Source organism: Pontiella desulfatans (assembly GCF_900890425.1).
GTDB lineage: Bacteria > Verrucomicrobiota > Kiritimatiellia > Kiritimatiellales > Pontiellaceae > Pontiella > Pontiella desulfatans.
The window spans coordinates 863,851-979,193 of sequence record NZ_CAAHFG010000004.1; the positions used below are offsets into that span (position 1 = coordinate 863,851).

The 115,343-nt window shown below is 59.0% G+C and carries 95 protein-coding genes and 1 pseudogene (2 of these 96 only partly in view); 53 read left to right on the top strand and 43 right to left on the bottom strand.

Features of this window, described 5'->3' with window-relative positions; translation table 11 throughout:
* Window positions 1-109, bottom strand: the 5' portion of a protein-coding gene (locus E9954_RS29180; protein WP_136082824.1) for an NADPH-dependent FMN reductase. Its footprint begins 440 nt before the window's first position; the window shows 109 of its 549 coding nt (coding positions 1-109); it begins with the start codon at window positions 107-109; the stop codon falls past the left edge of the window.
* Between the two features lie 21 nt (window positions 110-130).
* Window positions 131-841, bottom strand: a complete 711-nt coding sequence (locus tag E9954_RS29185; protein ID WP_136083059.1) for a pirin family protein — start codon at window positions 839-841, stop codon at window positions 131-133.
* 163 nt (window positions 842-1,004) lie between these two features.
* Between E9954_RS29185 and E9954_RS29190 the strand changes: the two genes are divergently transcribed.
* Window positions 1,005-1,922, top strand: coding sequence for a LysR family transcriptional regulator (locus E9954_RS29190; protein WP_136082825.1), 918 nt, complete (start codon window positions 1,005-1,007; stop codon window positions 1,920-1,922).
* Window positions 1,923-1,927: 5 nt separating this feature from the next.
* A complete protein-coding gene (locus E9954_RS29195; protein ID WP_136082826.1) occupies window positions 1,928-2,581 on the top strand; it encodes a hypothetical protein in 654 nt (217 codons plus the stop codon).
* A gap of 87 nt (window positions 2,582-2,668) precedes the next feature.
* On the opposite strand, the gene E9954_RS29200 is transcribed toward E9954_RS29195, so the two are convergent.
* The 4 genes from E9954_RS29200 to E9954_RS29215 all read right to left on the bottom strand — a co-directional run bounded on the left by E9954_RS29200 (window position 2,669) and on the right by E9954_RS29215 (window position 6,962).
* Complete coding sequence (locus E9954_RS29200) at window positions 2,669-3,409, bottom strand: SHD1 domain-containing protein (RefSeq protein ID WP_136082827.1); 741 nt, start codon at window positions 3,407-3,409, stop codon at window positions 2,669-2,671.
* Between the two features lie 151 nt (window positions 3,410-3,560).
* Complete coding sequence (locus tag E9954_RS29205; RefSeq protein WP_136082828.1) at window positions 3,561-5,270, bottom strand: ABC transporter ATP-binding protein; 1,710 nt, start codon at window positions 5,268-5,270, stop codon at window positions 3,561-3,563.
* Window positions 5,267-6,679, bottom strand: coding sequence for a pyruvate kinase (gene pyk / locus E9954_RS29210; RefSeq protein ID WP_136082829.1), 1,413 nt, complete (start codon window positions 6,677-6,679; stop codon window positions 5,267-5,269). The genes E9954_RS29205 and pyk overlap by 4 nt, the downstream gene beginning before the upstream one ends.
* A 73-nt stretch (window positions 6,680-6,752) precedes the next feature.
* The gene (locus E9954_RS29215) at window positions 6,753-6,962 is read right to left on the bottom strand and encodes a SlyX family protein (protein WP_136082830.1); all 210 of its coding nucleotides are present in this window, start codon (window positions 6,960-6,962) and stop codon (window positions 6,753-6,755) included.
* A 95-nt stretch (window positions 6,963-7,057) separates the two neighbouring features.
* On the opposite strand from E9954_RS29215, the gene E9954_RS29220 reads away from it, so the two are divergent.
* The 6 genes from E9954_RS29220 to E9954_RS29245 all read left to right on the top strand — a co-directional run bounded on the left by E9954_RS29220 (window position 7,058) and on the right by E9954_RS29245 (window position 12,741).
* Window positions 7,058-8,272: a SpoIIE family protein phosphatase gene (locus E9954_RS29220; RefSeq protein ID WP_136082831.1), complete on the top strand. Its 1,215-nt coding sequence runs from the start codon at window positions 7,058-7,060 to the stop codon at window positions 8,270-8,272.
* Between the two features lie 8 nt (window positions 8,273-8,280).
* On the top strand, window positions 8,281-9,501 hold the full coding sequence (locus E9954_RS29225) for a PP2C family protein-serine/threonine phosphatase (protein WP_136082832.1): 1,221 nt from the start codon (window positions 8,281-8,283) through the stop codon (window positions 9,499-9,501).
* A gap of 3 nt (window positions 9,502-9,504) precedes the next feature.
* On the top strand, window positions 9,505-10,725 hold the full coding sequence (locus tag E9954_RS29230) for a SpoIIE family protein phosphatase (protein WP_136082833.1): 1,221 nt from the start codon (window positions 9,505-9,507) through the stop codon (window positions 10,723-10,725).
* An 86-nt stretch (window positions 10,726-10,811) separates the two neighbouring features.
* A complete protein-coding gene (locus E9954_RS29235; protein WP_136082834.1) occupies window positions 10,812-11,453 on the top strand; it encodes a DUF1573 domain-containing protein in 642 nt (213 codons plus the stop codon).
* Entirely contained in the window at window positions 11,453-11,968 is a 516-nt protein-coding gene (locus tag E9954_RS29240) for a phospholipase D-like domain-containing protein (protein WP_136082835.1), read from the top strand. Before E9954_RS29235 ends, E9954_RS29240 begins: the two co-directional genes overlap by 1 nt.
* 23 nt (window positions 11,969-11,991) lie before the next feature.
* Window positions 11,992-12,741 carry an SDR family oxidoreductase gene (locus E9954_RS29245; protein ID WP_222847362.1) on the top strand — a complete coding sequence of 250 codons (750 nt, stop codon included), beginning with the start codon at window positions 11,992-11,994 and terminating at the stop codon, window positions 12,739-12,741.
* Window positions 12,742-12,878: 137 nt separating this feature from the next.
* On the opposite strand, the gene E9954_RS29250 is transcribed toward E9954_RS29245, so the two are convergent.
* From E9954_RS29250 to E9954_RS29260, 3 genes are all read right to left on the bottom strand, one after another.
* Window positions 12,879-13,583 (bottom strand): anaerobic ribonucleoside-triphosphate reductase activating protein, encoded by a 705-nt coding sequence (locus E9954_RS29250; protein WP_136082837.1) that lies wholly within the window; start codon window positions 13,581-13,583, stop codon window positions 12,879-12,881.
* 190 nt (window positions 13,584-13,773) lie between these two features.
* Window positions 13,774-14,169 carry a hypothetical protein gene (locus tag E9954_RS29255; protein ID WP_136082838.1) on the bottom strand — a complete coding sequence of 132 codons (396 nt, stop codon included), beginning with the start codon at window positions 14,167-14,169 and terminating at the stop codon, window positions 13,774-13,776.
* 128 nt (window positions 14,170-14,297) lie between these two features.
* On the bottom strand, window positions 14,298-17,003 hold the full coding sequence (locus tag E9954_RS29260) for an anaerobic ribonucleoside-triphosphate reductase (RefSeq protein WP_136082839.1): 2,706 nt from the start codon (window positions 17,001-17,003) through the stop codon (window positions 14,298-14,300).
* Window positions 17,004-17,262: 259 nt separating this feature from the next.
* On the opposite strand from E9954_RS29260, the gene E9954_RS29265 reads away from it, so the two are divergent.
* Both E9954_RS29265 and rsmB read left to right on the top strand, forming a co-directional pair.
* Window positions 17,263-17,850 (top strand): CvpA family protein, encoded by a 588-nt coding sequence (locus E9954_RS29265; RefSeq protein ID WP_136082840.1) that lies wholly within the window; start codon window positions 17,263-17,265, stop codon window positions 17,848-17,850.
* Window positions 17,840-19,111, top strand: coding sequence for a 16S rRNA (cytosine(967)-C(5))-methyltransferase RsmB (gene rsmB / locus E9954_RS29270; RefSeq protein ID WP_136082841.1), 1,272 nt, complete (start codon window positions 17,840-17,842; stop codon window positions 19,109-19,111). Before E9954_RS29265 ends, rsmB begins: the two co-directional genes overlap by 11 nt.
* A gap of 150 nt (window positions 19,112-19,261) precedes the next feature.
* On the opposite strand, the gene E9954_RS29275 is transcribed toward rsmB, so the two are convergent.
* Window positions 19,262-19,471, bottom strand: a complete 210-nt coding sequence (locus E9954_RS29275; RefSeq protein WP_136082842.1) for a hypothetical protein — start codon at window positions 19,469-19,471, stop codon at window positions 19,262-19,264.
* Between the two features lie 483 nt (window positions 19,472-19,954).
* Here E9954_RS29275 and E9954_RS29280 point away from each other — a divergent pair.
* From E9954_RS29280 to E9954_RS29310, 7 genes and pseudogenes are all read left to right on the top strand, one after another.
* Window positions 19,955-20,146: pseudogene (locus E9954_RS29280) on the top strand (NTP transferase domain-containing protein); the annotation flags it as partial.
* Between the two features lie 154 nt (window positions 20,147-20,300).
* Window positions 20,301-21,107 carry an XdhC family protein gene (locus tag E9954_RS29285; protein WP_136082844.1) on the top strand — a complete coding sequence of 269 codons (807 nt, stop codon included), beginning with the start codon at window positions 20,301-20,303 and terminating at the stop codon, window positions 21,105-21,107.
* On the top strand, window positions 21,104-21,721 hold the full coding sequence (locus tag E9954_RS29290) for a nucleotidyltransferase family protein (RefSeq protein WP_136082845.1): 618 nt from the start codon (window positions 21,104-21,106) through the stop codon (window positions 21,719-21,721). The genes E9954_RS29285 and E9954_RS29290 overlap by 4 nt, the downstream gene beginning before the upstream one ends.
* A 12-nt stretch (window positions 21,722-21,733) precedes the next feature.
* Window positions 21,734-22,366, top strand: a complete 633-nt coding sequence (locus E9954_RS29295; protein ID WP_222847363.1) for a (2Fe-2S)-binding protein — start codon at window positions 21,734-21,736, stop codon at window positions 22,364-22,366.
* Complete coding sequence (locus E9954_RS29300) at window positions 22,363-24,525, top strand: xanthine dehydrogenase family protein molybdopterin-binding subunit (RefSeq protein WP_136082847.1); 2,163 nt, start codon at window positions 22,363-22,365, stop codon at window positions 24,523-24,525. Before E9954_RS29295 ends, E9954_RS29300 begins: the two co-directional genes overlap by 4 nt.
* Complete coding sequence (locus E9954_RS29305; protein ID WP_136082848.1) at window positions 24,522-25,484, top strand: FAD binding domain-containing protein; 963 nt, start codon at window positions 24,522-24,524, stop codon at window positions 25,482-25,484. Before E9954_RS29300 ends, E9954_RS29305 begins: the two co-directional genes overlap by 4 nt.
* Entirely contained in the window at window positions 25,481-25,681 is a 201-nt protein-coding gene (locus tag E9954_RS29310) for a hypothetical protein (protein WP_136082849.1), read from the top strand. The genes E9954_RS29305 and E9954_RS29310 overlap by 4 nt, the downstream gene beginning before the upstream one ends.
* A gap of 965 nt (window positions 25,682-26,646) precedes the next feature.
* Here the strand turns inward: E9954_RS29310 and E9954_RS29315 are convergent.
* Window positions 26,647-27,411: a competence/damage-inducible protein A gene (locus tag E9954_RS29315; protein ID WP_136082850.1), complete on the bottom strand. Its 765-nt coding sequence runs from the start codon at window positions 27,409-27,411 to the stop codon at window positions 26,647-26,649.
* Window positions 27,412-27,538: 127 nt separating this feature from the next.
* Between E9954_RS29315 and E9954_RS29320 the strand changes: the two genes are divergently transcribed.
* The 5 genes from E9954_RS29320 (at window position 27,539) to E9954_RS29340 (ending at window position 31,603) form a co-directional block, all read left to right on the top strand.
* On the top strand, window positions 27,539-28,672 hold the full coding sequence (locus tag E9954_RS29320; protein WP_136082851.1) for an ATP-binding protein: 1,134 nt from the start codon (window positions 27,539-27,541) through the stop codon (window positions 28,670-28,672).
* A gap of 4 nt (window positions 28,673-28,676) precedes the next feature.
* Window positions 28,677-29,597: an RluA family pseudouridine synthase gene (locus tag E9954_RS29325; RefSeq protein WP_136082852.1), complete on the top strand. Its 921-nt coding sequence runs from the start codon at window positions 28,677-28,679 to the stop codon at window positions 29,595-29,597.
* A complete protein-coding gene (locus E9954_RS29330; protein ID WP_187357972.1) occupies window positions 29,597-30,346 on the top strand; it encodes a uracil-DNA glycosylase in 750 nt (249 codons plus the stop codon). Before E9954_RS29325 ends, E9954_RS29330 begins: the two co-directional genes overlap by 1 nt.
* Window positions 30,347-30,482: 136 nt before the next feature.
* Window positions 30,483-31,142 (top strand): RNA polymerase sigma factor, encoded by a 660-nt coding sequence (locus E9954_RS29335; RefSeq protein ID WP_136082853.1) that lies wholly within the window; start codon window positions 30,483-30,485, stop codon window positions 31,140-31,142.
* 11 nt (window positions 31,143-31,153) lie between these two features.
* Window positions 31,154-31,603, top strand: coding sequence for a hypothetical protein (locus tag E9954_RS29340; RefSeq protein WP_136082854.1), 450 nt, complete (start codon window positions 31,154-31,156; stop codon window positions 31,601-31,603).
* A gap of 74 nt (window positions 31,604-31,677) precedes the next feature.
* Here the strand turns inward: E9954_RS29340 and E9954_RS29345 are convergent, their stop codons facing one another.
* From E9954_RS29345 to E9954_RS29385, 9 genes are all read right to left on the bottom strand, one after another.
* Window positions 31,678-33,465 carry a serpin family protein gene (locus E9954_RS29345; protein WP_136082855.1) on the bottom strand — a complete coding sequence of 596 codons (1,788 nt, stop codon included), beginning with the start codon at window positions 33,463-33,465 and terminating at the stop codon, window positions 31,678-31,680.
* A gap of 61 nt (window positions 33,466-33,526) precedes the next feature.
* Window positions 33,527-35,905 (bottom strand): endopeptidase La, encoded by a 2,379-nt coding sequence (gene lon / locus E9954_RS29350; protein ID WP_136082856.1) that lies wholly within the window; start codon window positions 35,903-35,905, stop codon window positions 33,527-33,529.
* A 95-nt stretch (window positions 35,906-36,000) separates the two neighbouring features.
* On the bottom strand, window positions 36,001-36,657 hold the full coding sequence (locus E9954_RS29355; RefSeq protein ID WP_136082857.1) for a tetratricopeptide repeat protein: 657 nt from the start codon (window positions 36,655-36,657) through the stop codon (window positions 36,001-36,003).
* A gap of 12 nt (window positions 36,658-36,669) precedes the next feature.
* The gene (locus E9954_RS29360; RefSeq protein ID WP_136082858.1) at window positions 36,670-37,620 is read right to left on the bottom strand and encodes a CdaR family protein; all 951 of its coding nucleotides are present in this window, start codon (window positions 37,618-37,620) and stop codon (window positions 36,670-36,672) included.
* The gene (gene cdaA, locus E9954_RS29365) at window positions 37,610-38,473 is read right to left on the bottom strand and encodes a diadenylate cyclase CdaA (protein ID WP_136082859.1); all 864 of its coding nucleotides are present in this window, start codon (window positions 38,471-38,473) and stop codon (window positions 37,610-37,612) included. Before cdaA ends, E9954_RS29360 begins: the two co-directional genes overlap by 11 nt.
* A 2-nt stretch (window positions 38,474-38,475) precedes the next feature.
* Window positions 38,476-39,333 carry a dihydropteroate synthase gene (folP, locus tag E9954_RS29370; protein WP_136082860.1) on the bottom strand — a complete coding sequence of 286 codons (858 nt, stop codon included), beginning with the start codon at window positions 39,331-39,333 and terminating at the stop codon, window positions 38,476-38,478.
* 8 nt (window positions 39,334-39,341) lie between these two features.
* Window positions 39,342-40,064, bottom strand: coding sequence for an MBL fold metallo-hydrolase (locus E9954_RS29375; RefSeq protein ID WP_168442680.1), 723 nt, complete (start codon window positions 40,062-40,064; stop codon window positions 39,342-39,344).
* A 116-nt stretch (window positions 40,065-40,180) separates the two neighbouring features.
* Window positions 40,181-40,945, bottom strand: a complete 765-nt coding sequence (locus E9954_RS29380) for a hypothetical protein (protein ID WP_136082862.1) — start codon at window positions 40,943-40,945, stop codon at window positions 40,181-40,183.
* Window positions 40,946-41,044: 99 nt separating this feature from the next.
* Window positions 41,045-41,263 carry an acetyltransferase gene (locus tag E9954_RS29385; RefSeq protein WP_136082863.1) on the bottom strand — a complete coding sequence of 73 codons (219 nt, stop codon included), beginning with the start codon at window positions 41,261-41,263 and terminating at the stop codon, window positions 41,045-41,047.
* Window positions 41,264-41,819: 556 nt separating this feature from the next.
* Here E9954_RS29385 and E9954_RS29390 point away from each other — a divergent pair.
* The 10 genes from E9954_RS29390 to arsA all read left to right on the top strand — a co-directional run bounded on the left by E9954_RS29390 (window position 41,820) and on the right by arsA (window position 49,248).
* Window positions 41,820-42,140 carry an ArsR/SmtB family transcription factor gene (locus E9954_RS29390; protein ID WP_136082864.1) on the top strand — a complete coding sequence of 107 codons (321 nt, stop codon included), beginning with the start codon at window positions 41,820-41,822 and terminating at the stop codon, window positions 42,138-42,140.
* A gap of 91 nt (window positions 42,141-42,231) precedes the next feature.
* Entirely contained in the window at window positions 42,232-43,188 is a 957-nt protein-coding gene (locus E9954_RS29395) for a permease (RefSeq protein ID WP_136082865.1), read from the top strand.
* Between the two features lie 40 nt (window positions 43,189-43,228).
* A complete protein-coding gene (locus E9954_RS29400; protein ID WP_136082866.1) occupies window positions 43,229-43,600 on the top strand; it encodes a putative zinc-binding protein in 372 nt (123 codons plus the stop codon).
* 66 nt (window positions 43,601-43,666) lie between these two features.
* The gene (locus E9954_RS29405) at window positions 43,667-44,179 is read left to right on the top strand and encodes a thioredoxin family protein (protein WP_222847364.1); all 513 of its coding nucleotides are present in this window, start codon (window positions 43,667-43,669) and stop codon (window positions 44,177-44,179) included.
* The gene (locus E9954_RS29410; protein WP_222847365.1) at window positions 44,179-44,877 is read left to right on the top strand and encodes a cytochrome c biogenesis CcdA family protein; all 699 of its coding nucleotides are present in this window, start codon (window positions 44,179-44,181) and stop codon (window positions 44,875-44,877) included. Before E9954_RS29405 ends, E9954_RS29410 begins: the two co-directional genes overlap by 1 nt.
* A gap of 104 nt (window positions 44,878-44,981) precedes the next feature.
* Window positions 44,982-45,356 (top strand): ArsR/SmtB family transcription factor, encoded by a 375-nt coding sequence (locus E9954_RS29415; RefSeq protein ID WP_136082868.1) that lies wholly within the window; start codon window positions 44,982-44,984, stop codon window positions 45,354-45,356.
* 70 nt (window positions 45,357-45,426) lie between these two features.
* Window positions 45,427-46,473 carry an ACR3 family arsenite efflux transporter gene (gene arsB / locus E9954_RS29420; protein WP_136082869.1) on the top strand — a complete coding sequence of 349 codons (1,047 nt, stop codon included), beginning with the start codon at window positions 45,427-45,429 and terminating at the stop codon, window positions 46,471-46,473.
* A gap of 100 nt (window positions 46,474-46,573) precedes the next feature.
* Window positions 46,574-47,008, top strand: coding sequence for an arsenate reductase ArsC (locus E9954_RS29425; protein ID WP_136083062.1), 435 nt, complete (start codon window positions 46,574-46,576; stop codon window positions 47,006-47,008).
* Between the two features lie 39 nt (window positions 47,009-47,047).
* Window positions 47,048-47,398, top strand: coding sequence for an arsenite efflux transporter metallochaperone ArsD (arsD, locus tag E9954_RS29430; protein ID WP_136082870.1), 351 nt, complete (start codon window positions 47,048-47,050; stop codon window positions 47,396-47,398).
* A 77-nt stretch (window positions 47,399-47,475) separates the two neighbouring features.
* Window positions 47,476-49,248, top strand: coding sequence for an arsenical pump-driving ATPase (arsA, locus tag E9954_RS29435; RefSeq protein WP_136082871.1), 1,773 nt, complete (start codon window positions 47,476-47,478; stop codon window positions 49,246-49,248).
* Window positions 49,249-49,327: 79 nt separating this feature from the next.
* On the opposite strand, the gene rpiB is transcribed toward arsA, so the two are convergent.
* Genes rpiB through E9954_RS29445 form a run of 3 tightly spaced genes read right to left on the bottom strand, consistent with a single transcriptional unit; the run spans window position 49,328 to window position 52,086 of the window.
* A complete protein-coding gene (gene rpiB / locus E9954_RS29440) occupies window positions 49,328-51,007 on the bottom strand; it encodes a ribose 5-phosphate isomerase B (protein ID WP_222847367.1) in 1,680 nt (559 codons plus the stop codon).
* A 15-nt stretch (window positions 51,008-51,022) separates the two neighbouring features.
* Window positions 51,023-51,478 carry a low molecular weight protein arginine phosphatase gene (locus tag E9954_RS33200; protein WP_222847368.1) on the bottom strand — a complete coding sequence of 152 codons (456 nt, stop codon included), beginning with the start codon at window positions 51,476-51,478 and terminating at the stop codon, window positions 51,023-51,025.
* The gene (locus tag E9954_RS29445; protein WP_136082872.1) at window positions 51,475-52,086 is read right to left on the bottom strand and encodes an L-threonylcarbamoyladenylate synthase; all 612 of its coding nucleotides are present in this window, start codon (window positions 52,084-52,086) and stop codon (window positions 51,475-51,477) included. Before E9954_RS29445 ends, E9954_RS33200 begins: the two co-directional genes overlap by 4 nt.
* A gap of 93 nt (window positions 52,087-52,179) precedes the next feature.
* Here E9954_RS29445 and priA point away from each other — a divergent pair, with 93 nt between their 5' ends.
* Window positions 52,180-54,474 (top strand): primosomal protein N', encoded by a 2,295-nt coding sequence (priA, locus tag E9954_RS29450; RefSeq protein ID WP_136082873.1) that lies wholly within the window; start codon window positions 52,180-52,182, stop codon window positions 54,472-54,474.
* 1 nt (window position 54,475) lies between these two features.
* Here priA and E9954_RS29455 read toward each other — a convergent pair whose 3' ends face one another.
* The 6 genes from E9954_RS29455 to E9954_RS29480 all read right to left on the bottom strand — a co-directional run bounded on the left by E9954_RS29455 (window position 54,476) and on the right by E9954_RS29480 (window position 60,048).
* Window positions 54,476-55,156, bottom strand: coding sequence for a DUF2293 domain-containing protein (locus tag E9954_RS29455; RefSeq protein WP_136082874.1), 681 nt, complete (start codon window positions 55,154-55,156; stop codon window positions 54,476-54,478).
* 2 nt (window positions 55,157-55,158) lie between these two features.
* Window positions 55,159-55,533 (bottom strand): hypothetical protein, encoded by a 375-nt coding sequence (locus E9954_RS29460; protein ID WP_136082875.1) that lies wholly within the window; start codon window positions 55,531-55,533, stop codon window positions 55,159-55,161.
* 6 nt (window positions 55,534-55,539) lie between these two features.
* Window positions 55,540-56,454, bottom strand: a complete 915-nt coding sequence (locus tag E9954_RS29465; RefSeq protein ID WP_136082876.1) for a PfkB family carbohydrate kinase — start codon at window positions 56,452-56,454, stop codon at window positions 55,540-55,542.
* A 17-nt stretch (window positions 56,455-56,471) separates the two neighbouring features.
* Window positions 56,472-57,893 carry a UbiA family prenyltransferase gene (locus E9954_RS29470; protein ID WP_136082877.1) on the bottom strand — a complete coding sequence of 474 codons (1,422 nt, stop codon included), beginning with the start codon at window positions 57,891-57,893 and terminating at the stop codon, window positions 56,472-56,474.
* Window positions 57,894-57,954: 61 nt separating this feature from the next.
* Window positions 57,955-58,356, bottom strand: a complete 402-nt coding sequence (locus E9954_RS29475; RefSeq protein WP_136082878.1) for an FxsA family protein — start codon at window positions 58,354-58,356, stop codon at window positions 57,955-57,957.
* Between the two features lie 6 nt (window positions 58,357-58,362).
* Window positions 58,363-60,048 carry a peptidylprolyl isomerase gene (locus E9954_RS29480; protein WP_136082879.1) on the bottom strand — a complete coding sequence of 562 codons (1,686 nt, stop codon included), beginning with the start codon at window positions 60,046-60,048 and terminating at the stop codon, window positions 58,363-58,365.
* Window positions 60,049-60,504: 456 nt separating this feature from the next.
* On the opposite strand from E9954_RS29480, the gene E9954_RS29485 reads away from it, so the two are divergent.
* The 8 genes from E9954_RS29485 to E9954_RS29520 are packed head-to-tail and all read left to right on the top strand — an operon-like array spanning window position 60,505 to window position 70,366.
* Window positions 60,505-61,773, top strand: a complete 1,269-nt coding sequence (locus E9954_RS29485; protein WP_168442681.1) for a capsular polysaccharide export protein, LipB/KpsS family — start codon at window positions 60,505-60,507, stop codon at window positions 61,771-61,773.
* 14 nt (window positions 61,774-61,787) lie between these two features.
* Window positions 61,788-62,936: a polysaccharide biosynthesis/export family protein gene (locus E9954_RS29490; protein WP_168442682.1), complete on the top strand. Its 1,149-nt coding sequence runs from the start codon at window positions 61,788-61,790 to the stop codon at window positions 62,934-62,936.
* Between the two features lie 16 nt (window positions 62,937-62,952).
* Entirely contained in the window at window positions 62,953-65,175 is a 2,223-nt protein-coding gene (locus E9954_RS29495) for a glycosyltransferase (RefSeq protein WP_136082882.1), read from the top strand.
* A gap of 17 nt (window positions 65,176-65,192) precedes the next feature.
* Window positions 65,193-65,876 carry a class I SAM-dependent methyltransferase gene (locus E9954_RS29500; RefSeq protein ID WP_136082883.1) on the top strand — a complete coding sequence of 228 codons (684 nt, stop codon included), beginning with the start codon at window positions 65,193-65,195 and terminating at the stop codon, window positions 65,874-65,876.
* Window positions 65,873-67,789 (top strand): capsular polysaccharide biosynthesis protein, encoded by a 1,917-nt coding sequence (locus E9954_RS29505; RefSeq protein WP_136082884.1) that lies wholly within the window; start codon window positions 65,873-65,875, stop codon window positions 67,787-67,789. Before E9954_RS29500 ends, E9954_RS29505 begins: the two co-directional genes overlap by 4 nt.
* 1 nt (window position 67,790) lies before the next feature.
* Window positions 67,791-68,936, top strand: coding sequence for a lipopolysaccharide biosynthesis protein (locus tag E9954_RS29510; protein ID WP_136082885.1), 1,146 nt, complete (start codon window positions 67,791-67,793; stop codon window positions 68,934-68,936).
* Between the two features lie 9 nt (window positions 68,937-68,945).
* Complete coding sequence (locus tag E9954_RS29515) at window positions 68,946-69,713, top strand: ABC transporter permease (protein ID WP_136082886.1); 768 nt, start codon at window positions 68,946-68,948, stop codon at window positions 69,711-69,713.
* 2 nt (window positions 69,714-69,715) lie between these two features.
* Entirely contained in the window at window positions 69,716-70,366 is a 651-nt protein-coding gene (locus E9954_RS29520) for an ABC transporter ATP-binding protein (protein ID WP_136082887.1), read from the top strand.
* A gap of 52 nt (window positions 70,367-70,418) precedes the next feature.
* Here the strand turns inward: E9954_RS29520 and E9954_RS29525 are convergent, their stop codons facing one another.
* From E9954_RS29525 to E9954_RS29535, 3 genes are read right to left on the bottom strand one after another with little or no spacing between them, the layout of a single operon-like run.
* On the bottom strand, window positions 70,419-70,982 hold the full coding sequence (locus E9954_RS29525) for a DUF4928 family protein (RefSeq protein WP_136082888.1): 564 nt from the start codon (window positions 70,980-70,982) through the stop codon (window positions 70,419-70,421).
* Between the two features lie 8 nt (window positions 70,983-70,990).
* Window positions 70,991-71,728 (bottom strand): DUF3883 domain-containing protein, encoded by a 738-nt coding sequence (locus E9954_RS29530; RefSeq protein ID WP_136082889.1) that lies wholly within the window; start codon window positions 71,726-71,728, stop codon window positions 70,991-70,993.
* Between the two features lie 9 nt (window positions 71,729-71,737).
* A complete protein-coding gene (locus tag E9954_RS29535) occupies window positions 71,738-72,712 on the bottom strand; it encodes a KpsF/GutQ family sugar-phosphate isomerase (protein ID WP_168442683.1) in 975 nt (324 codons plus the stop codon).
* Between the two features lie 215 nt (window positions 72,713-72,927).
* Here E9954_RS29535 and sppA point away from each other — a divergent pair, with 215 nt between their 5' ends.
* On the top strand, window positions 72,928-73,914 hold the full coding sequence (gene sppA / locus E9954_RS29540; protein ID WP_136082891.1) for a signal peptide peptidase SppA: 987 nt from the start codon (window positions 72,928-72,930) through the stop codon (window positions 73,912-73,914).
* Between the two features lie 14 nt (window positions 73,915-73,928).
* Window positions 73,929-74,444, top strand: a complete 516-nt coding sequence (locus E9954_RS29545; RefSeq protein WP_136082892.1) for a LysM peptidoglycan-binding domain-containing protein — start codon at window positions 73,929-73,931, stop codon at window positions 74,442-74,444.
* A gap of 9 nt (window positions 74,445-74,453) precedes the next feature.
* Here the strand turns inward: E9954_RS29545 and E9954_RS29550 are convergent, their stop codons facing one another.
* Entirely contained in the window at window positions 74,454-75,410 is a 957-nt protein-coding gene (locus E9954_RS29550) for an AEC family transporter (protein WP_136082893.1), read from the bottom strand.
* 359 nt (window positions 75,411-75,769) lie between these two features.
* Here E9954_RS29550 and rpsA point away from each other — a divergent pair, with 359 nt between their 5' ends.
* On the top strand, window positions 75,770-77,455 hold the full coding sequence (rpsA, locus tag E9954_RS29555; RefSeq protein WP_222847369.1) for a 30S ribosomal protein S1: 1,686 nt from the start codon (window positions 75,770-75,772) through the stop codon (window positions 77,453-77,455).
* Between the two features lie 463 nt (window positions 77,456-77,918).
* Here rpsA and E9954_RS29560 read toward each other — a convergent pair whose 3' ends face one another.
* Entirely contained in the window at window positions 77,919-79,514 is a 1,596-nt protein-coding gene (locus tag E9954_RS29560; protein WP_168442684.1) for an alpha-L-fucosidase, read from the bottom strand.
* Between the two features lie 323 nt (window positions 79,515-79,837).
* Between E9954_RS29560 and E9954_RS29565 the strand changes: the two genes are divergently transcribed.
* Entirely contained in the window at window positions 79,838-80,071 is a 234-nt protein-coding gene (locus E9954_RS29565; protein ID WP_136082895.1) for a hypothetical protein, read from the top strand.
* The gene (locus E9954_RS29570) at window positions 80,068-81,642 is read left to right on the top strand and encodes a putative Ig domain-containing protein (protein ID WP_136082896.1); all 1,575 of its coding nucleotides are present in this window, start codon (window positions 80,068-80,070) and stop codon (window positions 81,640-81,642) included. The genes E9954_RS29565 and E9954_RS29570 overlap by 4 nt, the downstream gene beginning before the upstream one ends.
* Window positions 81,643-81,671: 29 nt before the next feature.
* On the opposite strand, the gene E9954_RS29575 is transcribed toward E9954_RS29570, so the two are convergent.
* The 8 genes from E9954_RS29575 to E9954_RS29610 all read right to left on the bottom strand — a co-directional run bounded on the left by E9954_RS29575 (window position 81,672) and on the right by E9954_RS29610 (window position 99,440).
* On the bottom strand, window positions 81,672-83,549 hold the full coding sequence (locus tag E9954_RS29575) for a sulfatase family protein (RefSeq protein WP_136082897.1): 1,878 nt from the start codon (window positions 83,547-83,549) through the stop codon (window positions 81,672-81,674).
* A gap of 675 nt (window positions 83,550-84,224) precedes the next feature.
* Window positions 84,225-85,691 carry a sulfatase family protein gene (locus E9954_RS29580; RefSeq protein WP_136082898.1) on the bottom strand — a complete coding sequence of 489 codons (1,467 nt, stop codon included), beginning with the start codon at window positions 85,689-85,691 and terminating at the stop codon, window positions 84,225-84,227.
* Between the two features lie 6 nt (window positions 85,692-85,697).
* Window positions 85,698-87,359, bottom strand: a complete 1,662-nt coding sequence (locus E9954_RS29585; protein WP_136082899.1) for a glycoside hydrolase family protein — start codon at window positions 87,357-87,359, stop codon at window positions 85,698-85,700.
* A gap of 2 nt (window positions 87,360-87,361) precedes the next feature.
* A complete protein-coding gene (locus tag E9954_RS29590) occupies window positions 87,362-88,855 on the bottom strand; it encodes a sulfatase family protein (RefSeq protein WP_136082900.1) in 1,494 nt (497 codons plus the stop codon).
* Window positions 88,856-89,211: 356 nt separating this feature from the next.
* Window positions 89,212-92,004 (bottom strand): PQQ-binding-like beta-propeller repeat protein, encoded by a 2,793-nt coding sequence (locus E9954_RS29595; RefSeq protein ID WP_222847370.1) that lies wholly within the window; start codon window positions 92,002-92,004, stop codon window positions 89,212-89,214.
* A 124-nt stretch (window positions 92,005-92,128) separates the two neighbouring features.
* Complete coding sequence (locus tag E9954_RS29600) at window positions 92,129-95,926, bottom strand: hypothetical protein (protein ID WP_136082902.1); 3,798 nt, start codon at window positions 95,924-95,926, stop codon at window positions 92,129-92,131.
* 60 nt (window positions 95,927-95,986) lie between these two features.
* Window positions 95,987-97,819 carry an alpha-1,3-galactosidase-related protein gene (locus E9954_RS29605; protein ID WP_136082903.1) on the bottom strand — a complete coding sequence of 611 codons (1,833 nt, stop codon included), beginning with the start codon at window positions 97,817-97,819 and terminating at the stop codon, window positions 95,987-95,989.
* Between the two features lie 217 nt (window positions 97,820-98,036).
* Complete coding sequence (locus E9954_RS29610) at window positions 98,037-99,440, bottom strand: sulfatase (RefSeq protein WP_136082904.1); 1,404 nt, start codon at window positions 99,438-99,440, stop codon at window positions 98,037-98,039.
* 308 nt (window positions 99,441-99,748) lie between these two features.
* On the opposite strand from E9954_RS29610, the gene E9954_RS29615 reads away from it, so the two are divergent.
* The 7 genes from E9954_RS29615 to E9954_RS29645 all read left to right on the top strand — a co-directional run bounded on the left by E9954_RS29615 (window position 99,749) and on the right by E9954_RS29645 (window position 113,986).
* A complete protein-coding gene (locus E9954_RS29615; protein ID WP_136082905.1) occupies window positions 99,749-102,196 on the top strand; it encodes a hypothetical protein in 2,448 nt (815 codons plus the stop codon).
* Between the two features lie 167 nt (window positions 102,197-102,363).
* Window positions 102,364-103,944, top strand: a complete 1,581-nt coding sequence (locus E9954_RS29620; protein WP_168442685.1) for a putative Ig domain-containing protein — start codon at window positions 102,364-102,366, stop codon at window positions 103,942-103,944.
* A 60-nt stretch (window positions 103,945-104,004) separates the two neighbouring features.
* Complete coding sequence (locus E9954_RS29625) at window positions 104,005-105,546, top strand: sulfatase family protein (RefSeq protein WP_136082907.1); 1,542 nt, start codon at window positions 104,005-104,007, stop codon at window positions 105,544-105,546.
* Between the two features lie 502 nt (window positions 105,547-106,048).
* The gene (locus E9954_RS29630) at window positions 106,049-106,378 is read left to right on the top strand and encodes a hypothetical protein (protein ID WP_136082908.1); all 330 of its coding nucleotides are present in this window, start codon (window positions 106,049-106,051) and stop codon (window positions 106,376-106,378) included.
* Between the two features lie 612 nt (window positions 106,379-106,990).
* Entirely contained in the window at window positions 106,991-110,371 is a 3,381-nt protein-coding gene (locus tag E9954_RS29635) for an alpha-amylase family protein (RefSeq protein ID WP_168442686.1), read from the top strand.
* Window positions 110,372-110,543: 172 nt separating this feature from the next.
* Entirely contained in the window at window positions 110,544-112,340 is a 1,797-nt protein-coding gene (locus tag E9954_RS29640) for an alpha-1,3-galactosidase-related protein (RefSeq protein ID WP_136082910.1), read from the top strand.
* Between the two features lie 77 nt (window positions 112,341-112,417).
* Window positions 112,418-113,986, top strand: a complete 1,569-nt coding sequence (locus E9954_RS29645; RefSeq protein ID WP_136082911.1) for a sulfatase family protein — start codon at window positions 112,418-112,420, stop codon at window positions 113,984-113,986.
* 222 nt (window positions 113,987-114,208) lie between these two features.
* Here the strand turns inward: E9954_RS29645 and E9954_RS29650 are convergent, their stop codons facing one another.
* Window positions 114,209-115,343, bottom strand: partial view of an MFS transporter gene (locus tag E9954_RS29650; protein ID WP_136082912.1) — the 3' portion only. 530 nt of this gene lie beyond the right edge of the window; the window shows 1,135 of its 1,665 coding nt (coding positions 531-1,665); the start codon falls outside the window, past its right edge; its stop codon occupies window positions 114,209-114,211.

Sequence of the window (115,343 nt, forward strand, 5' to 3'; positions counted from 1 at the left end):
TGATCAGGGTTATCTTTTGATCCTTGAATCGCTGTTCCGCATGCTCCAATAGTTGTTTGTTAACCGAACGGCTGGAATTACTGCCGGCGAAAGCCAATATGTTTTTCATGGAATTGTCCTTTATCTTTTCCTAAGCGAGGTCGAACACGAGTATTTCGGAGGGCTCGACCCCCGTGAAGGCCAACGGGCCTGCTTTTTCGATGGCGGCTCCATCCCCGGCCACGAGCAACTCACCATTAAGGGTCAGCTTGCCGCTCACCACCTGGACCCAAACGTTTCGGCTTGATTCGGTTTGTTTTACGACCGTTGCGCCTGGTTCGATTATCGATGCATACAACCGGGCGTCCTGATGCATGGATACGGACCCTTCCGCTCCGTCCGGCGAGGCGACCAGCTTGAGCGTATTGGTCTTTTCTTCTGGCGGATAGTGTTTCTGCTCATAGCTCGGTTCCACATTGAGCTCATTGGGTTTGATCCAGATTTGCAGCAAGCGCATCGGTTGGTCGTCCAGCGGGTTGAATTCGCTGTGCGTAATGCCTGAACCGGCGCTCATTCGCTGCACATCGTTCGGTCGGACGACCGACCCGTTGCCCATGCTGTCGCGGTGTTCGAGCGCGCCTTCGACCACGTAGGAAATGATTTCCATGTTTTCGTGCGGATGCGTACCGAATCCTTCGCCGGGTTCGATGATGTCGTCGTTGATGACGCGTAGGGATTGGAATCCCATGTGGCGTGGATCGTAGTATTCAGCGAACGAGAACGAAAAACGGCTATGCAGCCAGCCATGTTCCGCCACGCCACGCTCATCTGCTTTCCGGATTACGATTTGATTCGTCTTCATGTCATGCTCCTTGGCCGCAACGCCGACGGCGGTCGCCACGGTCGCTGGTAGGAAGGCCCTTCGGGTTTCATTCGTTTTCATGTAAAGAATCCTAGGACAGATTATCGATATGTAAAATATAAGAAACGTTGACAACTAATATTAAAAAAATATTAATCGACGCATGGAGCTGAGGCATCTGAAATATTTCATTGCGGTGGCCGAGGAGTTGCATTTCGGTCGGGCCGCCGAGCGTCTGCACATGGCGCAGCCCCCGTTGAGCCAGCAGATTAAAAACCTGGAAGACGAACTTGGCGTGTTGCTCCTTGCGCGCACCAAGCGCAAGGTTGAACTCACTCCGGCGGGCCGGCTTTTTCTGGATGAGGCCCGCCTGACATTGATTCAGGCAGAGCGGGCACAACGGATTGCGGTCGAGGCCGACCACGGCGTGCGCGGCCATTTGCGTATCGGATTTGTTACCTCCGCCTGCTACAGCATTCTTCCGGGACTCATCCGCCGCTTCCGAAAGGAAAACCCGCTGATTGATCTGGAGTTGATGGAAATGACTCCTTCCAGGCAGATTGCGGCCATGGAGGAGGGGAGCATTGATGCCGGGATCCTCCGCCCGCCTGTAGGGCCTAGCTGCCTCAGGGTAAAAACGATGTTGGAGGAACCGATGGTTGCCGCACTGCCGGTCGATCACCGAAAAGCCGACCAAAAATCCATCAACCTGAAGACCTTGGCCGGCGACGCCTTCATCCTTTTTCCCCGCCACCACGGCCCCGGCATTTTCGACGTCGTCATGAAAGCCTGCCATGAAGCCGGTTTCACACCGAGCGTATCCTATTCGCCCAACGAGATGCAGACCATTCTAGCCTATGTCGCCGCCGGAATGGGAGTGTCGCTGGTTCCGCAGTCCCTGTCCGGTTTTCACCAACACTCCATCGTGTACCAGTCGCTTCGTGGTAGCCGTGTGCGGGTCGAGTTGGCATTGATTAGCCGACGGAGCGAAGAGAATCCGATTCTTGATCTTTTCAGTGCACTGGGTTCCGAGGTGGGTATGGAATATGCCAGCCAGTTCCAGAAAACGTTAACCCAGTAACAACGATGAACAAACTATACATAGGCATCGATGTCCAGGTGCGGCGCCCATGCGCGTTTGCGGCCTTGGATGAATCGGGCACGCTGATGCAGTCCGGATGGTTTCCGACGGCCCGGGAAGGGCGGCGGAGCCTGGAGCCGCTGGCAAAGGGGCATCGCTTGCACATCGGCATCGATGAATCGCGCGTTCCGCTCGCCAAGCCTCGGGAATGGTATTGGAACGGATCGAAGCAGGAGTGGCGCACGCGCAAGGCCTCCGAAAAAGGATTGGGGCGCCACTGCGAGGTGGCCATCAAGGCGCACAATCTCGCCAATCCGCAATGGACTCCGATGAAGAAGGATGCGCCCGGATGGATGCAACTGGGCTTCGGTTTGTTCAAGGAACTCGATCCGCTCGGAACAACCTACGAAGCCTTCCCCTCGGCCTCCTACAAGATGCTAGAAAGCGACCCATCGCTCCAGCTAACCATCAACTTTTCCAACATGCGTCTCGGCAAGACCGACATGCTCGATGCCTGGATGGCCGCCGCCACCGTCCGCGAATACGTCGAAGGCCGCGGCATGGAGGTCGGGGGTGGCGATGGTCTCGGAACCATCATCCTGCCCCGGAAACTCAAGAAGCCGATCCCCAACGTCCTCCATTGGCCATCCCTGGGGTGACATCCAAATGCGCGATCGTGCATTTGGATGTCACCCCAGGGATGCGAAGAGGCGCCTTGTTGCGGCAGGGGGCGCTGCGCCAACTCGTTAGTTCAGGCGGTTGTCGGCGGATTCCAGATCGGCTTTTTTCACGGAGTCGCCCTCCTTGCGCTTGCGGATGCGCGCGGTGTGCTCCTCGATTTTGGAGCGGCTTCCCTTGATGTTGAAGACGCGGTTTTGGTCGTCCACCAGCACCACGAGGTTTCCATAGAGCTCGGTCCCTTTTTCCCGTCCGCCTTGGAGGTTCCGAACAGTTACATTGTCCGAGTTGAACACAAATGTTCCCTTGGAAGCCTCCTGGTTGAAGTCGACACGGGTTACGGTCTTGTCGAGAAGCACGAACGCCTGTTCCTCCTTGTCGAAGCCAATGAGATAGAATTCGGCGTGGATCGGTTTGTGGTATGGAATGGTACCGCTTCTCTTCAGCGTAATCTTGTATTCCGTGGAGGAGGTCTGAACCTGCACGTCGCGGTCGTTGGCGGAGTTGTTGGCATCCGCGAAGGAGAACCCTTGGTTTTTCCGGTCGGTGGCCTGCGCCACCTGGATGTCGATTTTCGGCGGGCTGTTCACGAGCACAAATTTTTGGTCGTCCGCAGAGAGGCTGCTGATCGAAACCTGCACCTCTTTTCCGCCATCCATCAGCAGGGTGATGTTGCCATTCATGTTTTCGATCATCTCGGCCTGGATCTTTCGGCCGAAGGAATCTGTCCAGGTTCGCATCTCGGCAAGCGCGGAGGACGGGACGAGTGCAGTTAGGGTCAGTGCGGTTATGGCGGCGATTGCTTTCATGGTGTTGCTCCTTTCGCGGGTTTGATGAACAGATTAACGGGGAAAGGCTAAGGGTGGAGGCAAAAATGCGCAAGGGGTTTCCGGAACAATGCGATGGAAAAGGTATATCATCCAACCACCACGATCGTGGTGGTTGGATGATATACTTTCGTTAGAAAAGGCTTTTGGTGTAGAGGGTGTGGTAGTAGCCCCCGAGAGCCGTCAATGCCTGGTGCGTACCGTTCTCAACGACTTGGCCGTCGCGCAGGACAAAGATGGTGTCGGCGTGTTTCACGGTGGAGAGGCGGTGGGCGATGATGATCGTTGTGCGGTCTTTGCACAGGCGCTCCATGGCATCCTGGATCAGCTGTTCGGACTCGGTGTCGAGCGCGGAGGTGGCCTCGTCGAAAATGAGGATGGGCGGATTCTTCAGGAAGACCCGGGCGATGGAGACGCGCTGTTTTTGCCCGCCGGAAAGTTTGACGCCGTGCTCGCCGACGGGCGAGTCGAAGCCTTCGGGCAGCGATTCGATGAAGTCGAGAATGTTGGCCTGCCGGGCGGCGGCGACCAGCTCTTCTTCGTTCGCTTCGCGGTTGCCAAAAAGAATGTTGTCGCGGATGGTGGTGTCGAACAGGAAGGGCGACTGCTGAACAATGCCGATTTGTTCGCGCAGGAAGTGCTGGCGCAGGTCGAGGACGTTGACGCCGTCGATGGCGATGCGGCCTTCCCGGGCTTCGTAGAAGCGGGGAATCAGCGCGGCGAGGGTGGACTTGCCCGCGCCGGATTCACCGACGAGCGCCACGGTCTGGCCGGCCTTGATGGAGACGGATACCTGGTTCAACACCTTGGCGTCGTTGCCTTCGTAGGCGAAGGAGAGGTTGGCCACTTCGATCGCGCCGGTCACGTGTTCGGGTTCGACCGGGTTGGGGCGGTCCTGGATGTCGGGCTCGATATCCATGATTTCGGTGAAGCGCTCGAACGAGGCGGCGCCCTGGCCAAACTGTTCGACAAAATTGACCATGCGGTCGATCGGCTTGGTCATGAAGCGCGCGAACATGAGGAAAACGAGAATGTCGGCAATGTCGGCCTTTCCGTTGAACACCATGATCGCGCCGGCGACGGTGATGAGGATTTCGTGGCTGTGGATGAGCCCCATCATGGTGGAGTGGAAGGCGGCCATGGTGTGGTACATCGTTTCCTTCGACTCGCGGAAGTCGTGGTTAACCTCGTCGAACTGGGCCACGGCGTGGTGTTCGCTGGCGAAGGATTTAACCTCGCGGATGCCCTGGATCGAGTTTTCGATGTTGGCGTTGATGTCGGCCACGCGGCGGCGCATGACGCGCACGTTCTTGCGGAAGCGCTTTTGGAAGAGGATGCCGCAGAGCACCATGACCGGCAGGGGGATCAGGGCGATCCACGCGAGGGTGGGGTTCATCCAGAACATGCAGGCGAAGGCGCCGCTGATGGTGAAGGTGGCCAGGAAGAGATCTTCCGGGACATGGTGCGCCACTTCGGAGATGGTGAAGAGGTCGTTGCTCAGGCGCGACATGATGTGTCCGGTCTTCGTTTTGTCGAAATAGCTGAACGAGAGCTTTTGCAAATGGCGGAAGAGCACGCCGCGCATGTCGGTCTCGATACGCGTTCCGAGCACGTGCCCCCACTTGATGTTGCTGAAGGCGGAGAAGGAGAGCACCACCACGAGCATGGCAAGCAGGGCGACGGTTCCGGCGACCTCCGCCGCCGGGGCTTCGCCCAGTTTGAAGAGGTGGCGCGTGACGAGCGGAATCAGGATGGCGCACAGCGAACGGACAAACGCCATGGAGAGGTCGAGTGCAAACAGGGGCCGGTGCGGCCGGTAGAATGCAACAAAGCGCTTGATCATTTCAACAGGGTGGCGGGGGTATCGACCTGGAGGAAGTTGGTGTGGGCGGAATAGATGTGTCCTCCGCCGATGAAGACGATCAGGTCGTCCATCTCAATCAGCCCCTCGTCGACCAGTTGTTTGAGGGCTGCCTTCACCAATGCGTCGGTGGTTGGCGGAATATCGATCTTTTCGGCATAGACGCCATAGTTGAGCGAAAGTTCGCGCACGGTGCGCGCGCTGGCGGAAAGCGCGAAGATCGGGGTCTTGCCCCGGTAGGAGGCGCAGATCTGGGCGGTGTCGCCGGACTTGGTGCTGGTGATGATGGCCTTGGCCGGAATGGCGGCCGCCATGGCCACGGCCGATTTGGCCAGGTGGTTGCGCGGCATCAGCTCGGCCGATTGCTGGACGACCGGGAGATCGTGGGTCATCGTCGTCTCCTGGGCTTCGACGTTGCGGGCGATATCGGCCATGGTGGTGACGGCCTCGACCGGGTATTTGCCATAGGCGGTTTCGCCGGAGAGCATGACGGCGTCGGTGCCGTCGTAGATGGCGTTGGCAACATCCGAAACCTCGGCGCGGGTGGCGCGCGGGTTGTCGATCATCGTATGCAGCATCTGGGTGGCGGTGATGACGGGCTTCACGCGGCGGATGCAGGTTTTGATCATCCGTTTCTGGATGATCGGAACCTCTTCGGCGGGAATCTCGATGCCCAGGTCGCCGCGGGCAACCATTACGCCATGGGCGACGTCGAGGATCTCCTCGAGGTTGTCGACCCCTTCGCGGTTTTCGATTTTGGCGATGATCTTGACGGGACTCTTGCGCATGTTGAGGATGCTTTGGATTGCCATTACGTCGTCGCGGTTGCGCACGAAGGAGTGGGCGATGAACTCGACATCGGAGCGGGTGGCCCAGTCGATGAAGTTGGCGTCCTTTTCGGTGAGTGCGGGCAGGTCGAGCTCGACGTTGGGCACGTTGACGCTCTTCCTGTTTTTGATTGCGCCATTGTTTTCGGCCCGGCAGACGAGCAGGCCCGCCTGTTTTTCAACCACGGTCAGGTGCGTCTCGCCGTCGTCGATGAGGATGTCGCTGCCAACGGGGACTTCCTCGCAGAAATCTTCGTAGTTGACCTTGAACCCAGCCTCCGGAACCGACTTGTCGCCGATGCGCACAAGATCGCCGGTGACCAGCTCGATGGCGTCTTGCATTTCGCAGGTGCGCACTTCGGGGCCCTTGGTATCGATCAGCACGCCGATGCTTGCGGATACCGCGCGGATGTTTTCGAGCATCATGTCGGCCTCTTCCAGGGAGATGTGGGCCGTGTTGAGGCGGGCGACGTTCATGCCGGCATCGTAGAGTTTCTGGATAAAGTCGCGCTCGCAGCGGTTGTGGGCGATGGTACAGATGATTTTGGTCTGTTTCTTGTACATAAGTCCTCTTCGGGGTTGCCGGCGCAGGTTTTTAGCAGATTGCCGGGTGCGTACTAGCCCATAATTGAAAAAATCAATAGTGCGGCGGACGTTCGTTTCTTGCAATTTCCTGGGGATGCTGAAGTTCTTCGAGTTTGTTTTCGAGTTTTTCCAGCCGTTTGTTGAGCCGCGCGAGATCCTGCTGTTGCCGGAAAACCTCGTTGTTGAGCTGCGCAATGGTTTCGTCCTGCAGGGCCGAAAGGGTTTCAAGTTGGATGATCCGCTCTTCCATGCCGTGGAACATAGCAGATTCCGTTTCGAAGGGGAGGCGTTTAATCGCCTTTTGCGTTGATGAAGGGGGGCGCTTTGATAAGAATAGGGCAAACCTAGGGAGACGCGATGCCTGACAATTTGCATGATACCGGTTTCTTGCTTCAGAACCTGATGGAGCATATGACCGACAACATCTACTTCAAGGACCGCCAGTCGCGCTTCATCATGGTCAACCGGGCCTTCTGCGAATGGACGGGGTTGGACTGCGGGGCGGTGGTCGGGAAAACCGATTTCGACCTCTTTGCCTCGGAGCATGCGCAACAGGCCTACGCGGACGAACAGCGCATCATCGAAACCGGCCAACCACTGATCGGCATCGAGGAAAAGGAGACCTGGGAAGACGGGCACATCACTTGGGTCTCCACCACCAAGATGCCGCTGAAGAATTCCGATGGGGAGACGATCGGCACGTTCGGGGTTTCGCGCAATATCACCGACCATAAGGAGGCCGAGCTCAAGGCCAACTATTATTCCGAGCAAATCCGCCGCATTAAGGAGGAGATGGAGGAGGATGTGCGCATGGCGGGCGAGCTGCAGAAAACCTTCTTCCCCCGCCACTACCCCTGTTTCCCCGAAGGCGTTGCGCCCGGCCAAAGCGGCGTCGGCTTCTTCCACCACTACCACGCCAGCGGGTTGGTCAGTGGCGACTTCTGCACCGTTCGCCGTCTTTCCGAAAGCGAATCGGGCATCTTCCTGTGCGATGTGATGGGGCACGGGGTGCGCGCGGCCCTCGGCACGGCGCTGATCTGCGCGATGGTCGAAGAGATTTCCGGGGAGGCCCAAAACCCCGGCGATTTCCTCGCCCGCATGAACGAGCTCCTGCTGCCCATCATGCGGCAGGAGGATATGTTCCTCTACGCCACCGCCTGCTACGCGGTGTTCGATGCCCGCAGCGGCTTGTTGCGGATCGCCAACGCCGGCCATCCCATCCCGCTGCATTCCCGGGGCGGCGAAGGCGGCGTGGGCTGGCTCTTCGGCGATGAATCCGTGCGGGGCCCCGCCCTGGCCATCGCCGAGGGGGCGGAATACGAAACCTTCGATATTCAATTGGGGGTTGGCGATTCGGTGGTCATGTATACCGACGGGCTCTACGAAGTGGAGGATGCCTCCGGCGAGGAGTTTGGCGAACAGCGTCTGCTGGCGGCGGCGCAACGGCTGGCCGGCCAATCCCTGGAGGCCCTCTTCCCGGCGCTCGTGGCCGAGGCCAGCGCCTATGCGGGCGGAAAGCTCGACGACGACGTCTGCCTGGTTGGCCTGCATTACCGGAAGCCGATGCAATAGGGAACCCGATGGACCTGAGGGACAAAGACTACCTATTGCTCAAGAACCTCATGGACAACATGACGGACAGCATCTACTTCAAGGATCTTGAATCCCGTTTCGTCATGGTCAACCGCGCCTCGGCCCGGTGGCAAGGCTTCGAGCAACCCGACGACGCCATCGGCACCTCCGATTTCGACACCTACCAGGAAGAGGATGCCCGCCGGATGTTCGCGGACGAGCAGCGCATCATCGAGACCGGCATCCCCTTGGTGGGGCTCGAGGAGGAGGAAACCTCCAAGAACGGGCAGGTGGCCTGGGTTTCCACCACCAAGATGCCGCTGCGCGACGACGACGGGCGGATCGTGGGCACCTTCGGCATCTCGCGCGACATCACCGAACACAAGCAGGCCGAGCTGAGCGCCGCCCGCTATGCCGAGCAGGTCCGCCTCATCAAGGAGGAGATGGAGGACGATGTCCGCATGGCCGCCGAACTCCAGAAAACCTTTTTCCCGAACACCTACCCATCCTTCCCCGCAGGATGCGCCCCCGCCGATAGCCGCGTGGGCTTTCTCCACCGCTACCACCCCAGCGGCATGGTCAGCGGCGATTTCTGCTCCATCCGCCGCCTGTCCGAAACCAAATGCGGCGTCCTGCAATGCGATGTGATGGGCCATGGCGTCCGCGCCGCCCTGGTTACGGCCCTGATCTGCGCGATCGTCGAGGAATTGTCGCAGCAGGAGCACGACCCCGGCGCCTATCTCGCCCGAATGAACGAGCTGCTGCTGCCCACCCTGCGGCGGGACGACTCGTTCCTCTACGCCACCGCCTGCTATCTGGTCTTCGATACCGCCACCGGCCTGCTGCGCCATGCCAACGCCGGGCATCCCGTTCCGCTTCTTTTCCAGGGGGCGGCCGCCGAATGGCTGATGGAGGATGCGGCGCTGCGCGGACCGGCCCTGGCCGTCTGCGAAGGGACGGAGTTCCTGACCCTGGAAAAACAGCTTGCCCCCGGCGATTCGGTGGTCATGTATACCGATGGACTCTACGAAGTCGAAGGGGCCAACGGCGAGGAATTCGGGGAACAACGGCTGGCCGACTCCGCGCGGCGGCATGCCCGGCTCCCCCTTCGGGAATTGTTCCCGGCCTTGATCGGCGATGCCCGGCGGTTTGCCGGCGCCAACGCCTTCGACGACGATATTTGCCTGGTCGGCCTCGAGTGCCGGGCGCTACAGGAAGAAAAGGATTAGCGAATGGAGCATCAAGCCAACCATGGTTTCCTGCTGGAAAACCTCATGAACAACTCGTCGGATTCGATCTATTTCAAGGATCTCCAATCCCGCTTCATCAAGGTGAACCAAGCCTGCGCCGACAAGCACGGGTGGGAGTCCCCGGAATCGGTCAAGGGAAAGAGCGATTTCGATACCTTCACGCAGGAACATGCCGAACAGGCCTTCGCCGATGAACAGCGCATCATCAAAACCGGGGAGCCGCTCGACGCGGTCGAGGAAAAGGAAACCTGGCCGGATGGTTCGGTCACCTGGGTGTCCACCACCAAGCTGCCGCTACGCAACGAGGCCGGCGAGATCATCGGAACCTTCGGGATGTCGCGCGATATCACCGAGCATAAGGAGGCCGAACTGCGAGCCCGGCGCTATGCCGATGAAATCAACAACATCAAAGACGAGATGGAAAACGATGTCCGCATGGCCGGCCAGCTGCAGAAAAACTTTTTCCCGCGCACCTATCCAGACTATCCGGAAGGGGCCGGCCAGGAGGCGAGCTGTGTGGAATTCCTGCACCGCTTCAACCTCAACCGGCAGGTAACCGGCGACTATTGCGCCATCATGCGCGTGTCCGACCACGAGGCCGGCATCTTCCTGTGCGATATCTGCGGGGTGGGTGTGCGAGCCGCGCTGGGCACGGCGCTGATCCGCGGCATCATGCAGGAGATCTCTTCGCTGGGGAACGATCCGGGTGCCTATCTTGCGCGGATGAACGGCCTGCTGCTGCCGCTGCTCCACCAGGAAGGCCTGGCGCTCGATGCCACCGCCTGCTACCTGGTGTTCGATGTCCGGACCGGCATGACCCGGTTTGCGAATGCCGGCCATTCCATGCCGATCCATTTCCAGGACGGAACGGCCGCCCAATGGCTCACCGAAGGGTGCTCCCAATGCGTAGGCGACCCGCTGGCCCTGAAACCCGAAGCCGCCTACGCCACCGTCGAGCGCCAGCTCGCTCCCGGCGATTCCGTGGTGCTCTTCACCGACGGCTTATACTCGGTGTGCAACAACGTGGACGATCCCCTGGGTAAAAAGCGCCTGCTCGATGCCGCCCATAGTTTGGTGGGCGAACCCTTGGCGGACATCTTCGATGGCCTGGAGGGCGATGCCCTCGCCTTCTCCAGGAACGGCTGCTTTTCCGACGACGTCTGCCTGGTGGGCTTCCACTACCGGAAACCCATGGGCGGCTAGCACACGGGCAAGCATAACCATTCCGCCGCCGTTTCAGCCCCTGGTTAAGGCGTGAATTTTAAAACAGGATGCAGTAGGGTGCCTTCATGAAACTGATAACCACACTTTGCCTATTGGCTTGCTGCGCCTCCCGCGCCGGTCTCGAATGGAAGGAAAAAGAGGTTGCGATGGAGGTGCTGCCCACGCAGGTCTTCACCGAAGCCGTGTTCCGTTTCACGAATGCCGGGCCGCAACCGATCACCATTGGCGATGTGCGCGTCGGGTGCGGCTGCCTTGCCCCCAGGTTGGCTAAGCGCACCTACGCCGTCGGCGAAGACGGCGAGCTCGTCATCCGGTTCGACCTCCGCAACCGTACCGGCCAGCAAAAAAAACAGGTTGTCGTGAAAACCAGCGATGGGGCCGAAACCAAGCTGACGACCCTGGCCGATATCCCCAAGGCCTACGACATCGCGCCCATCATGATGAAGTGGGTCGATGGCAATACCGCGGAGAGCAAGACGGCCAAGCTCGTCAATCCCAACAAAATCCCGATCAAACTCGTTTCCGCAAACTCGTCGCACAAGGATCTCCCCGTCGTGCTGAAAACCATCCGCGAAGGCTTCGAATACGAGGTGGTGGTCACCCGCGCCCCCACGGCCAGGAATGCCCGCGCCGTCGTCCGCATCGAGACCGAAAAGCTGGACGGCCAGGAATCCAAAACCCTCAAGTTCTACGTCCACGCGCAATAATGGTCGAGTTTGTCAAAAACCGCGGGATCTACGAACAGGTCATCATGGAGATGGTGCCCTCGGCCACGGAGTTTGTCTGGATCGCCACGGCCGACATCAAGGACATGCACGTCGGGAGCCGCGCCAGCTTCCGCCCGTTCCTGGCGGTCTTGTCGGAATTGGTGGAGGAGGGGGTTTCCATCCGCCTGTTGCACGCCAAGGAACCCGGCGAAAACTTCCGGCGGGATTTCGACCGCTATCCCGCCCTGCTCGCCGGCCTCGAACGCAATATTTGCCCGCGCGTCCACTTGAAGTCCATCGTCGTCGATGGCCGGATCGCCTATCTCGGCAGCGCCAACCTCACCGGCGCCGGCATGGGTGCCAAGGGCAAGGACCGCCGCAACTTCGAGTCCGGCATTGTTTCCGACGAACCCTCCATCGTCTCCGGCACCATGGAGCAGTTCGACGAAATCTGGATGGGCGCCCAATGCGACACCTGCCAGCGCCGCGACTACTGCGCCGACCCTATTGCATGATAAGAATAAGGATGGATGGAAAAATGGAACGTATTGCGATAGTAACCGGAGCCACATCCGGTATTGGGGAAGCCACGGCGCGCAAGTTCGTGGCCGACGGCATGCAGGTCGTCGGGTGCGGGCGTACCGCAGAAAAGCTGGTTGCGCTGGAGCAGGAACTCGGAGATGGGTTCTACGGCGTGGCCGGAGATGCCTCGGACGGCGAGGTGCTGGATCGGCTGTTCGAAACCGCCGTGGAACGGTTCGGCCACGAGGCCGATATCGTGGTGGCCAATGCCGGCCGTGGATTGGGCGGTTCGGTCAAGGACGCCGACCTTGAACAATTCCGCGAGTTGATCGACATTAATGTGACCGGAACGGCGTTGCTGATTCAGATGGCGGCAAAGCGGATGGTGGAAATGCAGAAAACAGGATTTCCTGACACCGCCGCCGACATTGTGATTATCGGCTCGGTCGTCGGTCGGCACATCTCACCGTTCAGTGCGGTATACGGCGCATCGAAGTTTGCCGTCCATGCGCTGGCGGAAGGCCTTCGCCGCGATATCGGACCGCAGGGCGTGCGCGTCTCGCTGGTGCAGCCGGGCATTGTCATCAGCGGCTTCCAGGCGGGCGCCAACTACAGCGACGTTCTGGTCGATAGCTTCCACGAAAAATTTGGCCCGTTGCCCAGCTGCGACGACATGGCCGATGCGATTTATCATGTGGTCGCGCTGCCGCCGCACGTCAACATCAGCGACCTCGTCATCCGCCCCACCCGCCAGGATTATCCGTAGGCGCTGAATTGGAGGGTGAGGCGCTGTCCGAACCCCCGTGCGCAGGGCACGTTGGCTTTGCGGCGGGCGGCTCGGATGGAACCTCGCCCTCCAGAGGGCGGGGCGGTTCGCACGCAGGCTCGCCCTCCAGAATTGGGTTAGGCCCCTCTCAACAAAATCTCTTCGGCGCGGCCGGCCATGCGGTTCTTCAATTCGTGGAGGCGGGCGGCGGTGGTGCGGGGGAGGGCGCGGAATTGCTTGCCGGGCAGCTCGTCGCGCGGGATGAAGGCCTGGAGGGCGAAGCGCTTGGCTCCGTCGATGATGCTGGCTACTTCGTCCATCAGTTCGTCGGTGTGGTGGGAGTCGATGACGGTGGTGCGGAACTCGTAGTCGTTGGCTTGGGCTTTGATGAGGTCAATGGACTGTTGGATGACGGAGGTGTTGGAATGGCCGACGAGGTCGGGGTAGCCTGAAAAGCCGGTCTTGACGTCCATGGCGACATAATCGACGAGCGGCAGGCATTCGGCGAGGCGTTCCGGGTTGGAGCCGTTGGTGTCGAGCTTGACGGCGAATCCAAATTTGTTTTTGAAGAAACGGATGAGTTCGGCGAGGTCGGGGGCCATGGTGGGTTCGCCTCCGGTGATGACGACTCCGTTAACCCAGTCCTTCTTGAACTTGGCGCAGGCGGACTCCAGGCGTTCCCACGATAACCCGGCCTGTTTCTTGCCCATCAGGGCGGCGTTGTGGCAGAAGCCGCACGTGAAGTTGCAGCCGCTGGTGAAGAACACGGCCGCAAAATGCTTCGGGTAGTCCACCATCGAGGGTTTTTCGAGGTGAGCGTATATGGATGAGCTGGCGCTCATGATCAATTCGAAATCCTAATTTTTAAATACGAAACAAATCCCGATCCCCAATTTGAAATTTCGAAACTTCCCCTATTTGAATCTGTTTCGGGTTTCGTGTTCGGGATTTAGGAATTGCTCTTCAAAAAGTGGCCCGCCGGGCGCGGAGGGAGGAGGTACGCGCGCCCGGCGGGCCGGGTGATGAAAAGCACTAGCCCTGGGCTTCGGCCAGGATGGTCTGGATCATCTTAGGCGAGATGATCCCCTTGCCGACGTCGGAATAGTCGGTCTGCAATCCAACATACTGGTACAGTTTTGCTTTCTTGCAGACGGAATCCTTTGCGCCGGGTTGCTGGGTGGCGAGCGGGACAAACTCGCCGGCCTCCGCGTCCCACTCGGTAACGAGCATTGCGGGGATGCGCGACGGATTGATGCACTCGGCTTCTGAGAAGGCCAAGAGGCCGTCGAGGGTTTCCACATCGCAGTAGAGCTTCTCGAAGGCGGCGTAGTCTTCCTTGGCCAGCAGTTTGTCGAGGCGCTGGTTGAGGGTGTGGCATTTGTCGCAACCCTCTTTGCCGAATACTCGGATTTGATATTTGGCTCCCATGATTAATCTCCTAATGAAGAATTAAGATTTCAGAATGGAAAATTGCGGAACTCAAGCGGCGTTGGCCTTTTTCTATATCGAGCTGTCGCAGACCATTCATTCTTAATTCTTAAATCTACATTCTTAATTTATTTGGCGGTTACGAGTTGCTGATCTGTTTCGTTGGCCTCAACAATGTTGTAGCGGCCGGCGTGGCGGGCGAGCAGCTCGCCGTAGCGTTTGGACTTGTTCCAGTTCTGCACCTTGCTGAAATAGCCGACCACGCGGGTTTCGCCGACGACGTCGGTTGATCCGCATTCGGGGCAGGCTTCCAGCAGGCCGCGCGTCTGGTGCTGGCAGTTGTCGCAGAAGGTGAACTCCGGCGAGACGCAAACCTGCGCGGACTGGGTGCGGTAGAACACCTCGGTCATGAGGTGCGCGATGGAATCGGCATCCGGACGCTCTTCGCCAATGAAGCAGTGGGTGATGGCGCCGGATTCAATCATCGAATGGTACTTGGATTGCTCGATGATGCGGTCGACCAGCGAAACATCGGCTTCGGCGGCGAGGTGGATCGAGTTGGTGTAGTATTCGGCGTCGGCCGGGCCCTTGACGACTTCGCGGGATTCGTCCGGGAAGTAGATCATGTCGGACTTGGCGAGGCGGCGGGCGGCGGATTCGGCGGGGGATTCCTCGAGGGTGATCTTGAGGTTGTACTTGGCGGCCATCTTCTTGGCTTTCCGGTACATGTGCGCCACGATCCGGAGGCCGAAGCGCTGGGCTTCCTTGCTGTCGTGCAGCTCCTGGCCGATGAGGAACTTGACGGCATCGTTCACGCCGATCAGGCCGAGGATGTAGGTGCAGTTTTCAAGGTCGACATACGGCTTGCCGTCGTTGGCCACCTTGCCGATCTGCCAGAGCGGGTGCCCGGGGCCGCTGAGCATCTCGGCGGCCTTGGCTTTCTTCTGCAGGTGGGCATCGACCGCGAGCTCCATGGTGCGGTCGATCTCTTCGTAGAAGTTCTTCACGATGTCGCCTCCCTTGCGCGCGGCGCGGTAGGAGGCCTGCGGAATGTTGATCGTCACGTTCTGGAATCCGCAGAAGCGCATGCTTTCGGGGTGTTTCAGCATGCGGTTGTCGTCGATGGTGGTGCGCAGGCGGCAGCAGGCGGAGAGGGTGACTTCGTCGCGGTCGAAGATGAAGTAGGTGGAACCGTTCTTCGATGCGAGCTCGCAGGCTTCCTGGAAGATCTTGAACTGGGCGGGATCTTCGTAGGTTTCGTCGGAGACGTGGAAATCGCACTTCGGGAATTCGAAGATGCGGCCGTGGGCATCGCCCTCGCCGAAGACCTTGAGCAGGGCGCTGCAGAAGTTTTGGGCTTCCTCGGTGTAGTCGCCGTAGGTCACGATGGCTTCCCCGTTTTCCGAGAGCATGGCGCTAACGTCGGGATCGTAGATGATGCCTTCCTTGTCGTCGGCGAGTTCGCGCAGGACGAGGCGTTGGCCGAGCTCCGGATCGGTGTAGCACAGATCCATCAGCTTGTTGCCGTTGGCATCGGTTTCGTTGCGCAATTCCTCGACCAGTTCCACGATGGAGCCGTCTTTCAGGCGCATTTGGTAGTGGCCGCCGGGGCCGATGGCCGGAACGGTTTTGAGGTAGGACGGAACCCCCGAGTGGATGTTGAAGTCGAGGAACAGGGTTTGGCCGCCGCGCGAGAAGGCGTTTTGCGAGCCGTTGAAGATGAGCTCCTGCGCAACCTGCTTGAGTTCCTTGGCATCCATTCCAACAAGGAACGGGGCGTAGAGGATGTTGATGTAGGCAATGCCGAGCGCGCCGGCATAGTTGGCCTGCATCGAGGCCAGGAAGGTGTTGAGGTGGCCGGTCAGCACGGAGGCGGAACGGGCCGGACTCGACGAGGTGTTGAGGTTGATCAGCCCGTTGAGACCGTATTTCTTGACATATTCGATCGAGTGCGACGAGCAGTAGACGCGGGTGGGGTAGCCGAGGTCGTGCACGTGCACGGCGCCGGTGTCGTGCGCACGTTTGACTTCGGGGCTGAAGATGGTGTCGAGCGCCCATTGCTTGAGCACGAGCTCGGCGATGCCGAGGTTCACGGCCTCGGGGTTGTTGTTCACGATGTTCGAGTTTTCGGTCGATTTGGTGAACATCAGGTTTTCAAGGTAATCCTTGGAAACGCGGTAGAGGGAGAGGTCGCGCAGCTGCTGCGAGTGGCCGCGTTCGATCAGCTCGTTGTTGACCAGTTCGCGGATGAGGGTGGTTCCGATGATGGTCATGTCGCCGCCGATAATTCGGTTTTCAACGGACTTGGCCACATTGATGGCCAGCTCGACGGAAAGGTCGGTCTTGTCGAGGATCTGCTTGACGATGCGCTTGCGGTCCCACGGGAGGTTGACGTTGCTGGAGGAGGATTCGACGAGGAGCAGGGAGGCGTCGGTGACGTCCACGTCGGAATCGGCGTCGCCGCGGACGCGGATGTTGCGGCGGGCGATTTCGCGTTGCTTGCGGTAGCGCTTGTAGGTGGCCACCACGAGGGTTTCGCCCTGTTCGGCGAGGGCGATTTCGACCAGGTCCTGGACGTCTTCGATTTTGGGGATGCGTTTGCCGTTGTCCTCGGTGTGGACATAGAACTCGCTCATCGGGTTGTTGAGCTGCTGCAGCACTTGGTCGGTGATTTTCGAGGCCAGGCCTTCGTTCTTCGCAAGTTGGTGTTTGCGTGCGACATCTTCGACCGCGCGGTCGATAGCCAGCTCAATTTTCTGCCAGCTGAATGGTACAACGAGTCCAGAACGCTTCTGGAAGCCATCGAATGCAGCGTTGGGTCTTTCTCCCGACATTTCTACCCCCTGATAATTAATGGTTTATGGTCTTAAAACGGCATCCTCCCCGTTTTGCGGATTATTAAGCTATCCAATGTAATGTGCTAGTGTCAAGGGTTGGGCACAACATCTTGTGGTTTTTGTTAGAAAGGCGTATTTTTATTAGGAAATTAGCGGATGATGGACCGGCTCTTGAAAATCGGGGAGGATGTGGCTTTGAAAATGCTCACTTAGAAAGCATAGTTCCCGCGTTTGGAAATACCGAGGAGGATGGACAATGCCTGAATGGTTGAGTTTGATTGATGTGGCCTTTGTGGCGGTCGCCGTGTTTTTTGCATGGAGCGGTTTCCAGAAGGGTTTTGCGGCACAGGTGGCCCATATCCTGAGCTTCCTGATCATGGGCGGATTCCTGTTTTTTGCGTATCCGACGATTTTCAGCTACTACCGGCGGCTGTTCCGGAGCGTTGAGGAAACCTATCTCATGTGGCTGATCCTCGCCGGCATGGCGGTCCTGGCCATTTTTGCGTTCGTCGTGTTCAGCAGGGTGTTGGCCAAGATGCTCAAGGCGCAGAGTTCCGAAATCGCCGACGGCGTCTATGGTTTTTTCCTCGGCCTCGTGCGCGGCCTGCTCACGGCACTGGTCGTCCTGATCCTGCTGGTGATGGTCGATACCACCGGAAGGGTTTCCGGACGGATTGGTGTAAAGTCGTTCATTGGCCAGTTTGTTTGCCAAACCCTGGTGCCCCGGATCCAGCCCCGCCTGGCACCCGTCCTTGAAGAAAACATCCAACTGATCAAAAAGAAGCTCCTGGAACAGGAAGAGGCCGGGCAACTGGAAGAGGAACAACAACATAATGTCCGCTAAAAGAAACAGCCGGCTCGTCGCCGCCGAAATCATCTGCCAATGGATGGAGGACCAAAGCTTCCCCGACCGGAAGCTGGCCACCCTTCAACACGACCACGCCTTCGTTCTCGAGGTCGTCAATGGCGTCGTCCGGAACCAAAACATCCTGCGCTGGATCGAGCGGAAGTGGGTCGACCGCCCGCCCCGCCTATTCTTCAAGGCCGTCCTGCAGGTCGGGCTATACCAGCTCCTCTTCATGGACAATGTCGAGCAATACGCCGCCATCTCGGAAACCGTCAACGCCGCCAAGGACCATCCCGGCGGAACCGGCGCCTCGAAAATGATCAACGCCGTCCTGCGCCGCGCCCAGCGCGAAAAGGAACAGGTGCTGGCCGAACTCGAAAAGCAGCCTGCCCACATCCGCCTCTCCCACCCCGAATTCCTGATGGAGCGGTGGACGCAGCAATACGGCGAGGCCGATACCCTCGAGCTGGCCAAATGGAACAACGAGCCCCCGGCCACCATCCTGCGCATCGAGCAGGCCGCCGTCGATGCCGCCGAATTCATCGACAAGTTGCGCGAGGCCGACATTGAGCCGCTGATGCATCCCTATTCCGATAAGGAGATCTTCCTCATCCTGCCGCGCGGCGTCGCCGTCCGCAAGGTGCCCGGTTACGATGAAGGCTGGTTCACCGTCCAGGATCCCGCCACCTCCGTCTCCGTCGATCTGCTCGCGCCGCGCCCCGGCGAAGCCGTGCTCGACGCCTGCGCCGCCCCCGGCGGCAAGACCGCCATGATGGCCGGCCGCATGAAAGGGAAGGGCGAGCTGGTTGCCATGGATATGCACGACGACCGAATCGACGTGCTCAAGGAAAACCAAAAGCGCCTCAACCTCGACTGGATCGAAATCGTCAAGGGCGATGCGCGGCATCCGGAAACCACGCTGGGTGAAAGACAGTTCGACGCCATCCTGCTCGATGTGCCCTGCACCAACACCGGAGTCCTCAAGCGCCGCGCCGACGCCCGCTGGCGCATCGACGAAGAGCGCATCGGCACCATCACCAAACTCCAACACGAAATCCTCGACGCCTGCGCGCGAATGTTGAAAGAAAAGGGGCGAATCGTCTACAGCACCTGCAGCCTCGAAGCCGAGGAAAACGAAAACCTCGTGGCCCGCTGGGTGCGCGACCACCCCGACTTCCGCCTCGTCAAAACCGGCAAGGCCTTCCCGCCCGACTCCGGCACCGACGGCGCCTTCGCGGCGCTGCTGCGGAAAAAGTAGCAACCACGAAATGCCAATTATAGATGCGGCGGCTAAATGTCGGGATTTATTTGCCACAAGAGAGCGCAAAGATAACAAGGAATTCTCAATGGTTCTGAGTTCTATGCGCTCTCTCGTGGCCAAACCTTTCCTGCTGAGAATTCACAATATTTAATCGACGGAGCAATAGCTAGCGGCGGAGCCGCCCTGGAGTACGGAGACGGCGTCTCCGTTTTCCCGCCTATGGTTGCGGCGTACAGGCAGAGCGGCATCGCCGATGCCGCAGTCCAAGGCGCTTGCTATGCTGCGCGCAGGTTTGTTTACCCATTCGAGAAACAGCGGCCAGGTGTTGTGTCGGGGGCGGTTTCGTATCGCCGGCATCTTGCCGACCTTGCTGGCACGCGGGGCTGCCGGGACGGCTGCTCGAACTTTTCCTGCAACGATCGAGAAGTAGAGGAATAAAATTCAGCCTTCTGCAGGAGCTGAAAAACACAATAATGATTTAGGCAGACCGACCCTTTTAACGACCCTTTTAATTTTTGACCGGATAACCAGATGGACAGGATCGATGGGCGGTTCCAACGGAGCGGGGACAGGAATCTTCCCGCTCCCGCACCAACCATTCTCCGCAAGGAAATGGCAACGCCCGCTGACGCACCACTTGCTGTACCGAAGGCGTCCCGCCTGCCCCGCCGAACGGGCAACCACCGCGCGCCCCCAAAACCGTTCGTGATCTTTTGCATCAAACCCTGGGATTCTCTCCCTTTTTCCAACGCCATTCGGAGCCTCTTGGGTGACCCTTAGTTCATCAAACACAAAGATCAAAGGACCCCTTAGCCCGACCCCTTAGCCGAACTCAACTTTGCCACCACCTGCGATGTACCCGATGTCCACCTCCCGTTTGTGCGCCTCATGCTGGGCGAAGCCCGCAACCACGATGCCGTCGTGCTGATGCAGGACGGGAAAAAGCAACCGCTGTTCGCGGTCTACCGCAAGTCGCTCGTGCCCCAGATCGAGGAGCTCAGCGGCAAGGCAAGCGCGCGGTCTTTGCCCTAGCCGACCGCATCGACGTCCTCTACCTCGAAAGCAAAGGCAACTGGTACCATAACCTCAACACCCACGACGACGTTGAGCGCTACCGGAAAAATCAAACATAGGTATTGATGATCCGATTTTGGCTGTTTAGTATACTGGCTGGTTAAACGTTTTTATGAGTGACATCTATCCAGCATTGCTGCAAGAGCTTCGCAACGGGACTCCGTTTGTGGTGGCGACCGTCATTGGAACGAAGGGCTCCACCCCCCGCGAAAAAGGGGCGAAGATGCTGGTTCGGTCCGACGGCTCGATCAGCGGCACCATCGGCGGCGGAAAATTTGAATCGTTGGTGGTGGAAGCCGCAGCTCAAACGCTCGCCACCGGGGAGTTGGAAACCAGAACCTTTCCTTTGCACGAACACGACAACGAGTCCTTTGGAGCAATCTGCGGAGGAGAGGTCACCGTCTTACTGGAGCCCCATGCCATGAAACAGCGACTCTTGATTTCCGGGGCAGGCCACTGCGGCCAGGCGCTGGCGGAACTGGCCTTGAACTGCGGCTGGCCCGTCACCGTTTTTGACGACCGGGAGGAACTCTTCGATACGTCCTTCTATCGGGACGAACGTCTCCACCTTTGCACGGAAGCCAACGCCCTGGACCGGTTCGCGTTTCAACGTGGGGATTGCATGGTGCTGGTCAGCAAAGGGCATCCCGAAGACCGGGCCGCACTGCGTTCCATTCTCAACCGCAATCCGGCTCCGAGGCTCGCGTATCTCGGCATGATTGGCAGCGAACGCAAGGTTTCGATGGTGCTTAGCAGCCTGGAAGAGGAGGGCTTTTCCAAAAGCGAGCTGGAAAAGGTCTACGCCCCCATCGGGCTCGATATTGGCTCGGAATCGCCGGCGGAAATCGCGGTGTCGATCATGGCGGAAATCCTGCAGGTCACCCGGGGCGCGCGCGGAGGGCACATGCGGTTGAAATGAATGCAACGATCTCCAGCCCGATGGCCCTGCTCTTCCTCGCCGCCGGCGCCTCCCGCCGCATGGGGCGCGACAAAGCCTTGTTGCCGTGGCAGGGAAAAACGGTTGTTGCCCACCATTACTCGTTGCTGGAACAGGTCGAGGGCATCGATCCCTGGATCGTCACCCGCCCCATCGATGTGGCACTAACCACCGAGCTGGAATCCATCGGATGGCCCGGCCACCAACGGATCATCAATCCAAGCGCCCCCGACTGTGAAATGCTCCTCTCGATCCAGTGCGGCGTTGCCGGCATCCTGAAGCATCCCTATTCCACCGTCGGCATCGCACTCATCGACCAAGTGCTTATCCAGCCACCAACGTTTGAGGCATTGGCCAACGAGGCGGAACGCAATCCCCAATCCATTCTGCAGCCCTCATTCAATGGTCGGCGCGGCCATCCCGTCCTGCTTCCCCGCAGCGTTGCCGAACAGCTCGCCGGATTCCAGGGCCCGACGCTCAAACATTTTCTGGAAGAACACAACAATCAACGCTCACTGCTCAAAGTCGACGACCGTGGCGTGGTCACGGATATGGACACCCCGGCCGCCTATCGGGAGCAGCTTTCACGCCTCTAACTGGAGATGCCCATGAAGGAACCGAACAAAGACGATGGACCGTTCCGCTTTTCGCGGCGCGGGCTGATCAAAACCGCCGTGCCAACCGCCACGGCCGCCCTGGCCGGCGGCATGAACGAAGCCGCGGCCCAAATGGAGCAAGACCGGAAGGAAAAACCACTCGGGCCCCATCCCGTTGCCATCGAGCTGAACGTGAATGGCAAGGTGCATAGGGTGACGGTGGAGCCGCGCGTTACCCTGCTGGATGTATTGCGCAACGAACTCGACCTCACCGGCGCAAAGGAAGTGTGCGACCGCGCCCAATGCGGCGCCTGCACGGTGCTGCTCGATGGCGACCCCATCAACGCCTGCATGATGCTGGCCGTCGCCGTCCAAGGCCGCAAGATCCGGACAATCGAGGGCATCTCGCCCAACGGCAAGATGAACAAGCTCCAGGAAGAATTCGTGCAACACGATGCCATGCAGTGCGGCTTCTGCACACCGGGATTCGTGACGTCCCTCACCCGGTTGCTTGAGGTGGCGCCGAAAGCCACCGACGAGCAAATCGGCAAAGCCTGCTCCGGCCACCTTTGCCGCTGCGGCACCTATCCGCACGTCCTCAAGGCCGCCCGCGCCGCCGCCGGACGCAAGGAGGTGGAGTCATGAGTGGTTGGCCCAAAGAGACAAAGCACCTGAGCAAACGTACCGTCCGCGTCGATGCCAAAGAGAAGGTCACCGGCCGCGCAAAATATACCTACGACCAACATCCGAAAGGCATGCTGTACGGCATGATGCTGCGCTCCAAATGGCCGGCGGCACGGCTGGAGGAAATCGATCTTCAACCGGCGTTGGACATGCCCGGGGTCGAGGCCGCCGTGCTGGTGCAGGATGTCCCGCGCGACATCCGTTTTTATGGGCAGGAAATTGCCGCGGTTGCGGCCGCCACCCCGGAGATTGCGGAAGAAGCCATCCGCGCCATCAAGCTCAAAGCCACCGTCCGCCCGCATGTGGTCGATCCCATGAAGTCGATCGAGGAGGGTGCGCCCGAGGTTTTCAAAGGGCGAACCAATCTCTCCACCCCGAAAACCCGCGAACGGGCCAACCCCGATGAAGCCTTTGCAAAGGCGGACGTGGTGGCCGAAGTCACCGTCATGACCCAGGCCGAAATCCACCACCCCCTTGAAACCCATGGCCATGTGATTGACTGGGGTGCGGACGGCAACGTTACGGTCTGGGCATCGACCCAGGCCATCAGCAGCGTAAAGAACGCCATTGCCAAGGCGCTTGATGTTCCTTCCAGCCAGGTGCGCGTAATCTCCGAATTCATGGGCGGGGGTTTCGGCGCCAAGTTTGGCTCCGGGGTCGAGGGGCTGGCCTGCGCGCGGCTTTCCAAGGCAACGAAGAAACCGGTCAAGCTCATGCTCTCGCGGTTCGACAACCACCACTCGGTAGGCAACCGGCCGGGTTCCTACCAAAAGATAAAAATCGCGGCCGACAAAAGCGGCAAGCTGGTCGCCTATGAAAACATTGGCTTTGGCTCGGCGGGATATGCCAGCGGCGGAGCCACCGCCGGGGGCGGCGGAGGAGCCGGGTTCAAGACGCCGTATGTCTACGACGTTCGCCCGGTGAAAACCTCGCAGTTCGGCGTGGCCATCCATGCCGGCTCGGCACGCGCCTTCCGCGCGCCGCAGCACCCCCAGGGTTGTTTCGGCATGGAGACCGCGATGCAGGAGCTTTGCGATAAGCTCGGCATGGATCCGGTGGAGTTCCGCAAAATGAATACTGCGCATGAGGTGCGGCTGAGCCAGTTCGACCTTGCGGCGGAACGGTTTGAATGGAAAAAGAAATTCAAAAAACCGGGCAGCTCGAAAGGCGCGGTTAAATCCGGCGTCGGTGTGGCCACCGGCGAATGGGGCGGCGGGGGCAAGAACTCCACCGCCGAAGTGATCGTCGGCGAAGACGGCAGTGTTGAAGTCCGTTGCGGCACGCAGGATCTGGGCACCGCCACCAAAACCTCCATGGCCGTCGTGGCGGCCGAGACGCTCGGGCTTGATCCAACCGATATCGTTTCCCGTTGCGGCGACACCAACTTTCCACCGTCCGGCGGCAGCGGGGGCAGCACCACTTCGCCGTCGGTCATGCCGGCCGTCAAGGTGGCGTGCGACAACACCATCGAAGAACTCCGGCTGGCTTCCGGCATGTCCGACGTCACCGGAAAGAACTGGAAGAAAGCCTGTTCAAAAATCGGCCCCGATCCATTGGTGGTGCAGGGAAAATGGCGCGAGGGCCTTTCCGGCAACGGAACCGCCGGCGTGCAAATGGCCGAGGTCGAGGTGGATACCGAGACCGGATTCATCAAGGTCAAGAAAATCACCTGTGTCCAGGACTGCGGCCTGCTGGTGAACCTCCAAACGGCGGAAAGCCAGGCCAACGGCGGCATCATCATGGGCATCAGCTATGCGCTCTATGAAGAGCGCGTGATGGATGATGCCACCGGTGTTCCGCTCAATCCGAATTTCGAGACCTACAAACTCCCCACGCTGGCCGATATGCCCGAGATTGACGTCACGTTCCAGAACATGCCCGAGCGTGGTGTGATCGGCATCGGCGAACCGGTAACGGTGCCCACGGCGGCGGCGATCGCCAATGCGGTCAGCAATGCCATCGGCATACGCATGACCAGCCTGCCCATCACGCCGGCCAAGGTGCTCGATGCGCTGAATGGAACGCCCGGGGCGGAACAAAACATTGCGTGGGATCGCGTCGCCTCCATCTCCAAAACCGGCGACTTCATCAACCTCGACCAACAGGAGCTTCCGGCATGAATAACTTTGAATACATAAAGGCCCAGACCGCCGAGAGCGCCTGCGCCGCCGCCGATCGGGACACGCGCTTCCATGGGGGCGGCATCGACCTGCTCGGCGAAATGAAGGACTACATCGACTCGCCGAAACGCGTCATCGATGTCTCCGGCCTCGACCGCTCCATCAGCGATGAAGGTGCCCATTGGAAACTGGGTGGCGCGGTGCGGTTGGTCGATATTGAAAACCATGCGGGGCTGAAGCAATCGATTCCCGGACTCGTGCAGGCGGCGGAACATGTCGGCTCGCCGCAGATCCGCAACCTGGCAACGATCGGTGGAAACCTGGCCCAGCACAGCCGCTGCTGGTATTACCGCCACCCCGATGTCAAATGCCTGAAGAACGGCGGATCGCAATGCTACGCCCGCAGCGGCATCAACAAGTTCCATTCCATCTTTGCCGAGGGTGCCTGCATCAGCCCGGTGGTTTCCAATTTGGGCGTTGCGCTCTCCGCCCTCGATGCCACGGTGCAGGTGATGCGCAAGGGGCAGGTTCGCGAATTGACGATGGAAGCATTCTACGAAGATGCCGACCTCAACCCGCGGGCGCACAACTCGCTCAAGCCCGATGAACTGGTGGTATCCGTTACGGTGCCCAAGCAACGCACATGCAGTTCCTATGTCCAGATCTCGGAAAAGGAAACCTTCGACTGGGCGCTGGTCAGCTGCGCCGTGGCGGCGAACCTGGAAAACAACGTGTTGAGCCATGTGCGGCTCTATTTCGGCGTCGTCTCGCCGGTGCCCTACACCCATGCACGGGCGGTTAAGCAACTCGAAGGGATGCGCCTGACCCAATCGGGCGTGGAGGAAGTCGCCGCCGCCCTGCTCGAAGGGGCGCAAACCTCGGAACACAACCGATACAAGGTGCCCCTTGCAAAAACCATGGCCAAGCGGGCAATCATCGCGTTGGGAGGTCAGTCATGAGCCAGCAGTGCTTCTATCTTGAAACCAAGAAACTGCATGTCCCCGCACTCCGCGAGCATGCGTTCACCGAAAAGCCCGACACCGGCTGGGAAGGCCACTTTTGGTGCTGCCTCACCGGCGCCGAATTCGGCCCCGACGACCAGGTCGTCAACCTGATCGAATGCAGCAACTGCGAGCGCGGCTGTTTTAAGGAATAGTACGGAAAAGGAATGCCCCTTGCAGGACGCGGTTCTTTGCGCAGCAAAGGCCGCGTTGAACCCGAGGATCACGCGCCCTCCGTTGGAGAGCCACGTCCTACACGTCCACCGCCAAGGTTTCATCGATTCCGGGAACCGCCGCTCCATTCCCTCTTCGAACATCATCCCATTAACCGCAGCGCCGAAAAGTTTTTTTCACTCTTATCCACATCCTGCTATCTTTTGTTTCCGTAGCATCGGAATACTGGGAATAAAGGAGTAATATGAGTGCGCCAAGCAAAGCTGTTTTAGACAAGCTGGCCAATCCAGCCCATGCAAAGGTTAGCCGCCGGCATGGAATAGACCTGCACGGTTGAGGAGTTAACGAATCGGTTGAAGCTGCAGGAATAGCAGTTCGTCAGCCACAACGGAAGTGAAGGCAGTAAGCCCCGAAATTTTCCATTGTTGCACAGGGCCAAGGGTTTCATATCCCGGAAGCCAGTATCGTGCCTCCCGATAGAGGCGAGGGTTGCACGGCGTGCCGGGGTCTCAGGCCGTGGCGGGTGAATGAATTGTTTAAGGCGGAACTTGGGAGAACCGGAGCATTCCGCAGAAGCCGCCGAGGAAGCCGAAGAGGTGACGAGGCGGTATGATGCTCTGGTAGTCGGATCGACCCGTAGTAGAGGGGTAGGCGGGTTAATGCCCGTTGTCCGCAGCGGGGAGGGGACTCTCTTCCCGCACTCATCACCGGGAAGCAGGGGGAAGGTTCGGCTGCTCGAACTTTTCTTAAATTATCTAATGTATCAACTCTGGTACTTTGACCCTTTTACCCCCTCCACGAAAGAACCTTGCGGCGGGCGGCTCGGATGGAACCTCGCCCTCTACACAGCGGCTCATGATTTATGAAGAGCTAGGCTGTGGTCTAGGAAAAGGGGCGGTCCGCCTAATTCGTCGTTTTGGTTTTCTGCGCCGCCAGAAATCGGGATTTAGTCGAAGAGGTCGAGGTGGTTGGTGAGGAGTTTGTGGAGGGTTTGCTCGGCTTCCACGAGCTGGAGTTCGTGGTCGGGATTGGCGGTTAGTCGGATTTCGACCTTGCCCATGGAGGGATAGAAGCCAAGGTCTACGTTCTTCGGGGCGAAGCCGGCTTCTTCGAGAATGGTGACGATATCCGATTCGCCGATGCCTTTGGTGCGGACGGTGGATACGAGGTTGGGGCGGGCATCGGCATAGGTTTCCTTGAGCCAGGGGATGATTTTCTCGCTTAAAATGGCATTGAATTCGTTCGGTGGCCCGGGCAGGACAAACAGGGTTTTCCCATTGGCCAATTCGATGCGCTGGCCGGGGGCGGCGCCGACGGAGTTGGGTAGGACGTTCGCGGATTCCAGCACCTGCGCCTGCCGGGTGGCGGCCAGCGTGACGGTGCGGCCTCGCTTCTCGTACCAGCTTTTCAAGTATTCCACGGTCGGTTGGTCGATGATGATTTTCTGGCCGAGCAGTTTGGCGAGCGCATCGCGGGTGATGTCGTCGATCGTGGGGCCGAGGCCGCCGCTCACGAAGACGAGGTCGACCCGGTCGAGGGCTTCATCGACGGCGCTGCCTATGGTGGGGATGTCGTCGGGAATGGTGGTGTCGCGGGACAACTGCAGTCCGATGGCCGAGAGCGCTTCGCCGAGGTCGCGCCCGTGGGTGTTGAGCGTGCGTCCGCTGAGCAGCTCGTTGCCGATCGAAATGAGTTCTGCTTGAAAGTTCATGGTGTCGCAGTCTGCGGAAGGAGACCTGAGGGTACAAGATTAATTGACAGCTGACCGAATTTTGAATAATACGGTCATCGTCATGACTGTATTTGTTGGAATACGGTCAGTTTTGGGGCGAAAAACCATGTATGTTCCACAGGCACAACTGAAAAACCTGGAGAAGCTGGTACTTCCGGGTAAGGCTTTGATTGTTTACGGTGCGCGCCAGACCGGAAAAACAACGCTGGTTAAACGCTATTGCGAGTCGGTCAATGAATCCTATCTTTATGTCGATGGTGAGGATTTAGCCGTTCGGGATGCTTTGGAGAGCCATTCAGTGGAACGGTTGAAGGCGTTTGTTGGAGCCAATCGGTTACTGGTGGTTGACGAGGCCCAGAGCATTCGGAAAATCGGGCGAAACCTTAAATTACTGATCGATCATGTGCCGGATTTGAAAATCATCGCCACGGGCTCTTCCTCGTTCGAGTTGGCCAAGGATGTTGGCGAGCCATTGACGGGCCGTAGCTATGTTTTGCACATGTATCCGTTGGCGCAGTTAGAGTTGGCATCGATGGAAAACCGCCATGAAACCGAGTCGTGCCTTGAGGAGCGGTTGGTCTACGGGAGTTATCCCGAAGTTGTGCTGCTTCGGGATGATTCACTTCGGAAACGGCACCTTTCGACGATGGTGGGAGTCTATCTCTTCAAGGATATCCTTGCGCACGAGAACGTTCGCGACTCGGATAAGCTGAGGCGGTTGCTGCAGCTTTTGGCCTTTCAGATTGGTAAAGATGTTTCGCACAATGAACTGGCCACGCAGTTGGGTATGAGCAAGAACACCGTGGCCCGATATCTGGATCTTCTGGAGAAGGTTTTTGTGATCTTCCACCGCAACGGATTTAGTCGGAATCTGCGCAAGGAGCTTTCCAAGAGCAATCGCTATTACTTCTTCGACAATGGAGTAAGGAATGCCCTGATCAATAATTTTAATCCACTAAGCCTGCGGGATGATGCTGGTTTGCTATGGGAAAACTATGTGGTTTCCGAGCGGTTAAAGCGGAATGAGTATGGGGGGCTGTTCGTGTCGTCCTGGTTTTGGCGAACGTATGACCGCAAGGAGATCGACTTGGTTGAGGAATCCGGGGGGCAGCTCCGCGGTTACGAGATGAAGTGGAAGGAGGCGCGAAAGACCAGCGCGCCAACCGACTGGGTGAAACAATACCCAGAGGCGACGTTTGAGGTGGTTCACCCCGGAAACTATCTGCCCTTTATCACCTAGGCCAATGGAAACGACGAATCAACATTCTTTAATAGTGGATAACGGTCAGGCGAAGTCGCGGCTGGATGCCTTCCTGGCCTCGGTGGAGCCGAAGGTCTCGCGCTCGGCGTGGAAGGCGCTGATTATGGAGGGGCTGGTGACGGTGAACGGCGCGGCCAGCAAACCCAACCAAAAGCTGAAGACGGGCGACGCGGTGGCATGGACGATCCCGAACCGGGCACCGGTTGCGGCGATCCCCGAGGAGATGCCGCTTAACATTCTCTTCGAGGATGAAGCGGTGATCGTGCTGAACAAGCCGCCGGGGCTGGTGGTGCATCCGGCGGCCGGGAATCCATCCGGCACGTTGCTGCACGGCTTGCTGTTCCACGATCCGGCGTTCCAGACGCTGGAACGCGCGGGCATCGTGCACCGGCTCGACAAGGATACGAGCGGCGTGATGGTGGTGGCCAAGACCGAGGCGGCGATGGCCCACCTGCAGGCGCAGTTCAAAGGGCGCCAGACCGAAAAGGAATACCTCGCCCTGGTCTGGGGCGAGCCGCCGAAAAGCGGCCGGATCCAAACCCTGCTGGGGCGCCATCCGGTGCACCGCAAGAAGCAGGCGGTGCTGAAGGAGGAGGGCCGCGAGGCGATCTCGAACTATGAGCTCGTGGAGCAGTTTCCCGAAGCGGCGCTCATGCGCGTTGGGATCGAGACGGGGCGCACGCACCAGATCCGCGTGCACATGGCGCACATCCGGCATCCGATCGTTGGCGACACGGTCTATGGCCGCGCCCGGAAAAACCGGTTGCCGGTCGAGCCGGGGCGGCAGATGCTGCACGCCGCCAAGCTCACGTTCAACCACCCGGAGTCCGGGAAAAGGCTTTCCTTCGAAGCCCCCTTGTTCGATGATATGCGCCAACTTTTGGAATCTCTACGGAACGGATAATGGCGGAAACCACATACCAGGGCTTGATCGAGGATTTGGAGAACTATCTCCTGTACCAGCGCGACGAGGGCGTTCAGCGGCTGGAGGTCGACCGTGCCGTGCTGGAGGAGCTGGCCAGGGAGCCGGAGCCGGAAACCCCGGAGGTCGTGGTGGTCGAGGCCGCGCCGATCCCCGACGATTTCGATTCGCTCGAAGCCATTGCCGCGCATGTTTCCACCTGCACCAACTGCGAATTGTGCCAAACGCGCAACGCCACCGTGCCGGGCGAGGGCAACGGGGACTCCCCCGCGATCATGTTCATCGGCGAAGGCCCGGGGGCGGACGAGGACGCGCAGGGGCGGCCGTTTGTCGGCAAGGCCGGTCAGCTTCTTGACAAAATGATCGAGGCCATGGGCTATGCGCGCGAAGAAATCTACATCGCCAACGTGGTTAAATGCCGCCCGCCGGGCAACCGCAAGCCGGTGCGCGAAGAGATGGACTTGTGCCTGCCCTATCTACGGCAGCAGATTGGCCTGATTCGGCCGAAGATCATTGTCGGCCTGGGCGGAACGGCCTTGGAAGGGCTGCTGGGCCGGCCCGTGGCCATCTCCCGCATGCGCGGTGTTTGGCAGGAATATGCCGGCATCAAACTCATGCCGACCTTCCACCCGTCCTACCTTTTGCGCGATCCGACCAAGAAAAAGGATGCCTGGGCCGATCTGAAGCTCGTGCTGGCCGAGCTGGGCAGGGTGCCGCCGCCGAGGACGTAGGGGAGTATGGCTGGGGAGAATCCGTCTTCGGCATTCCACGTTTCCGTCTTGAATATTGAACGTTGTCCATCCTTATCATGTCTTGAACATTTTTTGCTGGCAAGGGGGGCGCTTTGGCTTAACATGGCGCGTACGTATGGTTGCTGATCTAAATCTGGAGCCGGAAGAGATTCCGGAGGACGGGGAGCTTCTCGAGGAAGTTTCCGAAGAGGAGCTGGAAGATGCCGGCCCTCCCGACGATGAACTGGTGCTCAAGGCGCAACAGGGCGACGTGCATGCGTTTGACCAGCTCGTCGAGCGCTACCACAGCAAAATCTATGGCCTCACCTACAATATGTGCTCCAACCGCGAGGATGCCGAAGATCTGACCCAGGAGGTTTTCGTGAAGGCCTTCGAGGCGTTGCCGCGCTTCCGCGGAAAGTCGTCTTTCTACACCTGGCTCTACCGCATCGCGGTCAATAAGACCATAAACTATAGGAAAAAGCGCAACCGCAAGCGGGCCTTGAGCCTCGATTCGTTCGACCAGGACATCAAAACCGACGATGTCTACCACGATCTAACCTCCAAGGGATCGCCGTTGCGCAGCATCAGTTTGTCGGAACTTCAAATTAAATTGAACGAAGCCCTGCAAAACCTGTCAGAGAAGCACAGAACCGTTGTGGTGTTGCATGATATGCAGGGGGTGCCACACGAAGAAATAGCGAAAATGGTTGGGGCATCGGTTGGAACGGTTCGATCGAGATTGTTCTACGCCAGAAGACAAATGCAATCTGAACTGTCGGAGTTCATGAAATGATGGGCGATAAAATGAATACTGAAGCAACGGCCGAAAGCGAGGCCGAGGTGCTCTTGCGGCAACTCATGCACCTTAAAAACTACGAGATCCCCGAAACGGCTCGCATGACCCGCAACAAACAAAACATCATGCGGCAGGTCCGCCAAACCCAGGCGGGCAAGCGCAGGTCGCTCGGCGAGCTCATGGAAATGAACATGCCCTGGTTCTTTGCCGAGCCCAAATACGGCATTGCGGCGCTTTTCGTGGCGTTCATTGGCCTGCAGTATGCCGGAATGACCTCCCGCAACTCCTCCCAAAGCACCGGCATATACACCACCGCGAGCAACATGGCTTCCTTCGAACAAGCCACGACGGTCACCAATAGCGCCTATCCCCGACTCCCGAACAACTATCCGCTTTTCAGATCCCCGGAAGGGGGCGACGGCACCGTGGTACCCGTCGGGTTCCAGTACCGGGAATAGGATTTCATCTCCTCCTCAAACGCGAAAGCGGCAACCTCCGGGCTGCCGCTTTCGTCTTTTAGCGTTCGGCGACTTTATGAAGAAGGATCGGCGACGCGGCCGATGAAGAGGATGGTACCCGTGCTGTTTTCGCGGATGAGGAACAGGAACGGGTGGTTGGCAATAAACATGGCCGGCATGCTCGTGGGGCGGATGCCTACCGCAGTGGCGGCGGCGGCCTCGGTGCCTTCCTCGTTCACCTCAACAAACGCCTTGTGGACGACCCAGTCGATGAAAAGCCCGCCCTTGCCATTCATGCCCGAAAGGTCGGCTTGGTCTGAAAATGCCAACGGCATGCCCATGGCCGCCAGGTGCCGGCCAAGCTCCAGCGTGGATTCCTGTTTAAACTTCGGCAGCTGAACCATCACCTCGCGTTTATTGAATTCCAGCGAGGCCAGTGTTTCCGCATTCAGCGCGTTTTCCAGTGCGGGCAGGCCTCCGGCTTTTTCCGGAAGCAGAATGAGCATGGAAAGGTCGTTCCCTTCATACGGCAGTTCCAGGGCTTGGAAATCCTTGCCCTGCGCCCGATTGAAGTCGTCGCTCCGCATCATCATGGAAACCATGGCCTCGGTTCCGGGCTTGACGGTGAAGAGGGCTTGGCGCGTCATTTTTGGATCAAACGAGTTTGCCCAATTGCCCTTGAAATAGATCGCGTTCGCGAGAACGAGCTTGGTCGAAGCGGTCAGCATGTTTTCCTTAATCAGGTTTTTGATGCGATCCATGGTCTTGGCTTCGACCCAATTATTGATCCGCAGGCGCGCGGCCTCGGTGTCGCCCTTGAAATCAACGGCCACGATCTCCGAGCCGTAGAATTCCTTCGTCATGCCGAGATAGTCCGGCAGGAAGGTGTAGTCTTCCTGCGGCCAAAGCGAGTTGGCGACGCTGAGTTGAACGTCGCCCTTTTTCTGGATGCCGTTGAGTTTTTCCCGGAGAAAGGAAAAGGCGGGGTGGGTGGCGCCCTGGCCGCCGAAATGGAGGGTGTCGTCCATCTGCTGGGCGGTTTCGCCGCGCGCGCCGCCATAGACCATGGCGAGGGCGGAGGCGACGCCATAGGGCGAGAGGAACAGGTTGCCGTCTTCCTGTGCGGAGAGCTGCTTATAGAGATCGAAGGTGAGCTGGTTGACCGAGCTGGCCGGATCGAACGCCGCCTCGCTGGGCTTCGGGTTTTTCCAGACGAGGTCTGAAATCTCGAGGATGGTTTTGCTGCCGCTCTTCTTGTCCCGCAGTTCGAGGTTTTTGGCCACCCACATGCCGTCCATTTTCTTGATGCTGGTAATCTTCAGCTTGCGTAGCTCCTTGCCCTTGGGGTCGAGCGTTTGCGCTTCAAGCAGCATGCCCATGTTTTTCTCGATCCAGAGCCGCATGGTGTTTTTCGAACCCGGGATGGGCACATCGACCACATGGCTGGGGCGGTTGAGTTTTTTTTCCTCGTCGATCAGTTTCGAGTTGGGCCACCACAGCACGGAAAAGCTCAAGTCGGCCCAGGTGAGGCCGGTGCCGAGGATGTCGGAGGTGGGCTTGTTCTTTTTGTTCGAGAAGTCGTAGGAGGGCACATCGTTGTTCCAGGTGATGGTGAGCGTTTCCTTGTCGATGGTGTATTTCGCGGTGGGCGTTTCCGCGCCCCAGTCCAGCTCCATCCCAACCGGCAGGTTGGCCTTGGTGAACCCATTCGCGGTTCGTACCTTGAGCGAGCCGGTCAGTTCCAGCGGATCGGACGGCAGCTTGGTGCGCACCAGCTCCAGGATGTCATCCGCCGGCAACGGCTCGCAAAATGCACCCATTGAACTGAGGATCGTAATAACGGACAAAAAAAATCTTTTCACAGACGACTCCTATATTGGGCCACGGAAGAACACGGATTAACACCGATAGGAATCCGTGGCTTTATTCCTGTTCTGAAAGTTTCAGCGCATACCGCAACGCCTGGTCTATGGTTTGGACGTTCTTGAACGTCAGTTTCTTTTTAATATCCGCAGGAATTTCCTCGAGATCGATCTTGTTCTTTTCCGGCAGCATGATGTGCCTGATGCCGGCGCGGGAGGCGGCGAGCACCTTTTCCTTGAGTCCGCCGATCGGCAGTACGCGGCCACGCAGCGAAATCTCGCCGGTCATGGCCAGGTCGGGGCGCACGGGGATGTCTTTGAGCATCGAAAGGATCGCCAGCGAGATCGCCACGCCGGCCGATGGGCCGTCCTTGGGCGTGGCGCCGGCCGGCACGTGGATGTGGATGTCGGACTTGGCGAACACCGTTTCGTCGATCTTGAAGACGCCGGCGTTTGCGCGCAGGTAGCTCAAGGCCGCGCGGGCGGATTCCTTCATCACATCGCCCAGCGAGCCGGTCAGGATCAGTCCGCCCTTGCCGGGCATGCGGGTGGCCTCGATGAAGAGGATGTCGCCGCCATAGGGCGTCCAGGCCAGGCCGGTCACCACGCCGGGCATCGCCTGGCGTTCGGCAACATCCTTCTCGATCTTGACCGGGCCGAGGAACCCCTTGAGTTTGTTGCCGGTCACCCCGACCGGGCGGGTCTTGCCCTCGGCGAAGCCGCGCGCCACCTTGCGGCAGACATTGGCGATCTGCCGCTCCAGGTTGCGGACGCCGGCCTCGGCGGTATAGCCGCCAATAATGCCTTCGAGCGCGCCTTTGTCGAACTTGATCTGCGTACGCTTGAGGCCGTGCTCGCGGATGGCCTTCGGCACCAGGTAGCGCCGGGCGATGTGCACCTTTTCCTGGAGCGTGTAGCCGGAGATGCGGATCACTTCCATGCGGTCGCGCAGCGGGCCGGGAATGGTGTCGAGCATGTTGGCGGTGGTGATGAAGAGCACCTTCGAAAGGTCGAACTGCACATCGAGGTAATGGTCCTGGAACGTGGAGTTTTGTTCGGGGTCGAGCACTTCGAGCAGGGCCGAGGCGGGATCGCCGCGGAAATCCTTGCCGACCTTGTCGATCTCATCGAGCATGATGACCGGGTTGTTGGTGCCGCAGCGGCGCAGGCTTTCGATGATGCGGCCGGGCATGGCGCCGATGTAGGTGCGGCGATGGCCGCGGATCTCCGCCTCGTCGTGCATGCCGCCGAGCGACATGCGCACAAACTCGCGGCCCAGTGCGCGCGCCACCGATTTCCCCAGCGAGGTCTTGCCGACGCCCGGCGGGCCGGCCAGGCAGAGGATCGGCCCTTTCATATCGCTTTTGAGCTTCAGTACGGAAAGATATTCAAGGATGCGGTCCTTGACCTTTTCCAGGCCATAGTGATCCTTGTTCAGGATCTTTTCGGCGGCGAGGATATCCAGCTGGTCTTCGGTCGACTTGGCCCAGGGGAGCTCGGCCATCACATCGAGGTAGGTGCGGATGACGCCGTGCTCCGGCGAGGCGGGCGGCACGGCCTTGAGGCGATCGAGTTCCTTTTCGGCGGCCTCGGCCGCTTCGGCGGGAAGCTGGGCTTCTTCGAGCTTTTTCTCCAGCTCGAGGATTTCGTTCGAGTGCGGGTCGTCCTGGCCGAGTTCCTTCTGGATGGTTTTCAGCTGCTCGCGCAGGAAGATTTCACGTTGGGTCTTGGTGAAGGTTTCGTGGACCTTGTTCTCGATCTTGTTGCCGAGCTTGAGGATCTGGTATTCGCGGTTGAGGAACTCCATCAAGGTCTTGAGCCGGTTTGCCGGATGGTTGTCGGCCAGCAGGTTCTGGCGGACCTCGATCGGGATCGGCAGGTTGGTGGCGATCAGGTCCGAGAGCTGTTCCGGCGCGCCCATGTTGAAGATCGCCACCGCGAGCTCGTCCGGCATGTTGGGCGACATCGTGACGAGCTGCTGGAACTGTTCGGATGCGCTACGCACCAGCGCCTCGGTTTCGAGCGAGTCGTCCTTCGCGTCCTCGACCATGCGGTAGTGCGCGGTGGGGTAGCCCTCGTCCGAGAGCAGGTCTTTCAGCTCGCAGCGCGACATCCCTTCCACCAGCACATGCGTCGAGCCATCGGGAAAGTTGAGTGTCTTGATCAGGCGGGCAACGCAGCCGACGCGGTAGATGTCGTCCTGGGTCAGGTTGGCTTCGTCGATCTCCTCCTTGCGCTGCAGGGCGGTGATGAAGTGGGGGGATTTGGTGGAGAGGTCGGAGACGAGTTTCTTCGATTCATCCGTGGTGATCACCAGCGGGGCGACCATCTGGGGGAAGAGGACAAAGTTTTTCAGCGGCATGACGGGCAGCAGGTCGGGGACTTCCTGCTCGGGTACGATCTCGATCTCGACGTCGTTGTGGTCTTCCTGTGCACTCATAGAATCTAATGTGGGTTGGTTGTTGCTGTTTGCCTTGGGGCGGGAATTTCCGGTGGCAAGGCGCCGGGGGGGGGCGAAGCGGCGGCGGTGTTGCGCTACTCTTCTTCCTCTTCGTCTTCCCGGCCTTCGATCATCTTCTGCGTATCCCAGGCGCGTTTGCACTTGCGGATCTGCTCGTTGTAGTTATCGACCTGCTCCTTGGTGACGCCCTGTCCATGCGCCGCCGCCAGGCTGGCCATCTGCTTGATGGCGCGGTAGGCCTTTTCGTATTGGCCGGTAATATAATAGGCTTCGGCCAAGGTGCTCCAGACGTGGTGGTCGTCCGGCGCAAGAACCATGGCATCCTGGGCGAGGACGATCGCCTTTTGCCCGTCTCGGAAGGAGGGGTCTTCGGCCGTAGCGTAGAGCCAGGCCAGGTTGTTCTTGAGCTTGAAGTCTTCTGGGTAATCCTTCACCAGCTCCGAAAGGATTTTCTCCGCCTTGCCGTATTGCTTGGCGTTGATGTAGACGTGGCCGACGATGTAGCGCGACTCCTGATGCATCGGGTCGATTTCCAGGATGCGCTCGTAGGCGCTGATGGCCGAATCGAAATCGTCCTCCGCGAAATAGGCGGATGCCACGTTGAGCAGGAACGCAATGCGCTCCTCGTCGGTCTTGCTGTCGAGTTGGAGGCCCGAGGGCGTATTGGTTTGCTGGGCCAGGGCACCGGTGGAAAGCAGGGCCGCCATTGCGAGGATGAGTGTGCGTTTCATGATAAAAATCTCCTAATGGGTCGTGCCGATCTCAATATGGACTACGGCGGGTTCGGTTTTGACGAGTTGCAGGCCGGTGGGAAGGTCGACCTCCACCGGCAGGTCGTAGCCCGCGCTTTCCGTCAGGTCGTGGCAGGCGACATAGGCAAAAATATCCGAGGCCCGCAGTTTCTCGATCTTCTGCTGCTGGCCTTGCACGATGATTTCCACCGTTAGGGGTTGTACGCTGATTTGGCGTTTTTCGCCCGGGGCGCACATGGTTCTGACCGGAATCTTTTCGAAGGTTTCCGTGCTGGAGTGGGCTTCGATGAAAAATTCGACGGAGACCCAGTCGGGCGCGACCCGCATGCGTCCCGCCTGGGGCAGGGCGATCGGTACGCTCTCCTTGAACGAACCCTTGCGATCCTTCAGGTCAACCGGTTCGGTGTGGATGTTTTCCATTTCATCCAGCACTTGGCGTGCGCCCGCCACGCTGACCGATGCCGGCGTACAGACAATCCGTTCGATCTCAAGTCCCGCCGGCAACGAGCCCTCGATGGCTGCCTTGACCGGCAACGACCGCTCGCTTTCCTGGTCGAGCCGTACGACGATTTCGGACGGGCTGAAGCTGACCACTTTTGCGCCGGTCGGGTTCTTGAGGAATTTTTCCGAAAGCTTGATGGTCATCTCCTTGCCGTGCTCGGGGTTGGCCACGGGAACGACCACCTTGAGCTGCTCGTTGTTCATATAGCGGAAATCCTCGCGCGAGCCACGGAACTCGATGTTCACGCGGTGCACCGATTTTTCCCAGACCGCCCAGCCTTCCGGAACAGCGACATCGACCGTGATGTTCGAGACCGGCAGCTCCAGCCCGATGGTTTTCCGGATGCCTTGCCACGCAAAGAAGGCCAGCCCAATGCAAAGCAGGATCAGCCATTTGTCGCGGTTGACCTGAATCCAGAATCTGGAGAAGCTATTCTTCATCCTGCTCCTCGTTGAGGGTCATTAAAACGGTGTCGGAGAGCATGGCTTCGCCGGTTTGTATCTTTTCGCGGAAGCGGGCCAGCCCGGTTCGCTCGCGGCGCAGCATCGACGACAAGACCCGGTGGAGCTTTTCCGCATTGAGCCCGCGGCGCAGGCGGCCGTTGTAGGCAATCGAAACCGCACCGGTCTCCTCCGATACCACGATCACGATGGCGTCGGTCTCTTCGGTAATGCCGATTGCGGCGCGGTGGCGTGTGCCGAGCATCTTGCTCAGCTCCTCTTTCTGCGAAAGCGGGAAAAGGCACCCGGCGGCGCAAATGCGGTCGCCCGAGATAATCACGCCGCCATCATGCAGCGGGGTGTGCGGGAAAAAGATCGTGGCCAGCAGCTCCGAGCTGACGGCGCTGTTCATCCGGGTGCCCGTATCCTGTATGGCGCGCGTTCCAATCTCGCGCTCGATGGCAATCAGGGCGCCGATCTTGCGTTTCGAGAGCAGCTTCACCGTCTGCAGGATGGGTTCAACCAGGCTTTTCTGCGAGGCCATTCCATTGTTGCGCCAGGGTTGGCGGCCCAGGCGCGCGAGCACCCGCCGGATCTCGGGCTGGAAAATCACCATGATGGCCAGCGTAATATAGAGCATCAGCTTGGAGAGGATCCAGTTGAGCACATCGAGGTGGCTGAGGCTGGTGACGGCCGAAAGGATGCCAAACAGCACAATCAGCCCCGAAAGGATGGACGCGCCGCGCGTCCCCTGGAAGAGCCGGAAAACGAAATAAAGCAAGCCGGCCAGGATGAATATCTCGATCCATCCCAGCGTATTCGGTACTTCAAAGGCTTCTTTCCATTCCTGCATCACTAATCACCGGCAGAAAGTGTATCCGCGATCCGGCAAACATCGCAAGTTTCGATTACGTCGTGCACCCGCAAAATGTGGGCCCCCCGGGCCGCCGCCCAGGCCGCAACCCCCAGGCTGCCCGCCATCCGCGCCGCCGGGGTGTCCCGGGCGAGGATCTCGCCGATGAACCGTTTGCGCGAAGCCCCGACCAGGATCGGGCATCCGCACTCCGCCAGTTGCGGCAGGCCGCGCAGCAGCGCCAGGTTGTGGGCGAAGGTTTTCCCGAAGCCGATGCCCGGGTCGATCACCATGCGGTTGCGGCCGATCCCTTCTTGCTCCGCGAAGTCCAGGCGGGCCTTCAGATAGTTGCGGACTTCCCCGACGACATCGCCATAGGTCGGATTGTCCTGCATGGTCTGCGGCGAACCCTGCTTGTGCATCAGCACCACACCTGCTCCGGATTCCGCCGCAACCCCCGCCATGCCGGCATCGTGTTCGAGCGCGGAAACATCGTTGATGATATCCGCACCGGCCTCCAGGGCGAGGCGCGCAACAGCTGATTTCATCGTATCGATCGAAATCGGGATGTCGGAATGCTCGCGGATTTTCCCGATGATGGGAACGGTGCGCTCAATCTCTTCGGAAACCGGAACCGGCTCGGCGCCCGGGCGGGTCGACTCGCCGCCGATGTCGATGAGGTCCGCCCCCTGCGCAACCATTTCCAGCGCGCGCTCGACCGCCTTGCCCGGATCGGAAAAGACGCCGCCATCGGAAAACGAATCCGGCGTGACATTCAAAATACCCATCACCAGCGTCCGCTCGCCAAGCACCAGCGTCCGTCCCTTGCACGGCCAGGTATGGATTCTCCTTGGTGTCATGACTAAATTCATAGCATGACTCGCAACCCATCCCAAGGCACGGTTACGGCTTCTCCGAGCCGGGCTTGGAGGGCGTGGTGTTCGGAGTTGTGGGTGAGGTGGGTGATGAAGGATTTTTTTGCGCCGATCCGGGCGAGGCTTTCAACGCATTGTTCAATGTTGAAGTGGGTGGGGTGTTCCTTCGGGCGCAGGCCGTCGAGGATCATGGCGTCCATATCGGTCAGCAACGCGTACGTCGTCTGGGGAATGCCGTTGCAGTCTGGAATATAGCCGATGCGCCTGCCGTCTCCTTCGATCAGGAAGCCGTAAATGGTGTCCTTGCCGTGCGAGACGGGCAGGGGGGTAACGGTTGCCCCGCCCACCGCAACCGCGTCGGTTTGTTCGGTGAACCGGACGCGCGGCACGCTTTCGAAATTATAGCCTTGGTCGACATAGTCGAACTTCTTGCGCATGAGCCGGATGGTTTCTTCCGAGCCATGGACGGGGATATGGCTTTCCTGCAGGGCGCTGAAGCGGCGGACATCGTCGAAGCCGAAGACATGGTCGGCGTGCGCGTGGGTCAGGAACACGGCATCGACGCGTTCAACGCCGAAGCTCAAGACCTGGTCGCGGAAGTCGGGCGGGGTGTCGAAGACGAGGTGTTGGCCTTCGGTCACGACATAGAGGCTGCAGCGCCGCCGTTTGTTTTCCGGTTGGGTGGAGGTGCATACGCCGCACGTGCATCCAATCATGGGAATGCCGTGCGAGGTTCCGGTTCCTAAAAAAGTAAAATCCATTGTCTACACTCGCTTCGCTTAAGTACGCGAAGTCAGCAAAGCAGATTCTTAGCGTCCTTTGCGAGCTTCTGTTAAATTACAACACAGTGCCTGACGAGTGCTTTTGAGCGGGGGAAGATGATGTCGAACCGGTCGGGCAACTCGGCGCCGTTGTCGAGGTCGGGTTTATAGGCGACGTTGCGGAGCAACAGATATCGGCTGGAATATTCCTGCAGCAGCCCGGCAAACTCGATCACCGCGCCATCCTCCAGCATTTCCACGATCACCTGTTTGCTGAGGTATTTCTCCAGCACCGGCTCGTAGGCATTGGGCACGGTTTCGAGCAGCGTGTTGCCGATTTCCCCGGCGCGTTTGTCCGCACCGGCCACCTTGCCCATGGGCGTGGCCTTTTTCATCGAGCCAATAAGCATGCCGAGCGATTGCGAGATGGCATCGCGCAGGGTGTTGAAGACGTTCCAGAGCCCGCGGCGGAAACGGCGCGCCAGCGAGGGATTGGCAATGCGCCTGAGTTCCTTCTGCCAACGCTCGTATTCCTTCGTGCCGGCCAGCGGCGGTGGTTGGACGATTTTTTTGATTCCTTCGATTTCGGGGGCGTAGAGGACATAGCTGGATTTCCGGTGGCCTGACTCGTTTTTTTCGGGGTGGTCGAACTCCAGCTCCATGGCCTGGGGATAGGCGATGAAGCGCCCCCACAGCCATTTGCCCGATTGCATCAGGATCATCACCGGTTCGCGGTTGAAATATTTCAGGCAACGGTCGCGCCTGCGCCGCGCCGCGATCGCCGCAATGGTTGCCGCCGCAAACAGCAGCGCCATCGGTAGCCAGAATTCGAGCATTCGTTTCCCCTTCAGAAAGACGGGAAAACTACAGGAAGCTGGTTAGGGATGGCGACAAAAAGAAGGCCCCGTTTGAAGGGAATCAAACGGGGCTGGTGCCTATGCGGCGGCGTGTTCGTAGTAGTGGGCATCGCTCCAGCATAGCGGCAATGCCTCTCCCGAGGGGAACGCCAGTTCCGACTTCAGGAAGTTTTCAGGGCGCTGGATGATTTCGCCTGTGTGGGCGCGCGCCCGGATCGTCGGCGATCCGGGGTTGATGACATCCGGCAGGTCGATCACCTCGACCAGGTCTCCCGTTGGTACATGTTTGAGGAACATTTCATACCTCCTAGTAGTTGTTGTTTTGTGCCTTTCACTACCTTTCGACCATACCTTTTCGAAAGGGTTCATTTGGACCATCAACTATTTTCATATGTGAGAAAAATGTGAAATTGGCACAAGAGTAGCCCGGTCGGGAATCGCCCGGAACCGAACGCTTATAGGAACTTAGCTTGAATGGTCTCTCCACAGAGGACATGGAGCACAGAGAAATAGTGCAATCCCGCTCCTCTGTGCCTCAGTGCCCTCTGTGGTAAAAAAAACGAATCAGTTTAATTTGGTATTATTGCTCCGGCGATTAAATATTGTGAATCCTCGGAAGGGAAGGTTTGGCCACACAATTGAGAAGCAATTGCGCACATGGAACTCAGAACTATACAGAGAATTCCTTGTTAACTTTGCGCTCTCTTGTGGCAAATAAATCCTGATATTTAGCCGCCGCATCTATAAGCGGGGTTTGTTCTGGGAGGGGCAGGTCTTCGCCGAAAAAATGACTCTGGGGAGTTGACAATCCCGAACGTTTGGTTATTTTGCCAAATATAAATCCGAGGGAACGATGACCGGGCAGGAAAAAAATCTTTTTACGGCGAAGGCGAATGTGCTCAAGGCACTGGCCCATCCGACGCGGCTGTGGATGGCGGAGCAGCTCGAACAGGGCGAAATGTGCGTCTGCGAGTTTGTCGATAAGATCGATGCCGACTTTTCGACGATCTCCAAGCACCTTTCCGTTCTCAAGCAGGCCGGTATTGTCGCGGACGACAAACGTGGCAAGCAGGTCTACTACACCCTGAAGGTGCCCTGTGTGATGAACTTCATGCATTGCGTGGAGGAAGTGCTTGCCAACAACGCGAAAACGCAGGCGGAGCTGCTGAAATAGGAGCGTCGAAGGTCGGAGGGTCGAAGGTCAAAAGTCGGGAGATGCCTGACATTCGACTTTTGACTTTAGACCTTGGACCGGAGAATTAGACATGTTCAATTGGCTAGACAACCTAATGACGCTGCTGGTGGAGAACGGTTTCCACCTTTCGCGCGAAACCCATGTGGGCGAGAGCGTCCATTTCTTTTTCTACGACACGGTCAAAATCCTGATCCTGCTCTCGGTCATGATCTTCTTGATCTCCTACCTGCGCACGTTTTTCCAGCCGCAGAAAACCAAGGCGCTGCTCGAAAAGATCCACGGGCCGAAGGCGCACGTGGCCGCATCGCTGATGGGGATCATCACGCCGTTTTGTTCCTGCTCGTCGGTGCCGATCTTCATCGGCTTCATCGAGGCGGGCATTCCGTTGGGGGTCACCTTTTCCTTTCTGGTCACCTCGCCGATCGTGAACGAGGCGGCCTTCGCCGTGCTATGGGCGGCCTTCGGCTGGAAGGTGGCCTTCACCTATGCCGGAATGGGCGTGGTGATTGGCGTGGTCAGCGGCATGATCATTGGTCGCTTCAAACCCGAAGGGCATCTGGAGGAGGAGGTGTTCAACGGAGAGGGCTTCAACAAGACCAAACCCGACATGACCCAGAAAGAACGACTCGCCTACGCCGGTGAACACGTACGGGAAATTATCAAGAAGGTTTGGATCTACCTGCTCGTCGGCATCGCCATCGGCGCGGCCATCCACGGGTGGGCGCCGGAGGAAATCCTGGCCAAATATGCGGGGAGCGACAATCCGCTCAGCGTCGTGATCGCCGTGCTCTGCGGCGTGCCGCTCTATGCCAATGCGCTGGGGACTATACCGATCGCCGAGGCGCTCATTGGAAAAGGCGTCGGGCTCGGAACCGCACTCGCTTTCATGATGGCCGTCACGGCGCTCTCCGTCCCGGAAATGGTGCTCTTGCGCAAGGTGATGAAGCCGCGCCTGATCGCCATCTTCGTGGCGACGGCGTCGATCGGGATCCTGATCGTCGGGTGGATGTTCAATCTGTTGTTTTAACGTGGAACGGTGCTGTGCGCCGTTTCTTGGAAGGAGAGCCATGAGTGCGAATGAAAAGGTATGCCACGGCGGCCCGAAACTGGTGTTCGCCTGCTCGGGCGCCGCGGATGTCGGCGCCTTGGCCGACCAGGCCGCGCGGAAAATGAACCGCGATGGAACCGGAAGCATGTTCTGCATGGGCGGCATCGGCGGGCGCGTCGAGCCGATCATGAAAAAAACCGAAACCGCCGAGAAAATCCTGGCGATCGATGGATGCCCGCTCAATTGCGTTAAGGCCACGCTGGAATCGGCGGGGTTTGACGAGTTCGAGCACCTATTGGTCACGGAACAGGGCTTCGAAAAAGGAAAAACGCAAATCAACGACGCAACCATTGCCAAGGTGGCTGAAGCAGGGGCGACTTTGCTTGCATGAATATACGGCGCGGAGCACCCTGCTACATAGAGCGGTGCTCCGCGCCGTTTCCTGGAAGGAATGGAAATGAAGAAAAACATCATAACGGTTTTAGTGTTGGCCATCGCGGTGGTGGCCGTGGTGGAAATAAAAAACCGGAAAAAGGCGTACGCGCCGGACAGCAGCTGCCCGGATGGCATGTGCTTTCTCCCCTTTCCCGAAGAAAAAATGAGGCCCGGTTCCGCTAGGGAAGAACCCATGGCACAACAACCGTTGCCCCGTCTGCTCGACCTTGGCGCCGGCAAATGCGTTCCCTGCAAGACCATGGCGCCGATCCTCGACGAAATGAAGGAAACCTTCGCCGGCCAGCTCGATGTGGTCTTCATCGATGTCTGGGAAAACGAGGGCGTGGGTGGGAAATATGGCATCCGGATGATCCCCACCCAGATCTTCTTCGACGCCGAAGGCAAGGAACTCTTCCGCCACGAGGGCTTCTATGCCCGCGAAGACATGCTCGCGAAATGGAAGGAACTAGGCTACGCCTTCGACGAACCGCAGAACATCGAACAAGCAACTTCGAACGTCGAAGGTGAGGATTGATGGAAGCGTTGTTCTCCAGCTTGACCCGGGCGGTTGAGGGTACGCCTGCAATCGCTTTGGGCACCGCGCTGGTGTGGGGCATTTTAAGTATTTTACTCAGCCCGTGCCACCTCGCGAGCATACCGCTCATTGTCGGCTTCATCGACGACCAGGGAAAGACCACCACAGGCCGGGCGCTATGGACGTCCACCCTGTTTGCCACGGGCATCCTGGTCACGATTGCGGTCATTGGAATCGCCACCGCCCTGGCAGGCCGCATGCTGGGCGACCTCGGCGCGTATGCGAATTATTTCGTCGCGCTCATCTTTTTCTACGTTGGCCTGGGATTGCTGGGCGTTGTCCCCTTAAGCTGGAACAAGCCGGAGCATGTGGGTGAAAAACGCAAGGGATTCTTCGCCGCGTTCATGCTCGGGCTCATCTTTGGCATTGCGCTCGGCCCATGCTCGTTTGCCTATATGGCGCCCATGCTGGGCATTGCCTTCAAGCTCGGCGCCGAGCAACCCATCTATGCCGGCAGCCTGCTGCTGATGTATGGCCTCGGCCATTGCGGGGTCATCGCCATCGCCGGGGTGTCGGCGGGATGGGTGCAGAAATACAAGGATTGGAACCAGGAGTCGCGCGGGGCGTTCCGCCTAAAGAAAATCTGCGGCATCCTCGTCATCCTCGGTGGCCTCTACCTGATCTATACGGCACCCTAGGCTAATTACAAAAACTGAAACAGCGGTTGATCTTCCTGGCCCCGGGCACATAAACCCCTATTTCGATTTGACATTTAGCTAAATAACTAAATATAAACGCGGCCATGGAAACGACATTGGACATCCTGAAGGCGGTTTCGGACAAAAACCGGTTGCGCGTGGTCGCCGCGCTGAGCCGCTATGACGAGTTGTGCGCCTGCCAGATTACGGAATTGTTGGAAGTCAGCGGGGCGACGGTGTCGCGCCATTTAGGCATTCTTCAGAAAGCCGGATTGCTCGACAGCCGCAAGGATGGGCGCTGGGTCTATTTTAAATTGGCCAGGCCGACTGGCACCGATCCGTTCTTCCAATGGTTGGAAACAACCTTCGCCGGTTCCTCCGAGCTAAGGGCGGATTTAGAAGCGTTGGAAAAAATTGTTGGAATCACCAGGGAAGACCTCTGCCGCCAGCAGCGCGGCGAAGCATGCTGCCCGAAATAGGATTAATGGAGGGTTGGCGGCCTCGCCGACCGGGCAGACGGCGTCTGCCCCTCCACATAAGGAAAACACGATGAGCGAAAACAAAGACACGGGAATCAGTTTTTTCGAGAAATATTTGACGGTGTGGGTGGCGCTTTGCATGGTGGGCGGCATTCTGATCGGGAAGTTTCTTCCGGCCATCCCGGCGTTTCTCGGAACCCTCGAATATGCCAACGTTTCGATCCCGGTGGCGGTGCTGATCTGGATCATGATCTATCCGATGATGATGAAGGTCGACTTCAAGAGCGTGAAGCATGTGGGGGAAAATCCGCAGGGATTGTTTGTCACCTGGGTCGTCAACTGGCTGATCAAGCCGTTCACCATGTTCGGCATCGCGTGGTTGTTCTTCTACGTCATCTTTAAAAACCTGATTCCGGCGGATCTGGCGAAGGACTATCTCGCCGGTGCCGTGCTGCTCGGTGCGGCGCCCTGCACGGCGATGGTCTTCGTCTGGAGTCATCTCACCAAGGGCAATCCGGCCTACACCGTGGTGCAGGTGGCCACCAACGACCTCATCATCCTGATCGCCTTCGTGCCGATCGTGAAATTCCTGCTCGGCGTCAGCGATGTGTTTGTCCCGTGGGATACGCTCTTCCTCTCCGTTGTTCTTTTCGTTGTCGTTCCGCTCACCGCCGGCGCACTGACCCGCGGGCATATGCTCAAGACGAAAGGGAAGGACTACTTTGAAAAGACGTTTCTGCCGAAGTTCGGCAACATCACGATCATCGGCCTGCTGCTGACGCTGGTGATCATCTTTTCCTTCCAGGGCAACGTGATCATGGAGAACCCGGTGCATATCGGGCTGATCGCTGTCCCGCTGATTCTGCAGACCGTGCTGATCTTTTTCATCGCCTATCTCGGCGCGAAGGCGCTCAAGCTTCCGCACAACGTCGCCGCGCCCGCCGGAATGATCGGCGCCTCCAACTTTTTTGAACTTGCCGTGGCCGTCGCCATCGCGCTCTTCGGTACCACCTCGCCCGTCGCGCTTGCCACCATTGTCGGCGTGCTGGTCGAAGTGCCCGTCATGCTGATGCTCGTCGGCTTCGCCAACCGCACCACCCATTGGTTCAGGAATTAGTTTATGACCGCGAAGACGCAAAGAAACCAAGATTTCTATTCCTTCGGGCCTTAGCGTCATTGCGGTCGAATTTAATCGTGTTAAGTGAAAGGAAATTATGATGAGCGAAAAAATCAACCTGTTGTATCTCTGCACCGGCAACTCCTGCCGCAGCCAGATGGCCGAAGGCTGGACGCGCGCACTCAAGGGCGACCAAATCGAAGTCTATTCCGCCGGCATCGAAACCCACGGGCTCAACCCGAATGCGGTGAAGGTCATGGCCGAAGCGGGTGTTGATATCACGGGTCAAAGGTCGCAGCACATTGATGAGTTTAAAGACACTAAGATCGACTATGTCATCACCGTCTGCGCCCATGCGCATGAAACCTGCCCCTTCTTCCCGGGCAATGCCAAAGTGCTTCACGTCGGCTTCGACGATCCGCCGAAGCTTTCCCCGCCTGATGCGTCCGAAGAGGTGAAGCTCGATGGGTTCCGCCGCGTCCGCGACGAAATCAAAGCCTTCGTCGAAACCCTCCCTGAATCATTGGGCGAATAGTCGTACCGCAGGCAACCCGCCTGCCCGATGGAGAAGAAAATGAAAACACTGAAGATCTATGATCCCGCCATGTGCTGTTCGTCGGGCGTGTGCGGCCCGGATGTCGATACCGAGCTGGTGCAGCTGGCCGGCTTCCTGAAAAACCTGGACGAAGCCGCAGTGACGGTCGAGCGCTACAACCTGTCGCAGCAGCCCGCCGCCTACACCTCGGGAATCATTGCCGAGACCCTCAAGGAAAAGGGCACCGCCGCCCTGCCGCTGGTCCTTGTTGATGACGAGGTGGTCAGCACGGGCTCCTATCCCGATCTTGCAACCCTCGCCTGCCTGCTCGGAACCTCCGGGGTTTCCCTCGACGTCCCCGACTGTTCCGGTTGTTCGGGCTGCTGCTGAGCCACCACGTAGTGGCGGCTCTACGGGTAAAGCCTGCACTACGTGCTGGCTTAACGTACGCAAGGGATAGACCATTTATGAATACATTATTGAATAAAGCGTCACGCTTCCTGTTTTTCACCGGCAAGGGCGGGGTGGGAAAAACCTCCATGTCCTGTTCCATTGCCGTCGGCCTGGCGGGGCAGGGAAAAAAGGTGCTGCTGATCAGTACCGATCCCGCCTCCAACCTGCACGAGGTGCTCGAAACCGATCTCGGTTCCCGTCCCGTTCCCGTGAACGGCGTACCGGGGCTCGATGCCATGAATATCAACCCCATGACGGCGGCCGAGGAATATCGCGAGCGCATGGTCGGCCCCTACCGGGGCGTGCTGCCGGAAGAAGCCGTTCAGCAGATGGAAGAGCAGCTCTCCGGCGCCTGCACCGTCGAGATTGCCGGCTTCAACGAGTTTTCAAAATTCATCGGCGACGAGTCGATCATCGGGCAGTACGACCATGTGGTGCTCGACACCGCGCCAACCGGCCATACGCTGCGCCTGCTCAATCTGCCCTCGGCGTGGAACGACTTTATTGCCGGCAATGAAACCGGTTCCTCCTGCCTCGGCCCCGTCGCCGGACTGGCCAGCCAGAAGGCCCTCTATGAACAGGTCGTCGCCGCGCTGAAGAATCCGGAGCAAACCCTGCTTGCCCTCGTGGCCCGCGCCGAACCCATGAGCCTGGCCGAGGCTTCGCGCGCCAGCGCCGAGCTGGCGGAACTCGGACTGACCAACCAGCATCTCATTCTCAATGGCGTCTTTTCCGAAGCCGGCGACGATGCCGTTGCGCAGGCCTTCGCGCACAAGTCGAACGCCGCCATCGCGGGCATGCCCGAAAACTTCCGCTCGCTCGAAAAGACGCTCGTTCCGTTCCGTCCGCATGGCGTGATGGGCGTGGGCGCGCTCCAGGCCGTGGCCCGGGGTGAAGCCGACCCCGCCTGGCTCGATGCCCCCGAATCCCTGCGTTCCGCGCTGCCCGCTGCGTTGGAAAACGTGCAGGGGTGGGATGCGCTTTTCGAATCGCTCGAAAGCCGCGGCAACGGCGTCATCATGACCATGGGCAAGGGCGGGGTGGGTAAAACCGTCATGGCTTCGGCCATCGCGGCGGAGCTGGCGCAGCTCGGCCATTCCGTGCTGCTTTCCACCACCGATCCGGCGGCGCACGTGGCCGAAACCATCGGCGCGGGGCTGCCCAACCTGCAGATCGACCGCATCGATCCCAAGGCCGAAACCGAAGCCTATTGCCAGGACATCCTTTCGAAAAACCGCAGCAAGCTTTCGGAGGCCGACCTGGCCCTGCTCGAAGAAGAGTTGCGCTCGCCCTGCATCGAAGAGATCGCCGTGTTCCAGGCCTTCGCCCGCACCGTCGCCAAGGGGTCGAACCAATTCATCGTGCTCGACACCGCGCCCACCGGCCATACCTTGCTCTTGCTCGATTCAACCGAGGCCTACCATCGCGAAGTTGCCAAATCGACGGACGACCTTCCGGCGGAAGTGAAGGAACTCCTGCCGCGCATCCGCGATCCCGAATTCACCAAGGTGCTGATCGTGGCCCTGCCCGAGGCCACGCCGACGCACGAGGCCGAAGACCTCCAGCGCGACCTGCGCCGCGCAAACATCGAACCGTTCGGCTGGATCATCAACCGCAGCTTCGCCGTTTCCGGCACAACCGATCCCGTCCTTTGCGCCAAGGGCCTGCACGAAACCGACTACATCCAGGAAATCGCCAACGGCCTTTCAGCCCGGCAAACCGTCATCTCCCCCTGGATCGGCAAGGAGCTCTCCGGAGCCGATCGCCTGCATCTGCTGACGCGCTAGGCGCACCAGCCCCAAAACGCGAAAAGCGGCAACCTTATAGGCTGCCGCTTTCTGCATTTTTCACTGCTGGCGGTTCCGGTTACGGAATCGGGAACTGGGCGGTGAGGGCAATGACCTCTTCCTTGATCTGGGCCAGAACCGCGTCGTTGTCCGCATGGCGGATGGCGCGCTTGATGAACTCCGCAATCTTTTCCATTTCCGCTTCCTTCATGCCGCGAGTGGTTACCGCCGGGGTGCCGATGCGGATGCCGGAGGTGACGAACGGGCTCTTGGTGTCGAACGGGATGGCGTTCTTGTTGACGGTGATGGCCGCCTTGTCGAGCGCGATGGCCGCATCCTTGCCGGTGACGCCGGTCTTGGTGAGGTCGACCAGCATCAGGTGGTTGTCGGTTCCGCCGGAAACCAAACGGATGTCGTCGTCTTCCAGCGCGGCCGCCAGTGCCTGGGCGTTTTTCACGACCTGCTGCTGATATTGCTTGAACGAGGGCTGGAGGTCTTCGTGGAAGCAGACGGCCTTGGCCGCGATGGTGTGCATCAGCGGGCCGCCCTGGATGCCCGGGAACACCTGCTTGTCGATATCCGCCGCGAATTTTTCCTGGCAGAGAATCATGCCGCCGCGCGGGCCGCGCAGGGTTTTGTGCGTGGTGGTGGTTACGAATTCGGCATACGGAACCGGGTTCGGGTGGCAGCCCGCCGCCACGAGGCCGGCGATGTGCGCCATGTCGACCATCAGGTAGGCGCCGCAGCTGTCGGCGATCTTGCGCAGGCGCTTGAAGTCGATGATGCGGGAGTAGGCGGACGCGCCGGCAACGAGCATCTTCGGCTTGTGTTTGTCGGCCAGGGCCTGGACGTTGTCGTAGTCGATTTGCTCGGTTTCCTTGTCGACGCCGTAGGGCACCACGTTGAAGAAGCGGCCGGAAAAGTTCATCGGGTGGCCGTGGGTCAGGTGGCCGCCTTCGGCGAGGCTCATGGCGAGGATGGTGTCGCCGGGGTTGAGCATGGCGTAGTAGACGGCCATGTTGGCGCCGGAACCATGGTGCGGCTGCACATTGGCGTGCTCCGCCCCGAAGAGCTCCTTGGCGCGGTCGATGGCGAGGCGTTCGGCTTCATCCACCCATTCGCAGCCGTTGTACCAACGTTTGGCCGGGTAGCCTTCGGCATATTTATTGGTCATGCGCGAGCCGGCGACTTCGCGGACGGCCTTGCTCACGATGTTTTCGGAGGCGATCAGTTCCAGGTTTTCCTTTTGGCGCTGGTCTTCCTTTTTCAGCAGGGCGTAGATTTCGGGGTCGGCGTCGTAGACGGCGATGGTGCCGGCGGTTTCGGAGGCGTAGTCCTTGATCTTCATGACGCGGCGCTCGTGGCGACCGCCTTCGAACTCGGAGGAGAGCCACGCTTCGAGAATTGCTTCCGCTTCCGCCTCGGGGGTGAACTTGCCGGAAAGGCAGAGCACATTGGCGTTGTTGTGCTGGCGGGTCATGCTGGCCATTTCGGCGTTGAGGCAGAGGGCGGCGCGGACACGCGGAAACTTGTTGGCGGTCATGCTGACGCCGATGCCGGTGGTGCAGACGATGATGCCCTGGTCGACGGTGGCGTTGGAGACTTCTTCGGCCACGGCGGCCGCGTAGTCGGGGTAGTCGACCGAGTCGGCGCTGTTGCAGCCGAGGTCTTCAACCGTGATGCCCTTATCCATCAGGATCTCGGCAATACGGGTTTTCAGGGCGAATCCGCCGTGGTCTGATCCAATCGCAATTTTCATAAAATGTTCCTCTGTCTATTGTTTTCCGGTGCGAATAAAAAGGATCAGGTCCGAAAGGGCCCGATCAATTTCGTCACGTGTTCTTATATAGGTGTTTAGCGAACCGCCGAACGGATCGGAAACATCGGCGGGGACTTTCGACGTTCCGAACGCGTTAATCAAGAAAACTCTGTTTTCAACCTCGGGGAAGCAGTCGAGCACGTGCCAGCGGTGCCCCTCGGTCATGGTGACGATCAGGTTGGCCTTTTCAACCAGTTCGGGGGTAAGCGGTTGGCTTCGGTGTCCGGAAAGGTCCACGTTCAGCTCGCGCAACGCCTCGACGGCGTTGCCGCTCGCCGGGGAGCCGTGCGAGGCATAGACGCCGGCCGATTCCGCCTTCCAATCCAGGTCGCCTTTGCGGTGCATGAAAAGCGCCTCCGCCATCGGGCTCCGGCACGTGTTTCCCGTGCAGACAAATAAAACCATGCTCATTGCTCGGCTTCCTTGAAAACCGCGGCCACTTCCGCAAACGGGATCTTTCCCTCCCGCAGGCATTCAATGCTTTCCCCATCCACCTTGATGACCGTGCTCGGGATGGCCTGTTCGGCCGACGGGCCGCTATCGAGCGCGAGGTCGGCCTCGACCGAGGCCACGGCCTCCTGCGCGGTTTTGGTGTCGGGGTCGCCGCTGAGGTTGGCGCTGGTGAGCGCAAGGGTACGGCCGCAGGCCCGGGCCAGCCCGATCGCCACGGCGTGGTCGGGCACGCGATAGCCCGTCCATCCCTCGCTCGTTTCCAAAACAATCGTCAACGGCCCCGGCCAGTAGGCGTTGGCCAAGGCTTCGAGGCCGGCAGTCCAATTCTTGGCCGTCGCCTTCACCTGTCCGCCGTCGGCGGCCAGGCGGGCGATCGGCTTGTCGCCGTCGCGCCCCTTGGCGGCAACCAGCTTTTCCATCGCACCCGGCACCGCCGGATCGCAGGCGATGCCATAGACGGTTTCCGTCGGGACAATCACCAGTCCGCTTCCGGCCAGAACGGCGCGGGCCTGCGCCAGCAGCTGCGGGTCGGGGGTTTCCCGGTCGATTTCAACTATCGTGGTCATTCGGCGGATTCTACTGTCCGCCGCCGCCAAATCAAGCGGAGGTCTGGTTTTTTCCGTGCGTTTCCAATCGCGGGAAACTACATTCCCCCGCTTATGGCAACCATCGCAAAAGTCGTTGTGGAGATATCGCTGGATCGGGAGTTCGACTACCGGATCCCCGCGCACCTGCGCGACTCCATCAAGGTCGGCTCGCAGGTCAACGTTCCGTTCCAGTCGCGCGAGCTGCGCGGATTCGTGGTCGGCCTCTCCAATTTTTCCGCCTTTGCCGATAAACTGAAGGAAATCGCCGGCGTCGTGGGGGAAAAGCCGCTGATCCCCGACGAAATCATGAAGCTGGCCTACTGGATTGCGGACTACTATTGCGCGCCGATCGAAAACGCCGTCCGCACCGTTCTCCCCAGCGCCGTCCGCAAACGCGGCGCGAGCCACAAGAAGCAGCTGGTGGTGAAGCTCGTAGACGGAGCTTCCAGCTCCGTTCAGGAAAAACAACCAGCGTTGACCGATCCCTTGCTCGCGATGGATGAACCAACGCCGTCCGCCCAACCCAACGGAGCGGGATGCTCCGTCTACGAAAAGCTACCCCCCAAGCAGAAGCTTGTCGTGGAGACCCTCCGGCAGCATGGCACCATGACGGTTTCCGAGTTGAAGGAGCGTTCGGGTTGTTCGGAGTCGCCGATCAAGACGCTGGAAAAGCAGGGGCTGGTGAAGATCGAGGAAGCAACCATCCTACGCGATCCGCATGCGGGGATGGAGCTGCTGCGCACCAAGCCGTTCGAGCTGATGGTGGAGCAAAAGAGCGCGCTCGATACCATCTGCGCGTCGATGGACAAGGAAAAGCCGGGGACGGTCTTGCTGCACGGGGTGACCGGCAGCGGAAAGACCGAGGTGTATTTGCAGGCGATCCAGTACGCGCTCGACCGAGGGCAGGGGGCGATCGTGCTCGTGCCGGAAATCTCGCTCACGCCGCAGACGGTCGACCGCTTCCGCTCGCGTTTCGGCGACTGCGTGGCGGTGCTGCACTCGAGTCTTTCCGACGGGGAGCGGCACGACGAGTGGCACCGCATCCGCAACGGCGAGGCGCGGATTGCCATCGGGGCGCGCTCGGCCCTGTTTTCGCCCATCGAGAATCCGGGGCTGATCGTGGTCGACGAGGAGCACGAACCCACCTACAAGCAGGACGAGGCCCCGCGCTACAATGCGCGCGACGTGGCCGTGATGCGCGGCCACCTGCAAAACTGCTGCGTGGTGCTGGGTTCGGCGACGCCCGCGCTGGAGTCGTTCGCCAATGTGAAAAGCGGGCGCTACGAGCTGGCCGAAATGCTGATGCGGGTGGACGACCGGTCGATGCCGCTGATGCGGGTGGTCGATATGTGCATCGAGAAGGAGAAGGATGGCCGCCCCCAGATTTTTTCAAGGGAGCTGGTGGAAGGCATTTATGACCGGCTGAACTTGAACGAGCAGGTGATTCTTTTCCTGAACCGGCGCGGTTTTTCCTCGTCGCTCCAGTGCGAGAAGTGCGGCTATGTGGCCGAATGCGCCGAATGCAGTGTTTCGATGACCTACCACAAAGGGGCCCATAAACTGCTGTGCCATATTTGCGGGGCCGAGGAGCAGGTGCCTGCCCGCTGCCCCGATTGCAAAGACCCCGAATTCAAGTATGCCGGCGTGGGCACCGAGAAAATCGAGGAAGTGCTCGGCAAGCTCTGCCCGAATGCCCGGGTGGCGCGGATGGATTCGGATACGATGCGCAAAAAGGATTCCTACCGCACCGTGCTCGATAAATTCAAGACCGGCAAGATCGACATCCTGCTCGGTACGCAGATGATTGCCAAGGGGTTGGATTTCCCGAACGTGACGCTCGTCGGCGTGCTCAATGCCGATATGTCGCTGCACGTGCCCGATTTCCGGGCGGGCGAGCGCACGTTCCAGCTGCTGACGCAGGTTGCCGGGCGCGCCGGGCGCGGCGAAAAGGCCGGCGAGGTGATCGTGCAGGCCTACACGCCGCACCATCCGGCCATCCAGGCCGCGCGTAGCCTCGACTACGACGGTTTTTGCTCGCAGGATCTGGAGTTCCGCCGCGAGCTGAACTATCCGCCGTTCTCGCACCTCGTCCTGCTCACCTTCAAGGGCGGGGACGAGCCCGAGGTGATGGGCGCGGCCGATCGGTTCTATGAGCACCTGGAAGCCATTCTGCCGGCCTCCGTCACGCACTGCCCGCCGATGCCGGCGCCGCTCGCCCGGGCCAAGGGGCTCTGGCGCTACCAGATCATGCTGCGTTGCGAACACACCGTCAAAATGACGCGCCCCATCCGGCACGTCGTCCAGTCCATCCGCCTGCCCAAAGGCGTCGCCTGCACGGTCGATGTGGACGCGCTCTCGCTGTTGTAGGTCATGACCAAATGCGCAGCGTGAAATTGACTTTGTCGAGGACCTTGGCGCGGGCGAGGGCGCGGCTGCGGGTGGTTTCGAGCAGGTGGTCGTATGGGGTTTCGGTGTGGCGGATGTGGGCGGCGACGGCGAGGCGGACGGCCTTTTCGTCGAGCTCCTTGGCCATGGCGCTGCGCCCGACGCGGCCGCTGTATTTGCGGCAGGCGTGCTCGGCGATCTGGTTTTCGCGGCCGGGCGGGCAGTCCGGATAGAGCTGGCGAACCTTGGCGGCGAAGGCCTTGATGTATTCCTGGTCGAGCTCGGCGCGGCGCACGGAGGCCTGGGCCTGGCGCTGTTTGCGCAGCGGGGCATCGGCGCTGCATTCGAGTTTGGCCTGCTCAAGGGCTTCGTTTTCAACGAGCAGGCCTTGGCGTTCGAAGCGTTTGCGCTGGCTGTTCCATTGGAGCACCGCGGCGGAGAGCCGGGAATGCTTTTTGGAGCGCCGCGTCAGGGCGGCATCGCCGGAGGGCAGGAAAACGAGGAGGTCGAGCCCGGCGCAGCTCAGGCAGAGCGCTTTCTTATTTTCCTGCGGAACCATCCACGCATGCCGGTCGAGCTCCTTCCCGCATTGGTCGCACGTTGCTGCCTGGGCTGAAATGAATACCTTGGGTTGGTCGTCGTCTGGGGGCGTTTTCCCGGCCATGGTCAATCGGTTTGCTCGATCCAGTTGCGGGCGTCATCTAGGCTCTGGAAGATCCGGATGTCGGCACCGCGGTTGGTGGCGATCAGGTGGCCGAATTCGTTGATTTCGGCATTGGTCTGGTTTTCATCGAAGAAGGCCACCTGGATTCCCGTGCTGGAGGGGAGGATGTCCATCATGATATCGAAGATCTCGGCTTCATCGGTTTCGCCCATCAGGTCTTCATGCACGAGCACCTTGCGGTAATCGAGCTCGCGAACCTTGTCGGCGATTTCGTTCCAATAGCTCAAGCTTGCGGCAAAACTATCCTCCCCCGTTAGATGGGCATAGAGATAGAAGCCGCGATCCTCGAAGACCAACCTATACTTAAACACTGGCATTATGGGTCAGATTCTGCACATTTCCTTGAATTCGGCAACCCGGATTTCGATTTCATCGCGATCGAGCTGCTTGAGGCGCTCCAGGCTGAACTCCTCGACGCCGAAGGAGGCGACGATGCTGCCGTAGACCATGGCCTCGCGGATGGCTTTCTTGTCGGTCTTCCCCGAGGCGGCGAGCGCGCCCATCAGGCCGCCGGCAAAGGTGTCGCCGGCGCCGGTGGGATCCTTGAAGGTGTCGAGCGGGTAGGCGTGCAGCAGGAAGATGTCTTGCTTGGTGAAGAGCATGGAGCCGTTGCCGCCTTTCTTGATGAGCACATATTCGGGGCCGAGTTCGAGCAGCAGCTTGGCCGCCTGGGTCAGGGAATGCTCGCCGGTATAGAGCTGGGCCTCGGATTCGTTGAGCGTGAGCATGTTGCATCTGGAGATCACCTTGGCCAGGTCGTCCTTGGCGATGTTGATCCACAGGTCCATGGTGTCGATGAGGACAAACTTGGGGTCGCGCGTCTGTTCGAGGACGTGGAGCTGCAGGGCCGGATGGATGTTGCCGAGGAAGAGGTAGGGGGCTTCCTTATAGTCTTCCGGCAGCTCCGGGGAAAAGGATTCGAAGACGCCGAGATCGGTGAAGAGGGTGTCGCGGTTATCCATGTTCTCGTGGTAGGCGCCGCCCCAGCGGAAGGTTTTTCCTTCCACGGTCTGCAGGCCCTCGAGGTCGATGCTCATGTTGCTCCAGGTGTCGCGGAACTCCTGCGGGAAGTCGGTTCCAACCACGCCGACCATGCCGGTGTGGCTGAAGAACGAGGCGGCGGCGCAGGCATAGCTGACGGAGCCTCCCAGGATTTCCTCCTGCTTTTCGGTCGGGGTTTCGATGGTATCGATCCCGATGGAACCGACGATGGTCAAGTCAACAACAGGTTTGGTCATGGGTTATCTCCGGTTTGTTAAATGGCGTACAACAGTGCGGCGATTCCGATAGCGCCGACGAGAAAGGTTTGCGGGTCGCGGGCGGCGAAGGCCAGCGGGTCGTCCGTCATCTTGCCGCGCCAGGCGAGATGCCAGATGCGGGTGATCCAATAGAGCAGCAACGGGCAGAGGATCCAGAGGAAGTGCGGGCGCGAATAGAGTTCGATCACCTTTTCGCTACTGAGATACATGGTGAAAACGAATACGGAGATATAGCCGCTGGCACTGCCGAACCCGAGCAGCAACGGGAGGTCGTCCACCACATAGGCGCGCTCGCGCTGGCTGTTGTCCTTTTCCGGGCTCTCCTTTATTTCCCGCAGCTCGGAAAGGCGTTTCACCAGGGCGAGGCTCAGGAACAGGAAGATGGCGAATTCGATAAACCAGCCGGATGCCGTGGTGCCGGTGGCCACCGACCCGGCAATGATGCGCATGGAATAGAGGATCGCCAGCATCAGCACGTCGGCCACCGCCAGCTGCTTGATGCGCCAGGAATAGAGGGTGGTCAGCGCATAGTAGGCCAGGAGTACCCACAGGAAGATCGGGGGAAGGAACGTCGCGAGGGCCAGGCTGATGATCACGAGGATGGGGGTCAGCAGCGCGCCGGTCGCAATGGGCAGGTCGCCGGAAGCAAAGGGGCGCTTGCGCTTGCGCGGGTGGTGCTGGTCGGCGCTGAGGTCGAACAGGTCGTTCAGTACATAGATCGACGAAGCGGCAAAGCTAAACGAAAAGAAGGCCGTAACCGCGCCAACGATAGTCCCGGCATCGGTGAAGCGGTGCGCCAGAAGCATGGGTGAAAAAATGAGCAGGTTCTTCAGCCATTGCTGGCAACGCATGGCCTTGATGAACATGCGGCCGGCCGGCCGCTGCTCCACGAAGATGTGGTCGGCTTTGAGCGCATAGTTTTTCTTGGCGCCGGCCGTGGGGTTCACGAGGACGACTTCGGCGGCGGCATCCCAGACGGGGAAGTCGGCCTCGTCGTTTCCCGCATAGCCGAATTCCCCATGCATTTCACGAATGGCTTCGAGCTTGGCTTGGTGGCGGAGATTGGTTTGCTCGTTGCTGGCGAGGACTTCGTCGAAGATGCCGAGGTGGGCGGCCACCGCATTGGCGGTGCGATAGTTCGAGGCCGTTGCGAGGATCAGCTTGCGCCCCTTCTTGCGCTCCTTTAGCAACCAATCCAGGAATTGCCGGTGGTAGGGAAGCACGGAGGCATCGAGCGATACGCGTTGCAGCACCTGGTCTTTCAGGTGCGCCTTGCCCTTCGCCAACCAGCCGGGAACCTTGAGCAGGCTGACCGGATCGCGGCGGAGCAGGAGGAACAGGGCCTGGTGCAACGTGTCCAGCTTGACGAGCGTGCCGTCAAGATCGACGAAAAGTGGGATGGATTCGCTATCGCTCATTTTTCTGACGAGTGACCGGTGATGCGTGATTCCTGTGCTTTCACGCCTCACGCCTCACGTTTCACGGTCGGTTAACATTCACCTGTATGTAGCCGCTACGGACTTTTTCCTCTAGCTTTTTCCGCAGCCAACCACGGATGTGTTCGCGGATGAAAGGCACGAGCAGGGAGAAGCCAACGAGGTCGGTAACCAGGCCCGGCGTAACCAGCAACGCGCCGGCGATGAGCACCATGACCCCGTCGATCATCTGCGGAGCCGGCAGGTTGCCGATCGCCATTTCCTGCTGGATCCGGTTGATGATCGAAAGGCCCTGGCGCTTGACCAGGGTCACGCCAAGGGCTCCCGTCAGGATAATCAGCAGGAAGGTGGGCCAGAAGTGCAGAACCTCATGGAGCTTCAATAGAATCGCCAATTCAAGAATCGGCATTCCAATGAACAGCGCAATGAGGTAGTGCAACGGCATGGGGGATTACGACTCTTCGCCGGTTTCCTCGTCGGCCTTCTTCGTCAGGTCTTCGAAGTTGGCTTCCTTCAGCAACGACTCCTGCCAGGCCTGCGCCAGTTGCGCCGCCTTCTGTTGCTTGATGCCGGCGGCCAGCTCATCGCGCATCGAAGGCAACGTCGCCTCTTCGTCGGCGAGCTCCTTGGTGGCCACATAGGCCATCAGGAAATCGGAAGGCGTGGAGATGAGGTCGACCAGCGTTCCCGCATCGTACTGAACCGTTGAGCCCATGATTTCGTTGGCAAAATCGCCCTCGAGCTGGGTGGTTGCATTGAACGGGAGGGTGGTCTGCAGTTCCATGTTGTATTTCGAAATGGCGTCGGCGAACGATGTGCCGGCCTTGATGGCCGCCTCGACGTCCTTGTGCACGGATTCGGATTTTTCAACATAGGCTTTTTCCGAAGCGGTAATGCGCGCGGCTTCGATGGCATCGGCCTTGACGACATCGAAGGCCGGGAGGAAGGCCGGCAGCTTTTTCTCGAGCGCGATAACATAGACACTCTTGCGGCCCACGACCGGATCGCTGTAGTAGTGCGCCTTGTCGCTTTCGAGGTTGAACGCCGCCTTGGCAAAAGGCGCGGTCGGGTCGATGCCCTTCACGCGGTCGGTTGCGCCGAAGGCCGGGGTGTTCTTGACGATCTCGCGACCGGCCTGTTCGGCGGCCTGCTCGAAGGTCGTGGTTTCGTCCGAAAGCTGGGCCACCACGGCGTCGGCGGCTTCGAAGGCCTTCTGGCCGGCCAGTCCGTTGATGTGCAGGTCAACAATGGTTCCCTTCACCTCTTCCAGCGGCTTGTATTCCGGAACGGCGTTGGTGGCGGTTTCCGGCTTCACGAAGTGCTGCTTGTTCTGCTCGTAGAAATTGGCGACCATTTCGTCGGTGACCGACACCTGGTTCGTGTAGGCGGAAATATCGAACGAGATATATTTCACGATCGCCTTTTCCGGCAGGCGGAACTGCTCCGGATTCGCATCGTAGTAGGCCTTGGCATCCTCATCGCTGACTTCCGGCGTGCCGGCCAGGCTCTGCGGCAGCGCGGCATATTCAACCGTGATCTTGTCGTTGTAGAGGTGGAAGGCCTTCTTGACTTCGTCGTCGGTAACCAGCGCACCCTGTGCCGCCATGGAGGAGGCTTTTTCAATAATCACATTCTCGGCCATCATCATTTCGAAGCTTTTGGCATTCAGGCCGGTGCGCGGCAGGAACCCGGTGACGAAGGCATTGTAGGCATTCTTGTCGTAGCCCCCCGTCTGCTGGTTCTGGAACAGCGGTTGGCGGACGATCATGTTCCGCACCTGGTCCGGTGTGGCGTTCAGCCCCATCTGGTTTGCCTTCTTCAGCGTTGCGATGCGCTGCCACGCCGCCCGCGTAATCACTTCATTGATCTCGTCATTGATGTTGAGCGCGCGGCCCATCATCATCGAATACATGACGTAGACGTGCTGGTAGGCGCGGCCATATTCCTGGCGCGAAACCTCTTCGCCCCAAAGCCGACCCGCAACCTCTTTCGCGGGATCAACCTGCTGGTTGCTGCCCGAGCTTGCCTTCTGCCCCGTATAAACCGTTACGAACGCGAAACAAATCGCCACTGCGAAAATCCCCCAAACGACTTTCGATTGGATAATTTTGTGAAACTTGGAAATCATCATTGCCATGGTTGTACTCTCTCCTTCTCCGAATTGTGTAAAAAGAACCCGCAAACCCTACCGATTGCCCCCATCCGGGTCAATCGGGGAATCGCCGGAAATCAGCAACCTAAACACGGGGTTCCGGCCGAACCTCCCAAGGTTCCATGAGTTTTGTTAAAAAGCCATGAAAAGACCGGTAGCGATATGAATCAGGCTGGACGGAATGCCTGGATCTGGCTTGGTTTTTGCTGAAATAACCCTGCTTTTTAAATGCTTGGCGCACACGGGCAAGAAATTCAACCATGAAGAACGCTTGCACCATCGGCCACTTTTGTTGTCCGTTTTGTGGTTTGCCAAACGTTTAACCTAAAGGGTTCGTTTTGCGACAGGGGTGGTATGGAAAGAATTAACGGGGAATCAATTTCTCGAAACAGATCTATAGGGAAGATGCGCTTTTCGCGTTTCAACCCTTGTGGATCGAGCGTGTTTTCGAGCGAAAAGGCGCGCGCGCGCGTATTGCTTCTGCAGGGGCCGCCGGGGGCTTTTTTCAAGAAACTTCAGCTTTTTTTGGAAGGGAAGGACCATGATGTGTGGCGGGTGGTCTTCAATCCCGCGGATCGCTTCTATTCCAAAAAGCGCGGTCGGATCAATTTCTACGGCGACCTCGGCGAATGGGAAAAATGGTTTGCCGATTTCATCGACGGGGCAGGAATCGACCATGTTATCTTATTCGGGGCAGAGCGTCCCGCGCACCGTGCCGCCCGCTCCATCGCCGCAGAAAAGGGGATCGAAGTGGTGGCGCTGGAGGAGGGCTATATCCGCCCTGGCTACATAACCGTCGAACGCGGCGGCAACAATGCAAGTTCGCCATTGGCAGGAAAATTGCCTCCCCCGGAGATGAAGTACGAGGAGCAACCCGATTTCCCTGCTGAAGATTTCAAGGGTTACCGCCACATGTGTTTCTACAACTCGGTCTATTACACGTTGCGGGCGTTTTTTTCGGTTGGGAAACAGAAGACCATGCATCATCGCGAGGTGCCGCTTTTCCTCGAAATCCTATTGTGGATAAGAAATTTCTGGCGGCGGGTAACGAAACAGTCGATGAATTTCTCCATCATCCAGAATCTGCTCGAACACCACGACGGAAACTACTACCTCGTCCCTCTTCAGGTTGACTCCGATTCGCAGCTGCGCGAAGCCGGACTAGGATGGAGCTCGCTCAAACTGATTTCCGCCTCCCTCAAATCCTTCGCCCGGCACGCAACGCCCGGCACACGCCTGGTTTTCAAGGTGCATCCGCTGGCGCGCGGCCACGTCAACCATGCCACGTTTGTGCCCAACATGGCGCGCGCCTTCGGCATCGAAGATCGGGTGGACGTGGTTGATGCGGGCTCGTTGGGGCTTTTGACCCGCCACTCTGCGGGAATGCTTACCATAAACAGCACATCGGGACTCTCCGCATTGTACCACGGGGTGCCTTTGCTGGTGGCGGGTTCCGCGTTCTACGCCCACCCAGAACTTGCGATGGGTGGCGACGGGGATCCGGATTTCAATTCCTTCTGGCGTTGCCGCCACGTTGCCCGAAAAGAGACGCGCCGCGCCTATTTGAGATGGGTAAAGCACGAGGCGTTGGTGGTGGGCGACTTCTACGCGCCCCATGGCGTCCACGCCGCCTGCCAGAATATTTACCTGAAACTCGCGGAACGCCGCCGCGTCGAAAAAGCCGAAGTGGAAGTGAGGAACGCGTGCTAGATGTCCTGAAACATATGAATTCGGTCTGGACTGGGGGCGGAAGCGCAGCCGTCGCGCTTTTCGCGCTGGTGCTATCCGGATGTTCCACCCTGCCGGGGTCGGGGCCATCGAACCGTCAGATGGCAAAAGACCAGAACGAAGATCCGGGGGAGCGTGAATACACCGTCGTTAAACTGGATGTGGATTCGATTCACAAACTCGGCGGTCGCCGTCCGGTAAAGCTGAACGAAACCTTCCGCAAAACCATCTCCGGCAAATCCGGATTCGTTTTGGGGATTGGCGATCAGTTGGCTATCAACATCTGGGAAACCTCCAACGATGGCTTGTTTTCGACCCTCGAAAGCAAGCGGGCTCGAATTGACGCCATGGTCGATGAAAACGGGCAGGTTTTCGTTCCCTATGTGGGGCAGGTCGATGTGGCAGGCAAAAGCATCGAGGCGGTTCGTTCCGCCATCGAGAACGGACTTAAGGGCAAGGCGGTTGAACCGCAGGTGCAGGTGGCGCTTAAAACCAATGTGAGCAACAACCTGGCGGTGGTCGGCGATGTGAACGCACCAGGACGCTATGCCGTTCCCGTTGGCGGCGTTCGGCTTCTGGATGTCATCGCCTGGGCCGGTGGCTCGCGCGCGCCCATCTTCGAAGCCGAGGCCACCATTGTTCGCGGCGAAACACAGGATTCGATCCGGTTGGATGAAGTGCTCACCCAACCGGGCAACAATGTATGGATGGAACCGAGTGATACGGTTCAGATCATGCACAAGCCGCGGACCTTCACGGCGCTGGGCGCGGTCACTTCCAAAAACCGCCATCCCTTCAAGACCGAAGGGCTCAGCCTCGCCGAAGCCTTGGCCGCATCCGGGGGGTTGAGCGACGGGTTGGCCGATGCCGGCGGCGTATTTCTCTTCCGGTTCGAATCCGCGGAAATTCTCCAGGAGGCGGGAGTGGCCATCCCTGAAATCCTGATCAACGACACGGTTGCCACGATCTATCGGCTCGACTTCAACGAGCCGGAGGCCTTTTTCCTGGCGCGCTCGTTCAAGATGCAGGACAACGACCTTATCTACGTTGCCAACGCCTTTGCCGCCGAATACTTCAAATTTATCAGGATCTACGTGCAGCCCCTACTCGACATCAGTCGGACGAGCTCCGTCCTGATCGACTAAGCAAGGAAGGAATAACATGCTAAATAAAATAACCATTGCTGAAATCCAGAAGCGTTACGGGCGATTGACGGTTGTTATTCCCGTACGGTTCGCCCACGACCGCGACGATATGTTCGAGCGCCTCGCCTATGTGGAGGAGGATCGCCGGAGACCCCAAAACGTCAACATCCTGGTGGTGGACGACGGGTCGCCCAAGCGACTGGCCGATGAAATGCGCATTCGCTGCAGCGAACGCGGCTATTCCTACGCCCACATCGAATCGGAATATCTTCCCTTTTCCATTGCCCGGGCCCGCAACGTCGGCGCGTCGTTGGCGAGATCCGACTACATCATGTTCCAGGACGTCGATCTGATTCCATATGATGGTTTCTACGAAGCCGTACTCAAGGAAATCAAGGTGCAGGGGCTTGACGACAACGGGCAAATGTTCCTCATGTTCGGCGTGATCTATCTCTCCCAGAAAGCCACCAAAGACTTTCTTGAGCACGACCGCGAGACGCGCAAGGAAACCTACCTGCAGCATCTGTTCGACGCCCGTGGCGATCTCGTTGAAAAGGTCTCAACGGGAACTTCCGTAATCGCCATCAACCGCGAATACTACCTCGCACGCGGCGGCAACGACGAGGATTTCCAGCGATGGGGCTTCGATGACATTGAATTCAATTGCCGCTGTATCCGGAAAGTACGCAAGTTCCCGCTTCCCGAAGAGTTTAAGCAGGACTATAAAAACTGCGCCACCATTACCGAATACAAGGGATGGAAAAGCATCTATCGGCTGTTCGGCGACATGACGTTCCAAAAAGGCATTATGCTGTTCCACGCATGGCACGAGGTTGACTTTAATTCCGACTACCAAAAAGGCCGCTCCGTCAACGAGCGCCTTTTCAACCAGAAGCTGATTAATTTCGCAACCAAAGGCATCGAGCCTCCGCCCTTGCCCAGTGCGATGGAAGGCAACACGCTACTCTTCTCCGAAACCAATCCCTTCATCCACAGTCGCGAGTTCTTGCCGCGCCTTGGAAATGTTTTCCTTGAGAAGGAAGATGAATTCACGACCAAAGCCCTGCTCCGCTATATCAAGGCCAATAACATAACCCGCGTGCTTATGCATAATCCCTATGCGACCACCAAGCGACTCGGTTTCTACAAAGCGTTGCGCCGCCGAAAAATCCCGTATCTGATCGCCGAGCGCGGCGCACTCCGTGATTCCGTTTTCTTCGACCCCAACGGATTCAACTCCGATAGCTCTTCATACGACTCGTCGAATTGGGACAAGCCCCTTGGCAAACAGGAGGAGCAGTCCGTTGAAAACTACATCCGCCAGGAGATGGCGGAAGATTCATCCCTCGAATCACAGGGCGCTCGACGAGGCGTCGCAGGAATCCGCAAGAAGCTGGGGGTTCGGCCTAACCAAAAGATTTTATTCGTCCCCCTGCAACGCCCCAGCGACACGGTGATCAAATACATGTGCGGCCCCATCGAAACCCACGACCGATTTCTCGAGCTCGTTGGCGAAACCGCCACGGCATTGGGGGAAGAATGGGTCGTCGTCGTGAAAAAGCATCCGCTCGAAGATCTCACGCCCGAAATACCCCATGTGGTCTTCGACAACGACGCGCATGTGAAGGACATGCTGGAGGCGTGCGAGGCCATGCTATTGATCAACTCCGGCGTCGGCTGTCTTGGGATGATCTGGGGCAAACCCGTCTACCACGCGGGAGCCGCGTTCTACAGCCACCCCGCCATCAATCGGCAGGTCACCGCGGCGGAGGAGATTCTCGAAGGCATCCAAAGCGGCTTCAAGCCCAATCGCGAGAAGGTCTATCGCTTCATTTCATATCTCATCAACGACTTCTATTCGTTTGGAAAATTCACGACCCGCGAGGCGAAATGGGAAGGGGATTCCCGCATGACCGTGACCACCGCCATCGATTTCTACCAGATCCGCGGACTAGGCCAAACCCGTTTCAACGCTCGGACCGAACAAGGGGTCATTACAGGCCGCGAAACAATCCTGATGGATCGCTACCGTTTTGCGATGTCGGTCAAACCTTCGCCAAACACGCGCGGGAAGCAGGCCCCCGTACCGCCACCGCCCGAGGCAACCGCCGAGTCTGGTGAACCCGCTCCTCTTTCGCGTCGTGAAAAGCTACGTCGTAAAAAAGAGCGCAATCCCCGGCAATACTACGCGGACTCGAAATTCTTCATGGCTCGTCTATACAGCAAGATCGCGTTTTAGCTCGGGAAGGGTAGCTGATGAATGACGCCGAGTTAATCGCGGAGCTTGAAAGCGAATTCCAGATCGAAGGTGGATTCCACCTGGCCGAAATGGCCAGTCGTTTGCCTTTTGATCGGATACTCGACGTTGGTTTTGGCCGCGGTGCTGCGGCGCGCTTTTTCCGGTTGAAAGGAAAAAATGTCGTTGCGATCGACCGCGACATCCAATACCGCGCCGCACCGCTGGATATCATGAAGGCGGAAGGGATCGAGGTTATCGAGACCTCGTTCGAGGACTATCAACCCGACGGAGGGATCGATGCGATCTGGCTGTCGCATGTGCTGGAGCACACGCTCGACGTCGGCCGGTTCCTGGAGAAGGCGCGCTCGATTCTTTCTGACTCCGGCTGGTTGTTCGTGATGGTTCCGCCATTCAAGCATGAAGTGGTTGGCGGGCATGTTACACCGGGCTGGAACCTTGGCATTCTGATGTATGTGTTGCTCGTGAGCGGTTTCGACATCAAGACCGGGCACTTCGTTCGGCATGGCTACAGCATCTGCGCGTTCGTTCGCAAATCAACCACGCCGCTCCCGCAGCTTTGCCACGATCAAGGCGACATTGAGCGAACCCGCGATCTTTGGCCTCTCGAAGTCATGCAGGGGTTCGACGGCAACCTCCCCTCCGTCAACTGGTTCGACGATGCCGACGAGGTCGATTCATGAACCGATCCAAGGACAACCTGTATCCTGCAGATTCAGGGTTGGCCGGTTGGGGTCGCAAGGAGTCGGGGCGTCGCGCCGTGAAGGCCGCCGCCGCGCGGCGGGAGGGCTTCCGTCTCTATGAAGACGGATTCATCCGCTCGGTCGAACGCGAGGACAAGGCGCTTTCCATCGTGAGCGACGATCTTGGCATCTATTACGATGCCACCGTTCCAAGTCGGCTTGAAAAACTCCTCGAGCGCCCGCTCGGTGCGGAAGAAACGAACCGGGCCATTGCCCTCTGCCGCGCGTGGCGGGAAGCCCGCGTCTCCAAATACAACGCCGCGCGCGAGTTCGAAGGTTCGCTCCCCGCGTCCTACGTGCTTCTGGTCGATCAGGTTGCGGGGGATCTTTCCATCCAATACGGTCTCGCAGACCCGGGCTCGTTCAGCCGAATGCTCGAGGCCGCGCTAGAGGAAAACCCAGACTCCACCATCATCTTGAAAACCCATCCCGACATCCACACGCGAAAAAAAAACGGCCACTTCGATGTTGCCGCGCTGGAGCGGAACGGGCGCATCATGGTCGTTGCGGAAAACTGCCATCCCGTTCGTTTGCTCGAACACGCGGAAGCCATCTATTGCGTGACCTCGCAGGTGGGGTTCGAAGCATTGATGTGGGGCAAGAAGGTGCGCTGTTTCGGCATGCCGTTTTTCGCCGGATGTGGTTTAACTGAGGACGAACTTCCCGCACCGGAACGCCGGAGGAAGGCTTCGCTGGAGCAACTGGTTCATGCAGCGCTCGTCGAATATGCGCAGTACGTCGATCCAGAAACGGGGGAGCGGTGCGGAGTCGAACGCGTCATCGAACACATCGCGCTTCAGCGCCGGTCGCGAATGCGCTTCCCAAAGACCGTTCACGCGCTGGGGTTCTCGCGCTGGAAACGGCCGATCTTTGCCCGTTTCATCGGGGGATCGGACGTTCGGTTCGTTAAGAGCCTCAACGAAGTTCCCCGCGGCGCAACGCTTGCGGTTTGGGGGACGCGCTCCATTCCCGCAGCAAGGGATGATCTTTTGGTTCTGCGGCTCGAGGACGGATTCCTGCGCTCCTCCGGACTTGGCGCGGATTTGATTCGCCCGCTCTCGTGGGTATTCGATGACGAAGGGATCTATTACGATCCCGCCAAACCGTCGCGATTGGAATCGCTTCTCCAGACGTTCGATTTCGATACGGCGCTGGTCGCCCGCGCCAAGGTGTTGCGCGGGCAGATTGTGGGCGGCGGGATCAGTAAATATAATTTGAACGGCGCGGCATGGAGGCGCCCCTCCTCCACGCAGCCGGTCGTGCTGGTTGTGGGGCAAGTCGAAAACGACGCGTCGATCAAGCACGGCGCGGTGGGGATTTCCTCCAATGTCGAACTGCTACGCGCGGTACGCGAACGCCGCCCGGACGCGTGGATCGTCTACAAGCCCCACCCCGACGTGGTGGCGGGGCTTCGGCGCCGCGGCGCCGACGAACACGAGGCTGCGCGCTGGTGCGATGAAATCGTATGCAACGGCGACATCCATCAAATGCTAAACAACATCGACGAGCTCCACGTCCTGACCTCGCTGGCCGGATTCGAGGCGTTGCTGCGCGGGGTGCCGGTGACGTGCCACGGCCAGCCCTTCTATGCCGGGTGGGGGTTGACCACCGATCTGGTTCCGCTCCCGCGCCGCTCCCGTGCGCTGGGGATCGACGAATTGGTCGCGGGCACGTTGATTCTGTATCCAACATATGTGAGTCTGCGAACCAATGCGTTCACTTCGCCGGAGCAAATCGTACGGGAATTGATGGACTGGCGCGCGGATGGCCCTTCGCGCATGACGCTGGAACGCCGCGCCATACGGCGGATTTGCCGCCTCTGGGCGGCTTCGGGACTTAGGAGAAATGCGTGATATGACTGAAAAAGAAAACACCACCGAGATGCCTGCGGCCAAACGCCCCCGGGAAAAGCGCCGCCGCTGGTTGCGGCTGTCGTTTGTCCTTTGCGTGGTGCTGCCCACCATTCTTGGAACGCTCTATTTTACGCTGGTGGCATCGGATAAATATGTCGCGGGGGCGGGATTCTCGGTCAGAAGCATGAAGCCCGATGGACGGGTGGATATCGTCGGTGCGTTCACTGGCCTGGCAGGAGGCGGTTCCGCCTCGTCGGATTCCTACATTGTGCTGCGCTATCTCACCAGCCGCGACCTGCTCGAAAGGCTCGAGAATGACTACGACTTCCGTTCGGCCTATGGCTCCAGGGAAATCGATTTCCTCTCGCGGCTCGACCCCGATGAGGAAATCGAAAAGATCCTCGAATATTGGGAGCGGATGATCCACGCCTCGTACGATCCAACTTCCGGCATCATCGATTTCAAGGTTCGCGCCTTCACCGCCGAGGATTCGCTGCGTGTGTCGGAGTTGATGCTCGGCTATGTCCGCGAGCTCGTGAACGGGCTCTCCGAGCGCGCACGCGCCGACGTCGTACGATACACAGAAACGGAAGTCACCCGCATGGAAACGCGCCTGGGCGACGCGCTCAAGGCCATCAGCGATTTCCGCGAACGGGGCGCGCTCGATCCCGCCGCAAGCGCCATGACCCAGATTGAACTGCTCGCAGGAATGGAGAAACAGCTACTCGAATTCCGCGTCCGCATCGCGGTGCTAGAGGAGTCGGTGGGCGCAGAGGCGCCTTCATTGGTGACGCTGCGCAGGCAGGCCGACGCGCTGGAAAAGCAGATTTTGGATAAGAGCGGAGGACTAAACGTGATGGGCTCCGAGGCTGGACTTTCCAGCCTGCTCGCGGAATACGAGGAATTGCAGGTGGAAAAAACCTTCGCGCAAAAAGCCTATGCCTCCGCACTGGCCGCGCTCGAGTCGGCGCGGATCGAGGCGGGGCGGCAGCAACGGTACCTGGCGGTTTACCAAACCCCTGCGCTGCCCGAATTCCCGCTTTATCCCCGGCGCATTCTCTACAGCGTTTTGCTAGGAGCCATACTTGGCGTGACCTGGGGCATTGGAACGCTGATCGTCTACTCCGTGCGGGATCATTTGTCGTAGGCCCACCAGATGAGGGAACTATTAAAACTACAGCTCAGGGTGCTCGGGGCATTGGTGTTGCGCGAAACACGCGCGACATTCGGCACCTCGCGGCTGGGTTATCTTTGGGCGATCGCCACGCCCGCCTTCGGCGTCGCGGTTTTTGTGGCCGTGTTCGCGGCGGCGGGGCGCCGCCCGCCCTTCGGTTCAAGCCTCGCGCTGTTTTTCGCCACCGGCTTCCTGACGCTGGAGTTTTTCCGGAAGCTTTCGACGTCGCTGATGACCACGTTCAATGCGAACAAGGCGTTGCTCACCTATCCCGTCATCAAGGAAACCGACACGCTCTTCGCCCGCTGCATCCTGATTACCTCCACCTATCTGGTTATCATGGTGTTGTTCTATGGCGTGCTCATCGCCTGCGGCCTTGCATCGTTCCCTGCACGTCCCGGCCAGCTCATGCTCGCGTTCTGTTCGATCTCCCTGCTGGGCTTTGGCTTTGGAACCCTGAACGCGGTTCTGCTCTCCAAATGGGATTCGTGGCAATACATCGAAAACATTCTAACCCGGCCGCTCATCTTCATCTCCGCAGTCTTCTATGTTCCCAGCGCCTTGCCCGCGGAGGCGGTTGCAGTGCTCCGCTGGAACCCGGTCCTGCATTTGGTCGAGTGGGTGCGTGTCGCGTACTATTCCGATTACCACAGCTATATCCTCGATAAATCCATTCCGGTGGCCATGGGGATGGTGCTGGTGCTGGTCGGGCTCATCGGCGAACGGCTCTACCGGAAGAAACGGGTGTAGGCATGGTTGAACTGATCGACGTTTCCAAGGTTTACACGCTTAAAGGTATCCGCAAGGTCATCTTCGAGAACCTCAACTTCCATTTCAAGGCGGGGCGCAACATCGCCATCATGGGGCCCAACGGCGTGGGGAAATCCACCCTCTTGCGCATGGTGGCCGGAACGGAACCGCCCGATTCCGGGCGGATCGTCCGCCGCGTCCGCGTCTCCTGGCCCCTGGGTTTCGCGGGAGGCTTCAACGGGTCCATGACCGGACTCGAGAACATCCGCTTCGTGTCGCGGATCTATGGGCAGGACACCGAGCGCGTCAGCGAATATGTCGCGGAGTTTTCCGAACTCGGGAAATCGATGCGGCTGCCGATCAAGACCTATTCGAGCGGCATGAAGGCCCGCCTCGCCTTCGGCCTCAGCATGGCCGTCGATTTCGACTGCTATCTCATCGACGAAATCACCGCCGTCGGCGACGCCAACTTCCGCCGCAAGAGCAAGGAAGCGCTCAACCAAAAGCTCGACCACGCCCGCATCATCATGGTCTCCCACTCGATGGAGACCATCAAATCCTACTGCGACTGCGGCCTGCTGCTCTCCCCTGGCGGGCTCGAATACCACGACGACGTCGATTCCCTCTTGGCGGCTTACAAGGCCCGTTCGTAGACAAACGTAGAACATGCGTCCCGCTTGTTTCCGGGTTCTGAAGAAAAGACGTCTATCCCATTACAAGCCCAAGGCTTGGGTCTGTTTCATGCGCATCGACGATTGCGTTGTATTTTTCTACGAGCTGGCTGACGGTGATTTTCCTGTTTGCGCAAGTGAAGCGGCAAATTTCCCATATGTTTGTAGCGATGAATTGTTCAATTTCAAAGATATCGATGCGGTCTGAAATATTTTGCGCTTCGGCAAGGTTATCTGCTGACACTGCCCCTTTGTAACTGGTCACGACAACGGGTGATTTATTTGAACTCAAATTTTCCGCGCATTTCCGGATAAGTGCTTCCGTCGGTGTTTGAGTGATGTAAATTGTCAGTCGGTCATAAAAATACTGCCAGGTCTGGTATTCAGGACTGGAACCTACCGTCTTTCCACCTTGAAGCGGTTCCTTCAGAGCCATTTCCATTATTGCGAGAGTTAAGTAGTGCATCATTTTAGCGTGATACCAAGTTCCGCAACTATCCTGCCCCATGTCTTTCGCCTTTTCTAAAAGGTTCTTGAACAAGGAGCTGAGCGCGCTGGAGTCATCATATTTAAGTACTATGCCTTTGGGGGTTTTCATTTTCTGACTCAGATAGAGGATCTCCACGAGACTTGTATTACTAGGCGCTCGGTTCTGGTGAAATCCATGTTTGATTCCGCAGGGTTTCTGACAGTTGTCGGGGTTGGAGTGTCAACAAAATTCTTAACTACGTACAGAAAGTAACTGTTTTTGAGAGCTTTTGCGGCATGAAACTCTTTGTCTGTCATTGCAATAGAACCACGTAATTCGCGAATCCCTTTCACTTCGACTGCAAAGAATCTATTAGAGGATGTCCATAGCTTAAAATCGTATCCACATCCAGAATGAGTAACATCCTCTATTTCGGTGTCATAAAAAACCGGATCTGCTTGATAATGCTTGGTGAAATAGTTTTCGGCAGCTCGGCCAGTCATGATCCTTTGGGCAAATGCGTCAATATTGGTCGTTGTTTCGCTGGCATCTTGAAAGTTCATATCTCGAAAATCATCCCCGCAAAAATTGCAGATCATATGCTTAAGAGACTCAAGGTCGGCATCTCGGAATTGCTCAAGAATTGCCCTGCAATGGTCGCGTAACTGACGCTTATGCCACCCCTGTCTTTCGTTGGGGAAATAGGGATCAAGTTCATCGCGATAATTTTTCAACGATGCAGGTTTGGTTCCGATAGCAAATCCCAACGCGTTGTAAGCTTCTTTGAAGGAGGAAAACCCCAATGCAGAAAGGCCTTTCGTGTCAAACTTTGACAGATATAAGCCAGCCAGAATGGACTTTTCCCTGAGTGTCATGGTGGAAGCCTATAAAATCTTGAGCTTGGGCATGTCCTGGATGTCGACGGCGCCGATGACGCGGTTGTTTTCATCGACGACGATGAGATCGTCGATGTTGAACTCCTCGTAGATGTTGAGGATCTCGACCGCCAGCATATCCGGCGTGAGCGTCTTGGGATTGACGGTCATGACTTCATCGACGGAATGCTCGATCAGGTTGGGGGTTTCGATGAGGTGGCGGCGGAGGTCGCCGTCGGTCATGATGCCGGCGAGGGTGTTGTCGTCGTTGACGATGGCGACGCAGCCGGCCTTGGCGCCGGTCATGGCAATGAGCGCCTCGCGGACGGGGAGCCCGGCTTTCACGGTGGCGTAGCGGTTGCCGGTACGCATGACGTCGGAGACGTGCAGCAGGAGGGTGCGGCCGATGGCGCCGCCGGGATGCAGTTTGGCGTAGTCCTCAATCTTGAAGCCGCGCGCTTCGAGCAGCACCATGGCGAGGGCGTCGCCGAGCGCGAGGGTGGCGGTGGTGCTGGTGGTGGGCGCCATGTTGAAGGGGCAGGCTTCTTTTTCGACCTTCACCGAAACGATGATGTCGGCATATTCCGCCAGCGGGGAGTTCATTTCGCCGGTGAGGGCGATGATCTTGACGCCCTTGCGCTTGACGGGCTGGAGGACGGCGATGAGCTCGTCGGACGCACCGGAGTAGCTCATGGCCAGGACGATGTCGCGGTCGGACACAATGCCGAAGTCGCCGTGCATCGCCTCGATCGGGTGCATGGAGACGGCGGGCGTGCCGGTGCTGGTGAGGGTGGCGGCCATCTTGTTGCCGATGTGCCAGTTTTTGCCGACGCCGGTGATGACCACCTTGCCGTCTCCGTTTTTGATGGTTTCAAGAATGGCATCCACGGCCAGGACGAAGCCTTCGCCCATGTCGTTTTTCACCTTTTCGATGCCGGCCAGCTCGATGTCCAGCACTTCGCGCGCGCGTTTCAAATAGTCCAAGGTTCTCTCCTTTGCTGTAGGGGCAGGTGGCAGGGGGCGAGTGGCCAGGGAAAGCCAGAGGACGAGACGGCTGTTCACTCGCCATTTGCCACCTGCCTCTCGCCACATTCCCCCGCAACCTACCCGATTTTTTCCAGCCATTGGAATTTATTTATTCAAATAAAGGGAGGAACCCTCTATGGTTTGCGCTGATTGGTAATTTTAGGAGTTAAAACATGGCCAACAATGGTTCGAAGGTAGGGTGCTGGATCGTCATCGCGATTCTCGTGATGATGCTCATGGCGAGCGGATTGGCAAATATCGGCTTCATGGCCGCGCTGTTTTCCGGTTCGACCGTGGCAGGAAACGACTATCCAATGGACGAGGAGCCGTCCTTCGATGAAGTCTGGTCGTACGGCTATGGCGAAACGAAGGTGGTGCGCATTAACCTCTCCGGCGTCATCATGCGCGGTCGCCAGCAGCGCCTGCTGGGCTATGAACCCGACATGGTCGAATCCATTCTCTCGCAAATCCGCTGCGCCACGCTCGACGAATACGTGAAGGCGATTCTGCTGGAGGTCGACTCCCCCGGCGGCGCCGTTACACCGAGCGATGAAATCCATGCCGCGCTCGAGCAGTTCAAACGGGATGACGAGGAGCGCGTCGTGATGGTTTTCGTGCGCGACCTGGGGGCCTCGGGCGCCTACTATGCCGCGATGGCCGGCGACTATATCATGGCCGAGCCCACCGCCATTGTCGGTTCCGTTGGCGTCATTATGCAGACGCTCAACATGAAGGGGCTGGGCGACAAGGTTGGGCTCAGCTCCGTCACCATCGCCTCCGGGAAAAACAAGGACATGCTCAATCCCTTCGAAGAGGTTGACCCCCAGCACCTCGCGCTGCTGCAGGAACTGGTGGACAGCATGCAGGAGCGCTTTGCCTCGATTGTCGAAAGATCGCGCGGGCTGGAAAGCCGCGAGTTGCTGGACGGGCGCGTGTTCACCGCCGGCCAGGCCCTGGAAAACAACCTGATCGACGGCGTTGGCTATATGCAGGATGCCATCGATAAACTCACCTTCCTCTTGGACGTGGACGACGTGTATATCGTCCGCTACTACGAGCCGCGCGGCTTCTTCGAAACGCTGATGGCGGCGAAGACGCCGGTTATTCCCGACTTCACCGCCATGGAGTCGCCCAGATTCCTCTACCTTTGGAAACCTTGATATTGGGAGCGAACATGAACCACAAAGCACTATTCCTTTTGATTCCGGCCGTTGCACTCACCGGGTGCGAAACCCTGCAATCCCCGCAGCAGCGGCGGCAGGCGCAGGCGCGCGAGCAAGCCGCGCAGCGCCACCAGGAAGAACAGGTCTACCGCGTGAAGGGGCAGGTCGAGTCCGTTGAAATGGAAAACGCCCGCCTGATGCAGGAGCTGCAGCAGCTGCGCGCGGAAGCCCGTTCCTACAATAGCCAGATTTCCCAGCTCAACGGCCGGATGACGGCGCTCGAGGCCAAGCAAAAGCGCGAAATGGACGAGCTGATCCGCCGGGTCGAAGCACTGCTCAAGAAAACCGTGGCCAGCCGGCCGGCGCCGAAGGCCTCGCGTTCCGGCAGGGAGCACGTCGTTGAATCCGGCCACACGCTTTCCGCCATCGCCGCGGCCTATGGCACCACCGTTTCCGCCATCAAGAGGGAAAACAACCTCAAGTCCGACAGCATCTATGTCGGGCAGAAGCTGTTCATTCCCGAATAAATTCGATATTCACAAAGCCCAGGCGAGGAGCAGCGGAATCGTAACGATCGCCGCGAGGTGGGTGACGAGCAGGGTGGAGGCAATGAAATCCGAGTCGCCGCCGAACCGTTCGCTGAAGATTAGGCTCGTTACCGCCGCCGGCATAACGGCAATCACGGTGAGGATTCCACGGGCCGTTTCTTCCATGGGCACCTGCTTCAGCAGCAGGATGAACAGCACCGGCGTTGCAACCAGCCGCAGGGCCGAGAGAATCCACACCTGCTTGTCGAGGGCGGCGCTGACGTCGAGCGCCGCGATGCGGCTGCCGGAAACCACCATCGAGACGGCCACCGTGGCCTTGCCCACGGTTTCCGCCCCGAAATAGGTCAGGTCCAGCAGGCGCCGGGCGAGGTCGGCGAAAAAGCCGGCCTCGGGAAGTTCCGGGCTCGCGAGATCGCGCACGCACACCCAGCCCATGGAAAAAATCAGGGCAATCAACGGCGGGCCGAACATCATTTTGATGCCCTCGGCCAGCTTGCTGGAGCGGTTGAAGAGGAAAACGCCGACCGTCCATACCACCAGTTCGAAGCCCATCGAGGCAAAAACCAGCAGGGCAACCCCCTGCGTTCCCCATAGCAGCATCACCAGCGGAAGGGGCAGGAACAGGTAGTTGTTGATGGTGTTCTGGAAGAGGAATGCGCTCGCCCGCTGCTGGTCGACGCCCTTCATGCAGCGGACGGCCAGCAGGCCGAGGATGAGGCCGGTGCCCGCGATGGCCATCGCCATCACCGGCATGATCCAGTTGGCCGCCAGCTCCTGCGCGTTGAGCTTCGTGACCGACGAAAAGATCAAGCAGGGATAGATGATCGAAATGAGCACCCGCACCATTTCGCTGGTTCCCACCGCGCTCACCACGCCGCGCTTGCGCGCCGCATAGCCAATGGTCATCAGCACCAGAATGAATAAAACCTGCAAAACGTAGTTCATGGATCGGGTTATCGGTTATATGGTTATGCGTTGCCGGGCTCCCCGGCGGCAGGGATTCGTGCCCCAAGTCCTGATAACCGATAACGGATCGCCGGGATTTGGAAAGTTCCAACTGCAACTTTTATGTTGGAAACCCGTTGGAAAAGCCTTGGAATTTAACAAATTACCGCTTGCATAGGAGGGGGATACGTCTATTATGGCGCGCTCATTTACGGGAGAGGTGTGTTCCGGCCGCGTGGCTGGCGCTTTGTCCGTAATAGGTAATACAACACTAAAACAAAAGGTCAGGGAGCGCGTGTTCCCGCTTTAATAGTATGGAATCAACAACCAACACAGACATGGGTGTGGACACCGCAGCCATGGACGCAATGTACGAGGATACCCTCAAGAACTTCACCGAAGGGTCCATCGTTTCCGGTAAAATCCTCAGTGTCATCGACGGCGACGTCCTCATCGACATTGGCTATAAATCCGAAGGCATCGTTTCCGCCCAGGAATTCAAGGATCTCGCCGAAGATCCGGTCGGGCAGGAAACCGAAGTATTCCTCGAGCAGCTCGAAGACCGCGATGGCATGATTGTCATCAGCAAGCGCCGCGCCGAGCAGCAGCGCGCATGGGACTATGTTGTCAACGAATGCGAAGAAGGCAGCATTGTCGAAGGCACCATCAAGAACATCGTCAAGGGCGGATTCATCGTCGATGTCGGCGTTGACGCGTTCCTTCCGGGCTCCCAGCTCGACGTTACCCCGGTTCGCAATCCCGACGAACACATGGGCAAGACCTACACGTTCCGCATCCTCAAGATCAACCTTGAGCGCAAGAACATCGTTGTTTCCCGCCGCGAACTCATCGAAGAGTCCCGCCGCGAATCCCGCCGCAAGATCCTGGCGGAAATCCAGGTTGGCCAGCTCCGTCCGGGCGTGGTCAAGAACATCACCGATTTCGGTGCATTCGTCGATCTCGACGGCATCGACGGCCTGCTGCACGTCACCGACATGACCTGGGGCCGCATCAACCATCCTTCCGAAATCCTGAAGGTGGGCGACGAAATGAACGTGATGATCCTCGAGATCGACCTCGAGAAAGAGCGCATCAGCCTCGGCCTCAAGCAGACCATGGAAAATCCGTGGGAAGAAATCGAAGCCCGCTACCCGATCGGCGCCCGTGTACACGGCAAAGTCGTCAACCTCGCCCCGTACGGTGCGTTTGTTGAACTCGAAGAGGGTGTGGAAGGTCTCGTTCACGTTTCCGAAATGTCCTGGACCAAGCGCATCCAGCGCGCGGCCGACGTGCTCAACGTGGGCGACGAAGTCGACGCGGTTGTCCTGGCTGTTTCCACCGACGACAAGAAGATCTCGCTCGGCATGCGCCAGACCGAAGAAAACCCGTGGGAAATCGTTGCCGGCAAGTATCCGATTGGATCGCTTGTGCAGGGCAAGGTTCGCAACTTCACCTCCTACGGCGCTTTCGTTGAGCTCGAAGAAGGTGTCGACGGCATGATCCACGTGTCCGACATGTCCTGGACGCGCAAGGTCAATCATCCTTCCGAAGTCCTCAAGAAGGGCGAGGAAGTTGAAACCGTCGTGCTCGAAATCGATTCCAACAACCAGCGCATCAGCCTCGGCCTCAAGCAGGCCCAGGACGATCCGTGGGCCGGTATCGTTGACCGCTACCCGATCGGTGCGAAAGTCAGCGGCATCGTAACGAAGATCTCCTCCTTCGGCGCATTCGTCGAAATCGAGGAAGGCATCGATGGCCTCGTGCACATCAGCCAGATCTCCGACGACCACATCGAGCGTGTCAAGGACGTCATGAACGTTGGCGACACCATCGAAGCCCGCGTTGTGAAGGTTGATCCGGTTGAACACCGCATTGGCCTGAGCGTCAAGGCGGCCAATGTTGAAGACGACGAATTCGAAATCCGCGAAGACATGCTCGAAGGCCTCCAGGCCGGTGCAGAGCTCGTCGACCTCGGTTCCGCGTTCGACAACGCCTTCGGCGACCAGCTCGAAGAGTGGCACCCCGGCGACAAGAAAGAGGACTAATCCTCCCCTTTCAAACCGCAATGAAAGCCCGCCCGCAACGGCGGGCTTTTTTGCGTTTGCGCCCGGCGGGCCGCACGGGATCCCTTGTGATTATCACCGGGCATGGAACCTCGGATGAACACTGATGGACGCCGATATTCAATAAGACACGAAATTTGCCCCACCCTCCCCGTGGGTTAAGCATGTCCTGATTGGGTATCTGATTTTATCCGCATTCATTTGAGCCTCTTGCAAAACCCTTCGAGTTTGCGAGGCGGTTTTTTGTTAAAAGTTATTGGTTATTGGGCTAAACCGCTGGTTGCGTATGACTTGTCCTGATAACCAATAACCAGTACCTGATAACAGGAGCGGCAAAACCAGAGGTTTTGCAAGTTCCTCATTTGTGGTTCATTTACGTTCCCCGGATTAGGGATTCCGTTTTCGCATTTAGGCCGTGCGCCGGGTGGGTGAACGGGGGGTGGGATCAGGGCTTGGGAATTTCCGTGAACTCGATGCGGATGGGGTAGGCCATGCCATAGGCGGGTTTTGCGGGCAGGGCGATCTCCAGGCCTTCGCCGGTTTGCTTCCATTCCAATTCGCCGTCCACGCCGAGCATGCGAACGGATTGGATGCCGGAGAGGTCGGCCTTGGCCAGCGTCTGGATGAGTGCTGTTTCAGGCCAATCGAGGAAGGTTGCGTAGAGGACGGTGTTTTCCTTGTTGCGGGTGAAGCGGATGTCCTTGCCGGTTGCGATCATTTTCTTGCGGCCGTGTTCGTCTTGCTCGAGCCACAGGCCGCCCACTTCGCCGAACACCGTGTAGGGGCGGGTGGCATAGACTGCTTCGCCGCAAACCTTGAGCCAGGCACCCAGCTCGCGCATCATCACCTGCTGGTCTTGCGGGAAGGTGCCGTCGGCCTTGGGGGCAAAGGAGAGCATCAGCACGCCACGCTTGCTGATGATGTCCATCAGCTGGTCCACAATCAGGTTGGTGGGCTTGATGGCGACACCGGGCACATAACCCCAGTTGTGGTCGTCGTAGACGCAGTCGTCGGTCTGCCAGACCATGTCGGCAATCTCGTCCATGCCGCCGCGTTCGAAGTCGCGCACCGCGGAGCCGGGCTTGAAGGTTTTCCAGCTTTTATAGTTGAGCACCACGTTCGGTGCGCCGTATGCGCCCTGGCCGGACTCGATGGCGTTGTTGTAGTAGTGCGAGGCAAGCTGCATCCTGCGGGTTTCCCATATCGGCGGGTTCATGCCCCAGTCGAAATAGTAGAGGTCGGGCCGGTACAGATCGGCCAGCTCCTTGGTGCGCGCGAGCCAGCGTTCCATGTCGCGTTCGCTCGGTTGGATCAGGTTGCGCGAGCGGTCGAACCATTTCCAGCGCCCTTTGCCCTCTTGTTCCTCCGGGCGGACGGTGACGTTGTCCAGCCCTTCGGGGATGATCGGGTTGCCGTACAGGTCCTGGTAGGCCGGATCCTTCGCATCGTAGCCGTTGATGTGGTTCCACTGGAAGAAGCAATAGTTCCAGGCGGTGTGGTTGGAGACGCCGAACTTCAGCCCCTTCTTGCGGACGGCCTGTTCAATCTCGCCGACCAGATCGCGCTTCGGCCCCATGTTGACCGAGTTCCATTTCGTCAGCTTGGTGTCCCACAGGCAGAAGGCGTCGTGGTGCGCGCCCATCATGGTGAAAAACCTTGCGCCGCCCTGCACGCACAAGTCGGCCCACTCATCGGCGTTGAAGTTTTCGGCCTTGAACATCGGAATAAAATCCTTGTAGCCAAATTCGCCGGGATCCCCATAGGTTTTGACGTGGTGTTCGTGAATGGCCAGGCCCTGGTTGTGGCGGCTGCTCTGCCCCTCCTTGGAATACATCCATCGGCCATACCATTCGCCGGCGTGGTCGCCCATGAAGGCCGGAACGGAATAGATTCCCCAGTGCACCCAGAAGCCCAGCTTCGCATCCTCGTACCACTCCGGCGCCTGGTAGTTCAGCAACGATTCCCATTCGGGCTCATACCGCTCCGCCGCCACGGTGCCCGCAAGCATAAGCGCCAGCAATCCAATTCCATCCCATCGCATAGCAACATCCTTTCCGGGTTTGTTGAATGGACATGATACGCCCTCCAAGGGGCCAGTATACATTCCCGTGCGCATAAAACATACGTGATTTGGTCAACGGACCGCCGCGTATTGTGTAATCCAGATGCACGATCGACAATTTGGATTACACAATTAGGACAGCGGAGCATGGGACAATGCAACACGAGTCCGGGGCGCAAGGGGTTTGCGCAGGCGCAAATCCGCATATTTTTTGCGGGTTCACGGGTTTGAATGCCTCTATCCATGGGCTATGTTGTTTCGTCGTGTGCCGGCTGTGTCCGGGAGTCGGATCGGGAGAGTGGATGAACACATTTATCATTTCGTTGGTTGCGCTGGTGGTGGGCTATTTCATCCATGGCGCGTTTGTTGAAAAGTGTTTTGGCATCGAGCCGGCCAGGGAGCCCCCGGCCACTGCTCTGGATGGCCGCCGTCTGCTCCTCCTACATCCTGATTGCCCCGAGGGCATCAAGCTCTCAACCGCCATTCTTTCCCTCGGCCTCTTTTTCAAGACGATCCGCAAGAAGGAGGGCGAATGATGAAAGTGCCCCTCCATTGCTTGGTCGTATTGCTTCTGCTTGTCCTCTGCTCCTGCACTTCGGTTGCGGTCTATGACCCGCCGGTCGAGGAGGGGAACGATGTGCTGACGCCCAAGGCCGGGCCCGAACCGGCCATCCACGGCCCGGCGGTCTTCGGCGTCCGCCCGGGCTCGCCGTTCCTCTACGCCATTCCGGCCTCCGGGCAACGCCCGATGGAATATGCCGCCGACGGTTTGCCGGATGGATTGAAGGTCGATCCCGAAACGGGCGTGGTTCGCGGAACAATTTTAAACACGATCGAACTCGATTATGCCGTGGTGCTCCAGGCGGGCAACGATCTGGGAACGGCGCAAAAGGAATTCACCATCAAGGTGGGCGACACGATCTGCCTCACCCCGCCGCTGGGCTGGAACAGCTGGAACTGCTGGGGGGCCTATGTTGACCAGGAAAAGGTGCTGGCCTCCGCGCGCGCCATGGTGGACAAGGGGCTGAAGGACCATGGCTGGACCTACATCAATCTCGACGATGCCTGGCAGGCCGACCGGCGCGGCGGAACGCATTTTGCCATTTTGCCGCATCCGGAACGCTTCCCCGACATGGAAGGCATGTGCAACGAAATCCATGCCATGGGGTTGAAGGCCGGAATCTATTCCACGCCCTGGATCACGTCCTATGCCGGGTGCATCGGCGGCTCGAGCGATTCCCCCGATGGCGCGTGGGACCGAGCGGCCATGGGCGGGAAAACGAATCCGCTGAAAAAACTGCACATGCGCCATGGCCAATATCCACTGGATGAAAACGACATCCGGCAATGGGCGGAGTGGGGCATCGACTACGTGAAATACGACTGGAAGCCCAACGATGGGAAAACCATGAAGCGCTTGGTGGCGGCCTTATCGGGCTGCGGGCGCGACATTGTCTTTTCGACCTCCAACACCGCGCCGGTGGAGCAGGCCGCATTTCTCGAGCAGCATGTGAATTGTTTCCGCACCACAGGCGACCTGAAGGATCGGTGGGACGAGCGCGGGCCAAACCTCAACCTTCGGCAGGTTTGGCAGATGCACCGCACCTGGATGGAGGTCGGCACGCGCGGCGGCCCCGGCCACTTCCCGGACGCCGACATGCTGCTCGTCGGCGATGTGGTGGAGGGGCACGATGAAGCGCCGCGCCCAACGCGCCTGACGGCCGACGAACAATACACGCACATCTCGCTGTGGACCCTTTGGGCGAGCCCGCTTCTGATCGGCTGCCCGATCGAGCGGATGGACGATTTCACGTTGAACCTCTTAACCAATCCCGATGTGCTGGCGGTGCACCAGGATGCCCTTGCCGTTCCCGGCAAGACGGTCTATTCGGAGCAGGGGACCGAGATCGTCGTCAAAGACCTCGCCGACGGAAGCAAGGCCATTGGCCTGTTCAACCTCCGCGATGAAGCCCAGGTGATCACGCTCAACCTGGACGGCCGGAAAGCCATCCGCGACCTTTGGCGGCGAAAGGAGCTCGGCGCGTTCAGGGATTCCTTCTCCGCCAACGTCCGCCCGCACGGGGTTGTCTTTATTCAAGTGAAATAAAAATAGGTTTGTAGTTCCGCCTTCCTTCCTTACTCCTTCTCGATCCGGATCCGGTCCACGACGAGATGGCCGGGGCCACGAACGCCGACGACGAGCTGCCACTTGGGATTGTCGTTGGTCTTCAGCTCCATGGTTTCCGAGCCGGAGGTTCCATCGGCACCTTTCCAGGCCTTCATCATCTTTTCGCCGGCTTTCTTGTCGCCGGTGAAGTTGGCGTAGAACTCGCTATTTGCGCCGAGGCCCTTGGACGTCCAGTCGAGGGTTAGCGTATAGCGGCTGTTGGGTTTGAAGCTGTTCTTTGGGGTTTGCAACGCGCGGTTCCATGAATTGGGTTGGGCGTTCATGGCGCTGATTTCAAAGCCGGCGCCTTCGATGGCTCCATCGTTGCCGACCGTTAGCTTTCCCGTTTGGGAGGGGGCTTCCTGCACCGGGCCGGCGCTGTAGCGATAGGCCATGCCCTTGGCCAGGCCGGGTTCGTTGTAGGCCGCCATCTGGCGCTTGAGTTCGTCCATCATCTTTGCGCCGATGCCGGCATATTCGGGGTTGGTGTAGAAATTCACCAGCTCATCGGGATCCTTTTCCAAGTCGAAGAGCCAAGGAATGTCGTCTTCGCAGATCACCAGCTTGTAGCGGTTGTTCACCGCGCAGACCCAGCCGCTGGCGGATGAGGTGATGTAGACGATCCGGTCGTCGTCGATCCGGGGTGCCGGGGAGGTGAACGCCGCGGCATCGTTCTTGCCATGGGAACTGGGAATGCCGGGGGCTCCCATAAGCCCGAGAATGGTTTGCGGGAAGTCGACGGTGGTGTAGGCCGTGTTGACCACCTTGCCCGGGGCGATGGCCGCCGGCCAGCGGATCAGGAATGGAATCTGGGCGGAGGTGGCGTAGGGCACGCCCTTGTTGTGGCGCTTGTGTTCCCCCATCAGGTCGCCGTGGTCGGACGTGAACACCACGATCGTGTTCTTGTTCAACCCGTTGGCTTCAAGCCATAGAAGCAGGCGTCCGACATTGTCGTCGATGCATTTGACCATGCCGAAGTAACCCTGCATCTTGTGCTGTTCAAGCGAGTCGACCAACTCTTTCGCCTTGCGTCCCCAGGCCGGCATGGACTCGGGCGGAACCTCCATGGTGCGCGGGTTTTCGAAGTGCAGGTGCTTGAACAGGGTGTCGTACGGCGGGCGCACGCTGTTCGGCGTGTGCGGATCGGGGATGGAGAGCATGACGGCGAACGGCTGTCCCTTGTCGCGCTCCAGGATTTCCAGCACGCGGCTGGTCAGGTAGTCGGTCGTGAAATTCTCCGGCGTCGACTTGGAAACACTGAATTTGGCGTTATGCGTGTTGGGGACAAGGCCAAGGACGACCGGTTTGCCGTTTTCATCGTGGCCGAGTCCTTTCCAGTGGCCGCGGTTCATCATGTAGCGGTTGTCGGAAAAGCCAAACTTGCGCGCCGGTCCAAAGCCCGGTTTGGCGTCGCCGTCGAGGTGCCACTTGCCGACGTACGATGTGGCATACCCCTCGCTCTCCAGCACCGAGGCGAACGTTTGAAGGCCGTCGTGCAGTGGCATGTCGTTCACCGGCGAGCCGGTGGCAACGGGGTAGAGGCCGGTCACGAACGAAGCGCGCGAGGGCGTGCAGACCGGCGACGAGGCATAGTAGCTCGTGCAGATGGCGCCTTCCTTCGCGAGCCGGTCGATGTGTGGGGTGTCGACCTTGACGCCTTGGCCCCAGACAAACGCCTGGTCTTCGCTCAGCTGCTCGCGGTAGCAACCCAGCGTGCGGAAGTTATGCTCGTCGGTATGGATGATCAGCAGGTTCGGTTTCGTCGATTTCGCGGCGAGCGTGTTTTTGGCGACTGCGGCAATGCCGGCGCCAGCCATAAGCGTGGTTGCAAAGTTTCGTCGATTCATGAGGGTTCCTTTATACGGGCTTTCATACTAGACGGAACAGGTTCGTTGAAATGGACGTTTTGGCAAACTGGCCTTTCGGATAGGGGGGGGGCTTGCAGAACCCATGGAGTTAATCTTGCTCAAATCCGCGTGGGGAGTACGTTGTTGTGAATTGAAGTGGACTTTGTTGCCAACAACCATGTTTGAATGGGATTACAAAAATTATCTGTCACTCTACTCACATGTTTAAGCATCCATGGCTATTAAAAAACTATCACCCTTCAGAGGAAGAGAAGGTTGAGAGAAAATCGGATAAATTCTACTGGGTCTGCCTGGTCGCCTCGGCACTCCTTTTCGGGGTTTACGGGTTTTGGGTAAACTATTTGGAACTGATGTCAAGAGCCGTGCGCGCATTGTCTATTCCTGCAGCCCTCATGGCATGGGCATTTACGATGCTGTTGGGTTTCTGGATTAGTGGAACTTTATCGAGAAGAGGAAAATATATAGCTGGTGCTTTGATTCTTATAGTGACCCTCGTCATGACGAATTCAATATGGCCACTTATAGATTAGAGCATTTCACGAATGAAATGCCGCAACCTGATGGAGCGACCGGTTCCACCCGGTCTTCCGTTCGAACGGGTTCAGTCGAGGTGGAACTCGACCCTCCATTACGGCATCTCAATTGTTCAAGGCTCTAAAGGACATAGGGCCGGTTGTTTTCCAGTCCGGGTTCCTCGAATTTCTTCATCTGCTTGAACAGCTCGTCCTGCAGGCGCTTGGCGGTGTCGGCATAGGCCGGGTCGGTGTAGAAGTTGACCAGCTCGTCGGGATCTTTTTCGAGATCGATCAGCCACGGCTTTTCCGTCTTGTCGAGCACGAGCTTGTAGCGGTTGTCGACCGCCGCCACCCACCAGCCGCCGTTCTTGGCGAAGTAGGTGATGCGGTCGTCCACCACCTCTTGTTGCGGGCCGAGGAAATCGGCCGCGGTGTCGAGGCCGTGGAACGGGGCATCGGTTTTCACATTCATGAGAGCGAGCGTGGTCGGAGCGAAGTCCACATTGGTATAGGCCTTCCGGATAATTTTTCCGGCCTTGATTTTTTTCGGCCAGCGGATGACGAACGGGATTTTGGCGGAGGCTTCGTAGGGCACGCCCTTGTTGCGGCGGTTGTGCTCGAAGAACATGTCGCCATGGTCGGCGGTGAAGACGACGATGGTGTTTTCCGCCAGGCCGTTGTCATCCAGGAATTTCAGGATGCGCCCGACGGAGTCGTCGATGTGCTTCACCATGCCGAAATATTGGCGTAGCGCCGCGGCGTCGAAGTCCGCGGCTTCGTTGTGGTCGTCCTTGCTGGACTTGGATGCCCACGCGGGTTTGACCGCGGTGTATTCCGGCGCCATGGTTTTCGGCGGTTGGAGATCCATGTGGTCGAACAGGGTGTGGTAGGGCGGGCGCGCATAGTCCGGCGTGTGCGGATCGGGAATGGAGAGCATGTGGCAGAACGGTTTGCCCTTGTCGCGCTCCAGGATTTCGAGCGTGCGGTCGGTGAAGAAATCGGTCATGTGCACCACCTCCTCCTGCGGCAGCTTGGAAACCGACTTGTCGCCTAGTCCGCCTTTGACGATCTTGCCATCTCTCACGTGGAAAAACGGCGCGTGGCCACCATCCATCATAAAGCGGTTGTCGTCGAAGCCGGCGTTGTATTTCAGGTCGAACAGATATTTCCCGTTGCCTTCGAGATGCCACTTGCCGACATACGACGTGGCATAGCCCTGGTCGCGCAGGATCGTCGCGAAGGTCGGGATATCCTGCCGGAGATGCAGGCCGTTCTTGGGCGCGCCGGTCGCCTGCGGATGCAGGCCGGTGATGAGCGATGCGCGCGAAGGCGTGCAGACCGGCGACGAGCAATAGTAGCGGTCGCAGATGGCGCCCTCATCGGCGATCCGGTCGATGTGCGGGGTCTCCACGCAGTTGCCCTTGCCCCAGACAAACGCCTGGTCTTCGCTCATCAGCTCGCGGTAGCAGCCGAGCGTGCGGAAGCTATGCTCGTCGGTATGGATGACCAGCAGGTTGGGTTGCCTGGATTTTCCTGCGAGCGTGTTGCGCGCGATTGCGGATATGCCGGCGGCGGAGGTCAATAGGTTGAAGTTGCGTCTGTTCATGGTGTCCTACTTGTTTGGAAGGTTAATGCTCTTGATGAAGAAGGTTTCCGCCGGTAGCCCTTCGTGTTGGGTCAGCACGGTGACGGCCTGCTTGCTTCCCTTGGGCAGGGTTTTGCAGCAGACCAACCGTACCATCGTTTTCTCGAACGGCGCCAGTTCGCGAACGGAGCCCGTCGCCAGTTCCTGGTCGGCCTTCTTGCCGATCAGCAGTTTGACCGATCCCGGCTTCGATGCCACTTCGCCAAAGTTCGTGACCTCGACATAGGCCTCGAGTCCCTCGTCGGTATATTCAAACACCGGGGCAATGGAGGAGAGCTTGGGCAGGCTGAATTCAACCTCGGGCAGGCGACTCCAGGCATAGAGCAGCTCGCCCTTCTTGGTTTTTCCCATCAGCTTGCCGGCAAAGTTTTCGGTAGTGAATCCGGTGTCGGCGCCGCCAAACACGAGAACCAGATCCTTGCCGGCTTTTTCGGTCTTCAGCAGCTTGCTGCCGCGTCCATGGTTCACTTCCGTCGAGGCGCCGAAACGCAACGAGTCGAGATCGATGTGCTTCTTCGGGTTGAAGCCTTTTTCGGCCATGATCTTCACGCGGGTTTCCTTCGTGTCCGCGGTGATGGCCTTGGTGTTCATCAACTCGATGAGCTTTGCCACCTGTATCGGAATAATGATGTGTTTGGAGTTATGGGTGTCGTTAGGCAGGTCGGAATGTTTATCGGAGTCGATCACCGCAAAGTGGGCCTGAATCGGCCGGCCGTGTTCGTCCTGCAGGAAACGGAGCCGCTCAAACTTATACCAATCCAGCACCGTTCCGTCTTCATAGCGCGCAATGCCCGGCACATAGGCCTCGCCCGGTTCCGTGATCCAGTGGAAGCCATCCTTCGAACGGAGGTGGTAGGCGATGCGCCCCTTCCAGTCGTTCACGATCATGTTGTATTGAACCGCATCCTTCCACAGGACGGGATCCTCGAAGATGCCCGGCACCTTGGGGTAGACCGACTCGGCGCTAACCTCCTGCCAATCCTCGCCGCCCTCCTTGCTGGCCCAAATGTAGCCGCGGCGCGATACCGCGAGGTGCGATCCGTCCGCCCGCGGCGCGAATGAAAAGTTGACGTAGTTCTTGAAGGCGTAGCGTCCGCGCTTGTCGAAGTTGTAGGTGCGCGCCTTCCACGGGCCGTTCAGGCTGTCCGAGGAATAGAAGCGCCCGTGCGTTGAATAGATGCAGTATTCGCCCTGTGCGTTTTGATAGAGCTCCGGGTTGTGCCCCGGCCCGATCCAGCCTTGATAGGTATACGGCCCCATCGGGTCGGTGGCGGTGGCATGGACGATTTCCGAATCGAAATAACCAAAATGGCCGCGCGGTTCGTTCTCCGGCCAGCGCGCGGTGTAGAGGTGGAACGTGCCGTCGTCGTCCTTGACCGGGAAGCCGCACCAGTACGACCAATCCGGGGCTTCGATCCCGTTGGTGACATCGCGCGGTTTCACGTTGTCGCCGCCCCAGGTGTCGGAGGTCATCCCGCCGCGCATCGGCATCGGCAGGAACAGATCCTTGAACGGGCCGCCGTGCACCAGGTTGCTCCACGCCGCCGGACGCTCGCGCACCACGCTGTCGCCAAACGCGCATGTGGCGGCAAGAAGCATGCATGGAATCATCACTGGTTTGCTTCCCATCTTTATTCCCCCAGGGTTGTTGCATGGGTTTTACGCAGCTGCAGGTAGCGGCTGAACATGGCGTCGACGCGCGGCTTGTATTCGGGATTCAGAACCAGGTTTTCCAAGCTCTCCTCGAAAAGGTTGTCCTTCAGGTTGTAGAGCGCAACCGGTTCCAGGGCCGCCAGCATGGCTTCCGCGTTGAACTTGAAATCCTTCACCGGGGCCTTCACCTTCATGATCAACTTCCACTCCGCATCCCGGATGGCGAGGGACGGGCCGCCGGCCGCCTGGTGCATCAGGTTGGCATGGCGCTCCTTCACCTCCTGCCCCAGGAACACCGGCAGCAGGTTCATCGAGTCCATCACCAGTGAACGGTCGATCGGCTGCCCGGCTAGCGTGGCGATCGTCGCGACGGTGTCGTGAGAGATGATCGGCTCGTCGGAAACGGAGCCCGGTTTGATCTTGCCCGGCCAGACGGCAATGAACGGAACGCGGTGCCCGCCTTCCATGATCGAACCCTTGCTACCGTTCAGTCCGTTGCTCGTGTCGTGTCCGGCCGCCTTCATATCCTTGTCCCAGGAAAGGCCGCCGTTGTCGGAGGTGAAGATGAACAGCGTGTTGTCATAGACGCCGGCCTCCTTCAGCGCCCGCACCAGCATGCCGACCTGGACATCGAGTTCCTTGATCATGTCGCCATGCTTGCCCGGCGTGGTTCCCTTGATCTTGACGCCGTCCAGCTCGACGGGCGGTGCATGTGGAATATGCACGGCCTGCGAGCAGTAGTAGATGAAAAACGGCTTGGCGGCGTGTTTCGCAATATAGTCCACGCCCTTCTTTGCGAGGATCGGGCCGGCCTGCGCCGGATCCCAGTTGGAGTCGGCAATGCCACGGCGGTCGAGGTGTTTCTTCGAGGTGGAATAGTGCGTCTGGTCGGCGTCGATTTCCTTGATCACCGAATCCTCGCCCAGTTTCATCCAAACCTGGTTTTCGTAGAATGCGAATGGAATGTTCTGAACGCCCTCGGGTAGTTCGCAGGCATAGTCGAAGCCAAAGTGCAGCGCGCCTCCATCCTGTTTCTCCCAGTTAACCGGCGTGGTCAGCCAGGAACTGCCGAGGCCCCATTTCCCGAAGAATGCCGTCTGGTAGCCGCCTGCTTTTGCGATCCGCGCGCTGGTCGTCCACCCGCCCGTATCGATGCCCGAGTCCGCTTCCGGCTTCCACACGCCGAACGCGCTGTGGTTGCGGTAGGAATAGTTGCCCGTCAGCATCGAAAAGCGCGTGGGGGCGCAGAGCGACGCCGGGGAGTGGGCATCGGTGAAGCGCATCCCTTCGGCAATCAACCGGTCGATGTTCGGCGTTTCCACAAGCACGTTTGAGCCGCGCTCGCGGACATTGAAGCTGATATCGCCCAGGCCAATGTCGTCGGCCATCACGAGCACCACGTTCGGTTTGCCGGCCGCCCATGCCGCGGTTGCCATCATCAATGCGGTAACTGCCACAGCTGTTTTCATCATTCCAACTCCTTCTTTAAATCGCTATGCCGATGTAACGATATACAGTATCAAGTCTGGACGCGAAACAGGTGCGCCATTGCGGATTAAATGTGCGTTATATCGCCACGTTTCGCCCCCGTCCAAACCAGGGGTGGCCACGCATCTCGCCACGGCCGTGGTCAGATGCGTGGCCACCCCTGGTCGGATCGGTAGTGAATTTTGAAGTGAACGTCGTCCCAAAGTTAATCGGAACCGAAGCGGGCGGGACTTCCGCACGCACGGGCGGCTTTGCTGTTGGGGGCGAATCCGGAGGTTACGCCCGACCAACTATGCGACACACTAAAGCCCTGCAGGGATTGCCCATTTTTGTGGTCTGCCTATTTCCCGGTGAAGGGCTGGGTGAGTTCGATGTCGATGAAGCGGAAGAGGCCACAGTCGATGCCGACCTTTATGGCCGACGGATCGGAGAGGTCGAAGGTTTCCTTGCTGAGCAGGTCGGTCATTTTCGTTGCTTTGATATTCTGGAGTTTGACGGTGGCGGTTTTGGCGGAGGGGTCGATGTAGCCGCCGTCGATGAGCGTCAGGCGCAGGTGGGTGGGGGAGGTCTGCGCACAGACCCACGCCACGTCGCCGGAGACCGTGACCGGCAGATGCTTGGCACCGTCGATGATGTCGGTTTCGATGGTCTTGTAATATTCATCGGCTTTGAAGGTCTGGGTGCCGTCGGCGGAGATATAGTTGCGCCCATCGGTGATGTATTCCTTCAGGATGCCCTTGTACATCGGGTGGAGGTGGTCGGCCAGTTTGCCGCGCGGGGCGGACGGGTCGGCAAACGTGCCGGTCTGCGGCGGGGTCATCATGACGATGCCGTTGGGGTAGGGCGGCAGATAGTTGAGGCGGCGGTCGTTCACGCCGGCGGCATAGCGCGAGAAGTCCCACTCCGTATTCGGCGCGCCCGGCCAGCTTCCGTTGAGGCGGCCGAAGACCATCGGGTTGGCATCCTCTTCTTGCTGGTTGAAGAAGGTCATCCACTTCACGTTGTTGCCGGTGTCGAGGAAGCGCTCGTCCGGCGTGGTCATGCCGAGGTGCACCGGCGAGAGGCTGACGAGCTCGCTGCGGCCGGGGACATAGAGCGCGCCCTTGGCGATCAGTTCCCAGAGGATGGACATGTAGTCCTGGTCGACCGGGAAGTTGTTGAGGTAGGTGGCGCCGCAGGAAATGTTGTAGATCATCTGGCGCAGGAAATGGTTGGGCAACTCCTGGTGGGAATGCTGGCGCGTGCGGTCGAAGCTGGTGTTGTCGCGCGCGCAGCGGGCACCCCATTGATCGACCGATCCGGCGGCCCAGATGCCCAGGCGCGCGGCCACGCTCTGCTCCATGGTTTTGTCGGTGGTTTCCTCCAACGCCGGAACAAACACATCGGCATATTCGCCGGAGATGAGCTTCGACCACATCGGCAGGTAGACGATGCCGTTCCAGAAACCATGCTTGGTCCGGATGAAGATGTTGCAGTTCTTGCCCCGTGCATGTTGCGCCATCGGATAGAAATGGTTTTCCAGCACCCAGGCAAAGTGCTCGTCGTGCTGTTCGAGCTCGGGATAGATGGTGACGACCTTCTTGCCCTTTTCCCGGGCCATGTCGAAAATCTTTTTCTGGGTCTGAAGGCTGGTCTGGAAGGGATCGTTGCCGTGGCCGCCCCAGTAGGCGATGCCCGGCGCCCCGTCGAAGTTTGCGGCGATCTCCTTGACCATCCCATCGCTGGAGAGGATGTATTTTTTGCGACGGTCGCGCTTCTTCCGGTAGACTTCGTCGAAGGAGGAGCGATCGACGTCTTCCACGCGCGGAAGGTGTTTGCCGTTCATGAAGACCGGGCTTGTGTGGTTGGCTTCGATTTCGGCAATGGCCGGGTGGTCCCGGTTGTCGGTCATGAAGGTGACGGGCGGGACGTCCTTTTCCCATGAAGGTTTCTTGAACGACTGGAGTTGTTCGCGGGCTTCGGCGGTCTTGTTGATGATGGCGGTGATGTTGCCGGGTGGTTGGAGGGCGGCATATTCGTGTTTCCAGTCTGGGTCGTCGAGGTTGATGATGTGGATGCAGCTGCCGCCGCTCTGGGCGCTGGCGAGCACGATGAGGTTCTTGCCCTCGGGCTTCCACATGTCGTTGTATGAAAAACGGTTTGCGAGCACCTCGGCCTCTTTGGCATCCACGTCATCCAGATCGGTGGGCAGCAGGAGGATCTTGGAGCCGAACAGAACGAAGAGCATGGCGTTCTTTCCTTCCTTGACCAGCTCGGGCTGGACCACGCGATAGCCGAAGCCATCGACCTTGTTCTTGAGCTGCTGGATGCCGAATTGTTTCTGCCGGGCTTCATCGATGTCGAAGGTGCCGACATACGCGTCCTGGATCATGGACGTGGCGCCCGTCAAGACCTCGTCGTTGCCGTCGCCGTCCAGGTCGGCGGTCCGGAGCTCGCCGACCCCGCCGGAGAGCTTCGTGACCTTGTTGAACGGTTTTTCCTCCAACGGTTCGAAGCAGTAGAGATGGCCGGCGGCGCCGGTGCTCCAGATGGCTGCGTGCACCGCGATGGCGTCGCCGCCCGTTTTGCGCCGGATCGGGCGGATGAAGTTGGCGACGTGCTTGTTGGCTTCCGGCAGGATCTTGTCGGACTTGCCCCAGGGCTTCTCCTTCGAATAGAGCTTGGATTCGATGGCCTTGACCAGCGAGCCCTCCGGCGAGAGGTAGTATATGTTCATGTCGTAGCTGCCGCAGACGATGTAGGGCACGCCGCCTTTGCGCACCACGCAGACGGCATTCATTGGCGCGTCGCTGGCCTTGAACCGCCAGAGCAGGTTGCCGTTGGCGTCCAGGCAATAGAGGTGGCCATCGGCGTTGGCGGCCAGGATTTCATCGGTCTTGTCGCCGGTGATGTCCGCGCACCACAGGTCGTGGTTCATGAAGCCGGAGAGTTCGTTTTTCCAGCCAACGGAACCTTTCGGCGAAACGGCCATGATGGTTCCATCGTAGTCGCTGGCGACCATGAAGGAGGCCCCGTTCTTCTGCGCCGTTCGCACCTTGCAGATCGTGTGGCCGGTTTCGATGCTCGTAATGGCGGAACCGAACGCCGAGGCGGCCATCAGCGCCGTGGTTAGAACAAGTGTCGTTTTCATCATCAATCCTCTCTTCATGGGTGTTGCCGAATAAACGCAATGCGATCGGCGGTTTGGACGCAAGCGGCATGCACGCTTGCGTCTTGTTTATGCGCCATTCCGCCATGGGGTGGAGCGCTGTTCCCCGCTAGGGCTGGCTAATGTTCAGCCGGAAGAAGAGGTGGTCGTTGGTGCCGCCATGGACCTGGCGTTCGGCTTCGGTGTAGGCCGGGTTGGTGGTTGCCGAACTGGAGGTTGAGTCCCACGTGCTGCTCCAGGTTCCCGACACGAGGTTGTCCGTCCATTCCGCGAGATATTCGATGCCGGGGTTGGTGTGGCCGACCTGCCAGTTGTAATAGCTGACGACGTTTCCGATGCCGTATTCCATGTACGGAACCTTTGATGCCACTTCCGGGTTGGTGGCATCGCCGCCGAGTGCATATTCCTTCAAGTCGGATTCGCCGTCGTGGTCGTAGTCGGCGCCGGAATTGCCGGAAAGGCCTTTCTCGCTGGCGTGCTCGCCCCAGCCGTTTTCCGGGAAGAAGGGTTCGCTCAACCGGATGTCGATGAAGCGCCAGAGTCCGAGCGGCACGTCGATCGAAGCGGTTCCGCCGGCGGTGCCGTAGGTGGTGCCGTCGAGCACATCCTTCACCAGAACGGGGTCGACGGTGTTGAACGTAACCGTGGCCATGCGCGCCTTGGGGTTGAGGTAGCCGCTATCCACCACGGTCAGGCGCAGGTTGGTGGGGGAGGTCTGGGCGCACACCCAGGCGACTTCGCCGGCCACCGTTAGCGGGAGCTGCGAGGCGCTGGCGGCGATGGCGTTGGCGACCGTGGTGTAGTAGGTGTCGGCCGCGTTGGTGGTGGTGCCGTCGCTGGAGATATAGTGGCGTCCGTTGCTGATGTATTCCTGCATGATGTTCTTGTACATCGGATGCAGCTTGTTGCGCATCGCGCCGCGCGCGGCGTTGGTGTTGGCGAACACGCCTTCCTGCACCGGGGTAACGAGCACCGTTCCGTTCGGGTAGGGCGGGATGAAGTTCTGGCGGCGATCCTTCACGCCGGCGGCATAGCGCGAGAAGTCCCATTCGGTGTTGGGCGCGGCCGGCCAGGTGCCGTTCATGCGGCTGAAGACAAACGGGTTGTCCTGCTCGAACGCCTGGTCGTAGAAGGTGATCCATTTGTTGTTTTCGCCGTCGTCGAGATAGTGCTCGTCCGGCTCGTGCATGCCGAGGTGCACCGGGGAGAAGCTCACGATTTCCTCGCGCTTCGGGACATAGAGCGCGCCCGTTGCCACCAGTTTCCAGGCGAGGCTCTGGTAGTCGGCATCGACGTAGGTGACGTTCAGGACGCTCGCACCACCGGCCAGGTTGTAGACCATGTTGCGCAGGAAATGGTTCGGCAGGCGCTGGTAGGAGTGCTGGCGCTGGCGGTCGAAGCTTGGGTTGTCGCGCGAGCAGCGCATCCCCCAGCTGTCGAGCGCGCCGCTCGCCCACAGGCCCTGGCGGCCAACGATGCTCAACTCGCAGGTTTTATCGGTGGTCTCCTCCAGGCCGGAGGTGAACACTTCGGCATACTCGCCGTTGCGCATGCGCTCCCAGGCCGGCAGATAGACCGCGCCCTGCCAGAAAATGTTTTTGTTGCGGATGAAAATGTGTGCGTTGTTGGTGCGCGCATATTCCGCCAGCGGATAGAAGCGGTCTTCCATCACCAGCTCGAAGGCCTCCGACGAGCCGTTCATTTCCGGCCAGATCAGGACGGTCTGTTCGCCGTTCTGCAGATCGATGATCCCTTTGAGGGTGTCCAGGCTGTAGTAGTAGGGATCGTTGCCGTGTCCGCCCCACATGGCGATCCCTTCGCCGCCATCGTCCTCCGCCGCAACCTGGCCGAGGATCCACGACTCCGTTTTCACATAGTTCCTGCGACTGTCGCGCTTGTCGCGGTAGGTGGGGTTGTCCGCCAGCACGGTGTCGCGGTTCCAGTCGGCGGGGTCCTGGGCATAGCTGTCCCAATAATAGTTCATGAACACGGGGGTGTCGGAATAGCCTTTGATGTCGAGCGCCTCGGGGTGCGTCGGATCTGCGCCGGTCAGGATGACCTCGATCGGATCGCGTTCCCAGGCTGGCTTGCCGAAGCTTTCCAGGTCGGTCCGGACCTTCGCCGTGTTTGCAAGGATGGCTGCGATCTTGCCCGGCGGTTCCAGGTTTTCGTAGTCGGTCTGCCAGTCGGGATGCTGCGGATCGATGATGTGGATGCAGCTGCCGCCGCTTTGCGCGCTGGCCAACAGGATCTTGCCGCTGCCCGGATCCTGCCACAGGTCGTTGAAGGCATAGGAGCATTGCAGGTTGGAGGCGGAGCTGACCAGGTTGCTGTCGCCGCTGGGTGTGGCGATGAGCAGCGTCGCGCCGCACATGATGAAATAGTTATCGGTGCCCCCGTCCGGGAACAGGACGGCCTGGGTGACGCGGTAGCCATTGTCCTGCTTGCTGCCGGTCAGCACCCAGCGGCGCTCTTCGCCGGTGGCGGGATCCAGGTGCATGATCTGGTCATCGTTCAGGCTGGAGGAGCCCATGAGGATTTCGTGGTTCCCGTCGCCGTCCTCGTCGACAATCTTCAGGTCGCCGTACACCTTCGCGCCGCCGATGTTGTTGGTGGAGTAGGGCAGGTCGGCGAGCGGTTCGAACAGGTAGATTTCGCCGTTGGATTGCAGGGCGCTCATGGAACCGTGCACCACCAGTTTTTCGGAGCCATCGCTCTGAGGCAGCGGGCGCAGGAAGGTGGCGTTGTGCAGGCGGTCCGGCGGCGCGTTGTCGCCCCAGGTGTTGGCGATGGAATAGGTCTGGGAATAGATCGACTTCACCTGCGCGCCGGTGGCATCGAGATAATGGATGTATTTGTCGTAGGCGCCGCAGACGACGTAGGGCGTCCCGTTCGACTTGACGCTGCAGACGGTATACATGGGCGGCAGGTGGCCGCCGGCGTTGGGCGCATAGTGCCAAAGCAGGGTGCCGTCGATGCCGAGGCAGTAGACCGTGCCGTCGGCATTGGCGACCAGGATTTCGTCGGAGCCGTTGCCCGTTAAATCGCTGCACCAAAGGTCGTGGTTCATGTAGCCGGAAAGGTGGTTCGTCCACAGCGCGGTGCCATCCCATTCCATGCCAAGAACCGCGCCCTCGTAGGTGCTGCCGATAATCCGCGTGTGGGTCCCGTCGATCGCCGTGCGCACCTTCTGGATCGTCCAACCGGTTTCGTGGCTCGTCAGCGGTTGCGGCGGTTCGACGGGCGAACCGGGGGCGGTCAGCGATACGTTGTCGATCACGCCGCCGCTGCCGGAATCGGTCGCCAGCCGGAGGCCGATGTAGTCGTAGTCGGAGACGTCGCCGAGGCCGGCGGCATAGCCGGACAAATCAAGGTCGGTCGAGAAATGCCGCACGGTTCCGGCGGTTCCGGTGAATGTTGCCCTCGACGTGTTGATTTCGCCGGTGCTGTAGGTGCCATCCAGCAGGTCGGCATATCCGGCCGCGCCGTCGAGGTTGCTGATTTTCCACGACTCGTAGTTGATGCCGATGAAAAAGGTTCCGTTGGTGGGTGTTCCCGTGTTTTTCCAGCCGATCAGCTGGTAGGTCAGGTCGAGGTCCGTGCCGGTGTCGCCGGCCGGGGCCGTCCAGTCGAACGCAAGGCGGAGCGTGTCGCCCGCTTGCGTCGTGACCGCATTCACCTGGGCCAGGCCGCCCTGCGGGCGCGTGGCGGTGTTGGAGGCAACGCCTCCGCCGATGTCCCAGGTTCCCTTGTGGTCCCAGCCCGCATCGAGTTCGGAAAACACGGTTGCATTGTTGCCGGTGTCCGCGCCGGTTGCGCCGGTCGAGAAAGACCCGTCGTTCAAAAGCTCGGCCTGGATGCCGACGGCACCCGCCACGATGCCTAAAGCCAGGTTCCAACATTTCATCCTGCATGTTCCTCTCTTTAATCCGTCGTCCGGCCTTCGGAAGGCGGGGCTGATGGCGGATCAGTTTTTCGCCGCCTTCATTCCCTCGGCGGCCTGGAACCCGGTGTTCTTTTTGATCGTTACGCTTTCGGTATCCACCGTCTGCGTGATGCGCAGCGGGGCAAAGCCTTCCGCGTCGTTCTTGACGATGCTGACGTTGCTGCAGTAGTCGAGCTTGATGGCTTCGCCTTCCTCGATGGCGGGGTAGTCGGTGCTGAAGACCATTTTGTTGCCGGAGATGGTGAGGCCTTCGCAGGAGCGCGCCTCCACCATGTGGCCGTTGAAGCTGCGGATGGTGTTGTCGATGAACTTAATGTTGCGGTGGTAGCGGCCTTCGCCCATGTGCTGGGTGTCGTTGAACAGCGGGGAGGCGAGCAGGGGATAGCGGTTGTCGCACGCAAAGCCAATGTTGACGAACTCGTTGTTGCGGATCACCACGTCTTCCACCGCGCCGGACTCGTACCACTTGTTGTTGTCGCCCTCGATCAGGATGCCGTGCATCTGCGAGGAGAGGTGGTTGTCTTCGATCAGCACCTTGCCCTTGGTCGTGACCAGGATGCTGCGCGCGCGGTTTTCGCGGACGATGTTCTTGCGGAAAACCAGATCCGGATACCACGTCAGGTTTTCGACCGAAAGGGGCACATTCGGCATGACCTCGGGAACCTCCTTGAGCGTCAGGACAAAACGGTGTTCGTTGAGGATGCGGATGTCTTCAATCGTGGTTTCGAACAAGGGCAGGACGGTCAACCGCGACATCAGGCAAACCTTGTCGCCGGGTTCGCCGAAGGTCAGGCCCCATTGCTGGAAGTGGCTGATGTTGCAGAGGAGTTCCTTGTTGCCCAGGTATTCCGCCACCGGCACATACGCGCCGTGCACGTTGATGGCGTCGTCGAGCATGTGCTCGAACACGCAGTTTTCGACCTTGATCAGGCCCTTGCAACCGATGTAGTGCGTGGCGTCGGCGCGGGTGGAAACGATGCGCTCCTCGGTGGAGGTGACCTTCATGCCGTCGAGCGTAATGTTTTCGGTGCGCTCGACGATGAGCCCCATGCCGCCGGCATCGTGGACGACGACGTTCTCGATCTTCAGGTCTTTCGAGTTGGTCACGTGGATCGCCGGGCAAAGGCGGCTGGTCGGATGGACGCCGTGGGCCACGAGGATGGTGCCGACCGGCGGCGGCTCCTTCTTGAAGCCCCCCTCGATCTTGATCCGGTTCTTGCCGGGCTTGGAAACCTTGATCGGCTTCCAGCTGTTGAGGGCGTAGCGGTCGGTGTCGTAGATGGGCGCCCGGGTTTCCGGATCCCAGACCATGTTGGAACCAATCGGGTCTTCCTGCCCCATGCGGTCGAACAGCAGCTGCCCGTTCTTGATTTTGTGGGGGTAGCGTTTTTCATCCAGTTCGAACACGGCGGCTTTCTTTTCCACATCACGCTCGATGCATTTGAGTTCGGCGTGGAAGGACTGTGCCCAATCGATGGAAAAATTCCTGAGCGTTATTCCTTCAACACGTTCGATGGTGAACGGAACCACGCGGCCGTGCATCATGAACATCGAGCCGTTGCCCTCGATGGTGATGTTCCGGTGGTTGAACAGTGGAAAGACCATGCGCTTGAGGCCGTTGTCGTGGTTGGCCACGGCGCGGTGCATTTCGAGCGCGTTTTCGGCATGGAACTCGTAGTCCCCTTTCGGGAAGCTCAGCGTGACGCCCGGTTCGTTTTCGATGCTCTTGATTAAACTGTTCAGGGCATACGTGCCGTCTTGCCCGGGTACAATGCCGTGTTCGGCCACGTTGACGATGCGGCCTTCCGCCACGAGTGCCCCCAAGGCAATGGTGCAAGTTATCAGTGTTTTCATGACTCCAACCTTTCAATCGATTTAATTCCGAACGGGCAACCCAAGTGATCCCAGCCCATTGGAATGTTCAATTTATAGGTCAGATGCGAGGCAATCGGCTATATCACATCCCGTAAAAGAAATGCGTAATTTTGCCAATGGAGTGCGGCACTTCGGTGCCGCTTTTTGCAGCAATGATCGTGGAAAAGCGAAACAGCAAGTTTCGCACTCCATGTTTTCAACGCTTCGCCTCCAGCAGCGTTTTCAGCTTAGCCACGAGCTCCGGCTGCTTTTCGGCAATGTTGAGGGTTTCTTTTTCGGGGGAGGTGTGGTCGTAGAGTTCAACGAAGCCGTCTTTCTGGTGCACGATGATGCGGTGGGTGTCGGTGCGTAGCGTTGCTTTGTCGGCGCGGTAGGCGAGGGCGGTGTGGCCGGCGGCGGAGGGGTCGTTGAGCTGCGGCAGCAACGATTCGCCTTGGGCAAAGGTTGGTTTTTCAACGCCGGTGAGGTCGCACAACGTCGGGAAGAGGTCGAGCGTTTCCACCACGGCATCGGTTTTTGCGCCGGGATGGCCGATGCCCGGATAGTAGACGATGAGCGGCGAGTGGAGCGCTTCCTCGAAGAGGCTGTGCTTGCCCCAGATCGCATGTTCGCCCAGGTGCCAGCCGTGGTCGCCCCAGACCACGACGATGGTGTTTTTGTCTGCGCCGGTTGCCTTCAGGGCGGCCAGAATGTCGCCGACATGCTTGTCGGCATAGGTGACGCAGGCGGCATAGTGCCGGCGCACCTCTTCGGAAAAGGCGGGGTCTGTGCGCGGGTCCTTGCCCCAGCGGTTGTATTTCATGAATTCGCCGGAGCTGTGCCAAGTGGTTTTTCCCTGCGGCTTTTCCGGATGCGGAACCGGCGGGAGCTGCACGCCGTTATAGGGTTCCATGTATTTTGCCGGCGCGCCGAACGGCAGGTGGGGCTTGATGAGGCCGATGGCGAGGAAGAACGGCTTGCCCGCTTCCGCAAGCTCGCCGAGCTGCCTGATGCCCTCCTCGGCAATCAGCCCGTCGGGATAGATGGTGTCGGGGCCTGCCGTGCTTTGGAACAGATCCATTTTGCCGGCCTGCTTGCGGATTTCGCCATGGGCCAGGCCGTGCATGGCGCCAACGGGGGTTTCCCACTCGCCGCACGGCATCAGGTGCCGCGACCACGCATTCGGGATTTCAATCTTCGAATCATCGTTCCAATCGTTTCCCCCGCGCCCGCCGGGATGGTGCGAAACCTTGCCGACGGACACCGTGGTGTAGCCGTGGGTGCGGAACCATTCCGGCATGCTCGGCGGAACCGAGGCCGGTTCCTTTTCCACTTGCGCGGCGCGTTTGAACAGGGCGTCGTTGCCGGGCGCGCCATAGCGGCCGGTTAGCAGCGTGCAGCGCGACGGGCCGCAGCTCGGGGCGTTGACATAGTGGCGGTGGAACGGGCGGCCCAGCTCCGCCAACCGGTCGATGTTGGGCGACTCGACATAGTCCGCCCCGAACGCTTTCAGCTCCGGGCGCAGGTCGTCGATGCACAGCAATAGGACGTTCCGGGGCGGGGGGGCGGCAAGGGCAGCAATGGCGGATAGTGTAATTAGCAAAACGATCTGTTTTTTCATGAAGGCTCCATTTATGGGATGGGACGGTGGCGGGAAACCATAGTGGACAGAGTACACAAACCATCCGGCGCAAACCCGCCAGCGGCAGGGGGGGGTGCCGATGCCGTTTGCCGGTGTGGCGGGTCGGTTGGCGGAATCGCGCATTTCTTTTGCGGGAACGTATATTGAAGCGTTGGAGGTTTGGTGGTTTTTTAGAGACCATCAAGTCCAAGTCGGAGGGCGCAATGGCTTGTATGGTGTCCAGGCTAGGGAGTTTGGATGGAATATCAATTCGTTGAGCAACTAAACCCAATACTGAGGAGTACAGGATGAAGAAATCACGAAAGCGAACAACATTTGCAATGGGCGCATGCCTGATGCTGGCCGTTTCGGCCCAGGCCGCGACATATGAGTTTACGTCGGGCGAAGGTTTCACGAACGGTGCCCTTGCCGGGCAGGCGGGCTGGTCTGGTGACAACGAGAACACCGTGAACACGAATGATGGCGGCAGCGTATTGTTCCCCGCCGCGGCAGCGTGGCGATCCAATTATGCCGCCGACTCGTTCGATTCGGCCAACAACCGGTTCACGGCGGCCGCCGACTTGTCTTGGGTTGAGGCTGCCACCAACGGCGGCAACGATGTGGCCAGTATCCAGATCCAAGGCGGTGGGAATTCCATTCGCGGCTACATCACCCGCGTACAAAAGAAAAACCCCGAAGGCCACTCGGTGCTGTATGCCTTGAATATCAAGAACAGCCTGGATCAGGCCTGGGAATACGAAAACGTGAGCCAATCCGTTTTCGGTGTAAACGATGTTGATGATTTTGAAACCGACCCGATGCACCTCTCCATGACGCTGGAACGCGGCGCAAGCTCCAACGAGTGGGCCTATACCCTGTCGGTTTCCAATCGGGTCAGCGGCGACACCGTTGAGGTCTCCGGCGTAGACAAAACCAGCAGCAGCAACTTTTATGCGGCGGCAAGCTATGTTGCCGGCATCAATTCTTCCCGGGACGATTCAACCAGCGGATGCAGCAACCGCATGGTGCATGCCTTTTACTTCGATGCAACCTATGTTGCACCGCCGGGGCCGACCATTGTTCGTTGGGGAACAGCGGGGGGCGATGTCAACATCGTGACCAACGGAACCCAGGACTTCGTACCCTATCCGGCATACACGGCATACGGCGACAATCGCGAATGCAATCCCATCATTGGAACCAACTACTATGCGGATGCAACCGACCGTTCACCGGTATTCAACCATGCCGGTTCCAACGGATCGAACACCAAGAGCGTGACCGAAGACGGCAGTGGCGACTTTATTGCCTCGGCCAAGAACCAGCTGGCCTATCGCAAGATCGTGACGTGGGAAAACTTCCTGGTCGATAACCACACGCTGGACAGCCTTGCGGTTGAAACGCGCCGCAGCGCCAACAAAGGCGACGACTATTCCTATTTCCGCTGGATCATCAAGAAAGGCACCGGCGAATGGTTTGCCAGCGCCGAGGTTCCCACGACTGCAGGCTTTGCCCTCTACGAAGAAAATGATCCGGCTGCAATCAGCTGGTACAGCTTCAACCCATACCAACAGATCGACAATGTGACTTTCGCATCCAACTCCACGGCCATTACCATGGATGATGTGTTCGTTGTTGGAACCTTCTCTTCGTTCACCAACTCGGATGGCGGATATTGCGCGCTCCAGACCCGCTACTTTGAAGCCACCGCCAATCCCGGCCAGGTTTCCGAAACCTTGCTGCAGTGGGGCGATACCGGGGGCGACACCAACCTGGTTTCGGCGACGCAGCAGTTTGTCGACCGCGGTACTTCCGATATCGAAAACTACACCGGCGGCACAACCTCCACCCCGCCGATCGGCGTTGACTATTACCCGGACAATACCGACCGTTCGCCCGTCATCAATGCGGCGGTCAACCTGAAATGGGCCAACACCATCGGAATTGGCGATGGCGATGACTCCATATACTACGCCCACAACAATGCGAACCTGGAAGGGATGTTTGTGTGGGAAGACTGGACCCAGGATCCGGCGGAAGTGGTTGCTCTTTCCATGGAGATCAAGCGTTCGGGTACAGGTAACTCTAACACGGTTGTGCGCTTCCTTGTTGAGAATAATGTAGGAGACTGGTTTGCCTCGGAACCGCTTGAAGTGACGACCAAGGATGCCTACACCAGCGTTGTGGGCAATGCGGGCGGTATGACCTGGTTTGAGTTCACCCCAATGAACAGCAAGGTGGTGGGCTTTGGGGCGGTGGCCTCGCCGGCGATGACCAATATTGTATCGGCCGGCTACTATGTGCAGGCCCAAGGCCCGGGGGCTTGGAATGCCGTGAACACGCGATTGTTCCGGGTTTCCGGCTATGCCGAAAGCACTGAACCTCCCGCATCGTCCTACGAAATCTGGGCGGCTCTCAAGGGCCTGACTCCCGGCGTGAACGATGGCAAGGCCGACCACGCCGACTCCGATACCCTCAACAACTGGGGCGAGTATGTCTTTGGCGGCGATCCGCTCGACGGTGGAAACATCGGCTCGCAGCCCGTGCTGGGCGCCGGGGCCGGCGAATATGTCTGCTACCTCATCGGCGATGACGCCGTACGGGCCGTCGTGAAGGCCACCGACAATCTGACCATGCCGAATTGGCAGCCCATCGCCACCAACGATGTCAGCGCCACCGACGGCGTGCTTGGCGCCTACACCAACGCGGTCGATACTTCAGGCGGCAAGCTCTTCCTGAAACTCGAAGTGGAATAAGGCGATGGAGGGGCGGGTGCCACCCCGTCCGCCGTGCTTCGAACACGAACCCCGTCCCCGTGGCGGGGTTTTTCGTTTGGGCGCATGGCAAGATGGCGCATGTTTTTTGCCGCAATGGGTATGGCATCGGAGGGTACGAAATGGTTCTCTTATCCGAGGAGCAAACAATGGCCAATGCGATGGTCAAACAGGTTGGGAAGGAAGCACACGCCAACGACGCGTCGTTGGTCTACGATCCACCGTGCGGGGAGGGGAAATATATACTGACCCCGCCCGCATCGCCCCGGCCGCGCCTCCATGGGCCGGCGGTCTTCGGAGTCCGCCCCGGCGCGCCCTTCCTCTACACCATTCCGGCAACCGGGGAAAAACCGATCCGCTATTCCGTGGTGGGCCTTCCCGCCGGATTGCGCGTCGATGCGCAATCCGGCGTGGTTTCCGGAACCATCGAGGACCGCACGCCGCGTGAATATGCCCTGACGCTGAAAGCGGAAAACGAACGGGGAACCGCCGAAAAACCCTTCACCATTTTCGTGGGCGACACGATCTGCCTGACGCCGCCGATGGGCTGGAACTCCTGGAACTGCTGGCAGGGCGATGTGAGCCAGAAGCATGTGTACGACTCGGCCGTCTCCATGGTGACCCAGGGACTCCGCGACGTTGGATGGAGCTACATCAACATCGACGATGCGTGGCAGGGCCTGCGCGGCGGCGAATTCAACGCCATCCAGCCCGATCCCGACAAGTTTCCCGACATCCAGGCGATGTGCAACGAAATCCATGCGCTGGGCCTCAAGGTCGGGATCTATTCAACGCCGTGGGTCACCACCTATGCCGGCCGCATCGGCGGTTCGTCCGACACGCCCGAAGGCGAGTGGAGCAAGGAGGTCCATGCCCCGGACGACTATCGCCCCTCGAAGGTGTCCTACCGGGTTGCCCCCTATGTGTTCGATGAAAACGATGCGGCGCAGTGGGCCGCCTGGGGGATCGACTATCTGAAGTACGACTGGAGGCCGAACGATCCCGAAAGCACGATCCGCATGGCCGAGGCGCTCAAGGGCTGCGGGCGCGATGTGGTCTATTCCCTCTCCAACGGTGCGCCCATCGAGCATGCCGAACTCTATGGCCGCATTGCCAACTGCTGGCGCACCGCAGGCGATCTGAAAGACCGGTGGGACCAGGACGGGTGCCACCTCAACATTATCGAACAGTGGGAGCAGCACCGCAACTGGATCGAGCAGGGTATGCGCGGCGGTCCCGGCCATTTCCCGGATCCGGATATGCTCGTGGTCGGCGAGTTGGTGACCAGCCACGAAGCCGAGCATGCCATTGCGCCATCCCAGCTGACCCCCGATGAGCAGTACAGCCACATTTCGTTGTGGGTGCTCTGGGCGGCGCCGCTTTTGATCGGCTGCCCGATCGAAACCCTGGATGCCTTTACGCTCAACCTGCTGACCAACTCCGAGGTGCTCGAGGTGCACCAGGATTCCGTCGCCGTGCCCGGCATCTCGGTGCGCATCCAGGATGGTATCGAAATCGTCGTGAAGGAGCTGGCCGATGGCGGCAAGGCGATCGGCCTGTTCAATCTCAACGACGAGGCGCAGGTGGTGACGCTCGATTGGCGGGAGGCCGGCCTTGAAGGCAAGCAAACCCTCCGCGACCTTTGGCGGCAAACCGACCTCGGTGTTTTTGAAGATCGGTTCAGCGCGCGCGTCCGTTCGCACGGAGTAGTGTTGATTCGAACCCAATAATTTGGTCAGATTCGACGCTCCCGTCCCCATTTACAGATATGGATAACCAAAGGTTTTGATATGAAGATGTTTCGTTCACTGGCACTGTTTCCCTTGTTTATTGGCTTGGCGGTCTCTGCGGCGCAGAGGCCCAACGTGGTCATCATCTATGGCGACGACGTTGGCTTTGCCGACATCGGCATCAACGGCTCGGTCATGATTCCAACGCCGAACATCGACCAGCTGGCCCTGGAAGGGCTCAACTTTACCGACGGCCACTGCTCGGCGGCCACCTGCACGCCGTCGCGCTTCTCGATGCTCACCGGCCTCCTGGCCTTCCGCCACAACGCGCGCGTGCTGCCGCCCGACGCCCCGCTGCTCATCCCGACCGACAAGCTGACGCTGCCCAAGCTGTTCAAGCAGGCCGGCTACCACACCGCCGTCATCGGCAAGTGGCACCTCGGCATCGGAACCCCGGGCGTCCAGACCGACTGGAACGGCGACGTCAAGCCCGGGCCGCTCGAGATCGGCTTCGACTATTCCTTCCTGCTGCCCTCCACCAACGACCGCGTCCCGTGCGTCTACCTCCGCAACCACCGCGTTGTCAACCACGACCCCAACGATCCGATTCACGTCGGCAAAACGCTCAACGATGTTCAGAAACCCGGCAGCACGCAATATCCCGATGGCCGAACCAACCGCGAGTCCATGACCGTCTACCAGAGCACCCACGGGCACAACGACAGCGTCATCAACGGCATCGGCCGCATCGGCTACATGTCCGGCGGAAAGGCCGCGCTATGGGACGAGCAAACCATCTCCGATGTCTTTGTCGACGAAGCCCACGCCTACATCAAGGAGCACAGGAAGGAGCCCTTTTTCCTCTACTTCGCCTCGCAGGATATCCACGTTCCGCGCTATCCGCACCCGCGCTTCCAGGGCGCCACCCAGCTCGGCCACCGCGGCGACGCCATGGTGGCGTTCGACTGGACGGTCGGCCAGATCATGCGCGCGCTCAAGAAATACGACCTCGAGCAAAACACCATCGTCATCTTTTCCTCCGACAACGGCCCCGTCTACGACGACGGCTATGCCGACGGCACCACGGTGCTCTGCTCGCAGGAGGAATCCGACCGCGGGCACGATGCCTCCAGCGTCTGGCGCGGCGGAAAATACCAGATCTACGAAGGCGGCACCCGCGTACCGTTCATCATCCGCTGGCCCGCCAAGATCAAGCCCGGCCTCTCCCCGGCCATGGTAAACCAGGTCGACTTCATGGCCTCCTTCGCCCACCTGCTCGGCGTCGAGCTGCCCGAAAACGAAGCCATCGACAGCCGCAATATCCTCCCCGCCTTCCTCGGGGAGACCAAGGTTGGCCACCAATACATGGTCGAGGAATCCTTTGGCCTCGCCCTGCGCGACCGCCACTGGAAATATATCGAACCCGTCCAGCCCAAATGGCCCCAGGGCCGCGACCCCATCGAGGAATCGCTGCACGACCTCAACGCCGATCCCGCCGAGCAAGTCAACTTTGCCCCGCTCCATCCCGAAAAGGCCGAAAACATGAAAGCCATCCTCAATAAACTACGCACCGGAACCGGCGCCCGCGGAACGATTCAGTAGCACCTGCGGCAAACAGCGCGGATGGTAGGCAGAAAACCATTTCCCGGTGCGGGTGGTTTTTTTGAACCACTGATTCACACCAATGAACACGAATTCCCCTCTGCGTCCGCACCGAAAAATAGTCATGTCGTTAATCGTCTTGTGAAAAAAAAACTGGTTGGAGGGCGAGGTTCCATCCGAGCCGTTCGTGGAGGGGCGGACGCTGCCCGCCCGGGCGCACGGCGTGCGCCCCTCCATCCGCCGCTTCCCCTTCGCAACCCCACCGTCGATCCTCGCCGAGCTGGCTCTTTCGGAATCGCCGGCCTCCAATCCTTGGAAAGAAACATGAATAATAACATGGCGACGGGGGCTCGTGCTCCATACCATCCCCATAGATAAGCCGGACGAGCCGGGGTGGCTCAGTCCAACAAGATTTTATCCTCCTGCTCTTCAACCTGCTTCAACAGAGAGGACGTTTGGGGAAGCAGGAGGGATAAAATCCTAATCGTTCGGTACATAAAAAATGAATGATGTTTCAGAATATACGTTGCTAGATAAATTCAGCCTTCATCAAGGGAAGATCGCCTGCGATTTATTCGAAGAGAAACGCATTGATTTTCAAATCGAAATGGCTGACTCCCCACATCAGGATATTAAGCCATGGCAATCGTTATGGGGAGGATCATTTGGGACAGAAGAAACCTCTGTAAATATCTATGTTCTGAAATCGTCACTTGAACAATGCATCACAATTCTAAATGAACATAAAAATAAACCGAATAAGGATCAAAAAGGGGGGCGGGCGTGCTTCAAGGAAGCACCACTAGAGCCGGCTAAGGTGCCGGTCTTTTGATCTTTGTAAAAAAGGATTATTCGGGTCCGACTGTGCGGACGGCCGACAGAGCCGGGGCGGCTATGGATGGTTGCCCGTTTGGCGGGGCAGGCGGGACGCCCGCGGTACAGCAATCGGTACGCCGGCGGTGCGGCGCCATTTCCCGACGGGTGCAAGAAAGCCCCCGCTCCGTTGGAAGCACCCCTCGATCCTGTTCGCTCGCGCCAACGGATGAGGCCGGTTTCGGGCAGAAGCATTATACGGCAGAAAGCTTCGGTGCTGGGATCGGGTCGCACGGTGGGGCAGGCGGGCCGCCAGCGATGCCGAAAAAAGATCAGGCCGCCTAAGTCGTGTTATTCAGGAAAGGTGATGCGCGCAAAAATGCGATGGCTTTGTACCTTGGCTCTACGTAGATTTTAGAGGCAACGAATGCATGGAACACGAAGTGAGAGTGCCAGCTTCAGTTCAAGAGGTTTTTGATAAATTGTTTTCGGCCTTTCCGGCGGTTGCGGTCGGTAGGGCGGTGTGGCGCAAACGCGCATGTTTTTTGTGGGTTCCTCTATATGATTCTTGCCGGTTTCATGTTTGATTAAACCGATCCGGCCATGGGCGGCCGGTGAGATGATGGGCTATATGAAGGCAATTTTGGTTCTACCCTTTTCGTGTTTGTTCGCAACCGTGTCGGCGATGGCCTGGACGGGGGGGACGAATGAGGCGGATTGGATCCAGCTGACGAACGAGGTTGCGGCGAGCCGCGCCCAACTCACGAACCTGATGGGCCAGGCCGATGCGGCGGGGTTGAACACGGATTATGCCTATGTGTCGCAGGTGGTCATCGACCGGTTCCAAATCTACGCCACGTATGACTATGAGCATCCGGAGGAGGTCCATGAGGCGTTCACGAATGTCTGGTGGAACAACAAGGTTCCCGACCCGGACTTTCCGATCAACCTGCCGTTCGATGAGATGCAGTCGTGCCTGGAGGTTTCGAGCAATGCGATTGCCGAGCTTCAGGCGCAGCTGGCCACGAACCGGGTGCTGCAGGCGCCGGTTGATTTCACGACGGGAACCATGGCCTTCGGGGCGGGTTCCTGCCTGCGCAACGGCGAACCGGTTTTCCCGAGCGACTTCACGTGGATGCCGGACGATGAAGATCTGCTGGTGGCCTTTGGCCGCATGGGCGGGACCTACTATGCGCTCTCCGACATGTCGGACTCCAACACGGTCAAGGCCAGCGCCATCAGCAGCGATTCCGAGAGTCTGGCCGGGCAGACCGCGCGCAACCTGGCGTTCGGCCAATATTTCATCGGGCACAAGGCGGCGGGCTGGATGAAGGAGGAGTATCCGGAAATCGAGGATGGAGGGCGGAACTTCGTGACCTACGATACCGACAGCCCGCTCATCCGGGCATGGTTCACCCAACTCTTCGGGCAGTATATCCCGCCCGTTTGCGCGGCGCAGGGCGACCAGCCGCGCATGCACCTGCTGGCGAACGAACCAAACTTTGCCACCCGCGAGGGGGGCTGGCTGGCCGAGAACGGGGTGTCGGCCAATACGATGGACGGGTATGAGGAGTGGATCTCCGAAAAATATGCGACGATCTCCAACCTGAACGCGACCTATGGAACCTCCTATGCCGACTTCCATGCGGCGCGGAACGGCATGACCCTGCCGATTCCCGTTTCGTTGCAAGGCCGTCCGGCCTGGTACGACTGGTGCCGCTTCAACATGGACCGGGTCAACGATTTCTTCCAGTTCCTCAAGGACGGAGCCCAGGGCAACGATCCGGACGGTGCGCCGGCAACCATCAAGATTTTGGGCGGCCAGCTGGCCAATTCGTGGCGCGACGACGGGATGGACATGGAATTTCTCGCGAATCTGATGGATGTGACGGGCGCGGATCTGCACGTCGTTCCTGCGGGCGCGACGGTCATCCAAAGCAAGCTGGACATGGAGTGGGCCACCGACTATGCGCTCGACTGGCGCGAGCAGTCGATGATGCTCGATTTCTATAAATCGCTCCATCCAGACAAGCCCTACTACGATTCCGAATGGCACGGCTTCGCCACCGGGAAGTGGCGCCATTTTTCGATGGATCGCGACTATGTGCGCTCTTCGCTATGGCTCGGTTTCTCCCACGGCATGAACGGTATCCAGTCCTGGGTGTGGGGACGGAAGAACACCGGTAGTTTCCTCGATGTGAATTCCGACTTCATCGGCGATATCCTGACGCAACCGACCGCGCTCGATGCCTACGGCCGGGTGATGAAGGAACTCAATGCCCACGCGGGTTCCGTGACGGCGCTAGCGAAGCAGGAGCGCCACTTCATGGTCTATTATTGCGGGGAGGCGGCGATTCAGGATCTTACCTATGTGGACGGAATCGAAGAGGTCTACGAGGCGTTGAAATTGCTCAACCTACGGGTCGGCTTCGCAACGCCATCCACCATCGGTTCGCTGGCCACCAGCCAGGCCGTGGTTGTTCCGCCCACCGCATTCATCTCGGATGCGAGCCACGATGCCCTGGTTGCCTTTGAGCAGTCCGGGGGCCATGTGGTGCTGGTGAACGGCGCCTCGGCCAGCTTCGGCACGAACGAGCTGGGCTTTGCCGTCTCGGGCAACACGAACCTGGCGCCCTATGCCGAGGTGGCCTTTGGCGATCCTTCCGCCATGGCCGACGATCTCGGTGCCGCGCTCGCGCCACTCAAGCCGGCCGTTCCGGTTTTGGCAACCGTTACGGGTGGCGCATCGCAACCGGCCTACGGCGTTTTCGTGAACCAGGTACAGGAGCCCGGAAGCGGGGAAACCACGCTGGTGCTGATCAACGTCCACAAGGAGCCGCGCACCGTTGCCTTGTCGCTCGCTTCCGGAATGGGGGCGGACTACCGCAACCTGGTGACCGGCCAGCTGGTTCCGGACACGCATGCGTTGCAGCCCTACGACGTGCTTTTGCTCAGGACGGAAAATTCCGCGCCCCGGGTTGCCGGAACGATCGTGCAATGGGGCGAGCCCGGGGGGGATGACGGCATCGTCACCAATGGCCAGGATTTTTCCAACCTCTACAACACCTACAACGTGGGCAACGTGGCGAGCCCGCTCCAGGGGCCGGACTACTATCCCGTCAGCGCCGGCCGCTCACCGGTTTTCAACCATGCCGCCAATAAGGCCTACAACGTGAAGCGGATCGGCGACGGCGGAGCGGAGGGCGACTACATCAACACCGCAAAGAACGATGCCGACTATTCCGCCATGGTGGTTTGGGAAAACTTCATCGCCAACCATGGCACGCTGGAAAGCCTGGAGATCGAGACCCGCGTCAGCAATGCCACCGACACGCCATCCCAGTTCCGCTGGTTGATCCAAAAAGGCGGAACGGCCTGGTATGCCAGTGCCCAGATCGACACGACCGGCTCCTATGTATCCTACTCCAATAATGCGCCGGAAACGGTGGACTGGTACCACTTCACGCCTTTCGTTGGAGGAACGGCCTCCGTTGGAGCCAAGGCCAGCATTGATCTTTCGGACATCTCGGCGGTCGGCTACCATGCCACGTTCCAGCAACCCGGCACGGTGGCCTACCGGGCGAGCCAGACGCGCTACTTCAAGGCCACCGCAAGTTCCGCTGTTGCTGCATCCGGGTGGGACGGTTTTGTTTCAAGGTATGGACTGAGCGGGGTTTCAACCCATGACCAGGATGGGGATGGGAAGTCGGATCTCTACGAATATGCCCTCGGAGGGAATCCGACCAACCCGGCCGACCAGGGGACGGCGCCGTTCATCGAATACCATCCCGGCAACACGGTGGGCTGTTTCAATCTCGAAGTCGATAGCCCCGTTCCCGGCATCACCTATTGGCCGGAATGGACGGACAACCTCGTGACCGGTTCGTGGAGCAGCGCCTGGAACCTGGAGACCAACCACCCGGCCATTCCGGGCTATACCCAGGCCGAGCGCCGGCTCGATGGCGGCACCAACAACCATCTTTTTTTCCGGTTGTCCATTACCCAGCCGTGAAGTGAGATCCGCTTGCCGGGGGGGGCATTCGGCGGCTCACCCAGCCCGTGTTCCAGCCCGTCGCTGACCGGCCTCAATGGCAAGATCGAACATATCATTTGCGCGAATGACGGTATGAATATGGTTTCAATCCGCTATTAATATTTTTCTTTGTGAGCAGAAAGGGCGTCTGATGAAAAAGGATTTATCTCTGGTTTGGATCGTTGTGGCCATGCTGGCGCCACTGGCGGCCAGCGCGTTGCAGGTGGTGGAAATCAAGCCGGGCGAGGGCGACATGACGCCCGTCGTTCGCGAGGCGATTGAACAAGCGACCGATGCGGAAGTGAAGCTGGTGTTTGCGAAAGGGAAATATTTTTTCCGGCCAGACCATACCAAACAAAAATATTGCACCATCACCAACCACGACAACGGGCTCAAGAACATCGCTTTCCTGTTCGATGGCTTCAAGTCGGTGGAGATTGAGGGCCATGGTTCCGAGTTTATTTTCCATGGGCAGATGTTGCCGTTCCTCTTCGAAAACTGCGGGAAGGTGACCGCGAAGAACATGGTGATCGATTGGGATATCCCGTTCTGCTTCCAGGGCGAGGTTGTGGCGGTTAACGAGGCCGAGGGCTGGCGCGATATCAAACCGGCCACCCAGGGGTTCAACTGGTCGGTGAAAAACGGCCATCTGGTCTATCCGGACATCGATGGCTTTTCCTATGCGTCCGTTGGCAGCACGCTGGCGTTCGACCCGGAGACCAAGGAGGTCTCCCATGGCGCGTGGGACTTCACCAGCCAGCCGACCGAGGTTGAAGAACGCGGGGACGGCATCCTGCGTTTCCACGAAAAGCTGAAGCATTGGCCCAAGGTTGGGCAGATCCTCAACTCCAAGGGGAAGATGAACCGCTATGCCCCGGCGTTCCATGGCAAGTCCTCCAGCAACCTGACGTTCGATGGCATCGTGATCCACCATTGCCTAGGCATGGGCTTCCTGCTCGAGCGCTGCGACACCGCCACCCTTTCCAACGGCGGCATCCATGTGCGCGAAGGCTCCGACCGCGTCGTGTCCATCATTGCCGATGGAACCCATTTCGCGAATTGCAAAGGCGACATCCTGGTTGAAAACATGCGCTTCAAGGGCATGCTCGACGATAGCACCAACGTGCACGGAACCTATGTTGCGGTCGATGGCGTCCTCGACGAAAAGACCGTCCGCATTCAGCTCATGCACTTCCAGCAGCTCGGCTTCGAGTTTGCGGGGGTGGGCGACGAAATCTGGTTCATCCACCAGCCCAACCCAACCCGCGGCGCCGTGAACACGGTCGAAGGCGTGAAGGTCGTCAACGACCGCTTCATCGAGTTGACCTTCAAGAACCCGGTTCCGGAAAACCTGGTGAAAGGCGATGTGCTCGAAAACAAAACCTGGAACCCGAAGTTCACCATGCGGGGCAACAGCTTCGAAAAGCACCGCGCCCGCAATGTCGTCATCAAGACGCCCTTGCCGATCGTGATCGAAGACAACGACTTTTCCTCCCACATGTCGGCTGTGTTCCTGCGCGGCGAAACCTTCTACTGGTTCGAGTCCGGCAACGTCGAGGACGTGCTCATCGCGAACAACCGTTTCAAGGATTGCGCATCGAGCGGCATGGAGCACGCGGTCGTGCTCGTCACGCCCAGGCTTGGGAAAACCTTCGATGCCACCGTCCCGTTCGATAAAAACATCCGCGTCATCAACAATACCATCGAGACGTTCGATAACCGCATCCTATGGGCCGACCGGGTGGATGGCCTGCTCTTCAAGGACAACACCATCAAGCAGACCCGCTCCTACGATCCCCAGTGGAAGGATGCCCACCTGTTCGACTTCACCCATTGCCGGAACGTCCGGTTGATCGGCAACACCTACATCGGTGACCACCATAAAACCGTGCTCGCCGACGAGGCCTCGAAAAAAACGCTGAAGATCAAAGGCAACAAGGGATTTTAGTGGTTTAAACCGCTAAGAAGCGAGGGTATCTTTTCCATTGCGTTTTCGCGATCATTCAACGGAATCAGGAGAAAGGGATGAGCATGCAAAAGATCAGCATATTAACCATGGCGGCCGCGCTGGCGGCGCTCACGGTGGTGGCGGAAAAACCGAACATTGTTTTTATCTATGGCGACGACATTGGCTATGGCGATTTCAGTTGCTATGGCGGGGAAGTGGATACCGCCAACATCGATACGTTGGCCGAAGAGGGCGTCCGTTTTACGGGCGGCTATTGCACGGCGGCCACCTGCACGCCGTCGCGCTACTCGCTGCTCACCGGCGAATATGCCTTCCGCAACACGGCCGCCAAGATTTTGCCGGGCAACGCGCCGCTGATCATCGATCCCGCCCGCCCGACCATCGCCGCCTTCCTGCGCGACCATGGCTATGCAACGGCGCTCTCCGGCAAGTGGCACCTGGGGTTGGGATCGGCGGCCGAGCCGCTCGATTGGAATGGCCAGATCACGCCGGGCCCCAAGGAAGTCGGATTCGACTATTCCTTCCACATGGCGGCCACCGCCGACCGCGTCCCTTCGGTCTACATCAAGAACGGCCGCGTGGTAAACCTCGATGCCACCGACCCGATCCAGGTGAACTACCAGGAAATGGTCGGCAACGATCCCACCGGGATTTCCCATCCGCATCTGCTCAAGTTGCAGGCCGACGAGCAGCATGGCAAAACCATCGTCAACGGCGTCAGCCGCATCGGCTACATGACCGGCGGCCATGCCGCCCGCTTCCGCGATGAAGACATGGCCGACACCTACCTCAACAAAGCCGTCGATTTCATCAAGGCCAATCAGGACTCGCCCTTCTTCCTCTACTTTGCGCCGAACGAAAACCATGTTCCGCGCGTGGTGCACGAGCGCTTCCAAGGCTCCACCAGCCTTGGCCCGCGCGGCGACGCCCTGGCCGTGTTCGACTGGTGCGTCGGCCGCCTGGTTCAAACGCTCAAGGAAACCGGCCAGTATGAAAACACCCTGATCGTCATCACGTCCGACAACGGCCCGGTGCTGTTCGATGGCTATTGGGAAGCGGGCATCGAGCGCCAGGGAACGCACGATGCCTCCGGCCCGTGGCGCGGCGGAAAATACAGCCGCTGGGAAGGCGGAACGCGCGTGCCGTTCATCGTCACCTGGCCCGGCAGGTCCAGGCCGGGGATTTCCGATGCCATCGTCAGCCAGGTCGATCTCTATGCCTCCGTGGCCGGGTTGGTCGGCAAACCGATGCCGGAGAACGCCGGGCAGGATGGCCAAAACCTGCTCGCCACGTTCCTGGGAGAAACGCTGGACGGGCGCGAGTATGTTATTCAGGAAGCCTTGACCCAGCTCGCCGTGCGCAAAGGCAACTGGAAATATGTTCCGCCGGGCAGCGTTACCGAACGCCTGGGCATCATGACCTGGAAAACGGGCAGCGGTTGGAAGGAGACCCCCGTTCCGGAGCCCGGTCTGCTCTTCCACCTCTCGGAGGATCCGGCCGAGGAGCGCAACCTTGCTGCCCTCTATCCGAACCGCATCAAGGAAATGCAGGACATCATCATGCAAGTCGCCCCGGAAAAAGCCGTGGGTGAAAAAGGGCTGAACAAAAAACAACTCGGTTTCTAGCGCGGGGCGGAATGATACCAAATTAAACTGATTTGAATTTTTTACCACAGAGTTCACTGAGACGCAGAGGGTGGCAGATATATTGGATGCTCTGTGCCTCTGAGTTCTCTGTGGTAAAAAAAATCTGAGTCTTCGGTGTTCATCAGTGGTTCTAAACAATTTGGTTGCGGCTATGCCGCGCTAGGCCCTCCGTGGTAAAAAACGAATCAGTTTAATTTGGTATTACTCGTGCGAGGTTTTTCCGCGGCGCTCTTCAAGCTCGTCGCGTATTTCTCCCATGCGCGTGGAGTTGAGCGGATACTTAAGCAGAATGAAGAAGCAGATGATCAAGGCAACGACCTGCGGAAGCGTATACAAAACGCGCAAACGCTCCATTGCGCCGGAATCGTTTTTCTTCATGATCGTGATCTGCTCAAGGTTCTTCTTATAATCATCGTAAGAGACCCCTTCGACCTTTTCCTTGGCACCAAACGTCAGGATTTGGCCGCCGATATCCTTCACAACGCTCCACGTACTCGTGTAGGTCTTTTCAACCGGAACGTACTTTTCCTCTTCTGGCAATGCATTCCACTCCGAGTCAGCCTGCTGCCCAATGGCGGCCATCGCGGCGTCATCAAGATGTGAATCGAATTTGATTACGCCATCGAGCATCACGCCGGAAAGTGCGAGCGCCAGTGTGATCGCGATTTTGTTCACGTAGTTGGTGATTGCGGCAATCATGCCTTCGTTGCGCGTGCCGGTCTTGTATTCGTCGTAGTCGCAGACGTCGGCGCGCAGGGACATCACCAATACCCAGAAACCAACTTCGCCGATCGAGATGAAAGGCTTGAAGACCAAGGTGAGCCACGGGCGCCCCGGGAGCGTGGTGAAATAGGTTCCGGCAAACCCGATCATCAGGATGAGTACACAACTGATCAGCAGTTTGTGTTTATCGATCCGGTCGGCCAGCTGCTTGATGGCGAAGGCCGCACCCACCGCGATGACGATGCGGAATGTGCCATCAATCGCACTCAAGGTTGATCCCTGAAGCGTGTCCCCGCCAAAGATGTAATAGGTGTTCACGAAGTAGGCGAGGTTCATGGACAGCATGATCGAGAAGAGATAGAAGCAGATTGTTCCGATAACAATCAGGAGCGGCTTGTTCTTCAACATCGATTTGCAGGTATCGATGAAGGAAACCTTATGTTCCTCCACTTCCTTCTCCGCAATCTCTTTAAATCGTTCACGGCAGAAAAGAGCCGGGAACATACCCGCAACAATAATCACGCCGGCAATGAACCAGCTGACCCTGCGCACCCCTTCGACCTCCCCCGCTATATGGGGTAGCGTCGCCAACGCCATCGCAATCGGCATCATC

Excerpts from the sequence above, each read along its gene's own strand:
- E9954_RS29185 (WP_136083059.1), bottom strand. The coding sequence starts at position 841 with ATGAAGACGAATCAAATCGTAATCCGGAAAGCAGATGAGCGTGGCGTG.
- E9954_RS29190 (WP_136082825.1), top strand. The coding sequence starts at position 1,005 with ATGGAGCTGAGGCATCTGAAATATTTCATTGCGGTGGCCGAGGAGTTG.
- E9954_RS29195 (WP_136082826.1), top strand. The coding sequence starts at position 1,928 with ATGAACAAACTATACATAGGCATCGATGTCCAGGTGCGGCGCCCATGC.
- E9954_RS29200 (WP_136082827.1), bottom strand. The coding sequence starts at position 3,409 with ATGAAAGCAATCGCCGCCATAACCGCACTGACCCTAACTGCACTCGTC.
- E9954_RS29205 (WP_136082828.1), bottom strand. The coding sequence starts at position 5,270 with ATGATCAAGCGCTTTGTTGCATTCTACCGGCCGCACCGGCCCCTGTTT.
- pyk (WP_136082829.1), bottom strand. The coding sequence starts at position 6,679 with ATGTACAAGAAACAGACCAAAATCATCTGTACCATCGCCCACAACCGC.
- E9954_RS29215 (WP_136082830.1), bottom strand. The coding sequence starts at position 6,962 with ATGTTCCACGGCATGGAAGAGCGGATCATCCAACTTGAAACCCTTTCG.
- E9954_RS29220 (WP_136082831.1), top strand. The coding sequence starts at position 7,058 with ATGCCTGACAATTTGCATGATACCGGTTTCTTGCTTCAGAACCTGATG.
- E9954_RS29225 (WP_136082832.1), top strand. The coding sequence starts at position 8,281 with ATGGACCTGAGGGACAAAGACTACCTATTGCTCAAGAACCTCATGGAC.
- E9954_RS29230 (WP_136082833.1), top strand. The coding sequence starts at position 9,505 with ATGGAGCATCAAGCCAACCATGGTTTCCTGCTGGAAAACCTCATGAAC.
- E9954_RS29235 (WP_136082834.1), top strand. The coding sequence starts at position 10,812 with ATGAAACTGATAACCACACTTTGCCTATTGGCTTGCTGCGCCTCCCGC.
- E9954_RS29240 (WP_136082835.1), top strand. The coding sequence starts at position 11,453 with ATGGTCGAGTTTGTCAAAAACCGCGGGATCTACGAACAGGTCATCATG.
- E9954_RS29245 (WP_222847362.1), top strand. The coding sequence starts at position 11,992 with ATGGAACGTATTGCGATAGTAACCGGAGCCACATCCGGTATTGGGGAA.
- E9954_RS29250 (WP_136082837.1), bottom strand. The coding sequence starts at position 13,583 with ATGAGCGCCAGCTCATCCATATACGCTCACCTCGAAAAACCCTCGATG.
- E9954_RS29255 (WP_136082838.1), bottom strand. The coding sequence starts at position 14,169 with ATGGGAGCCAAATATCAAATCCGAGTATTCGGCAAAGAGGGTTGCGAC.
- E9954_RS29260 (WP_136082839.1), bottom strand. The coding sequence starts at position 17,003 with ATGTCGGGAGAAAGACCCAACGCTGCATTCGATGGCTTCCAGAAGCGT.
- E9954_RS29265 (WP_136082840.1), top strand. The coding sequence starts at position 17,263 with ATGCCTGAATGGTTGAGTTTGATTGATGTGGCCTTTGTGGCGGTCGCC.
- rsmB (WP_136082841.1), top strand. The coding sequence starts at position 17,840 with ATGTCCGCTAAAAGAAACAGCCGGCTCGTCGCCGCCGAAATCATCTGC.
- E9954_RS29275 (WP_136082842.1), bottom strand. The coding sequence starts at position 19,471 with ATGCCGGCGATACGAAACCGCCCCCGACACAACACCTGGCCGCTGTTT.
- E9954_RS29285 (WP_136082844.1), top strand. The coding sequence starts at position 20,301 with ATGAGTGACATCTATCCAGCATTGCTGCAAGAGCTTCGCAACGGGACT.
- E9954_RS29290 (WP_136082845.1), top strand. The coding sequence starts at position 21,104 with ATGAATGCAACGATCTCCAGCCCGATGGCCCTGCTCTTCCTCGCCGCC.
- E9954_RS29295 (WP_222847363.1), top strand. The coding sequence starts at position 21,734 with ATGAAGGAACCGAACAAAGACGATGGACCGTTCCGCTTTTCGCGGCGC.
- E9954_RS29300 (WP_136082847.1), top strand. The coding sequence starts at position 22,363 with ATGAGTGGTTGGCCCAAAGAGACAAAGCACCTGAGCAAACGTACCGTC.
- E9954_RS29305 (WP_136082848.1), top strand. The coding sequence starts at position 24,522 with ATGAATAACTTTGAATACATAAAGGCCCAGACCGCCGAGAGCGCCTGC.
- E9954_RS29310 (WP_136082849.1), top strand. The coding sequence starts at position 25,481 with ATGAGCCAGCAGTGCTTCTATCTTGAAACCAAGAAACTGCATGTCCCC.
- E9954_RS29315 (WP_136082850.1), bottom strand. The coding sequence starts at position 27,411 with ATGAACTTTCAAGCAGAACTCATTTCGATCGGCAACGAGCTGCTCAGC.
- E9954_RS29320 (WP_136082851.1), top strand. The coding sequence starts at position 27,539 with ATGTATGTTCCACAGGCACAACTGAAAAACCTGGAGAAGCTGGTACTT.
- E9954_RS29325 (WP_136082852.1), top strand. The coding sequence starts at position 28,677 with ATGGAAACGACGAATCAACATTCTTTAATAGTGGATAACGGTCAGGCG.
- E9954_RS29330 (WP_187357972.1), top strand. The coding sequence starts at position 29,597 with ATGGCGGAAACCACATACCAGGGCTTGATCGAGGATTTGGAGAACTAT.
- E9954_RS29335 (WP_136082853.1), top strand. The coding sequence starts at position 30,483 with ATGGTTGCTGATCTAAATCTGGAGCCGGAAGAGATTCCGGAGGACGGG.
- E9954_RS29340 (WP_136082854.1), top strand. The coding sequence starts at position 31,154 with ATGAATACTGAAGCAACGGCCGAAAGCGAGGCCGAGGTGCTCTTGCGG.
- lon (WP_136082856.1), bottom strand. The coding sequence starts at position 35,905 with ATGAGTGCACAGGAAGACCACAACGACGTCGAGATCGAGATCGTACCC.
- E9954_RS29355 (WP_136082857.1), bottom strand. The coding sequence starts at position 36,657 with ATGAAACGCACACTCATCCTCGCAATGGCGGCCCTGCTTTCCACCGGT.
- E9954_RS29360 (WP_136082858.1), bottom strand. The coding sequence starts at position 37,620 with ATGAAGAATAGCTTCTCCAGATTCTGGATTCAGGTCAACCGCGACAAA.
- cdaA (WP_136082859.1), bottom strand. The coding sequence starts at position 38,473 with ATGCAGGAATGGAAAGAAGCCTTTGAAGTACCGAATACGCTGGGATGG.
- folP (WP_136082860.1), bottom strand. The coding sequence starts at position 39,333 with ATGACACCAAGGAGAATCCATACCTGGCCGTGCAAGGGACGGACGCTG.
- E9954_RS29375 (WP_168442680.1), bottom strand. The coding sequence starts at position 40,064 with ATGATTGGATGCACGTGCGGCGTATGCACCTCCACCCAACCGGAAAAC.
- E9954_RS29380 (WP_136082862.1), bottom strand. The coding sequence starts at position 40,945 with ATGCTCGAATTCTGGCTACCGATGGCGCTGCTGTTTGCGGCGGCAACC.
- E9954_RS29385 (WP_136082863.1), bottom strand. The coding sequence starts at position 41,263 with ATGTTCCTCAAACATGTACCAACGGGAGACCTGGTCGAGGTGATCGAC.
- E9954_RS29390 (WP_136082864.1), top strand. The coding sequence starts at position 41,820 with ATGACCGGGCAGGAAAAAAATCTTTTTACGGCGAAGGCGAATGTGCTC.
- E9954_RS29395 (WP_136082865.1), top strand. The coding sequence starts at position 42,232 with ATGTTCAATTGGCTAGACAACCTAATGACGCTGCTGGTGGAGAACGGT.
- E9954_RS29400 (WP_136082866.1), top strand. The coding sequence starts at position 43,229 with ATGAGTGCGAATGAAAAGGTATGCCACGGCGGCCCGAAACTGGTGTTC.
- E9954_RS29405 (WP_222847364.1), top strand. The coding sequence starts at position 43,667 with ATGAAGAAAAACATCATAACGGTTTTAGTGTTGGCCATCGCGGTGGTG.
- E9954_RS29410 (WP_222847365.1), top strand. The coding sequence starts at position 44,179 with ATGGAAGCGTTGTTCTCCAGCTTGACCCGGGCGGTTGAGGGTACGCCT.
- E9954_RS29415 (WP_136082868.1), top strand. The coding sequence starts at position 44,982 with ATGGAAACGACATTGGACATCCTGAAGGCGGTTTCGGACAAAAACCGG.
- arsB (WP_136082869.1), top strand. The coding sequence starts at position 45,427 with ATGAGCGAAAACAAAGACACGGGAATCAGTTTTTTCGAGAAATATTTG.
- E9954_RS29425 (WP_136083062.1), top strand. The coding sequence starts at position 46,574 with ATGAGCGAAAAAATCAACCTGTTGTATCTCTGCACCGGCAACTCCTGC.
- arsD (WP_136082870.1), top strand. The coding sequence starts at position 47,048 with ATGAAAACACTGAAGATCTATGATCCCGCCATGTGCTGTTCGTCGGGC.
- arsA (WP_136082871.1), top strand. The coding sequence starts at position 47,476 with ATGAATACATTATTGAATAAAGCGTCACGCTTCCTGTTTTTCACCGGC.
- rpiB (WP_222847367.1), bottom strand. The coding sequence starts at position 51,007 with ATGAAAATTGCGATTGGATCAGACCACGGCGGATTCGCCCTGAAAACC.
- E9954_RS33200 (WP_222847368.1), bottom strand. The coding sequence starts at position 51,478 with ATGAGCATGGTTTTATTTGTCTGCACGGGAAACACGTGCCGGAGCCCG.
- E9954_RS29445 (WP_136082872.1), bottom strand. The coding sequence starts at position 52,086 with ATGACCACGATAGTTGAAATCGACCGGGAAACCCCCGACCCGCAGCTG.
- priA (WP_136082873.1), top strand. The coding sequence starts at position 52,180 with ATGGCAACCATCGCAAAAGTCGTTGTGGAGATATCGCTGGATCGGGAG.
- E9954_RS29455 (WP_136082874.1), bottom strand. The coding sequence starts at position 55,156 with ATGGCCGGGAAAACGCCCCCAGACGACGACCAACCCAAGGTATTCATT.
- E9954_RS29460 (WP_136082875.1), bottom strand. The coding sequence starts at position 55,533 with ATGCCAGTGTTTAAGTATAGGTTGGTCTTCGAGGATCGCGGCTTCTAT.
- E9954_RS29465 (WP_136082876.1), bottom strand. The coding sequence starts at position 56,454 with ATGACCAAACCTGTTGTTGACTTGACCATCGTCGGTTCCATCGGGATC.
- E9954_RS29470 (WP_136082877.1), bottom strand. The coding sequence starts at position 57,893 with ATGAGCGATAGCGAATCCATCCCACTTTTCGTCGATCTTGACGGCACG.
- E9954_RS29475 (WP_136082878.1), bottom strand. The coding sequence starts at position 58,356 with ATGCCGTTGCACTACCTCATTGCGCTGTTCATTGGAATGCCGATTCTT.
- E9954_RS29480 (WP_136082879.1), bottom strand. The coding sequence starts at position 60,048 with ATGGCAATGATGATTTCCAAGTTTCACAAAATTATCCAATCGAAAGTC.
- E9954_RS29490 (WP_168442682.1), top strand. The coding sequence starts at position 61,788 with ATGAATTCGGTCTGGACTGGGGGCGGAAGCGCAGCCGTCGCGCTTTTC.
- E9954_RS29495 (WP_136082882.1), top strand. The coding sequence starts at position 62,953 with ATGCTAAATAAAATAACCATTGCTGAAATCCAGAAGCGTTACGGGCGA.
- E9954_RS29500 (WP_136082883.1), top strand. The coding sequence starts at position 65,193 with ATGAATGACGCCGAGTTAATCGCGGAGCTTGAAAGCGAATTCCAGATC.
- E9954_RS29505 (WP_136082884.1), top strand. The coding sequence starts at position 65,873 with ATGAACCGATCCAAGGACAACCTGTATCCTGCAGATTCAGGGTTGGCC.
- E9954_RS29510 (WP_136082885.1), top strand. The coding sequence starts at position 67,791 with ATGACTGAAAAAGAAAACACCACCGAGATGCCTGCGGCCAAACGCCCC.
- E9954_RS29515 (WP_136082886.1), top strand. The coding sequence starts at position 68,946 with ATGAGGGAACTATTAAAACTACAGCTCAGGGTGCTCGGGGCATTGGTG.
- E9954_RS29520 (WP_136082887.1), top strand. The coding sequence starts at position 69,716 with ATGGTTGAACTGATCGACGTTTCCAAGGTTTACACGCTTAAAGGTATC.
- E9954_RS29525 (WP_136082888.1), bottom strand. The coding sequence starts at position 70,982 with ATGAAAACCCCCAAAGGCATAGTACTTAAATATGATGACTCCAGCGCG.
- E9954_RS29530 (WP_136082889.1), bottom strand. The coding sequence starts at position 71,728 with ATGACACTCAGGGAAAAGTCCATTCTGGCTGGCTTATATCTGTCAAAG.
- sppA (WP_136082891.1), top strand. The coding sequence starts at position 72,928 with ATGGCCAACAATGGTTCGAAGGTAGGGTGCTGGATCGTCATCGCGATT.
- E9954_RS29545 (WP_136082892.1), top strand. The coding sequence starts at position 73,929 with ATGAACCACAAAGCACTATTCCTTTTGATTCCGGCCGTTGCACTCACC.
- E9954_RS29550 (WP_136082893.1), bottom strand. The coding sequence starts at position 75,410 with ATGAACTACGTTTTGCAGGTTTTATTCATTCTGGTGCTGATGACCATT.
- rpsA (WP_222847369.1), top strand. The coding sequence starts at position 75,770 with ATGGACGCAATGTACGAGGATACCCTCAAGAACTTCACCGAAGGGTCC.
- E9954_RS29560 (WP_168442684.1), bottom strand. The coding sequence starts at position 79,514 with ATGCGATGGGATGGAATTGGATTGCTGGCGCTTATGCTTGCGGGCACC.
- E9954_RS29565 (WP_136082895.1), top strand. The coding sequence starts at position 79,838 with ATGAACACATTTATCATTTCGTTGGTTGCGCTGGTGGTGGGCTATTTC.
- E9954_RS29570 (WP_136082896.1), top strand. The coding sequence starts at position 80,068 with ATGATGAAAGTGCCCCTCCATTGCTTGGTCGTATTGCTTCTGCTTGTC.
- E9954_RS29575 (WP_136082897.1), bottom strand. The coding sequence starts at position 83,549 with ATGAATCGACGAAACTTTGCAACCACGCTTATGGCTGGCGCCGGCATT.
- E9954_RS29580 (WP_136082898.1), bottom strand. The coding sequence starts at position 85,691 with ATGAACAGACGCAACTTCAACCTATTGACCTCCGCCGCCGGCATATCC.
- E9954_RS29585 (WP_136082899.1), bottom strand. The coding sequence starts at position 87,359 with ATGGGAAGCAAACCAGTGATGATTCCATGCATGCTTCTTGCCGCCACA.
- E9954_RS29590 (WP_136082900.1), bottom strand. The coding sequence starts at position 88,855 with ATGATGAAAACAGCTGTGGCAGTTACCGCATTGATGATGGCAACCGCG.
- E9954_RS29595 (WP_222847370.1), bottom strand. The coding sequence starts at position 92,004 with ATGATGAAAACGACACTTGTTCTAACCACGGCGCTGATGGCCGCCTCG.
- E9954_RS29600 (WP_136082902.1), bottom strand. The coding sequence starts at position 95,926 with ATGAAATGTTGGAACCTGGCTTTAGGCATCGTGGCGGGTGCCGTCGGC.
- E9954_RS29605 (WP_136082903.1), bottom strand. The coding sequence starts at position 97,819 with ATGAAAACACTGATAACTTGCACCATTGCCTTGGGGGCACTCGTGGCG.
- E9954_RS29610 (WP_136082904.1), bottom strand. The coding sequence starts at position 99,440 with ATGAAAAAACAGATCGTTTTGCTAATTACACTATCCGCCATTGCTGCC.
- E9954_RS29615 (WP_136082905.1), top strand. The coding sequence starts at position 99,749 with ATGAAGAAATCACGAAAGCGAACAACATTTGCAATGGGCGCATGCCTG.
- E9954_RS29620 (WP_168442685.1), top strand. The coding sequence starts at position 102,364 with ATGGCCAATGCGATGGTCAAACAGGTTGGGAAGGAAGCACACGCCAAC.
- E9954_RS29625 (WP_136082907.1), top strand. The coding sequence starts at position 104,005 with ATGAAGATGTTTCGTTCACTGGCACTGTTTCCCTTGTTTATTGGCTTG.
- E9954_RS29630 (WP_136082908.1), top strand. The coding sequence starts at position 106,049 with ATGAATGATGTTTCAGAATATACGTTGCTAGATAAATTCAGCCTTCAT.
- E9954_RS29635 (WP_168442686.1), top strand. The coding sequence starts at position 106,991 with ATGAAGGCAATTTTGGTTCTACCCTTTTCGTGTTTGTTCGCAACCGTG.
- E9954_RS29640 (WP_136082910.1), top strand. The coding sequence starts at position 110,544 with ATGAAAAAGGATTTATCTCTGGTTTGGATCGTTGTGGCCATGCTGGCG.
- E9954_RS29645 (WP_136082911.1), top strand. The coding sequence starts at position 112,418 with ATGAGCATGCAAAAGATCAGCATATTAACCATGGCGGCCGCGCTGGCG.